Origin of the sequence: Acinetobacter sp. WU_MDCI_Abxb74, assembly GCF_025513915.1 — a bacterium.
GTDB classification, from domain to species: Bacteria; Pseudomonadota; Gammaproteobacteria; order Pseudomonadales; family Moraxellaceae; genus Acinetobacter; species Acinetobacter calcoaceticus_C.
Map to the genome: position 1 here is coordinate 230,687 of NZ_JAHPRP010000002.1, position 115,343 is coordinate 346,029.

Here is a 115,343-nt window from a genome sequence, read left to right on the forward strand (position 1 = left end):
TCCATTTTGCTTATTGTTCCAGTGGGGCGTAGCGATTCAGAACCTTGAAATTGGTCGTGTTCTCTACAAACGTAAGACCAAAGCAAAGTTTTTAGAGGAGTTAAAACCAGTAAATAAAAAGATTGCTACCCAACTCTTCAAAGATTACGTTTTTTTCCCATTAATTGCAGGTCCAGCCGCTTTACCTGTATTTACGGGAAATCTGGTTGCAAATGGTCTTCGTAATATTTGGACATTTACGATTATCTTCTGTGGTCACTTTACTAAAGATGCAGAAGTATTTCCAAAGTCTGTTTTACAAGATGAAAGCCGTGGCCACTGGTATATGCGCCAGATTCGTGGTTCTTCAAACTTAAAAGGTTCAGAAGCATTACATATCTTAAGCGGACATTTGAGTCATCAAATTGAACATCATTTATATCCTGATGTTCCAGCACGCCGTTATCGCCAAATGGCTCCAAAAGTTGAAGCTGTATGTAAAAAATATGGTCTGAACTATAACAACGCAAGTTTGACCAAACAGTTTGGTCAGGTGGTTGGTCGTATCTTGAAATATGCCTTACCATTTAAAAAATAAATAAAAAAAGCCCTGATCAGTTCAGGGCTTTTTTATTACTTCTTTTTAGAAATCCACATGGTAATTGTAGCTTGGAAGACTTTCTCTTTCTGAGAATCATAGACTTCTACATTCACTAAATATTCACCAGCTTTATCCCAGTCATAATTCTTTTCTACAGGCGTTGCAATTGCAATTAGGTCTGTTTCTGCCTTTTTTAAATATTCGACAGTCATACCTTTTGGAATCCAACGATGTGTGGAAGGCACAGTAACTTCTGTCATTGTACCACCTGCAAGCTCAGCCATATTACACATGGCAATTGCATGAACTGTTCCAATATGGTTGAGGACAGAACGCTTTTTCTTAATCGCTATTTCGCAATAATCTGGTTTTAACTCTAGAAATAGTGGTGAAATACTGCCGAAATAAGGTGCTTTTAAACATAGCATGCGTGAGAAAGTCCATTTTCCTTTAGGAAAAGCAGACACTTTGTTCCAAAGTTCTAAAGTTGTTGCCATGATTTAAGGCTCCATGTAAGTAAAAAAAGAATTATATTCTGTTAAGGAATATAATTCTGTTTACAAAAGCGAGTCAAGTCATTCAGAATATCTCCGATAACTGGTTGGAGAGTGAATGATGCAATCTGCACAAGAGCTATTAGAACGGCTATATCCGGGTAGAAGGGCTGCTTTAAAAAGACAGATCTTGTTAGATGCTTTGTCTTGTTTTTTGGAAAATGGAATTGAAACTACCAGTATTGAGATGATTCGTTCGAAATCTGACAGTAGTGTAGGGGCTATTTATCATCACTTTAAAAATAAAGAAGGTATTGTGGCGACTTTATTTTTTGCAGCTTTAGATGACCAAGCGGCACGAAGAGATGACTATCTGGAGGGCACGGAATCCCTTCAAGACGTTTTATATGCTTTTATTCATAGCTACATTGATTGGGTAAGTGAACAGCCAGAGTTTGCTAAATTTTTAATATCTGCTCGCTTTAGTGTGATGCAAAGTGAAGACCAAGAGCGTCTTGTTCAGAAAAATAAATTAAGAAATCAAAAGATATTTAATGAAATTTCAAATTATGCGGAGGCTGAATTCTTAAAAACTATACCTCATGAACTATTACTTTCATTAGTGATTGGTTCTACAGAAAATTACTGCCGTGCATGGTTATCACAACGAGTTTCCTCAAACCCTAAAGTTTATAAAGATATTTTGGCGAAAGCTGCTTGGGATTCTTTACAAAATTTGAATTAAATATCTTAATCCGTACCTACAAAAAAAGCCGCATATTTCATGCGGCTTTTTTTTGCTGGAAATAAATTATTTAAATTGAATTGAACCGTTTGCATTCACAATGATTTTAGACTCACCAGCCGCCATGTCTTGAGCCGGAGCTGCTTCAGCAGCAGCAAATTTCGCCATGCTGGTACGCATTACAGGCTGTGGGAAATAGTTGTTCGTATTTAAATTTAAACTAACTAGCGTGTATTGGCTTTTATTCCATGCTTGAGTCAACATTTGAGCACGTTGTTGAAAGTTTTTAGAAGCTTCTACCATTAAATCATTTTCAACTTTTTTACGTTGTTCATCTGAAACTGTAAAATTAATTGATTGGGTTTGGAAGCTTTGTTGTAACTCACTAATTAACTGACTTGCAGCTTTAAAGTCTTTACTTTCAAGACGAATTTCAGCACGACCACGCCATTCTTTTAACTTATTACTATCGTTATCATAAATTGGGTAAGTGCTTTGAGTGCCAGTTTCCACTTTTACTTGTGGGTATTTACGTGAAATGACAAGCGCCTGATTCATCAGTTGATTAATTTGATTTGAAAGTTCGGCTGGTTGTTTGTTACTTTTTTCAATATATAAAGTTGCATGCATTTCATCATTAGAAACTTGGCGAGAAGCTTCAGCTTGTACATTTACAATATTATAGTTCAAAGCATTATCATCCTGAGCAAAAACAAAAGGGCTAAGGAGAGAACCTAAAAGAAGAGTTGAGATGGCTAAAGTACGCATAAATTTATCCTTTAAAAATTAATTAAATTTAATTTTTTTCATTCAGAAATGTTAAACATAAGTTATGCATAACTTTTGCAGATTTTGTGGCGTATTTGTAATATTTAGACCATTTTTTTAAATTTTGGTAAATATAAATTCTTATAAAAATAAAGACTTAAAATTAAAGTGTGTCAATGTAACTTAAAAAATCAAAGTAATATAAAAAAAGAATATTTTCTTTAGGTTGTCACATAGTATGATGATAATTCATCTTAACTATTGGGATGATACATTTTTTCAATAAGATTAGATGAGTAAAGTACATAAAAGACGTTTTTTTTCTTGTAAAATTAGGTATCATCGCGCTCCTAGTTACAAGATATAAAATAAGTGTCTTTACTAGTTCTATAAAGCACCGAGTCAAAGGACCCATCGTCACCAGACTTATTTCTTTCTACCCCTATCAGAGATGGTAATCCGATATGAGCGTTACTTCCGTTAACCCTGCCACTAATGCTACTAACGAATATTATTTGACTCGCCAAAGTCAAATGGAATCAAATGTTCGTAGCTATCCACGTAAATTACCGTTAGCGATAGCGAAAGCACAGGGATGCTGGGTTACTGATGTTGAAGGTACACAGTACCTTGATTGTTTAGCTGGGGCAGGTACATTGGCTTTAGGTCATAATCATCCTGCGGTGATTCAAAGTATTCAAGATACATTGGCAAGTGGTTTGCCATTGCATACTTTAGACTTAACCACACCTTTAAAAGATGCATTCACTGAAGCATTGTTAGCATATTTACCTGGTGGTAAAGAAGAATATTGCCTGCAGTTCTGTGGTCCTGCTGGTGCAGACGCAACTGAAGCAGCAATTAAACTTGCTAAGACTTACACTGGCCGTAGTTCAGTGATCAGTTTCTCTGGCGGTTATCATGGTATGACCCATGGTGCGCTTGCTATGACTGGTAATTTAAGTGCAAAAAATGCAGTTAACGGTTTAATGCCAGGCGTACAATTCATGCCATATCCGCATGAATACCGCTGCCCACTTGGTTTAGGTGGTGACGCTGGTGTTGACGCTTTAACTTACTTCTTTGAAAACTTTATCGAAGATGTTGAAAGCGGTGTAACAAAACCGGCTGCTGTTATTCTTGAAGCGATTCAAGGTGAAGGCGGCGTAGTTACAGCTCCAGTAAAATGGTTGCAAAAAATCCGTGAAGTGACTGAAAAGCACAACATCGTTTTAATTTTAGATGAAGTTCAAGCTGGCTTTGCACGTTCAGGCAAAATGTTTGCATTTGAACATGCAGGTATTGAACCTGATGTTGTTGTAATGTCTAAAGCAGTAGGTGGTGGTTTACCACTTGCAGTATTAGGTATTAAACGTAAATTTGATGCTTGGCAGCCTGCAGGTCACACCGGTACTTTCCGTGGTAATCAACTTGCTATGGGTACAGGCCTTGTCGTATTAAAAACAATTACTGAACAAAATCTTGCTCAAAATGCGCAAGAACGTGGTGATTATCTACAAGCTGAATTTAAAAAATTGGCTCAAGAATTCCCATGTATCGGTAACGTGCGTGGTCGCGGTTTAATGATCGGTATTGAGATTGTTGACGAGCGTAAACAAGCTGATCGTATTGGTTCACTTCCTGCAGACTCTCAATTAGCTGCTGCAATTCAAACTGCTTGCTTCAACAATAAACTATTGCTTGAAAAAGGTGGTCGTAACGGTACTGTAATTCGTTTACTTTGCCCGCTTATCATCACTCAAGAAGAGTGTGTTGAAGTAGTTGCTCGCTTTAAGAAAGCAATTGCAGAAGCATTGGTTGCAGTTCGAGGCGCATAAGTATGGTGGATTTTGCAGAACATCGTAAAGCGTTACTCTGCAATGATGCACAATCCATTGCTGACTATGAGTCAGCAATGGGCGAAGCGGTAAAAGCCGTTTCAGCATGGTTGCAAAATGAAAAGATGTACACAGGTGGTAGCATTAAAGAATTGCGTTCTGCGATTTCTTTCCAGCCTTCAAAAGAAGGTATGGGTGTACAAGAATCACTTCAACGTATGATTGAGCTTTTCTTAAATAAAAGCTTAAAAGTACATCACCCGCACTCATTGGCACATTTACATTGTCCAACAATGGTAATGAGCCAGATTGCGGAAGTACTGATCAATGCGACTAACCAGTCTATGGACTCATGGGATCAAAGCCCAGCCGGTTCATTAATGGAAGTCCAGCTTATTGATTGGTTACGCCAAAAAGTAGGTTATGGTTCTGGTCAGGCGGGTGTTTTCACTTCTGGCGGTACTCAATCTAACTTAATGGGTGTATTGCTTGCTCGTGACTGGTGCATTTCGAAAAACTGGAAAGACGAAAACGGTAATCCGTGGTCTGTACAGCGCGATGGTATTCCAGCTGATGCAATGAAAAACGTCAAAGTCATTTGTTCTGAAAATGCACATTTCTCTGTGCAAAAGAACATGGCAATGATGGGCATGGGCTTCCAGTCAGTTGTTACTGTTCCTGTGAATGAAAATGCACAGATGGATGTAGATGCTCTCGAAAAAACGATGGCGCATTTGCAGTCAGAAGGTAAAGTAGTGGCTTGTGTCGTTGCGACAGCAGGTACGACTGATGCTGGTGCAATTGATCCATTGAAAAAAATCCGTGAAATTACCAATAAATATGGTTCATGGATGCATATCGATGCGGCATGGGGCGGTGCATTAATTCTGTCAAATGACTATCGTGCAATGCTTGATGGTATTGAATTGTCAGACTCAATTACACTCGATTTCCATAAGCACTATTTCCAAAGCATTAGCTGTGGCGCATTCTTGTTAAAAGACGAAGCGAACTATCGCTTTATGCACTACGAAGCTGAATATTTGAACTCTGCTTATGACGAAGAACATGGTGTACCAAACCTTGTTTCTAAGTCATTACAAACGACTCGTCGTTTTGATGCATTGAAATTGTGGATGACAATTGAATCACTTGGTGAAGACCTATATGGTTCAATGATTGATCATGGTGTAAAACTTACTCGTGAAGTTGCAGATTACATCAAGGCAACTGACGGTTTAGAGCTTTTAGTTGAACCACAATTTGCTTCTGTATTGTTCCGTGTTGTACCACAAGGCTACCCAGTTGAGTTTATCGATAGCTTGAACCAAAACGTAGCGGACGAATTGTTTGCTCGTGGTGAAGCAAATATCGGTGTAACAAGAGTTGGTAATGTACAGTCATTGAAAATGACAACATTAAGCCCTGTTGTGACATTCGAAAATGTTAAAAACCTTTTAGGTCAAGTATTGGCTGAAGCTGACCGCATTAAAGATGCGATTGCTTCTGGTAACTATGTACCACCAATCGACTAATTGAGTTGATACCAAAAAAGCCCGGTTTATTACCGGGCTTTTTTATTACATATTATTTTTATTAAAAGTGTGTATCAGGAGAGAGATGTATGCACAAAACATGCATATTTTTAAAAAACAAAAATAATTATGCATGATTTATGGGGAGTAAATTTCTTATTGTATTGGTATGTTCCCGATATTTTTGGTCGCATTGATATATCAATATCGTACTTATTAAATAATCCTGCTTTAACTGAAAATAAAGTAAGTGGCTGTAATTACAATTAAGACAAGGAAGAAGAAATGCAACAAGCGAATATGCTGAATGAATTTAAACTTATTATTGGCGGTCAACTTTGTTCAGGTGAACAAGGTGAACTAGAAATTATTAACCCTGCTACAGGTTTAACAGCTGCGCGTTGTTCAAAAGCATCGGTTGAGCAAGTGAATCAAGCAGTGAGTGCGGCTAAACAGGCATTTAAAGTATGGCAAATGGTGTCGCACGATGAACGTAAATCAATTTTAAACAAGATTGCGGATGGTATTGAAAAGCACGCCGAAATGCTCGCTGAACTTGTTGTGCTTGAGCAAGGTAAACCACTGGCACTCGCACAAATGGAAGTGCAGGGCGCAATTGGCTGGACTCGTTATGCGGCTGCTATGGATTTACCTGTTGAAATTATCGAAGACAGCGAAGCTAAGCGTATTGAACGTCATCGCCAACCATTAGGGGTAGTCGCTTCAATTACTCCATGGAACTGGCCACTCATGATTGCGGTCTGGCATATCATGCCTGCATTACGCGCTGGTAACGTTGTCATTAGCAAACCTTCTGAATACACACCACTATCAACTTTGCGTTTATGTGAAATTATTCAGCAAGAAGTTCCGGCTGGTGTTATTTCAATTGTGGTGGGTGCTGGTGAGATTGGCGAAGCATTATCTTCTCATCCAGATGTGCAAAAAGTTGTGTTTACGGGTTCAACTCGAACTGGACAGCACATTATGACGGGTGCAGCTCAACAGCTAAAACATTTAACTTTAGAGCTCGGTGGTAATGATGCGGGTATTGTATTACCTGATGCAAATATAGATGAAATTGCAGCTAAGATTTTCAATACTGCGTTCTTAAATGCGGGTCAAACATGCGCCGCGCTAAAACGTTTATATGTGCATGAAAGTCAATATGAGGCTTTATCTCAAAAGTTAGCTGACATTGCCAATGCTCAAATTGTGGGTGATGGAATGGAGTCTTCTACAACATTTGGCCCAGTACAAAACCAAATGCAATATAACAAGGTGAAAGCTCTTATTGCCGAGGCAATTGAGCAAGGAGCAAAAGCACTTTCTGGTCAGCAGCAGTTACCGGAGCAGGGCTACTTTATTGCACCAACTATTTTGACTGAAGTTTCTGAATCTTGCCGTGTAGTGCAAGAAGAGCAATTTGGTCCAGTGTTACCTGTCTTAAAATATACAGATATCAATGATGCAATTGCACGTGCCAATGATAGTGAGTTTGGTTTAGGTGGATCAATTTGGTCTTCTGACATTAAAGCCGCTCAAACTTATGCTACTCAGCTTCAATGCGGTACGGTTTGGGTTAATACACATGCAGAAGTTCTACCTCATGCACCTTTTGGTGGCTGGAAAATGTCGGGCTTAGGTGCTGAGTTTGGCTTAGAAGGATTGCTTGAAAACACGATTGGTCAAACACTGCATATTAGTAAAGTCTAAATATTAATTTTAAGGCGGATGATAGATCCGCCTTTTTATTCTAAATTATTTTATTAAAAGCCTAACTTGCTTAAGTCGTGTGATGGTAGCCGTGACTTTTAGGTTTGATCAAAAAATGATTCTGTTCTTTAATTTTTTTCAGAACAATGTAAGACTTTATGTGGCCAATAAAATTATAAGAAAGCAATCTTTCCGTCACAAATTGAGAAAGCTGTTCTAAGTTTTCTGCAACGACTTTTAAAATAAAATCCGCATCGCCACTAATTGAGAAAGCATCTTGAATATTGTCTTCTGCTTCAATTAACTCTTGGAAAGCCTGCTGCGATTTTGCTTCATGTGTCCTTAAATTAATATGAATCATCGCTGTGACTTCCAGTCCTAGCGCTTGTTGCTGAATGCGAGCAGTGTAGCCTAAAATTATGCCTTTTTGCTCAAGCAGCTGTCTTCTTCGAGAACATTGGGAAGCAGATAAACCGATTAAATCTCCAACTTCCTGATTGGTGAGCCGTCCATTCTTTTGTAATGCCTGAATGATTTGCCAGTCGAACTTATCCATTGCATAAAATCCTTTTATGATACACAAATCATGTATTTTTATTGAAATGCGTTTTCATTATGCACGAAATCTAAAAGGTAGATGAAATATTATTTTTCTATGGAATAAAAATTGGTCTCAAAGGATATAGAGCAATGTTCATAGAAATCGGTGACTTTTTAAATCTTCGTCTAAAACAAATGGGTATCCAACATCTCTTTGGTGTACCTGGTGATTTTAACCTCTCATATCTAGAACAAGTTGAAGCAGATCCAGAACTCGAATTTATTGGAAATTGTAATGAATTAAATGCTGCCTATGCAGCAGATGGTTATGCACGAATTAACGGTTTTTCTGCCTTGGCAACCACTTACGGTGTAGGTGATTTAAGCGCAATTAACGGCATTGCAGGTGCATATGCAGAAAATGTACCTCTTATTCATATTTCAGGTATTCCGCCTTTACATGCAGTTCAAAAGGGCACTTTAATCCACCATACGCTGGTTGATGGCAACTACGACAATATTATGAACTGCATGAAGGAGTTCACTGTTGCTCAAACACGTTTGACTCCTGCAAATGCAGCCTTTGAAATTGACCGGGTATTACGTCAGTGTTTCCTTGAACGTCGTCCTGTACATATTCAATTAGCAGGCGATATTACTCACGTTAAAATTGAAGTAAGTGAGCGTCCGCTCGATTTAAGCTATCCAGCTGTTGAACCAGATTTATTAAACAGCGTCGTCAATAAACTTTGCGACATTTTGAACAATGCAAAAAGCCCAGCACTTCTGATTGATAATGAAGCTTCAGTTTTTGGTGTAACTTCTCTTCTTAATGATTTATCTCAAAAGTGCTCTATTCCATTTGCTGGTATGAATACTGCAAAAAATATTATGGATGAAGGCTCGCCTCGTTACATTGGCACTTATGTGGGTGGGGCAAGTCAGCCGCATGTTAAAAATATAATTGAACAGTCGGACTGCTTAATTGGTATTGGCGCACGTTTTACCGACGTAGGTTCAGCTGTATTTACTCATCAAATTGCGACTAAAAACTATATCGAAATTAAATCTTATGGTCTGAACATTTTTGGTCAGGATTTCCCTGGCATTGAGATTGGGCAATTACTTGTTGAGTTAAATAAGAAAGTTGCGCCACGTAAAGCGACTAAACCTGTTCTTGAAAAACAACCTCAAAAAGTCTTTGAGGCACCAGCACAACAAAAGCTAAGCCAAGATGTACTTTGGAACTACATTGCTGGTTTCTTAAAAGAAGACGATGTAATTATTGGAGAAGTGGGCACTTCAAACTCAGCTTTGTCTGGTTTAAAACTTCCTGCTACAGCTAAATATATTGCTCAGCCACTTTGGGGTTCAATCGGTTATACCTTGCCAGCTTTACTTGGCAGTTTACTGGCAGCTCCTGAGCGCCGCCAAATTCTATTTATTGGTGATGGTTCATTCCAGCTTACGGTACAAGAGCTCTCTACAATTATTCGTCACGGTTTAAAACCCATTATTTTCTTGCTGAACAATGGCGGTTACACCATTGAGCGATTAATCATGGGCGAAAACGCTGCCTATAACGATGTACAAAACTGGAAATATACTGATATTCCAGCTGTCTTTAACGGTAAAAAAGGTCATACCACCTATGTGGTTGAAACTGCCGGACAGCTTAAGAGTGTTTTAGATAATGTTCATCAAAATGATCAATTAACTTTTATTGAATTAAAACTACCAGCAATGGATGCACCGGTGAGTTTGAAAAAATTTGCCTCAGTCATCGCACGTTTTGACTACGGTGATCGCGGTTACGAAATTTTAAAGGAACGTTCCCAGCCTATTAAATGTAAGGATGCAAGCTCGTTTTAAATAGAAGATAGGAAAATTCTTCTTAAAAATTAAATGGACTCATATTAAAGCAAACTTATGTCCGAAGGTCGGTTTCTGGCCTTCGGATATGGTGCTGAATAAAGGTGTACAGGAAGTGACACCAACATTGGAGATAATGTTATGGATGCAAACAATAAGCACGAGTTAAAACAAGGCTTATCCAATCGGCATATTCAACTCATCGCACTCGGAGGTGCGATCGGAACAGGGTTGTTTTTAGGACTTTCTCAAACGATTAAACTGGCAGGTCCTTCAATTTTATTAGGATATGCAATTGCTGGAATTATCGCTTTTTTAATTATGCGTCATTTAGGTGAAATGGTCGTTGAAGAACCAGTAAGTGGTTCATTTAGTTATTTTGCCAATAAGTACTGGGGCAAAATGGCTGGTTTTATGTCTGGCTGGAACTATTGGGTGTTATATGTACTAGTGAGCATGGCTGAACTTAGTGCAATTGGAACCTTCATTCAGTTCTGGTGGCCTGAAATTCCCACTTGGCTGACCGCTTTATTTTTCTTTATTTTAATTAATGGCATTAACTTAGTGAATGTCCGCTTTTTTGGGGAATCCGAATTCTTATTTTCCTGCATTAAGATTGTTGCAATTTTAAGCATGATTGGTTTTGGTACCTATCTCTTATTTACAGGCTCTGCTGGCCCGCAAGCTGGTATTGCAAATTTATGGCAACACGGTGGTTTCTTCCCACACGGGATTCATGGTTTTGTCATGGCTTTAGCCGTCATTATGTTTGCATTTGGTGGTTTAGAGTTAATTGGTATTGCTGCGGCTGAAACTAAAAAACCTGAAACAACCATTCCAAAAGCAGTGAACCAGATTGTTTATCGTATTTTAATTTTCTATATCGGTGCGATTGGAATCTTACTGTGCCTTTACCCTTGGAATATGGTTGCAGAAGGCGGTAGTCCATTTGTAATGATTTTCCAGTCATTAAATAGTAATGGCGTTGCGAACGTTTTAAACTTTGTGGTTTTGATTGCTGCTATTTCGGTTTATAACAGTTGCATTTATTGTAATAGCCGTATGTTGCATGGTTTAGCAGAGCAGGGTAATGCTCCGGCAATTTTGAAAAAAGTAAACAGCCGTGGTATTCCAGTTCCAGCCGCAGTTCTTTCTGCATCAATCACAGCAATATGTGTGGTCGTAAATTACCTCATTCCTGGCCAAGCTTTTCAGCTCTTTATGATGCTCGTTGTGGCTGCACTTGTCATTAACTGGCTTATGATTTCAGTGACTCATTTGAAATTTACTAAAGCAATGAAACTGCAAAAACATCAAACCAAATTTAAAAGTATTCTTAGCCCATGGAGTAATTATTTAACCATTAGCTTTGTATGCTTTATTCTTATCATTATGGCAATGACGCCAGATATGAGATTGGCTGTTATTTTAGGCCCAATTTGGCTCGCTTTTTTAGCACTGATGTATTTCTTAAAATATCGTAAAAAAATGGTAGTGATGCCAGAAGTACAATCGAATTAATTCACTAAATTTACAATGATATTGCGGTTACCTGACTTAAAGTAGGTAACCGTTTATCTTTTGTCATATTATTTTCATGTTACAAAGAAATTATTATTTCTTACCATATTTAATAAAAATTTTAGTCATAAAATTATTATTATTCGTAAAAGTAAAAATAGAGTTAAATAATAGATTTTTAAAATGTTTATAATATATTTTGGTTTTATATTTTATGAATTATTAAATTCTATATTTTTAATCAGTGTCATAATACAGACTAATATATAGGGTAAAATACCCACTCGCGTTGAATTAAATATTTGATAATAGATAAAAAATAGTAATCAGATAATTAACAATATCGAAATCATTAAAGCGTCATCATACTGTAACTTAATTGTCATATTTTCTATTCACAATGCAGCTATCGAAGAGCGTACAAGCACTCAACAAAAAGTGACGTACAACCTATTGCATTAATGAGAGAGAACAGAATGCGCTTAAATCCACGTCAAATCGCAATTGCGTTAGCAGTAACTGGGGCAGCTGTAACAACGACTGCAAATGCAGCTCGTGATACGATTCAAATTGCTGGTTCTTCAACTGTACTACCATTTGCCAGCGTTGTAGCTGAAGAGTTTGGTAATACATTCCCTCAATTTAAAACTCCTGTAGTTGGTTCTGGCGGTTCTTCTGCTGGTTTGAAACAATTCTGTCAAGGTGTGGGCGACAACACTATCGACGTTGCTAACTCTTCTCGTAAAATTAAAAGCACTGAAATTGAAGCTTGTAACAAAGCTGGTGTAAAACAAATTCAAGAAATTAAAATTGGTTATGACGGTATTGTATTTGCGTCTAGCTCAAACAAAGCAGCCTATAAATTAAAACCTTACCATGTATTTGCTGCTTTATCTGCACAACTACCTTCAAAAGGTAAGTTGGTTCCAAACCCATACACAAATTGGAACCAGATTGATAAATCACTTCCAAATGAACCAATTACACTTGTTATTCCTGCTTCTAACCACGGTACACGTGAAGTTTTCCAAGAGAAAATGGTCGAAGCTGGTTGCGAATCGTATGAATACTTCAAGAGCCTAGATAAAGATGCTCAGAAGAAAGCATGTTCTACTTTCCGTAAAGATGGCCGCGTAATTGAAATTGCTGGTGACTACACAGAAACATTGGCCCGCTTAAAGACCTCTCCAAGTGCAGTGGGCGTGTTTGGTCTAAGTTTCTATGATATGAACCGTGACAAGTTACGTGTAGCAACAGTAAACAATGTTGTTCCTTCTGAGAAAACAGTTTTGAACGGTACATATCCTGTGTCTCGTCCATTGTTCTTCTACGTGAAAGGCGAGCATTTAAAATCAGTTAAAGGCTTACCGCAATATGTAGAATATTTCGTAAGCAAAAAAGCAACAGGTAAAGGTTCTAAAGCTGAACGTGATGGCTTAATCGCAATGTCTGATGCTGAACGTGCAAAAGTATTGGCTGACTTTAAAGCAGGTAAAACTGTTAAATAAGTTAGTTTGAATAGGGGCTGGTGATCTTGAGAGTTCATCAGCCTTTTTGTCTAACTTGTTTTTCCAAATTATGACAATTGAGAAAACAGTGGAGAGTACATGAATCTGCTACTTATCGGTGTGTTGTTAGCCCTTGTGGCAATCGCATATCAACTTGGGCTGAGAAAGAGCCGTAGCCTAGCAGGTAAGGGAAGCAACTCGGCGACGTTACATTCTCGTCCTGGTTATTATGGTGCACTGGTTGGGCTTTGGTGCGGTATCCCTGCTTTTTTAATTTTGATCATTTGGAGCTTGGTTGAACCAAGTGTTTTAAACCATATTATTTTTAATAATATTCCCGCGACCGTAAGTGCTTCACTTGATGAAGCTGGCAGAAGTGTATTAGTTGATCGTGTTCAAGCGATTGCTTCTGGTTTTGGGGTGAGTGATAAACCGGCAGCCTATGAGTTAGCTGCTGCTCAACAGTTCGCAAAATTTCAAACCATTGGCTCTTTTGCCAAATTTGCTGTTGTCGTTTGTGCAGCTTTATTGGGTTTGGTTTGGGCGAAGAAAAAAATTAATCAACAATATCGTGCGCGTAACCAAGTTGAACGTGCCATTAATGTTGCTTTGATTTTATGTTCTGGTGTTGCGATTTTGACAACCATTGGTATTGTGATGTCGATGTTTGGCGAAGCAATGCACTTTTTCCGTTTTGTAAGTCCGCTTGATTTCTTCTTCGGGACAGAGTGGAACCCAGGCTTTAGTACTTCAGGTAATGTTGAAGGCAGTTATGGTTTACTGCCATTACTTTGGGGCACGCTCATGGTCAGCGGCATTGCTTTATTAGTTGCCGTACCCATTGGATTAATGATTGCCATTTATTTAGCTGAATATGCTTCTCCTTGGTTACGCTCATGGGCAAAACCAGCAATTGAAGTTTTAGCCGGTATCCCAACAATCGTTTATGGTGTTTTTGCCATGATGGTTATTGGGCCATTTTTCAAGGCAGCTGGTGCCTACGTTGGCCTTGAAATTAACGCGACCAGTGCTTTGACTGCTGGTTTCGTAATGGGGATTATGATTATTCCGTTTGTTTCTTCTTTATCAGACGACATTATTACCCAAGTACCTCGTGCTTTACGTGACGGTTCTTTAGGACTTGGAGCAACTAAGTCAGAAACAATTCGTCAAGTCGTTTTACCTGCTGCATTACCGGGTATTACGGGCGCATTTTTACTAGCTGTCTCTCGCGCCGTAGGGGAAACCATGATCGTGGTTTTGGCCGCAGGGAACAGCCCACTTTTACATGCAAATCCATTTGAAGCTGTTTCGACAGTGACCGTTACGATCGTAAAACAGTTGACTGGCGATACTGACTTTGCCAGCCCACAAGCTTTGGTTGCATTCGCGTTAGGTCTAACACTCTTTGTGATTACCTTATGCTTAAACATTGTTGCACTGTACATTGTGCGTAAATACCGTGAGCAATACGAATGAGTACATCAAATACATCATCTCCTATGGATCAGAACGTATTTGATCCAAAAGCTGCTGCTGAATCACGTGAACGACGTAAACAGGTCATCGAAAAATCTTTGGCTAAGCGTCATCGTAAAGAAAAAGCTTTTCGTTATGCTGGTTTCTCGGCAGTCGTAATTGGACTTGCATTCGTTGCACTATTGTTTAGCAGTATTTTGGCAAAAGGTTTACCTGCTTTTTGGCAAACCAGCATGAATGTTCCAATTTACTTTGATCCGAAAGTGATTGATGCAGGTCCGGTACCTGTTCGTGGGCAGGGGGAAACACCTGCACATTATCAAGAGCGCTATATCGATTGGCAAACCAAAATGGGTATGGTGGATTGGGACGGCATTATTGTAAATGGAATGATTGCTAAAGACCCTGCACTTGCTGACCAACGTGATTACTTAAGCAGTCTTTATGCGAGCTCAGAAGCTTATCGTTTACGTGATATGGTTTTTGCGGACCCATCATTAATTGGTAAGAAAGAAAATCTTAATTTCTTGGGCGATGCCAATGTTGATGTCTGGTTAAAAGGTAATATTGACCGTTCATTGCCAGATGAGCAACAGCAACTTGGACCTGAAGTGCGTAAACTTGCAGACGAGCTAAAAGCAAAAGGTGTTCTTGAAAGTACATTTAATATGAACTTATTTAAGAACCCAGACTCTCGTAGTTCACCAGCAATTAGTGGTCTTGCAGGTGCATTCATGGGTTCATTATTCATGATGCTGATTGTGATCATTATTGCAATTCCGATTGGTGTTGCCAGCGCAATCTATCTTGAAGAATTTGCTCCAAAAAATATTCTTACAGACATTATTGAAGTCAACATTAATAACCTTGCTGCTGTTCCTTCAATTGTGTTTGGTTTACTCGGTGCAGCAATTTTTATTGGTTGGATGCATTTGCCTCTATCTGCTCCACTGGTAGGTGGTTTAGTGTTGAGTTTAATGACGCTACCGACAGTCATTATTACCACTCGTGCTTCATTAAAAGCAGTACCACCTTCTATTCGACAAGCTGCACTTGGTTTGGGCGCTTCTAAATTCCAAACCATTTTCCACCACGTTTTACCATTAGCTTTGCCAGGTATTATGACCGGCGCAATTATTGGTGTTGCTCATGCACTTGGTGAAACAGCACCTTTACTTTTAATTGGAATGAGTGCATTCGTTGCAAGTATTCCTACAACTCCATTTGATCAAGCAACAGCTTTACCTGTCCAAGTTTACTTATGGCAAGGTAATGAGTTGCGTAACTTCTTCGAAGGCCGTACTGCCGCTGCGATTATCGTACTACTTGCATTAATGATTGGTTTAAACAGTCTTGCAATTTGGTTACGTAAAAAGTTCGAAGTGCGTTGGTAATAGAGGATAAATCATGAATACTATTGATATTACGAATTCCTTAGAAAAGGATAAGTTAGTGAACACTGAACAATCTCAATTTACAGATAAATCGCAAAATCATGGCACTTCGTATGTTTCGCATTTTGAACCACAAACTTCAAAAAAGCAGAACTCAACCGAAATCAAAATTAGTGCACAAGATGCCCATGTTTATTATGGTGATGTTGAAGCGATTAAGGGTATTGACCTCGATATTTACCAAAACGAAGTTATTGCCTTTATTGGACCGTCAGGTTGTGGTAAATCTACCTTTCTTCGTACGATAAACCGCATGAATGACACCATTGATGGTTGTCGTGTAACAGGTAAGATTACACTCGATAACCACAATATTTATGATCCAAATCTTGATGTCGTATTATTACGTGCTCAAGTGGGAATGGTATTCCAGAAGCCGAATCCGTTCCCTAAAACTATTTTTGATAACGTGGCATATGGTCCTAAACTTCATGGTCTAGCACGTGATAAATATGATCTAGAAGAAATTGTTGAAAATAGCTTGCGTAAAGCGGGTTTATGGGAAGAAGTGAAAGATCGTTTGAATCAACCGGGTACTGGTTTGTCAGGTGGTCAGCAACAACGTTTATGTATTGCACGTACTATTGCAGTAAGTCCTGAAGTGATTTTGATGGATGAGCCGTGTTCTGCACTCGACCCAATCGCAACAGCAAAAATTGAAGAATTGATTTCTGATTTATCAGAGCAATATACAATTGTAATTGTGACGCACTCAATGCAACAAGCGGCGCGTGTTTCGGATCGTACTGCTTACTTCCATTTAGGTGATTTGATTGAAGTTAACTCAACTGAAAAAGTCTTTACTCAACCTGATCATCAGTTGACAGAAGCTTATATTACTGGACGATTCGGTTAATTCGTAATTAAGACAAAAAAAGAGCCATGTGCTCTTTTTTTTATTTTATAAATGAAAATGACTCTATTTTGCAAAAACGCTATTGAATTTTAATCAAAAGGACCACATCTTAAGGCTATAAAAGATAACTTATGAGCTTAGAATTTTATGTTATTCCATTTGCCTAAACTCCCTGCAGAAATACGTGTTAGTCACTTAAATGCACGTGTAAATGAACAGAGAAAAAAAATTGCACAAACCACTGCAAGCCGTTTAGAACTTTTACAATTGGCTCAACAACTTGCTAAAGAAGCTAAAATTCGCCGTAAAAATAATCAGAAAATCTTTGTCTTAGATTTTAAGGGGGATATTCAAGCTTCAGCGGTTGAAAATATACGAGAAGAAATTACTCTCATTTTAGCAACTGCTAAAGCAGGGCGTGACCGTGTTGTTGTTCGCCTTGAAAGCCCAGGAGGCATGGTACATGGTTATGGTCTAGCAGCAGCTCAATTGGTGCGCTTACGCGATGCAGGCTTCCATCTGACCATCTGTGTAGACAAAGTGGCAGCAAGTGGCGGCTATATGATGGCATGTATCGCAAATGAAATTATTACAGCACCATTTGCTATTGTTGGTTCAATTGGTGTAGTTGCTCAAGTTCCAAATTTTAATCGTCTTTTAAAACAACATAATGTTGATTTTGAGCTTTACACAGCAGGGCAGTATAAGCGTACTGTAACTATGTTTGGCGAAAACACCCCTGAAGGTAAAGCGAAGTTCGAAGAAGAGCTTCAACAAACTCATGTGTTATTTAAGCACTTTGTTGAAAAGTATCGACCACAGCTTAATGTTGATAAAGTCGCTACAGGTGAACATTGGTACGGTGAAGATGCGCTTAATCTCAACCTTGTTGATAAATTACAAACATCTGATGAGTATCTATTAGCGTTATTAGCACAGCATGATGTCTATGTGATTAACACTCGTAAGAAAGCAACCTTAGGTGAAAAGTTGGGTTTGCAAGCGGCACAAATGGCAGATAGCTTGATTCCAGCTGTGATGAGCAAAGTGATGGAAAGCCTTGCAAAAGCAAATACAACTCTTGTGCAGGTGCGTGATCCAAAATTATAAGTTTTTGTGATTCACATTTTGATAAAAAACCAGCTTAATAGGCTGGTTTTTTTATTGAATTAATAAATAAATCCAGTTTTTAAAATATCTCTAACTTTTTAATAAAAATTCAAAAATAATTATTGATAAATATACTTTTTGAATTGTGATAAACCAATGGTTTTGATATTTTAAACACCAATAAAATAGCTTTTAGATGAATCATTTAAAAAGTTAGACATTTAAAAATATAACTGAAATTCAGGATAGGAAATAATGACAAGAATAATTGTGGCATCCAAAGAGGGTTTGGACGTTCTGCAAGATGGTCAGCTCAATAAGGTTGTGTTAAGTAAACCTTCTATTATTCAAATTGGTATTAGTCAAAAAGATATAGCATCAATGGAAAAGCAGGGGGGCAGTCTAGTCATCCATTTAAAAAATGGAGAAACCCTTGTTTTAGAAAATTTCTTTAATGAAGCAACGAATACAACAGACCATTCACTTGTTTTTCCAACTGAACATGGAAAATTTGTTGAAGCACAATTTGATGCACAAGGTAAGGTTATAGATTATACCGGTCTAAACCATGTCACAGATTTAGCCTACACAAGCACTAGCCAGCCAGCCTCAACAATGGCAGTTGATGATTCTCCAACTTTTTCGATGGGCAATGTGCTAAAAGCAGGCTTAGCAGTTTTAGCCGCTGAAGGTTTATACCTTTGGGCTTTTGATAACGATGACAAAGATGATTCACCTGTTGATGTCCCAAACACTGCGAAACCAACAGATTTAAAACTTGCAGATGATGCTGTTACGGTTACTGGTAAGGCAGAAGCTAATGCAAAAATTTATATTAAAGATATTGCTGGAAATACGGTAGCCTCTGGTGTTGCAGATGCAAGTGGTAATTTTACTATCAAGTTAGACAAGCCTTTGACAGATGGAAATAAATTAAATGTTTCTGCTCAAAATGGGGGCGGTAAAGAGTCTAGTGGTGCTGCTATTACAGGTGCAAAAGATACAATTGCTCCAGATGCTCCACAAGCTCAGCTTAGTGAAGATGGTTCATTAGTAACAGGTAAAGCTGAAGCGAATGCAAAAATTACTGTATATGATGCCGCTGATAAAGTATTAGGAACTGTAACTGCGAATAAAGATGGGATCTTTTCTTTAAAACTTACTCCGCCCTTGACGAGTGACACAGGTGGTAAGGTGGTTGCAGAAGATGCGGCTGGCAATAAATCTGAGCCAAGTAAAATAATTGCAGGAAAGGATACCTTTGCTCCAGATGCGCCTTTAGTAGAAGTGAATAAAGAAGGCACAACAGTTGAAGGCAAAACTGAAGCCAATGCAAAGGTTCAAATCAAAGATGCTGATGGTAAAGTGATCGGAACTGGTACGGCAAATGCTCAAGGTGAGTTTCAAATTACACTTTCTCCTGCATTAAAAGATGCACAGAAGGCTACTATTGTTGTTGAAGATGCAGCAGGAAATACTTCTAAACCTTTAGAAATTTCTCCAAATTATGACTCTATTGCACCTGATAAACCAGTAGCTCAAATTAATGCTGATGGTACAACAGTAACAGGCACAGCAGAAGCTAATGCAAAAATTGAAGTTAAAGATTTAAGCGGCAAGGTCATTGGTAGTGGAACCGCTGGTGCAGATGGGAAATTTACAATTTCTATTTCACCAGCCTTAACTGATAATAAGCATGCCTCTGTATCAGCTATTGATAGTGCCGGAAATAAATCTGATGTTCTTGATATTATCGGCACTAAAGATACTACGCCTCCTATCAAACCTGTCTTAAATAGTGTGGATGATGATGTGGGAGCTTTAAAAGGGGCGATTACAGCTGGTTCTGAAACAGATGATGCAAGACCAAAACTTACGGGATCAGGTGAGGCAAATGCCACGCTCACTATTTATGATAATGGCGTTGCTATTGGAATTGTGACCGTAAGTAGTGGTAGATCTTGGACGTTTAGTCTTGATAAAGATTTAGCCCTTGGAAAGCATACGATTACTTTGACTCAGACAGATGCAGCAGGACTTACGAGTGAAGTCAGTTCGCCATTTACCTTTTATGTAGTCGCGCCAAAGACTGCGAGTTTAAGTGATGCAGCAGTTGACACTGCTCATGTAGAAACTGTATCTGTTGCTGATAGCGTTGGCTTAAATACATTAAAGTTAGTACAAAGCACAACGAATGAAACCCATAACCAGCAGCAGAAATCTGTGTCATTAGATGATTTATTAAAAAATTCTGCATCTAATGATTCAGACCCGATCGCAAAACTTTTATCTGCAACAGAGTCTAAACCTGTGGTGAATGAGCAGAGCGATGTAAATAACACAGCTAGTGATATCACAACCAATCTAGATCAACTTCTACCAAATGCGACTTCTTCAGTTTTATCAAATCTTTTAGATCAAACTTATCCAGTAGTTTAAATATCCTTTAAAAAAAGCGCTCATTGAGCGCTTTTTTATTTATGAATGATTTATTTTAGGTGTTTTTATAAGAGCAGCAACTCCATAGATTATTGCTCCAATAGTTGCTAACAGCATATCTTTATGGGCATCCCACATATCGCCTTGTTGCCCATTATAATTTTCGGCTTCTTCTGGAGATAAACCAATAGCAATTGCCCATTCAATGAGTTCATAGAAAACACTTGATGCCATCACAAATTGAATCACAAGTAAAAACAAAGTAAAAGGTCGTGCGGTAGGCAACCAAACCTGAAAAACTCGATAAATAAGAGGGTAAAGCAAAACACCATAGGCAAGATGAACTAAACGATCATACATGTTGCGGGACCACCCCATGTATTGATCTAGATTAAAATGGAATATCTGTTGAATCCAGTCATTGTAAGGAACGTATGAATACAGGTAGTGTGCGCCGATAATGTGAATCAGTAAAAATAGTAAGTAGAGAGTAAAGCTTAAAAAATCGAGGCCAATCTTTTTAAAAATAATAAATAGTAGAACCAACATAAAAACAGTTCCCACCTGATGAAGTAAGTAAGCTTCAAATTCAAGGGGCTGAATGCCTGACAGTATAATGGCAATAAAAATAAGACTAAGAGCAATATAGTGTTTAAGTTTGAATTGTTTTTCGATCATTTTATAAAGGCTTTATTGTGATTTATATTAGTGTAATAAAAAAGCGAAGCCTAAGCTCCGCTTTTTATAAACTTTTTAATTAGATTTTGCTAATTAAATCGTTAATTTGTTTTGCTTGTTCTGCCGCATTACCTGTATAAGTTGCAGGAGTAAGTTCAGCTAAACGCGCACGTTCTTCGCTTGGTACTTGAGAAAGTTCATCACCATTTACGAAGTTAACCATCATGTCGCGAGTCATTGCTTGACCACGAGTTAATGCTTTTAACTTTTCATATGGCTTTTCAACGTTATAGCGACGCATAACAGTTTGAATTGGCTCTGCTAACACTTCTTGAGCTTGGTCAAGATCTTCAAGTAAACGGTTTGCATTGAGCTCAAGTTTACCAACACCTTTTAGACAAGCATCAAAAGCAATTAAACTTTGTGCAAAACCAACACCCATATTACGAAGTACAGTCGAGTCAGTTAAGTCACGCTGCCAGCGAGAAATTGGTAATTTTTCGCCTAAGTGTGCTAATACGGCATTTGCAATACCTAAGTTACCTTCAGAGTTTTCAAAGTCAATTGGGTTAACTTTGTGTGGCATAGTTGAAGAACCAACTTCACCATCTTTTAATCTTTGTTTGAAGTAACCTAAAGAAATGTAACCCCATACGTCACGGTTAAAGTCGATTAAAATCGTATTGAAGCGGCGTAGGGCATCAAACAACTCTGCCATGTAGTCATGTGGCTCGATTTGTGTCGTGTACGGGTTGAATGCTAAACCTAAAGATTCAACAAAAGCTTGAGCATGTGCAGCCCAGTCAACATCTGGGTAAGCAGAAAGGTGAGCATTGTAGTTACCTACAGCGCCGTTGATTTTGCCTAATAGTTCAACATTTTCAAATTGTTTGATTTGGCGAGCTAAACGGTATGCAACGTTCGCCATTTCTTTACCCAAAGTTGTTGGGCTAGCCGTTTGACCGTGCGTACGTGACAACATTGGTTGTTCAGCATGAGTCGTTGCTAAAGCAGAGATTGCATTTAAAATTTGCTTCATGCTTGATACTAAAACTTCACGGCCATTTTTAAGCATCAATGCATGAGACAAGTTGTTGATGTCTTCTGAAGTACATGCAAAGTGAATAAATTCACCCGCGTTTTGTAATTCAGTAATACCTGCAATTTTCTCTTTTAAGAAATACTCAACAGCTTTTACATCATGGTTCGTTGTACGTTCAATTTCTTTAATACGGTTTGCATCTTCTTCAGAAAAATTGCTAACAATTGCATCTAAAGCTGCATTTGTTTCATTTGAAAAAGGAGCAACTTCAACAATTTCTGGACGGTTAGAAAGCGCTTGTAACCAACGCACTTCTACAGTGACACGAGCATGAATTAAACCAAACTCAGAAAGAAAAGGGCGTAGCGCATCACATTTGCTGGCATAACGTCCATCTAATGGTGATAGTGCGGTTAAAGCATTCATAACGATTCCTTAATGTTGGAATAAACATAAAACCAAAAATAATCTCTTTACAGTCTTAGATGACTTGGTACTGTAAACGAGCAAGTGCTTGAATATCTTGTAGCAATTTACGTTTGCTAAAAATCATGTTCCACGAACTACCACCAAGTTGTCGCCATAAATGGGCCATTTGCAAGCCAGTGAATAGACACGCACGGATGCGGTTAGTGTGGTTGGTATCTTTAAATGCTTCTGCATTACCACGAACTAGAATGCGGGGATTTATCTGTCCTGCGGTATCGACATAGGTTTGGGCCAAATTGGCTAAAATGCTTGGATGTAAATAATTATTATCAAAAAAAGAAAGCTGTTTTAAAATCTTTTGCTGAGCTTTTTCAATGATTGCGACATATTCTGGGTTGCTATAGACCTTCTTTTCTAATTGTAAAAGTGACATCGCGTATGACATTGGAAGCTTAGCTGTGCCCATTTTGGGAAGGCGAGATTTAGGCATATTTGTAAAAGGTTGAGTAATACAATTTTCGAGTGTTTTAAGCCCTAAAGAAATATCTGCCAACTGATTAAAAAAATCTAATGTTTGAACACCATTGTTGACTGTAGGGCGAATATTTAAACTCGCTTTGATTAACAGCTCAAAATAGAAGTTACCACTTTCACCAATACTCTGCTGACCCGTTAGGGCTGTCATATGCGTGAGCTGGGTAGCCTGAAATACCCCAGCCAAGGCAAGGGCACGGTTTTGGCGAACATTCAAGGCTTGTGATTGTTGAAATGGTAACTCCACCATGCCATTCATTCCCTTAAATAAAATTTGGTGTAGGGGCATTTGTATGGTGAATGACACCCCCGCCTAAGCAAACTTCATCTGAATAAAATACAACGCTTTGACCCGGTGTAACAGCGCGCTGAGGTTCATCAAACTCAACTCGTACACCGTGTTCACTATTTTCATCATTAAAAACTGTACATGCCTGATCAGGTTGGCGATAGCGTGTTTTAGCTGTACAACGCAAACCTTCAACTGGAATATTCTGTTCACCAGCTACCCAGTCAATTGACTCACTCCAAAGCTGTGTGCTTTGCATGAGTGGGTGTTCATGTCCCTGACCAATAACGAGGCGGTTATTGGCAATATCTTTATGTAGTACGAACCATGCGCCTTCCGCTGCACCTTTCAAACCACCTAGACCAATTCCGCCACGTTGACCGAGCGTATAGTACATCAGACCGTGATGTTCACCAACTTCTTTACCTGTATCAAGTACAATTTTTCCAGGTTGAGCGGGTAAATATTGTTTAAGAAAGTCATTAAATCGGCGTTCGCCAATAAAACAGATTCCTGTAGAGTCTTTTTTCTTGGCTGTAGCAAGATCAAGCTCTTCAGCAATTCTACGGACTTCTGGTTTTTCGATCTCACCTACCGGAAATAGGGTTTTGTTAATTTCTTTACCATGAACAGCATGTAAGAAATAGGTTTGGTCTTTATTACTATCTAAACCACGTAATAACGGTGCGTATGCTTCGCCTTTTGAGTTATATGCAGTTTCGCCTCGACGTGCATAATGACCAGTCGCGATAAAGTCTGCACCTAAAGTTATGGCATGATCTAAAAATGCACGGAACTTAATTTCTTTATTACATAAAATATCTGGGTTTGGCGTGCGTCCAGCTGCATATTCAGCTAAGAAAAGTTCAAACACGCGATCCCAATATTCCATAGCAAAATTTGCTGTGTGGAGCTTAATGCCTATTTTATCAGCTACTGCTTGAGCATCGGCTAAATCTTCCATTGCCGTACAGTATTCCGTGCCGTCGTCTTCCTCCCAGTTCTTCATGAAAAGACCTTCAACTTGATATCCTTGTTGAAGTAAAAGTGCTGCAGAAACAGAAGAGTCTACACCACCAGACATACCGACGATGACACGTTGTTGCATAGGACTAGGCATCCAAATGAGAAGTTAATGAGGGAGAGAAAGGGTGCTCATAAATAAGCGATAGAGGATAATGGTGGCCTTTCATGGCATCTTCAACTGCTTTTAGCACGAGCGGACTGCGGGCACGAGCAGATTCTTTGAGCTCATCTGGTGTCATCCACACAGCAGCTACAATATCTGTATCGAGTTGAGGATTACTTTCAACCTGAGTCACATGCGCTAGAAAACAGAAGCGATAATATGTACGGTCCGGAAACATGGGCGGGGTATAAGTATAAATACCGAGCAAGGCATCAATTTCAACATGATGACCCGTTTCTTCAAGTGTTTCACGAATGGCTGCTTGTGTTAATGATTCACCACATTCCACATGACCGGCAGGTTGGTTAAATACAGTGTGTACAAAACCTTCACTATGTTCTTCTACAAAAAGATAGCGTCCGTCTTTTTCGACGACTGTAGCAACAGTGACATGAGGAGTCCATGCAGCCATAAAAAAGCACCATGATTTAAAAGACGTATAATACGAAATTTAGGGGTTTTTGGCTACGATAAGATTTTTATAAATCTTTTTACTCATCAAGATTTGTTCTTTTCCATGAATTATTAATACAATCTCTTTCAGCAGTTTGGCCGTACTCAAGATCAAAAACTTCATTTAAGCTCGAATCTCTTAATATCATTTGTTCTAAGGCAACGAGACGAATATCCTCCGGTTCCTGATTACCTGTTAGAAATTGCCAATCCCCATCATTATCATGAATAACTCTTAAAATAGGTTGATTTAAATCTAGCCATTGTCGAGTGGTGAAAATACCTAAATTTCTGGCTTCTCTAAATTTAAAATCAGCATTTCGGTCTAGTAAGGGCTGATCATAAATCAACTCTTCCGCATATCCCTCTTCCCAAGGAAATTTGTCATTGCGATCAGTCCAGACTAATTGTAAAGCTAAGAAATTATTGTGTTGGTAATAATTCAGTGCTCCACCAAAATAATCCGCAATATTCCTGAAATCTACAGGTAAAAATTGGGCACGGCTCTCTTTTAAAATTTTGTCATCATAATCTTGATAGGAGGTAATTTTTTCTCCATTTCTAATTAGATTTGTTACATCATTAATAATGAGATGGGCTAGATCCGTAGGTAATCCAAAACAAATAATTTCAGAATGCTGATAACTCTCATATAAACCCACACTGTAACTAAAAGAAGGTAAATAGTCCGTTGCACTAATTCCCATAACTTGTAATCCATATTCTTCAATATTGGTTTTGATTTGGTTTATTAGCTCATATTCAGTAGGGCAATTATGGGTGTTATCTAAGCTCATTATTTATTTCTCAAAGGTTTCTTATTCTTGTAAGTGCAATATGCATGTCCACTAAACTAAAAATAGCAAAGTTAGACTTCACTATTTTTATGATTATTTTGTACTTTTACATAATGTCTTGCCGAATAAGGGAGAAATGCTAATTCTTTTTCGGTCAGTGGTCGCACTTGCTGTACAGGGCTCCCTACATACAGATAACCACTTTTTAAGACTTTACGCGGTGGGACTAAGCTACCTGCGCCAATCATCACATCATCTTCAATAATCACGTCATCTAGAACAACGGTATTGATTCCGATTAAAACTCGGTTGCCGATGGTACAGCCATGCAAAGTCACATGGTGGCCAACCGTTACGTCTTCACCAATAATGAGAGGCGAACCGTTTGGTTTGGCATCATTTTTATGACTAACATGCAACATACAATGGTCTTGAACATTACTGTTTTTACCAATTTGAATGCTATTTACGTCACCGCGAATGACTGCAAAAGGCCAGACAGAAACATTTTCGGCTAAGCTGACTTCACCGACTACAACAGCCATGTCGTCGATATAACATGTTGTATCAACTTGAGGGCGGTGTTCAAGATAAGGACGTATGTTCTTTGCCATGAGAGGGATCAACATAAAATTTAGATGAATTATAAAATAAAAAAGCACTCAGACTAAATAGCATGAGTGCTTAATTCAACTATTCAAAAATTAGAATAAGTTGCTGAAGAATTGTTTAACATGGTCGATTAAGCGTGCAAAGAAACCTGCTTCTTCAACTGGCTTTAATGCAACTAATGGCTTTTCAGCAATGACTTTGCCGTCTAGGCTAGCAACAAGTTTGCCCACGACTTGGCCCTTTTGAAGTGGCGCATTTAAGTTCGGTTGAACCACTAACTGAGTTTTAATACCGTCAGCTTTACCCTTAGGCATAGTCACACTGAAGTTTTCAGCTAAACCCACTTGAACTTCATCTTCTTTACCAAACCAGACTTTCGCTTTTGCAAGAACCTGATTTGCTGGTTGAACATTTGCAGTTTCAAAGTTTGCAAAGCCCCAAGCCAATAAAGTACGTGTTTGATCTGCACGTTCAGCCATGCTTGGAGTACCAAAAATCACTGAAACTAAACGCATTGGACCGCGTTTACTTGAAGTCGTTAAGCAGTAACCAGCTTCATCTGTATGGCCTGTTTTTAAACCATCTACACTTGGGTCTGTGTAAAGCAAGGCATTACGGTTACCTTGTTTAATACCATTAAAAGTAAATTCTTTTTCAGAGTAGATTGGATAATATTTTGAGCTGTCTTTAATAATATGTTGGGCTAAAACTGCCATATCTTTTGCAGTTGAATAGTGGCCTTCAGCTGGCATACCAGTCGAGTTAACAAACTGAGTATTTACCATGCCGATACGTTTTGCTTCCTGATTCATCATGTGAGCAAAAGTGCCTTCATTTCCGGCAATATGTTCAGCCATTGCTTTTGATGCATCATTACCTGACTGGATAATAATACCACGGAGCATTTCTAGAACAGTCGCTGTACCATTTAAAGGGACATACATACATGATTCAGAGCTACTTCCTTTACACCATGCAGACTCGTTCATACGAACCTGTTCATTTTCAGTCAGATCACCTTTTAATAATTTTTGTTCAATGATGTAACTGGTCATCATTTTAGTCATCGAAGCAGGAGCAAGCTTTTCATTTTCATTTTTAGAAGCAAGAATTTGTCCTGTCTCGTAATCCATTAATACATAAGACTTATTATTTAATTCTGGCGGAGCTGATAAGACAGTTGCTGCATAAGAAAAGCTTGGCAAAAGGAGTAGTGCAGCAATAGCGCTTTTTCGAGTCATTCTATGTAATTCCAATATCTTGTATGAAGCAGAAGAGCCTAGCATTTTAGGATAAAGCAAAGCCGACTTCTATGGGGGAAGTCGGCTTTTTCAAACAGTATTGTAACTCAAGAGTTTTTTGCTAATTTAGTTTTGCGATTGATATGCTTTCACGTCTTGGCAGACTAATGTGTTTTGCTCATCACCCGCTGCTTTAGCATCTTTACGCGCTTCTTTTAAGTATTTTTTGAAGCCTTTGTCTTTGCTGCGTTTTTCTAATGCAGAGACAGCGTCAGTTTCATTGGGTAGGTAGTCTTTAACTAAACGTTCGTAACCTTGCGCAAAATCAGCATCTTTTTTGCCAATAAGACCTGGGCAAATTTCAGAAAGTACTTGAATTGCAGCTAATTCTTCAGGGGTTATGCTTTGTTGTGGAGTTACTTCAACAACATTTTCATTTTCGGTTTTATTTTCAGCCGTTTTTTTCTTGTCAGCAGCAAAACCCACTGTTGCCATGCTCATAAGTAAAACCAAAGAGAGCGATTGAACTAAGCTTTTCTTCATAAACATCGATAACCCGAAATAAAAAATTTAAATATGTCGATAGCTTAACCAATTTGTAGGTTAAGAAAATGGAAAAAATGTATTGTTATGTTGGTTTTCTGCTTAATACTAAGCAGAAAACCTCAATAAATAAACCTCTACTCTAAAAGAGCAAAAGATCTATTCTTTATAATTGACGATCTCTTCACAAAGCTCATGTTGCTCATGATGGTCCATTTGTTTTGAAGCTTGACGTGCTTCATTTAACAAGGTTTTAAACTCTGCATCATTTTGTAGAGTGGCGAGGGTAATGGATTTATTTGAATAACCGCTTAAATACATTGCGATAATTTTTTGAGTATTTGTCTCAAGTTTTTTATTTGTCCCTACAAATGCTGGACAAATTTCCTGTAAGACTTGCGTTGCAGCAATGTCATCTTTAATTAAGCTATCAGCCTCTTGTGTTGAGATATCCTCATCTGCAAAAACAGCTTGCGTACACAATGTGATACTGATCCCCAATACCTGAAAAAAAGGAGCGAAAGTTTTCATTTTTTCACAATTTTATAATGCTATGGAGGCATAAATATATATAATTCAAAGAATAATTCAATTGTGAAAACCTTTAGGTTTATTTGTAGAGAAAGATTTTAGTGAATATTTTGATTGCGAATGATGACGGTGTTTTTGCACCCGGTATACAAGCTTTAGCTGAAGCATTAAAACCACTTGGCCGTGTGGTTGTGGTTGCACCAGAAAGTGAAAGAAGTGGTTTTTCAAGCGCGTTAACATTAGATCGACCATTGCGCCCAATTCAAATTGCCGAAGATGTATGGGCCGTGAATGGTACACCAGCAGATTGTGTTTATTTATCCATGAATGGTTTATTTGATTTCGAATTTGATTTGGTCGTAAGTGGGATCAATAGTGGCGCAAACTTAGGTGATGATGTTTTATATTCTGGAACAGTAGGTGCCGCATTTGAAGGTCGTTTAATGAAGCAACCAGCCATTGCGGTGTCTTTAGCTGGACCAGATGTGCGCGCTTATAACAATAAAGAAGATTATGCTCAGGCTGCTCAGTGGGTTCATGATTTTATTGCAAGCGGACTGCCAGCTTTGCCGCCACGACATATCTTTAATATTAATATTCCTGATGTGCCACAGTTAAAAGGGGCACAAATTACGTATCAGGGACGCCGTGCTCAATCTAAGCCTATTACCAGTCATGTCGACCCACGAGGGCGTCAAGTTTACTGGATTGGGTTAGCGGGCGAGGCAGTTACAGATCCGCAGCCTGACTTAAGCCAGATTCAGTCTGACTTTTTTGCAGTGGCAAACGGATATGTAAGTGTTACCCCAATTCAGATGGACGCAACAAATTACGCTGTTTTAGAAGACCTACAGGTCAGTTTGAGTCAATAATTTGCCTCGAATGTTATAACTTTGTGAATAAAGAAAAAGAGGAACGTGTTTCCTCTTACTTTTTTGGTACTCTTAGCCGAAATGATTTGTAGCATTTAGTGAGGGAGATCAATGCATTTAATTGGGCAACAAAGCAAGGTGAATATCCAAAAAGACAAAATAATGAAAATTATGCTGTTGTCTGTAGCTGTAGGTTTTACTGTGGCTATGGCTGGATGTGCTTCTAAACCGCAAATTAATAATAGTTCTCGCTATGCAATGGCCCCTAACTATTACACGGTTCGTTCAGGTGATACTTTAAGTGGTATTGCAATGCGTTATGGTCTGGACTATATCAGTATTGCCGAAATGAATGATATTCCTGCGCCATATCGTATTTATGTCAATCAATCTTTGCGTTTGAAGAAAGGTTCTTCACCAAGAACGGTATCTACGCAAGTCATGGCGCAACCTGAGCAAATTAAGCGTCAAACCATTGCTTTACCAACAACACAGCCTGTTACTCCAGTAACTCAGCCTTCAACTACCGTACCTTCAACGAATACTACGGTGACTTCGGTTGCACCAAATTCGAGCTTACGTTGGATAAAACCGACTAATGGGCCAGTAATTCAAGGGTTTAATTTGGCAAATAATGTCAAGGGAATCCGTTATGGTGGAAATCAAGGTGACCCTATTTATGCCGCAGCCGATGGCCAAGTCGTCTATGCAGCTGATGGCTTAAAAGAATACGGAAATTTGGTTTTAATTAAGCATATTGACGGTTATATCAGTGCGTATGCTCACAATAGCAAGATGTTGGTGAAAAGCGGTGATAATATAACTGCTGGACAAAAAATTGCCGAAATGGGGTCTACTGGAGCATCTCAGGTCATGCTTGAGTTCCAGATTCGTTTGGATGGAAAACCGATTAATCCTATAAATCTTTTACCAAAATAGCTAATGCAAAAAAACTAGGTTTCCTCGTATAATGTAATTGGTTGCTTTCATTACAACAATAAGCATTTTTTATAAATTTAAAATTAGATTTGAGGAAACCTATGTTAGATCAGCTTCGTGCGATGGGTGTTTTTGCTTGTGTGGTTGAAAAAAGTTCATTTAGTGGTGCGGCACGTGAATTAGGAATTACAACAAGTGCGGTGAGCCAGCAAATTCGCTCCCTTGAGCATGAAATGGATGTAACTCTATTACATCGCTCCACTCGTAAACTTAGTTTAACAGAAGCCGGACAGGCTTTTTTTTCAAGCTGTCAAGAAATGTTGGCGGCTGCTGAAAGGGGAAAAATCAGAATTAATGAATTGAGGGATGACTTAATCGGGGATTTGCGTATTGCAACAACTCCGGATTTAGCAGTTCAACACCTCATTCCTGCATTATCTCACTGGATGTCAGCTCATCGCGGTTTATCTGTGCATTTCGAAGTTGGGCATCGCTATATCGATTTAATTGAAGAGCGAATTGATATTGCAGTACGAATGAGTTCTACTCAGGTAGAAGAGAGTAGCTCTGTCATTCCGATGGCTTTTGTCGATCAGATTATGGTGGCCTCTCCCAGCTATCTCAATCAATCAAGCCCGATTTTGCATCCAAATGATTTAAACAATCATGAGTTGCTTTCTATCAATGCAATGAGCGAATCACGTATTTTTAATTTTCAACATGCCAAAACTGGTGAAAAATTAAATATTGAAATGATCAGCCGTTTGCAAAGTAATAATTTGCAAGTTGCGAAAGCGTTATGTCAGCAAGGACATGGTATTGCCCGAATTTTATATTTAGATGCTCAAAAAGAGCTTAAGGCTGGTACTTTAATTGAGATCCTTCCTGATTGGAAACTTCCCGCTTTCACTTTATATGCAGAGACCGCAAAGCACGATCAACAACCGATGAAAATTCAACGTTGTGTTGAGGCACTTAAACAATATTTTAGCCAGTTGGCTGGCGGACGAGCGATGCAGATCGTTCGTTAATTTTGCAAGTCATAAGTAAAAAGGGCCTGTATTTTACAGGCCCTTTTTTATTACTTCTGTTTTAATGTGGCAACTTCTTCTGTATTTTCTTGTGGCAGATCGTCAGCAGTAAGTTCTTCATGCTTCTTAATTTTTTTCTTATTTTTCTTTTTCTTTTTTGGCTCTTCTTCAATTTCAGCACCATCTTCAATGGCTTGCCAATATTCAAGTTGTTCCATCACTGCTGCATAAATTGAATTTTTGCTGTATTTACCCTTTTTATCGAGTGCACCAACTGGACGAGCCATTAAAATTTCAAGTGCCTGATCAATCGTATCAATCGCATGAATATGGAATTGACCGCTGCGAACAGCATCAATAACATCCTGACGTATCATTAAATGCTGCATGTTTTGACGAGGAATAATGACACCTTGCTTACCGGTGAAACCTTGTAATTTACATGCATCATAAAAGCCTTCAATTTTTGCATTTACGCCGCCAATTGGCTGAACCTGTCCTAATTGGTTCATAGAGCCGGTAATCGCCCATGATTGATCAATTGGTATCTGGCTAATCGCAGAAATCAACGCTGAAAGTTCAGCAACAGTGGCACTGTCACCATCGACTTGACCATAGCTCTGTTCAAATGCCAGCGCAGCGGAGAAATGTAAAATCTGTTCACGGCCAAAGTGAGCTTTCAAGAAGCTAGACATGAGCAACACGCCTTTAGCATGAAGTGAACCACCAAGTTCTACACTACGTTCAATATCAAGAATATCACCGCCACCTTGATAAACAGATGCTGTTAAACGTGAAGGCAAACCAAACTCAACATCTGCATAATGAATAACAGAGAGGGCATTGATCTGACCTAAACGGTATCCTGACGTTTCGATTAATTGTGTACCACGTGAAAGATCTTGCCAGTAAAGCTCTCTTAAATAGCCTAAGCGATATTGTCGATGTTGTAGAGCTAGGTTGATATGCTGTTCAGTGACGATTTTATCGTTGGCTTTAAACGCATGGTGGTGCGCTTCCCGAATAAGGTCACCTAGAGTAGATGCATGTAATGATAATGAGCTTTGATCTTCTGCTTGGCGGCTAGAATCAGTGAGTAAAGCTGCTAAAGCGCTACGATCAAATGGTAATAATTTATCGGCTTGTACATAGTCAGCAATCAACTGCATATAAGCTTGTTCATTTGATTCATTACGTTGAAGAGTATCGGTAAAATCTGCACGTATTTTAAAGACACTACCAAGTTCCGGCTCAACCTCTAAAATTTCATAATAAATTTCAGGCTCAGCCATTAAGATCACTTTAATGTCGAGCGGAATTGCAGCAGGTTCAATCGAAATGCTACCAGTTAAAGTCAGCATATGTTCGAGTGACGATAATCTAAGCTGCCCAGATTTAAGAGCGCGTTTTAAACCTTGCCAAGCATATGGTTGTTCTAGTAGCTGCTCAGCTTCAAGCATTAAAAAGCCACCATTGGCTTGATGCAATGAACCAGGACGAATCAAGGTGAAATCTGTGATAATTGTGCCGTTATGGGTGAGCTGTTCAACGTGACCAAGTAAATTATAGTGTGTTGGAAAGTCTTCAAAAATAACAGGAGCGCCGCTATTGGGTTTATTTGCAACAATCACATTGGCTTGATAACGTGCAGGAACACGATTGAACATAGATGGAATAAAATCATCTTCCTCTTGTTCTAAAATCAGTTCAACATTATCAATAATATCTTGAGCATATTGTTTTAAGTAATCTTCGAGTCCTTTAACCTGACCATATTTATTTAAAATAAGATCCATTCTTGGTATAACGACTTGCGTTGCAATATCCCGATTTAACACAGACACTTTGTCACGTGCATCATCTTCTAAATCGCCTAAGTGTAGACCGAGGCGATCTAGCTTTTTATCCATATAACGGATATTGGCAGCAATTTCAGCGCGTTCTTTACTATTTAACGCATCAATATCTGTTTGGGTAAGTTCTTGAACTTGATCATCTTTAATTTGTACGGGTACAAAACCGTGTTTCTCATTACGAGAAATGAGTTTTAAGTCAAGTTCTTCACCTTCTTTGGTCAGTTCAACAAGCGCTTGCTGTTGTACATCACCTGTTTCCTGACGGATACGCTCAATACGGTTATGATAAGTCTCTGCACTAAAACGGCGTTCAAGTTGTTTTAAAATAATTTGCCAAGTTTGATCATGTGCCTGTTGAAATTTAGTCCCTTGACCTGCTGGAAAACGTAGGGCAATAGGTTGACGTGCTTGTTTGAAATTATAGACATACACCCAGTCATCAGGTGTTGGCATTGTTTTAGCGTGCTGCTGTAACAAACGTTTGATCATGGTACGTTTGCCTAAACCAGCAGTTCCTACAGCAAAAATGTTATAGCCTGAGTAGGGCAAAGAAATCCCTGCCTCTACAGATGCTTTTGCACGATCTTGACCTAAAAAATTATTAAGAGGTTTGATGCGTTTTGTCGAAGCTGGGATTTTTTCAAAATCTGGGATATGTGTCAGTTGTTCAGGTTTTAAAACGGTCTTATCTAAGGTCATTTTTATATCAGGTTTCTCAAAAGCTGAAGGAAATGCATTTACGGTGACGTTTGTGGTGTTTGTTTTAGCGAGTGATAAAGTTGAAATAGTCACTTGATCAAGTTTTTGTGTCACTGTTGATATCCAGCAAAAGAAAACGAAGGTTGAGGCCTAAAGGTATACAGGTTTAGTATAAAATATCAAGCAAACTTGCGGTTTTTATCGCCAAACCCAAAATGTTTGCATAAAGAATCTTGAAAGCAATTGTAAGAAGGGTTTGAATAGGCACATTTATAATTTATGGAAAATAAAAAACGAATGACCACACAAGCTTCAGGTTGGGTCTCGGCTTTTAAAGCATTTTTAGATCGCCGTGCATTGATTATGCTGTTTCTTGGTTTTTCTGCCGGAATTCCAATTTTATTAATTTTCTCAAGTCTCTCTTTATGGCTCGGAGAGGCAGGTATTGATAAAAGTGCAGTCACTTTTTTTAGTTGGGCGGCTCTAGGTTACTCTTTTAAGTTTGTTTGGGCTCCTCTCATTGATGAGTTACCTGTACCTGTTTTAACTAAGATACTAGGCCGCAGACGTGCTTGGTTGTTAATTGCGCAATGTTTGATTGTCCTTGCTATTTGTATCATGGCTTTTTCTGATCCAGCTTTAGGTCAGAGCTATCTGGTGCAAATGGCAGTAGGTGCGGTATTGCTTGGTTTTTCAGCAGCAACACAAGATATCGTAATTGATGCCTACCGTATTGAATTAGCAGAAACAGAAATGCAAACAGTGTTGGCATCTACCTATAATGCTGGTTATCGAATCGGAATGATCGTGGCAGGAGCAGGTGCATTATTTTTAGCTGCGCATTTGGGGACTGCTAAAGGTAATTACATTTACGAAGCTTGGAAAATGACTTATTTAACCATGGCAGGGGTTATGTTAGTCGGTATTGTAACGACGTTACTCGTTCGTGAACCTCAGGTAAATCGTGTTTATAAAAACTATAAGAGTAGTGATTATTACCGCTTGGTGTTCGTGTTTTTTGTTGCCGTTATTTCATTTGTAGTCACCTATATTTATTCTGGACAGATAACAGATGCAATCTCGCAAGCTGGAAGTATAAAAGACAACGCGGCATTATTTGGTTTAGAAGCTTTAAGATTTTTAACGGCTACAGCTTGTGCCATTTTTGTGGGCTATTTACTGGTTAAATTTGGTGTAGTTAACCAACAAATGGCTAAAGAGACATGGATTGCACCCATTCTAGATTTCTTTAAACGTTATGGTGTCAAACTCGCATTAGTCTTATTACTTCTCATTGGTTTCTTCCGTATTTCAGACATTATTGCCGGTGTTATTTCCAATGTTTTTTATCAGGATCTTAACTTTAGCAAAGAACAAATTGCCGAAGCCGTCAAAATCTATGGGGTGATATTTAGTTTAATAGGTGGCTTTTTAGGTGGCCTTTTAGCACAGCGTATAAACATTATGAAGCTTATGTTTGTCGGTGCAGTTTTGGCAAGTTCTACCAATTTAATTTTTATTGGACTGGTAAAATCTGGACAGCCATTAGATGTAGTTGATGTAAAAGTTGGTGAGCAAAGCTATAAAGTTCAGCCTGATGAAGTAGGCTTGTGGAAGCTTGCAGTACCAAGTTCTAGCTTTAATGGGGTGAAACAAATTGAGGTGAAAGCTGCTTATGCCACACAAAATGGTGTAGCACCTGTGACTCGTACTCAACCATTACTCACGACTGAATTAGCCAAATCACCTCTACAAATTTTACCGATCATGGGTAATGATCAAATTTATTTGAAAGAAGGAGAAAGGAGTATTGTGATTCGAGGGCAATACTTCGGGCAAGCTTTAACCCCTACACAAAAAATCATAATTAGTCTTGATGGACAAAATTTTGATGCAAAAATGTCAGATGAAAAAGGTATTTTTAGTGCAGCAATTGATGCGAAAAAATTAGTTGCATCGACCAGTAAAAAACTTGATGTAGCTGTAGTAGACGGCGAGCATAAAATATTTTCTGCATCCCATCCTTATGTCGTGAATTCAAATCTAAAAGCGACAAGTGAATTAGATGTGAATATTGAACCCCTAGCTTACGTTGACCCGCTTTCAGGTCAATCAGTTGAAATTAGCGGAAAGGTAATTAAACCATACAGTTCTTTATGGCTTTATTTTGCCATTATTGTCGACAATTTGGCTTCTGGCTTGGCGGGCGCCGCATTTATTGCATTCCTTTCAAGTTTAACGAGCGTGTCGTTCACAGCTGTTCAATATGCGATCTTTAGTTCACTCATGACGCTCACACCAAAACTTTTGGGTGGATATTCAGGTACCATTGTCAGTAATATTGGATATCCAAAATTCTTTTTGATGACTACTCTTATTGGTATTCCAATCTTGATTTTAGTGGTTTGGGTTGGAAAACTTCTAAAAGATCATCAAACACATGAATCAGAAAAGGCAGGTGAATAAACATGCGAATGCTTCATACAATGTTGCGAGTAGGCAATTTAGAACAATCTTTAAAGTTCTATACCGAAGTATTAGGAATGAAGTTACTTCGTAAGCGTGATTATGAAGAAGGGCGCTTTACACTGGCATTTGTTGGTTATGGTGATGAAGAAACCAATACTGTGCTTGAACTCACTCATAACTGGGATACTTCAAGTTATGATTTAGGCAATGCATACGGCCATATTGCCATTGGCGTTGATGATGCCTATAAAGCATGTGAAGAAATTAAAGCACGTGGTGGTAAAGTCGTGCGTGAAGCTGGCCCAATGAAAGGCGGCGTAACGGTTATTGCATTTGTTGAAGATCCAGATGGTTATAAAATCGAGTTGATTCAACAAGATGCTGATGCCAGAAATAACTAAATAAATGACTTAGGCGATTTAAGATTTAGGTCTTAAAAGTCTAGCTTTATTTTTAGAGCCCAGTATGATGAATGTCCGACCGAATGGTCAATTTATCAACTGGGTTTTTTATTTATCTAAAATAATCATAGGATGTGGCTATGTTGAAGTTATTGGCACTTGATCGATTTACAATTTTGTTGGTTGGAATGGTATTACTAGCAACATTTTTTCCAGTCAGTGGTCAAGCAGCGCAATATTTCAATACACTCACCACAGTCGCGATTGCAATATTATTTTTTTTGCATGGTGCGAAGCTGTCTCGTGAGGCTGTAATTGAAGGCATTTTGCATTGGAAAATGCATTTACTTGTATTCGCATTTACTTTTTTTGTTTTTCCAGTGATTGGTTTGTTGGCTAAGCCGATTCTGTTACCTCTATTAGGTCAACAACTGTACTGGGGTTTTTTGTTTATGTGCTTTTTACCTTCTACGGTTCAATCTTCTATTGCATTTACATCAGTTGCAAAAGGAAATGTGGCTGGAGCGGTCTGTAGTGCATCTTTTTCAAATTTAATTGGTATGTTTATTACACCAGTGTTGGTGAGCTTTTTTATTTTAGGCCAAAGCCAACATGGGTTCGATCCGACTGCTTCAATTATACAAATTACCTTGTTGCTGTTAGTGCCATTTATTTTAGGGCAAATATTACGTCCTTATATTTTTCCCTATATGGCAAAAGTTCCAAGTATTGTTAAAGCTTTCGATCAAGGTTCAATTTTGATGGTGGTGTATGGTGCATTCAGTGGGGCGGTAGTCGCGGGACTTTGGCATCAGGTGAGTTGGAAAACCTTACTTATTCTAACGGTTGCCTGTTCAGTTCTTTTAACCATCATCATGCTATTAGCACTTTATCTACCACGTGCTTTGGGATTCAACAGAGCAGATCAAGTCACGGTTTTCTTTTGTAGCTCAAAAAAGACGCTGGCAAGTGGTGTGCCAATGGCGCAAATCTTATTTATTGGCCAGCCTTTAGGCATGATTGTGTTACCCATTATGATCTTTCACCAAATCCAATTAATGGTTTGTGGGGTAATTGCAAATTACTGGGCTAAATCTAAAGATTAATTCGCAAATAAAAATTATTTGACGTATAATCTTGTCCACTTGTTGTGCTTAGCTCTAACCCTAGAGGTTTCGGTGGGCCAAAAGAATGGTCTGTTGTGGTGTTGATCTGCTCATTTGAGCCTGTCCTCAACTTAGTTGAGAGTGATCAATTGCGATGGCAGCTTAAGCCTTTCTAAATTAGGAGTAATCGACGATGCGCGCCGATATTCACCCAAAATATGCAACATTAGTAGCAACTTGTTCTTGCGGTAACGTAATCGAAACTCGTTCTGCTTTAGGTAAAGACACTATCTACCTTGACGTATGTTCAGCTTGCCACCCTTTCTACACTGGTAAGCAAAAGAATGTAGACACTGGTGGTCGTATCGACAAATTCAAACAACGTTTTTCTGGTATGTCTCGCTCTATCAAGCGTTAATACTGCAAAACGAAACAAAAAACGGGCTTTATGCCCGTTTTCTGTTTATAAGCGACAAGACCATTATTGGTCTTGTACGTCTGTTAAGCGATCAAGTTTATTCTGGAAATAGCGACCTTGTAAGAAACGTGCTTCCACATTCCAAGCATTAGCAAATAAGTTCATATCATTAAGATCAGCAAGTAAAATCCCTACTGGTTTTACAGTCAAATAGTTCAAAACCTTTTCTTGTAATTGCTCTAAACCAGCGTCTGAGTTTAATAGCTCTGTCTTCTTCGATTGCAATTTTAAATATTGAACGTCAAGTTGTTGCAATATCGATTCGCTATAAATAGAAGATGTGAAATCCCGAATTGAAATTTCTGCACCGTGTTGACGTAGGCGAGCTATTTGTTGCTGCACAATTGCAAGATGTGGCTGAATAGCTTGCTCTGGAAATTGTAAAACCAATGGGCTTTCTTGCTTACTCCCAATAATGGTGAGTAATTTGGAAATCAGCTCAGGGAATGATTTATCTTTAAGTAAGATATCAATATTTAAGTTAATAATCAGTTTAGCTTTCGGATACTGCGTAATAAAATTATGTAGCTGCTTGCTAGCCTCAACCAAGATCCAACGGTCTAATTGAATAGAAAGTTCACTATCATCTCTTAATGCAGCTAAATCGTTTAAATTGTGCCACTGTTCATCTGCAATAAAACCGCTAGTCACTTCATAGTTATGGGTTTCTTGATCATGCTTATCATAAATCTGCTGATATTTTAAATGGATTTCACCCCGTACTAACTGTTGCTTTAATTGTTGCAATAAAGAGGATTGCACAGGAACATCAACATTCTGAAGGCTTAGATCAAGCGATATAGAAGAGTTGGCAGGCTCAGGAGAGATAATATCGATGGTTGGCGCTAACTCGATTTCTGACTTCGCCTTAGGTAACTCTTGCTGACTTGTTTGATCAAGAAGCTTTGCAAAACTAGCTTCATTTAAAGGTTCAGTAATTTGCGCATAACTCAGCTTAAACTGGATCGAATAGTTAAGCTCATTAATCGGTAATAAATACTCTTTTTGCAAACTTTGCAGACTAGCCAATTGGGAATTAAGGACTGTACTGTTTTCGGCTTGCAAAACGCCAATATATGCCCCAAGTTCAAGATTGAAAATCGGCATTTGTGCCTGTTCTTTCAGGAAACTTTGCAGCTGATTAAAATATTGTCCAGGAGTTTGCCAGTCGAGTTGAAATACCCGTTCTGGGCACTGATTTAATCTAAATAAAACCAATGCATTTGCTTGAGCAGGGTGGGATGATAGCTGTCGATTAATCTGTTGCCAAGGTGTAATTAACCCATAACTCTTTTCAGAAAAAACAGTGTTTGCAGGTGTTTGTAAATCCAGTTGATAGTCAATGGTTAACTGTACGGCGTCTTCTTCCTGACTGGGAATAAATTCAAGTTTTAAAGCATTATTACCTGAAATTGCTGCGTGTTGACTCTGGATTTCAAAACGCGCCTGATCAAATTGACCTAATGAAATCTTCTTAAATCTTTGTTTAAAAATATTTAAATCATTGGGTTGTAAAACATCTAATATCGGCAGGCCAATAATCTCTTCTTCTTGCTTAAAGCCAAAAAGGTTGAGGTATTCTGTATTTGCCTTAACGTGCATGCCTTCTTGAAAGAGGGCGACAGCTTTATGGCTGTTATTGACCAAGGTTTGTGTATGAGAGTGAATAATCTCTAGTTCGCTGGTCAGGCGTTGCTCGGTTTGCAATAAATGGCTATACGACAAGGTTCGAATAAGCGTGATATAAAAATAATCTAATGGTTCTAATGGAACGACATCATAAATACCTTTATGAATATAGGTCTGATATTGCTGAGGTTGATAGTCTTCAGGTTGCAATAACAAAACAGGTAAATGTGGCTGCTCAGACGCTTGAATAAGGGAGAGGGTTTGTTCAATTTTTAGGTCATAAGCACGACCAAAAATAATAGCATCCCAAGGCGTATTTAGCTGTTTTTCAAAACTTTTTAAATCATCAAGTAATAATGCCTGAACTTGATAATCATTCCCCAATAATAAATTTAAAATCTGGTTATAACGTAGCTGGTTGTCATCAATAATGAGTAAACGTGTTTCAGTACGTTTTAACTTTTTAGATAATAAAGAGTTTCTCACTTTAGTGCTTCCCATAAATCTTGACTGCTAGAGTTATTACCCTTTTTCATCATGAACTGATCAAGCAGGCCTTGTTGCTGCTCATTCAGAAGTTCGAAATGAAATTGAATAAAACTTTGAGTAATGAGTTGTGCTTTGAGTAGATACACTTTGATTTCTTCTGTCCCCAATCGTAAATGAATTGTTTGTTGCTCTCTAAAAATTTGTGACCCCGGTAAAATTAGTGTGTTTTGTATTTCTTCTAGGTTTTGTGTTTGTAGTAATAGTGCAGGATGATAATTGCGCGTATGACGCTCAGCTTGAATATGCACTGCGCAAGGAAACATGGCCTGTGACAAAATCTCTAAACCTAACTCTAGGCTTTTTTCTGTCGACTGTTTAATCCAGCGGATGACCCCGCCACGCCATTGTCCATGCAAGGTTTCTTTAACTAAAATATATTCACCGGTTCTTAGATTTTTCGGTGCTTCCCCAGACCATTTAATACGATATCCATTGACACTAATATCGAGAACAGTGGTTTGATAAATGGTTTTAGTTTCACGACTTAAGCGTTGATAGGAAGTTGTTTGTTGTTCTTTTTTCTCTAAATTGGATAAAACTTTAGACTCACTTTGTAAGTTGTAGTTATTGTTCAGTTGTAGCGTTTCTTCGAAGTTTTTTGCTTTCGATAGATAGAAATGAGCCGTACTTAAACCAAAACAAATTTGTAGCTCTGCATTATATTCATACCGCTCATGACGACGTTGAGCCGTAGTACCTAAAATAGTTTGAACATGAAACTTTAAAGCTGGGCTTAAATAAAACTTTTCATTCTTGGAAATATATTGCGCATTTTTATGCATGGTTGCAGTGACATGCTCAAGTAAAGCCTGTGTGCCTATAAAAATGCTTGGGCTAAAGTTAGAGCTGCGTTTGGTGTTATAAACTGGTGGATGATCTTTACTTGGGTCGACCACATATTTCGTTAATGCTGTATCTTTCGGCAAAATATGAATCATTCTTGCCCAGTCAAAGCTACATTGAAATAATGCCTGAATTTCTGACTGACGAATTTGGTTTGTATTTAAAATATCGAGCAGAATCAGCTGAGCATAAGCTTGGGTAATATTTGCTAGAGGATGATGTACACCCTGAATATGGTTAATATTTACCAGATGATATTTATGTTGAACAGCGGTTTCATAGAGCTGATGTGCAATTAACCATTGCCCTTTGACCGGCTCACTATAGAGCATATGCTGCTGATATAAGAGACTGGTTAATTGTTTCAGCGCATGGAAAGTCGATAAAGTACGTGCCGTTTGCAAATTCTTTTTTTGTTTATAGGCAAACAGTGAAAAGTTTTGATGTTGTAATTGCTCATGGCTATTTTTAGCAATATTTAAATAAATACTGGCAAAATAGCAACGGAGCAACATTGCTAATTCAATAATGTGTTCATTACGGTCTGTGCTAATAACACCTTGGTTAAAAAAGTTTTTTTCAAGGCTCGCAAGAACGTTATTAATAGTGGGGTGAAGCGTTTGTATGAGATCGAAACGCAAGGTTTCGCTACATTTTAATTCATTGAGCTCTAAAATGGCTGTGAATAATGCTTTTGACGTATCGCCGAGTTGCATAATAGAAAGGGTAGTGACCCATTCATTAAGATCTTTAATATTGGCTTCACAAAAGCTTAACCGTTCACGAGTGAGTGCGGTTTGATTGTGAAAAATGTCCGATAGTGCATTATTCATCATCACTTATTATATAACTCAAAATGTTGTAGCCCCAAAAAGCGGTGTTTTATTCTTTTCGCCCGCAATTTCCCTGACGAGTTTAGGAACCAAATACCCCGGTAGGTTCGCTAACACATCACGATATATATCATCTATCTCAGATGGTATTAAATCAAAATGTTGTGCACCTTTTACTTTATCTAAAACATGTAAGTAATAAGGCATAACGCGAGCTTCAAATAAACGATAACTTAAATCAATTAATGTTTGCGCAGAATCATTAACACCTTTAAGCAATACTGCCTGATTAAGTACAGTAATGTGCTCATCAGATAACTGCAACAATTTTGAACAGGTAAAGTCATCGAGTTCAGAAGCGTGGTTTGAGTGTACCACCAGAATAATACGCAGCCTACTGTTTTTTAATAAAGAAATAAGCTCTTCGTCGATACGGTTTGGAATAACAATTGGAACCCGTGAATGAATTCTCAGAATCTTAATTTGTTTGAGAGATGATAAACGTTCTAGCCAAAGTGCTAATTTACGGTTAGAAAGTGTAAGAGGGTCTCCACCACTCAAAATGATTTCATTAATATTGGGATTCGCTTCAATATAATTTTTTATATTTAGCCAATCGTCATTTTTCGGTAAATTTTCTTGATAGGGAAAATGACGACGGAAACAATAACGGCAATGTACGGCACAAGCACCCGTCAAAGTCAGTAAAAAACGTGATTTATATTTATGTAATACACCGGGTAATTGATTTGCTGCTTCTTCACCTAAAGGATCAGTTACAAATTCAGGATGTTCTTCAAGCTCTAAATGATGAGGTAAAACCTGTAGCAAAAGCGGGTCAAAAGGGTCTTTAACGTTCATTTTTCCGACGAACGCGCGAGGAACCCGTAATTTAAACTGTTCAGAAGCCAGAATCGCACCTGATAATAGCTGATCGGTGGATAACTCGAGTAGGTTTAGCAACTCCAAAGGATCTGTAATAAGGTCACTCAGTTGCGATTGCCAGTTTTGCTCTTGGTATAAATAGTTTATCATTTGACACGATTAAGATAATGCAACAACGCATTATATCGCATAGTTGACTTGTTAAGTTTGGAGTGTGCCAGTCATGGCCAATTATTCTACAAATGATTTCAAGCCGGGCCTTAAGGTCATGCTTGACAGTAACCCATGTTCAATCATGGAAAATGAATACGTAAAACCAGGTAAAGGTCAAGCGTTCAACCGCGTAAAATTACGTAACCTTAGAACTGGTAAAGTTTTAGAAAAAACTTTTAAGTCTGGCGATACTGTAGAAGCGGCTGACATCGTAGAAGTAGAAATGGACTACTTATACAATGATGGCGAACTTTGGAACTTCATGGATCCTGTAACTTTTGAGCAAATCGCAGCAGATAAAACTGCAATGGGCGATGCTGCTAAATGGTTAAAAGACGATTCAAATGAAAAATGTACGATTATGTTGTTCAACGGCGTACCTTTAACTGTAAGTGCACCGAACTTCGTAGTATTAAAAATTGTTGAAACTGATCCAGGTGTACGTGGTGATACATCTGGCGGTGGCGGTAAACCAGCTAAGCTTGAAACAGGTGCGGTTGTTCGTGTTCCGTTATTTGTTCAGCAAGAAGATAGCGTTCGTGTAGATACTCGTACTGGCGATTATTTAGAGCGTGCATAATAGTTAAAAAATAAACTATTATCGAAGGGATGATGTAAATCATCCCTTTTTTTATGCGAAAGTATAAGAGGAAAAAAATTAAAGGAGGAGTAGAGTCACAAGGAGTGAGCAAAGAACAGTACATAACAATATAAAAATGCTGTAGTTATTTATTGAGAGGTTAAGAATGGACACAATGCAAGCGAAATCTACGCTTCCCTCCAAGCTAGTCTGGAGCCTAGTGGCAATTATAGGTGCAATTTCTTTTGGGATGCTGGCACTCAGTCGTGGTGAACATGTCAATGCGGTTTGGCTTGTACTTGCTGCAGCATGTGTATATAGCATCGCATATCGATTTTATAGTCTATTTATTGCAACTAAAGTATTTGAATTAAACCCAAGACGTTTAACCCCAGCACATCGTTTAGCCGATGGTCTGGATTATGTTCCCACCAATAAATATGTGCTTTTCGGTCACCACTTTGCGGCAATTGCCGGAGCGGGGCCATTGGTCGGGCCAATTTTGGCTGCACAAATGGGTTTTTTACCAGGGACAATCTGGCTACTGGTCGGTGTGGTTGTCGCGGGTGCAGTACAAGACTTTTTAGTTTTATTTATTTCAACGCGTCGAGACGGTCGTTCGCTTGGTGAAATGGCAAAACAAGAACTAGGTTCTTTTGCCGGTATTGTTGTAATGCTCGGTGCGCTTGGGGTAATGATTATTATCCTTGCAGTATTGGCTTTAGTTGTGGTTAAAGCACTTGCCCATAGCCCATGGGGTGTTTTTACTATTGCAGCGACTATTCCAATTGCATTATTTATGGGTGTTTACATGCGATTTATTCGCCCAGGACGTATTGCTGAAGTTTCTATTATTGGCTTCGTCTTAATGATGCTTGCTATTGTCTATGGTGGACATGTTGCAGCAGATCCTTACTGGGGTGAGTTTTTCACCTTAACTGGAACACAGCTCACTTGGTGCTTAATCATTTATGGATTTATTGCTTCAGTATTACCAGTCTGGTTATTGTTAGCGCCACGTGATTATTTATCAACATTCCTTAAAATTGGCGTCATTCTCGGTCTAGCAGTCGGTATTATCATTGCATTACCTGAATTAAAAATGCCAGCAGTGACTCATTTTATTGATGGTACTGGTCCTGTTTTCTCAGGTAGTTTATTTCCATTCCTATTTATTACTATTGCCTGTGGTGCTATTTCTGGTTTCCATGCGCTTGTATCAAGTGGTACTACGCCAAAGCTCATTAATAACGAAGCGGATATTCGCGTGATTGGTTATGGTGGCATGCTCATGGAGTCTTTCGTCGGTATTATGGCGATGATCTGTGCAACCGTATTAGATCCGGGTATCTACTTCGCAATTAATGCGCCTGCGGCTGTACTTGGTACAACTGTAGAAACTGCGGCAGAAGCTGTTCGTAATCTAGGGTTTGTCGTTACTCCTGAAATGTTAACGCTGTTGGCACAGGAAGTTGGAGAAACTTCGATTTTATCGCGTACAGGTGGTGCACCTACGTTTGCGATTGGTATGGCACATATCATTTCGGAAATTTTCAATAGCCGTTCAATGATGGCATTCTGGTATCATTTTGCTATTTTGTTTGAAGCACTTTTCATCTTAACTGCTGTAGATGCCGGAACTCGTGCTTGTCGTTTCATGGTGCAAGACACAGTGGGTATTGTTATTCCTAAGATTAAATCTTCTAGTTCATTCTTGGGTAATTTGGTTGGAACAGCCGTAGCAGTAGGTGGATGGGGATTCTTCGTCTATCAAGGTGTGATTGATCCATTAGGTGGTGTCAATTCACTATGGCCTTTATTTGGTGTTGGTAACCAGATGCTGGCTTCAATGGCACTCATTTTGGGTACAGTCATTTTGTTTAAAATGAAAAAAGAAAAATATGTATGGGTGACCATCATCCCAACAATTTTCTTATTCGTGACCTGTATGACTGCGGGTTGGCAAAAGATTTTCCACGAAAATCCAAAGATTGGTTTCTTAGCGCAAGCAAATAGATTTTCAGATGCAATCGCTCGTGGTGAAATTCTTAAACCAGCCAAAACTATTGCTGAGATGCAAAACATTGTGATGTCTAATCAGATTAATGCTGCGCTTTGTGGCTTCTTTATGATTGTATCGATTGTCATGATTATTGCTTCAATTGGTATTGTCCGCCGTGCTTTAGCAAGCCCAACACCGGCTGTAAATGAATCCCCAGCTGTATATGCTGATCCTGAAGTGGTCACCACGCGAGGAAAGTAATGATGAATTTTAAATTTGCAAAAAATGGAACTGTCATTATTGCGAAAATCATTAAAATGACGGTGCTCTCACAAAAAGAGCTATTGCTCTCTCCAAAGAACTGGTCACGCATTGCAACACTGTGGCAGCGTTTGCAGCAAAGCTTTCGACTTATGGTCGGCGTGCCAGATTATCAAACTTATCTGGAACATATGAAGCTTCATCATTCTGATTTAACACCAATGGATGCTAAAACTTTCTATCGCTATTGTGTCGATGCGCGTTATCCATCGGCTGGCGGTACTTTAAAGAAATGCCCTTGTTAAGTTGAGATTGATATTCAGCTAAACAAAACGGTATGTGGTTAAACCATGTACCGTTTTTCTTTTTTGGAAAATGAAAAAGAGTTTGCTTAAAGTCTGCTCATTTGTATTTTTTTCAATTGAAAATCACTTGTTTTGCTTTTGAAAAATGAATATTATGCTTTCCATCTTAGGTGTATAGCTCAGTTGGTTAGAGCGCTACGTTGACATCGTAGAGGTCTCCAGTTCGAGTCTGGATATACCTACCAAGACATTAAGTCATATAAACTCAAATAGCTTTACATGATTTAAAAAGCCCTAAACTATAATGGTTTAGGGCTTTTTTATTGGTTTGTATAAACTTATATAGCAGATTGATCCTTGTATCATCATTCAATTACTGAACTCATGATACAAGCTTGTTTGTCATAATTTGTATGAAAAGAACTGCAATTAAGAAAAGACCCTTATCAGATACCTAAGACCACTATATAAATGGATTACAATTCTATGAATAGTGATTGTAAGGTTTTTGATAGTAAATATTTTATTCAGCTTATTTGGTCTTGTGATGAAGGCATTTATAAGTTCAATCAGCTATAGGATTCTTTAGATATTAGCAGGGCACAATTCACTAAGAAAATAAGAATTATCGACAACATAAATACTTGATTATTTAAAGCGCTTTCGATATTCGATAGGAGATAAGCCTATATTTTTGCAAAACATTTTACTAAATGAAGAACTGTCCTTATATCCAGCTTGCCAAGATATCGAATCAAAACTCAAATTGGTAGTTATTAAAAGATCTTGTGCTTTTTGAATTCTCAAATTTTGGCAATATTCAACAATAGTTAAATTAGTTGCTTTTTTAAAACGTCTTAATAAGGTGCGCTTTTCTAAATGAGTCAATTCAACCAACATATCGATTGTAATCGTCTCATTATAATGTGTTTGCAACCAATGTTGTGCATTCACAATTACCTCGTCTCCATGATCAAAGCTTGGAACAAAATTTTTATAATATGATTGCTTTCGTATGGGTGGATCAAGCAAGAGATATTGAGCCATCTTGACCATAAAAGAAGTGTCGTAGATACGCTCAGTTAGTGTAAATCCCATATCAATCCATGACATTGGACCTGCCGTGGTAATGATATCGTTTTCATCAACCACCATCTTATTACAATCCACTTTCAGATGAGTTGACCTTGTTTTTAGCGTCGTAATATTTGACCAATGTGTTGTAACAGTACGCCCTTGTAGCACTCCTGTTTCTAAGAGAATAAAGATACCTGAACATATTGAACAGAGTATTACTCCGCGTTGATAAAGCTCTTTGAGCCATAAAACATAGACTTGAGCATCTTGCTGGGAAACTGGCTCTTCAAAACTAGGAGGAATAATAACAAAACTTATTTGGCTTTTATGATTTTCATGAGAATCAAAGACTTTAATGATCTGGTCATTTTCACTTTGCCAGTGAGTTACTTTGACTTGAGGGCTTTGAGAAGAAGGAACTTGATTATTTATAAATTTAAATAAATCTGTAAGCCCGCCAACTGAAGATAAATGTGCAGTTGGATAAAGCAATATAGCAATTTCAACCAAACTCCCCATATGTCACTTTTCACCATAAATCTGTCATTAATGACTATTAATCAAATTAACAAAATTTGTCAAGCTCTGCGCTATATCGAGATCTACATATAAAATAGGAAGAGATTATGTACGACATGAAAAACCTAGAAAAGCTTAAACAATTAGGTAAGCTAACACCTGAAGCATTTACTACCTTTTTAGCATTTAATGAAGCTGTTTTTAAAGACGGCCATATCCCTGCAAAATATAAAGAACTGATGGCAATTGCCCTTGCCTTAACAACTCAATGTCCATATTGCATTGAAGATCATAAAATACGCGCAAAACAAGCGGGCGCAACTGATGAAGAAATTGCAGAAGCAGCAATGTTAGCTGGTGCAATGCGAGCTGGTGGTGCAATTGCTCATGCAAGCCACTTACTTTAAATACCTTTCCTCTCTAATCCTATTTCAAAGTGAGAAATAAAATGAGTCATGCTCTAGTAATTGTTGATTTACAAAATGAATATTTGGCAACGGGTCAACTTCCTTTAGTGAATATTAATCAGGCTGTTGAAAACGCCAAAAAAATTCTTGTTGATGCTCGTGAAAAGAATACTTTTATTATTCATGTTCGCCATGAAGCATTAGAGACTGAATCACCTTTTTTTGCACCGAATACGGATGGCGTTAAAATTATTGAAGAAGTCGCCCCACTTGATAATGAAGTTATCATTACCAAGAATTATCCAAATTCTTTTTTAAAAACTGTGTTACTAGATACCTTGAAGAAAAACGGTATCGAAGAAATAACTATTATTGGAGCAATGAGTCATATCTGCATAGATGCCACTACACGTGCTGCCTCAGATTTTGGCTTTAACTGTACAGTAATCGAAGATGCATGTGGTCGAATGGACTTGGAATTTGGTGAGACTAAAGTCTCTGCACAACAAGTACATTCAGCATTTATGGCAGCATTAGGTTTTGCTTATGCTGAAATAAAGACTACAGCAGAATACTTGAGTTAAGTTATAAAGAGTTACTTCGTATAAAAACAGAGTAACTCTTTAGCTCGAAATAACTTTTCATTTCCTTGATGGCCAACTTATAGAATGATTAATCAATTACTTTCAAAAGCCATGAATAATATATCTCATCTCTTTTTGATAATTGAAATTTCATCAAGGGACATCAAGGAAACTTTTCCTTTTTACTTATACGAAGCGTTTGTAATTCACCTTGACAGACTAGCCTCTAAAAATAGAGAAGATTTCTCTTTAATTCATTATATATCAATAATTAAATGTGGTTTTAGTGGATTTTAAAAGGTTGAGTTTCGTCAAGGTGCGTCAAGGTAAACTCGTATAATTAGGATAACCAAGTTTAAGATTTAATTATTTCAGCAGTAATAGAGCATTTAGCTGTACAGTAATTTTTTATGGATGAGTCTCTATACTAAGCAATGCAATGGTTTTGACTCTTTTATAATTTTGTTTCGTACAGCTACGTACAACAAAAACATGATTTTTATTCAATTCTGTCTAAGTACGTCTAAGTAAATTTGCTTTACGGCGTTTTATGAAAAATACACTGTACACTATGTGCCATAAGGGTTTTAGTATTTTTTAATTATCCATCTCGTAAAGCTACGTAAAGCAAAAACCTGATTTTTATTCAATTCTATCTAAGTACATCTAAGTAATTACTTGGACGGCTTAGCCATGGATCATGATTTAAAATCCTCTACAAACTATGTATATCAATGGATGCAGCAGATTTCTAGCAAGTCTGCTTATCTGAATCTGTCCAAGTACGTCCAACAAAAACTTAGAAGAGAAGGGTGTGATTTTGTTTTACAAGATCAGATAGGGAGTTGGCTCTATGTATTGAGAAATAAGCGTTTGGATATATTTGCTTCTTAATTATTTATCGCGTTTCTCAGTAATTTGCTTTACTACTTTAATTTTGAATTCTTCAGGATATGGTTGACTAAAAATTAGCTTCTTATGGTTCCTAGATCTGACTATTCTGCTTTTATGAAATGACGTTCAATAAAATCTTTTAACTTTTGTTTTCTGCCCATCTGCTGCTAATGATTTTCCGAGTGACAGTACTAATCACAAGCGAATTGGATCTGTGGTCTGTGTGTACCGACCCATTGAAAATGTATTAATCTGTTTTATTTTTGAGCATATACATTTTCGTCTTGTATTAGTATAGATACTAATATAGTATCTATAAATGGCTTCCGTAAAGACTTCTCCTAAATGGCTTCTGTAAATACTCAATTTTCCATCGCTGTTCATGTACTTGCGGCAATTGCACATCACGAAGGCGTTTTCACGTCGGAAGTTCTCGCAGGTACGGTGAATGCGAATCCGGTTTTTGTTAAGAGAATCCTTGTTAAACTTTCGAAGGCTAAGTTGGTTAAGTCGACTGTTGGTAAGTCTGGTGGTTATGGCCTAGCCAGGAGCCCCAATAGTATTTCTCTCTTGGACATCTACTCTGCAGTTGATGCTCCAGATGCTTTTGCTATCCATACCTATCCCAAAAGGAGCGAGTGCATCATAAGCTGTAACATAAAAGAAGTCATGGGCGAAGTTCTGGCGAGCACTCAGGAGGCAGTCCGTAGGGATCTGGTTCAGACGTCATTGTCGGACGTGGTGTCCAAAATCAGGGCTAGGTCTAACTAGCTTTTTTTTACCCTAAATAGATACTTTTATAGGTACTAATACAAACCAAAAGGAAAATGAGATGATGAAATTTAAAGTAAAGAACCCTGTGAGTACCGAAAGCATTGCCGCAAAACAGGGCACGGATGCTCCCACCGCCGTTCTCATCGGAGCCACTGGAGGGCTTGGTAACGCTCTGGCCAAACTCCTCGTGGCTGAGGGTTTTCGGATTGTGCTCGCGGCACGGAGTGAGAACGATGCTACAGCGTTGACTGGCCGGAGTGATGGTTCGGCGATTTATTTGCGTGCAGATGTTACTGATCCGGCTAGTCTTGAGAAGTTGGCTGCTGCTGCTTTCGATCACCTTGGGCGGATCGATGCAATAGTGAACCTCGCAGGAATCTCGCCGCGCAAACCTATTGAAGACTACACTACAGCCGACGTAGATGCGCTGATGGCGATCAATGTGAAGGGGCCGATCTTCGTGACCCAAGCTTTCCTGCCGATATTGCGAAAGCAAGCTGCTGGTGGAGTGATAGTACATCTTGGCGGCGCTATGGATGGGCGTGTAGCGTTACCATTCATGAGCGCCTATGTGGCGACTCGCGGTGCGCTGGCAAGTTACGTTCAGGGCGTCAATCGCGAACTTGCTGGTACCAACGTAGTGCTTTCGTTCTTCGGACCTGTACCGTCTAACACGGAATCAGAGTCACCATATTTCGAAATGTGGCGTAAGATGGGCGTCGACCTCTGTGAACCAGAAGTAGTCGCGCGCGAAATACTTACCACCATCCGTCAACGACGTCAGGTCCATGTCATGGGAGGATGGTTGCTCAAAATGCTCACAGTTTCGAACGCCGTGTCGCCCTCTATTGCAGATGCGATCGGTCTGCGAAAGTTCGCGAAGCTCATTCAACAACATAGTCCACGCTGATCTTCGCTCGGGATGTCTTATTATCGTGAATCAGTCCTGTAGAGCTCTAGATTACAGTGTAAAAATGTACTACTTACTACTGAAGTGCACTGGAGAAGCTGAATAAAAGTGTACCAGTGCACAGCTAAGCCTTCATTTCTGTTGATACCGATGTTGTAAATAGTATTAGGATGAGCAGAAAAGAATAAATAAAAGTTCTCAAGTTATACAAATTTAAGTAGAGAAGCTTACTTCTCTACTTATACGAGAATTAGAATCTGTTGATAGTCTCAATAAGCTATTAAGTAGCATGTTAGAATTTTAAATAAGGACTTCAGTTCCATTAATTTCTGCTGATTTAAATAATGCAGCTAATAAGATTGAAATATTATGAGCTTGTTCGGCTGGCACTTGCGATGGCTTTTCATTCTTAAATGAATCTAAGAAGGCATCTAGTTCTCTATCAAAATAAATTGGATTACCAATTTCTGCTATATCTGGAGAATATTCTGTTTTCTTAGTAGCCCAGATTTCTGGAAAACTGGTCTCATGCCATTCTGTCCAACCCTGCATTGTCCCGTCAATTTTTCCTGTTTGATACAGTTTATAAGAGGAAGGCAGGGAGCGTGATGACATAATGCCCTCAGTACCATAGGCAGTCATGTCCCAACTTTCGGTCCAGGGTAAAACATCCCAAGACATAAAATCTACCACTACGATTTTATCGTCATAGTTGAGAATTGCCCCGGCAGCATCTTCACGTGATTCATCTCCCTTGAATCCATTAAACTTTGTAATACGAGCATTTACTGATTTGGGCATTCCAAAATGATAAAGCACTCGATCAAATAGATGGCATCCAATAACGAAGAATGCGCCACCGAGATCTCCAGATTGTCTCATATGCGCCGTTTCTGCTTCATTATGGGAACAGCCGGCATGAGCTCGAACTTGCAAGACTTTCCCGATTTTTTCTTGTTTTAAACAATCTTGCATAGCGTTGATTGAAGGTGCAAATCTCCAGCAATATCCTACTTGAACAAGACCATTATTTTCTTGAACTGCTTCAACAATCCGTTGAGTGTCTTCAACACCACGACCTGCTGGCTTTTCTACTAATACAGCTTTACCTTTTTTTAAAGCTTCGATCGTTAAATCAGCCATTTCATAGCTTTTAGAATGGACAAATATTATGTCGATTTCAGGATCATTTAATATTTCTTCCTTTGTACGAGTATTAAGATTCATTGCAGTACAGAAAGGTTGTAGTAATTCACTATGATCCGCTGCCCCAATAATTTCAATGTCTGCTCGACGTTGGAGGGCTTTAACACGGCCTGAGGCATGGGGATGTGTAATCCCTAGTAATCCTACTTTTAATTTGTTCTGTACATCATTCATTGCATCATTCCTTGTTATCAATATCCCTATTAAAAATATATTTTAATTATTTGATATTAAAGTTCATTTAAGGAAAGGATTATTTCTAAAATGAAATAATAGATTGTCTCAATTATGTCTAAAAATGAAAAAGTGTTTTAATCTTTTATAGTTTTACATCAATAAATGGAATGGTAAGTTGTGCTTAATGCAACTGATACTGTAATAAAGGAAATATGATGAGTAATCAGAATATAGATCTAATAGCGGCTTATTTTACGATTTCTGGCGATGTGTACCCATTTGGTCCAACAGAAATTAGTCCTTTTTCATTTAAGGATCGAGTTGAAGCTGCTGCAGAGGCTGGTTATAAGGGTTTAGGCTTAGTCCATCCTGATTTGATGGCTACCGTGGACCGATATGGATATAAAGAAATTAGACGTATTTTAGATGCAAATGGTATTAAACATTTTGAAGTTGAATTCTTAACAGACTGGTATAAAACTGGTGAAAAATTAAGACTATCTCATAAAATGCGTGATGAGATGTTTGAGGTCGCTTCTGAAGTTGGATTGCATGCCATTAAAGTTGCACCAGGCGTTGGGGAAGATACCGCAGATATTCCATTAATGGCTGAAAAGTTTGCAGAACTTGCAGATGGAGCTAAGGCTAATAATACTTCTCTTATGCTAGAAATCATGCCATTTAGTAATGTTAGAACAATTGATACAGCTCTAGGCATTGTTCAAGGAGCAGACCGTGATAATGCCGGCTTAATGTTAGATATTTGGCATTTGGCTCGCGGTAATGTTGATTTCAGTGAAATTTCAAAAGTTCCAGTGAAATTTATTAAAGGTATTGAGTTAGATGATGCCGATAAATATGCAGTAGAACCTTTATGGATGGATACGATTAGCCGAAGAAGATTACCTGGTGAAGGGGTATTAGATATTAATCGCTTTATCACTGAAGTAAAAAAGACTGGTTATGAAGGTCCATGGGGCGTTGAAATTTTATCTGAAGCATTCCGTAAGTTGCCATTAGAACAAATGGCCAAAGAGTCTTTTGATAAAACGATTCGTTTCTTTTAATTCTTAATATTAAAAAAGGGAGCACATGCTCCCTTTTATTTTGAATATATATTCCAATAACGTTCGTATTCTTTTTCTTTGAAATCTTTCACAAGGAAGTCGATAAATAAACGATTTTTAAGAGGCATAAATTGACGGCTTTGAAAGGCGATATTCACAGTAAGTTCTGGAAGCTGCCAATCATTTAAAATTGGAATTAGACGTCCCTCAACAATATCTTGATAAATAATATATAACGGTTGTATTAATATTCCTACGCCGTTCAATGCAGCAGCTCTTACAATTTGCCCATCATTGGTTTCTAGTATTGGGTCAGTAACAAACTCGCAGTTTTGCCCATCTTTTGAAAAATTAAGAACACGTGGATTATTTGCATGACTGTACAGCAAAATATCGTGATCTTTTAATTCTTCAATAGTTTTAGGCTTTCCTTTCTTCTTAATGTAATCATATGAGGCAGCTAAAATTCTATGGGTTGTAGCTAATTTCTTAATAGTTAAGTTGGAGTCTGGTTCAAACTCTCGAGTACGTATAGCTAAATCAATATTACTATCGATAATGTCATGATAGCGATTTGCCCCAATAATATTAATTTTAATTTTGGGATATAGCTTATTGAACTCCGGTAATAACGGCGTTATGTGCATCATTGCAAAAGAAATAGATGAGGTAATCGTTACGGTACCTTCTGGTTCTAGTGCGGCAGATGTAATTTCTGATTCACTTTGATCGAGTTGGGCCAGAAAACACTTACATTTTTTATAATATTCTATTCCGATTGGGGTTAAAGCTAGTCGTCTAGTACTGCGCTCAATTAATCTTACATTCAGGCGATTTTCCAGTGCAGTTAAATGGCGACTTGCAGCAGCATTTGAAATTTCTAATTTTTCAGCTGCTTTATTCATCGTGCCAAGCTCAGCTACAGCGACAAATAATTCCATGCTAGTCAGTCTATCCATACTTCCTCATCCTTCATTATTCCTGAAATGAAATAAAGATTTTCTATTGTGAAGTTTTATTTCATTTTCGATCAGATTAGCATGAATTCAATGGGAATATTTTTATTAAAAGGAAAATTTATGAAGAATCTGGATGAGAGAACTATTACTCAAGCGGTAATAGAAAGGAACTCTACATCATCTAATGAACGCCTTGTAGATATTATGCATTCCTTAGTGAAACATTTACATTCCTTTGCCAGAGAAGTTCATTTAACTGAAGAAGAGTGGGAAATGGGAATTAAATTTTTAACAGAGGTGGGGCAAATTTGTAGTCCTACTCGTCAAGAATTCATTCTTCTTTCAGACACATTGGGACTGTCAACTTTAGTAATAGCTCAAAATCATAAAAAGCCTTTAGGGTGTACTGAAGCTACTGTTTTTGGTCCATTCCATGTCCAGAATGCTCCCCAATTAGAACTTGGTACGAATATTAGCGAAGGAGTTAAGGGTACTCCTTGGTTTGTAAGTGGGAACATCCGTGGAATAGACGGCGAACCCATACCAAATGCAGAAATAGAAGTTTGGCAGGCAGACGATGATGGCTACTATGATGTTCAAAAAGAAAATTTACAGGCATATCAAGGACGAGCTGTTTTAAAAGCTGATAACCAAGGCCATTATTATTTCCAAACTATTGTTCCCGAAGCTTATCCAATTCCACATGATGGGCCTGTTGGAAAAATGCTTGAAGCACTCAATCGCCATCCATGGAGACCTGCTCATCTTCATTTCATGATTAGCGCACCTAATTATGAACGTTTGGTAACTCATGTTTTTAAAGAAGATGGTGAATATTTAGATTCAGATGCCGTCTTCGGTGTTCGTTCCTCATTAATTGCAAAATGGGTTCGCCATGAAGAAGGCTTAGATCCAAATGGCAATTTCCAATACTCGCCTTTTTATACATTGAACTTTGACTTTGTTCTGAATAAACAAAAGGTTAACTAAGTATATGATTAATAAGATTAGTACATCTATAGAAAGTGCATTAACCCAGATTAAAGATGGTGCCACCATCCTGATTGGTGGTTTTGGTACCGCAGGACAACCCGCTGAACTCATTGACGGTCTTATTGAACTGGGTGTTAAAGATTTAACTATTGTCAGCAACAATGCCGGTAATGGCGATTATGGCTTGGCGAAATTGCTTAAAGCCGGTTCAGTTAAAAAAGTCATCTGTTCTTTCCCACGGCAGTCAGACTCTTATGTGTTTGATGAGCTGTACCGTGCTGGAAAGGTTGAGCTTGAAGTGGTGCCACAAGGTAATCTAGCGTGTCGTATTCAGGCAGCGGGTATGGGATTAGGTGCCGTGTTTACCCCAACAGGCTTTGGAACACTTTTGGCTGAAGGCAAAGAAACCCGCCAGATTGACGGGAAAGATTACGTACTTGAATATCCGATCAAGGCTGACTTTGCCTTGATTAAAGCTTACAAGGGCGACCGCTGGGGCAATCTGGTTTACCGTAAATCTGCACGTAACTTTGGTCCGATCATGGCCATGGCTGCGGATGTCACTATTGTTCAGGTCTCTGAAGTAGTGGAACTCGGTGGATTAGATCCGGAGCACATCATCACCCCAGGCATTTTTGTACAGCATGTTGTACAAGTCGCACCTGCACAGTAAGCAATAAGGAGAAATAACATGAGCTACCAGAAACTCAGCCGTGACCAGATTGCAAAACGTGTGGCACAAGACATTCCAGATGGCGCCTATGTAAACTTGGGTATTGGTTTACCAACTAAGATTGCGAGCTACCTACCTAACGATAAAGATATTTTCCTTCATTCTGAGAATGGCCTATTGGCTTTTGGCCCACCGCCAGCGGCAGGTGAAGAAGACCCTGAACTGATTAATGCAGGTAAAGAGTTTGTGACTATGCTCGAAGGCGGCAGCTTTTTCCACCATGGTGATTCGTTTGCCATGATGCGTGGTGGTCACCTTGATATTGCAGTGCTTGGTGCGTTTCAGGTTGCAGCGAATGGTGACTTGGCCAACTGGCACACCGGTGTTCCGGATGCGATTCCTGCTGTTGGTGGTGCGATGGATTTGGCTGTGGGTGCCAAGAAAGTATTTATCACCACAGACCATGTAACTAAGCAAGGTGAACCGAAGATTGTGGCTGAGCTGAGCTATCCAGTAACTGGTAAACGTTGTGTTGACCGTATTTACACCGACCTTTGTGTGATTGATGTCACGAAGGATGGTTTAAAGGTGATTGAGAAAGTGGAAGGTCTTAGCTTTGAAGAGTTACAGGCTTTAACTGGTGCAACTTTGATTGATGCGACAAAAGGATAAGGACGTAGGGAAATGACTTTAAAAAACGCTTATATCATCGATGCCATTCGTACTCCATTCGGCCGTTATGCCGGTGGCCTTGCGCCTGTCCGTGCTGATGACCTTGGTGCTGTGCCGATTAAAGCTTTAATCCAGCGTAACCCGAATGTAGATTGGGAACAGGTCGATGATGTGATCTATGGCTGTGCTAACCAAGCCGGTGAAGACAACCGTAATGTCGGCCGTATGTCAGCTTTACTTGCATGTTTACCGTATCAGGTGCCAGCAACCACCATTAACCGTCTCTGTGGTTCATCACTCGATGCGATTGCCATTGCTGCCCGTGCCATTAAAGCGGGTGAAGCGAACTTGGTGATTGCAGGTGGTGTAGAGAGTATGAGCCGTGCACCTTATGTGATGGGCAAGTCAGACAGTGCCTTTGGCCGTAGCCAGAAGATTGAAGACACCACCATGGGCTGGCGTTTCATTAACCCAAAACTTAAAGAATTGTATGGTGTAGACACCATGCCCCAGACTGCCGAAAACGTAGCTGAACAGTTTAATGTTAATCGTGCAGATCAGGACCAGTTTGCCTTGGCGAGCCAACAACGCACCGCAAGCGCGCAAGCCAAAGGCTTTTTTTCTAAAGAAATCGTGGCAGTTGAAATCCCTCAGCGTAAGGGGGATGCTGTTGTGATTGATACCGATGAACACCCACGTGCATCAACGACCCTTGAAGCTTTAAGCAAACTTAAACCTGTTGTTAAAGCAGATGGCACAGTCACTGCGGGTAATGCTTCGGGTATTAACGATGGTGCAGCAGCTTTACTGATTGCTTCTGATGATGCAGTTCAAACTTATAACCTAAAACCACGTGGCAAGATCATTGCTTCAACAGCTGTGGGTGTAGAACCTCGCATTATGGGATTTGCTCCAGCACCTGCAATCAAGAAGCTTCTTAAACAAGCCAACCTGACATTAGAACAAATGGATGTGATTGAGCTGAATGAAGCTTTTGCGGCACAGGCTTTGGCAGTGACTCGTGATTTAGGTTTACCTGATGATTCTGCCAAGGTAAATCCAAATGGCGGTGCAATTGCTTTGGGTCATCCACTTGGCGCTTCAGGTGCACGCCTAGTCACCACAGCCTTAAATCAGCTTGAGCAAACAGGTGGTCGTTATGCCTTGTGTTCAATGTGTATTGGTGTGGGGCTAGGTATTGCTTTGATTATCGAGAAAGTTTGAAGAAATTCATATAAGGAGGGGGAAGTTTATGGATGAGGATTTAATTAGAGATTTAGAGAATCAACGTTTCCAAGCGATCTTAAACAAAGACTACTTAACTTTTCGGAATTTATGCCATTCAAGTCTTCATTACATGCATAGTAATGGTGCTTCAGACAACTTGGATAGTTATATTCAGAAGTGTGAGACAAATTTTTATCAATATCAATGGATAAAGCATCCAATTGATAAGATTGAGTTTTTTAATGATTGTGCATTTGTATTTGGTGAGATGCAAGCTGAGTTATTAATCAACAGTATTCCTAAGCAGCTCGATAATAAAACTCTAAGTATATGGATTAAAGATCAAACCTCTTGGAAATTTTATGCCTTTCAACCTACATCAAAAGCATAAAATTTATATATTGTTAAGGAAACTAGAAAATGGATATTTGTTTCAAAGACCAGAATGTTGTTATTACTGGTGCTGCACAGGGCATTGGTAAAGCAACAGCTCACCTATTTATCAAATTGAAAGCGAATGTTTTTCTCATAGATTTTGATTTGGATGGGCTACAGCAAATTAAAAATGAGGTTCAGGATTTTGAAGGAAAAATAGAAATTTTCCAATGTGATTTAACCAGCTCTGAACAAACTAATCGTATTTTAGATGATGTCATTATGTTAGCTAACAACAGAGTTGATGTCTTAGTTAACAATGTTGGATCTGGAGCTGTTCGGTTATTTGATGATTTAACTGATCAAGATTGGGAAAATACCATGAACTTAAACTTCATGAGTTATGTTCGCACGTGTCGTAAAATTTTGCCGGTAATGAGAGCACAAGAAAAAGGTGTAATTATTAACAATGCTTCTGATCTTGCACGTCAACCTGAAGCATGTCCTATAGACTATTCTGCTTCTAAAGCAGCTGTATTGGCTTTAACAAAAGGTCTAGCAAGAAGTGAAGGGCCTAAAATTAGAATTAATGCTGTAGCTCCTGGCCCTATATGGACTCCGTTTTGGACAAAGCCGGGGGGATTCGCTGATACATTAAGCACTATTCATAAACTCCCCCCACAGGAAGCTGTTGAGTTCGAAATGAGAAATCGTCACCTTCCTCTTGAGAGATTAGGCACTCCTGAGGAAGTCGCTAACGTGATTATATTCTTATCTTCAGAATATGCCTCTTTTGTGACCTCAAGTGTGTGGGGTGTTGATGGAGGTAGTATTAGATCTATTATTTAATACTCAATAAAATAAAGGCCAACTTAAAGTTGGCCTTTATTTTGAATTAATTAATAAACAAATGGGTTACCACCAATATTCTAACTGAACCCCAAAATTAGAACCGTTTGATTGATGCACAAATTCTCCATATGGATTTAAAACATCACGAGTTTTTTGTTCAGCATCATTCCACAAAGCATACGTATAATAGACTCTTAATTCTGGACGATCATAATATTTAGTGCCATTAAAAGACCAAGTTGGTGCAAAGGTAATTTTGGTAAGATTACGTGTTTCATTACCTTCTTTGATTTCATCATAACCAACCTCTGCCGAAATTTTGAAATGATCATGAAATATATAAGAAGCTCTAGATCCCACTGATAACCAATCCACATCATCTTGGTGATCAAATTTATTCTTTTGGTAGACCAATTGCGCCTGACCGTTAAATAGCTGGTTATCTGACTCCCAATCCAAAATATCCATTACTCGAAAGGCATTATTGCTTTTATCTAAATCAGTCTTACCGGTATAGCTCAGTCCAGTTCCTGGTCCTTCCCCATATTGTAATACAAAAGTATTTTTGCCATTTAATATATGAGTAGTTGTATCTTGTAGTGTTAGCGCCCATCCATTTTGTTCAGCATCTATGACAGAAAGCCCTACATTTAATGTATTAGAAGGGGTAATCTTGATATCACCAATTGTTAGATCATGTCGATTAGCATATTCTTTTTGGAAGACATTATCTTTTCGAGAGAAGACATAACTTAAAGAAAAGTCTTTAAGTTTATATTTGTCAATTCCGAAACCAGTACCACTTTGATTCCAATAATAAAAATCAGTCATATGGCTATCATTACGATTATAGTAGCGACGACCAGCCCAAATATTACCGCCATTCAAAAAAGAAATATTTTCCCATTCTAAATAAGCCTGATTAAGCCGTGTAAAGCCATTATCATTATTAAAGGTGAGGGATTGCCCATATGGATTGTATGCTTGCAGCATTCCATTGATACTTATTCTTGATTGATCACTTAATGTAATCAGTTTTTGTTTTGCAAAAATTTCGCCATATTGTTCACATTCATTTCCCAAGCGGTATTTAGAAGGGGCTCCTGTTAATTGAAAGCATTCTTGTGTATTACCATTATCAGAGGAACCAATTCCTGTTCTGAGATATCCATGGGTTTCAAGGGCCATACTTGCTTGGCTAGAAATAAGTGTAAATGTTCCTAATATCCATTTGATATTTTTCATAAAAAGTCCTTTTTATGGGTGAGTTTGGCTACCTCCATTTAAGATATAAAAATGGAGGTAGGTTTTTGGTTCTAAACTTAGTTAAACGTTAGTTGGGAGGATTTCCTTCATAGGCATTTTGCAGCAATGTACGAATTGCATTCTTTTCAATAGGCTTAGGATTCCAATAAGGATTTGCTAAAGCGATTTCTGTGGCTTTATCTAGATCTGGTTCGGTGAGACCTAAATCTTTTAGTGAAAGTGGGCCTTCTAAAGTTTTAATTAATTCGAATAATGCGTTAGCGGCAGTACTATCATTCGCTCCCAAAGCTCTTTTAATTCGATTCATTGCCTCTGGAGCAGATTCTTCGTTATAAGCGATTGCATGAGGAAGAACTACAGTATGAGTAGGGGCATGAGGCAAATTGAAACTTCCACCTAATGTATGGCAAAGCTTATGATGTATTGCCATTCCTACATTACCAAGGACATATCCGCACAGCCAAGCGCCATAAAGACATAGGCTACGTGCTTCAATATCTAGTGAATCATTTTTTAATTTCTTTAATCCTTCAGCTAAAGCACGAATTCCTTCTTCTGCTAACAATGACATAATAGGATTGCCATTTTGGGCATACAGTCCTTCAGCCGCATGTGCAATAGCGTTGATACCACTAGTAATAGACATTTCTAATGGTAAGCTTAAGGTTAATTCAGGATCATAGATTACAGTTTTCGGTAGTACTCTTGGATCTTTGCCCGTTTTTTTAATCCCATTTTCAGTTATGCCATATACAGGAGTCATTTCTGAACCGGCATAAGTTGTTGGAATTGCTAAAATAGGGAGGTCATATTCTAGTGCAATGGCTTTACCTAAGCCTGTAGTAGAGCCACCACCTACAGCTATTGCGCAATCCGCTCCTAGTTTCTGAGCTACATCCCGTGCTTCTTTTGCAGATTCCACAGGTACATGCATCACTGCTTTTGCAAAAACTCCAACAGAGTTCTCACCTAAGATAGAAGAAATCTTTTCAGCTAATTCAACTTGTTCTGGAGTACAAAGTACCAAAGCCTTTTTTGCGCCTAAAAGATCAATTTCTCGTTGAAGATATTGAATTGAACCTGCTCCAAAAATTACACGACTTTGTGGAACATCATAGATAAATTTATTTTTCATATGGGTAATCCTTACGGTAATGGAGTAGGTTGATATGCATAAAATAGCCAACTATCATTTTCTTTAATCCAGACAGCTAACGATTTATTTTTAAGATTCTTTTCTGAGTTTCCTGCTCTAAGTTCTGAGTGCATTTCTCCAAATACAAGAGCTAAGTTACCAATAATCTTAATTTTATTAATTGGATGCTTAATCCACTTGTAGTCGTAATAACCGCCGAATAACTTTTCTAAATAAGTTTCTTTAGTGTCGGTAATCCCACTTGTATGGGTATACGTCATTTCAGGGTGAGCGAGTTTAGCGAAATCTTCATAACGCTTTTCAACGATTGATTGAAAGCGTTCATTCTCTAAGTTTTGGATTAAAATATTGTCCATAGCATCTATATTTTTCTAGAAAGATAGTTCAATCCTAAAGATATTTATAATTTAAAAAATAACGATAAGGAAAAATATATTTTCATAGATGAAAGAATAAATGGTATTTCGAAAGATTATTTCAAAATAGAAATACTGTTTTTTGATTGTTTCTATTTAACTTAATCATGCAGGTTCCTATGATGAATGTAAGCAGTGATGTTTCAATAATCAAAGGATGATGAAAATGATTAACTTCGCAGTATTAGGTGTTGGCCGTATTGGCAAAATACATGCTCAAAATGTCCATCAGAATCCAAACTGTACTTTAAAGGTAGTTGCGGATCCATGGATAGAAGGGACTGATCAGTTAGCGAAAGAATTAAACTGCAGTACTGAATATGATTATTTCAAAGCTATTGAAAGAGATGATGTTGATGCAATCTTAATTGGTACACCAACAGAGTTCCATGTTTCTTTAATGTTGCATGCAGTTCGTCTTGGAAAACCAGTATTGTGTGAAAAACCGATTGATAAAGAATTTCAACTCGCACTAGATGCAGTAAAAGAAGTTGAAAAATATAAAGGCCAAGTGATGTTGGCATTTAACCGTCGATTTGATCCAGACACAATAGCGGTAAAAAATGCCATTAATGCGAATGAAATTGGTGATATTCGCCAAATTATTATTACCAGTCGAGATCCAGGACTTCCTTCTAGAGAGTATTTGAAGAGTTCAGGTGGCATTCTAAAAGATATGACTATTCACGACTTTGATATGGCTAGATTTCTATTAGGAGAAGAGCCAGTTCAAGTTCAAGCAATCGCAAGCCGTTTAGTTGATCCGACTATTGAAGAGTTTGGTGATTATGATTCAGTTATGGTTCTTCTGAAAACTAAATCTGGAAAACAATGTGTGATTAATGGTTCACGCGAGGCCGTATATGGTTTTGATCAACGTCTAGAGGTGTTAGGTTCTAAAGGAATGCTTAGAACTGAAAATCACAAAGAAAATAGCCTACAACGATATTCTTCAACTTATACACAAGCGCAAGAACCCTTACTTAACTTCTTTCTTGAACGGCATGCTCTTTCATACAAAATCGAATTAGATAAGTTTATTGATGCGGTAACTAACAATCATTCATTCTGTACAACACCTTTTGACGGTCTCATGGCTTTACATATAGCTCTCTGTGCAGAAGAAGCAGTACGGACGGGACAAGTAGTTAAAATCAACGATTTAAGGGAAGAAATTAATAACAGTAATGTTGGACTAACTGTTGCCTAATCGGCATTAAAAAAGGATTTTAATCATGGATACAGATATCAGAACTTTTTCACAAATCGTGAAAGAGGAGAAGAAAGTCGTTTCAACAAAAATTGCTTTCTATCTTGTAACAAGCTTATTTTTTATGTGGGGGTTCTCACATAGTCTTTTAGATGTTCTAAATAAACATTTTCAAGATCTATTGCATATTTCACATGGTGAATCAGCATTTATTCAAACTGCTTATTTTAGCGCATACTTTTTGATTGCTCTGCCAATCGGTATGTTTATGCAGCGTTTCGGATATAAAGCTGGCGTAATCGTAGGTTTGGCTTTATTTGCACTTGGCGCTCTATTATTTCTACCTGCTGGATATATTGGAACTTTTAGTGCATTTCTATCAGCTATTTTTGTTTTAGCTTGTGGTCTGGCATGTTTGGAGGTTGGGGCAAATTTATATGCAGCAGAACTTGGTGATCCTTCTACTGCTGCTCAACGTCTGACTTTAGCCCAAGGGTTTAATGGTTTGGGGGGCTTTTTTGGACCAATCGTTGGTGGGGCAGTATTCTTTGCTCCTGCTGGTCATTTCTTGGGAATTGAACTGGAGCCAACTTCATTAACATATGTAGTTTTAGCAATTGTTGTTTTCATCTTATTACTAGTTTTTGTAAAAGCAAAACTTCCTGTAATTGAATACCAAAAAGATGAAACGCAAAGTAGTCCTACTTCTAACCTTCAATTATTTAAAGTTGGTAGTTTCCGAGGGGCATTACTTGCACAATTCTGTTATGTAGGTGCTTATTTTGCGATTGGTGCATTCTTTATTAATTTCGCACTTGATCATTGGCAAGGTTTAACTACTCAAAAAGCTGCCTATATTTTATCTATTGGAATGCTAGCTTATATGATTGGGCGTTTCGGTGGTTCATTAATAATGAGATTTATTGATGCACGCAAATTGATGGTCTTTAATTGCCTAATGAGCATTATCTTGTGTGGTATTGCAATGACTGGTACAGAAATGATTTCTATATTCGCCGTTGTTTCAATCTACTTATTTATGTCGACCATGTATCCAACTATCTTTGCTATGGGAGTAAGAAACTTAGGAACTAAGACAAAATTAGCAGGTTCAATTTTAGTAATGATGTTAATTGGTGGTGCTGTAATACCCGTTGTTATGGGATATATGTCAGATATGTTTGGTACAGCCATCGCATTTATTGTGCCTCTTATTTGTTTCTCAGTCATAGGGATGTATGGCATAAGTCAAAAAAAGCAAATAATTACCTTAGGTAAATAAATAAAATAGATAGTAAGGGCACTTAAATAAGTGCTCTTTTTATTTGAAAAAATTATAAAATTTTAAAGTAGGTCAATTTTATAAGACTCCGTGGGTTAATTGAAAAACATATATTGCGGGAATAATTTATTTATTGGCGAATTTTATTCTACAGATAGTCTACTTTAGGTTTGTTTATCAACTTTTATCTTAATAGTAGAGTTGTTTTTTTATTTTGTAGAACCTTCTTATGACTGCAATTTCGGTACTTGATCTGGTTATGATGGGGGAGGGAAAGAATTTTTCCGACTCATTAAATGATATTACTATGCTTGCTAAACATGTCGAGCAGTGTGGCTATAATCGATTCTGGATTGCTGAACATCATAATATGCCTGGGATAGCTTCTTCTGCTACAACAATTATTATGAGTCATTTAGCTTCACATACTTCTTCATTAAGAATTGGTTCGGGTGGCATTATGATGCCCAACCATTCACCGCTAATAATTGCTGAGCAATTCGCTACATTAAATACATTATTCCCCAATAGGATTGATCTGGGCTTAGGAAGAGCACCTGGTACAAATAGCCTCACAGTTCAGGCGATTCGTGGAACAAATATAACTTCTCGTGAATTGCAAGATGACGTGGTTACTCTACAAGATTATTTATTAGACAATGGAATGCAACCAGTACGTTCAATTCCAGAAAAACAAAATATACCTATGTGGATATTAGGCTCTGGTTTATATGGTGCTGATCTGGCGGCCAAAATGGGATTGCCTTTTGCATTTGCTTCACATTTTGCGCCTTTTTATCTTGAGCAGGCAATATCACATTATAAAGAAAACTTTAAACCAAGTACTTACTTGGAAAAGCCTTACGTAATGGTTGGTGTTAATGTATTTGCAGCAGATACATATGAGGAAGCACAGTATTTAGCTAGCTCGCATCGTCAGTGGGTAGTCAATCGTAATTCTGGGCAATCAGGTTTATTACCTAAGCCAGTGGAAAACTATATAAGTAAAATATCAAAAGAACAGCTCCATGCGATGGAAGCTGAACTCACCTATACAGCTATTGGTAATAAAGAAGAAGTAGGTGTCTGGTTACAGCATTTCATTAATTTTACGGGTGCTGATGAATTGATGATCGATGCAAGAATTTATGATCCGGTTGCACGTTGTCGTTCGTACCAATTAGCTGCAGAGTCCATCAACTTAACGTAGAGTTCCGAAATATCCTTCGGTAGCTTTTATGATCAGTTCATCAACAATCAGACGAACTTTAGGTATGAGATGTTTAGTCCTCGGCCAGAGAATATGAAGTTCCGAAGGCAGTGGACTATAGTCTTCTAATAATAGTTTTAAAGTGCCATTAGCAAGATATGAATTGACCATAGTTTCTGGAAGTTGAACTATTCCCATGCCTCCAACACAAGATTGTAATAAGGCATCGCCATCACTCACCTGATGGGAGTTCTGCGAAATATATTTGATCTCATCACCAGTTGGAGAGCGTAACTTCCAAGCTAAAGGGGAGCCTCTCCGATACCCCATAATACAATGATGATTTTTTAGATCATCAGGAGAAATAGGTTCTCCATATTTTTCTATGTATTCTGGGGTCGCACATAAATAAAGACGTTGGCTACTAAGATATCGAGAAATTAACTCATCTGTATCTTGTAGTTCACCTAAACGCAGGACAAGATCAAGCCCTTCTTCAAGTGGATCAATAAAACGGTCATTGAAAGTAAGCGTAAAACGAAGATCTGGATATTTTTTTGCAACTTCAATTAATAGAGGCATCATAAGACCTCTACCAAATGATATCGGCATATCAATTCTTACTTCACCAGAAGGCTTATCTTGACGTCTACTCAGGCTGTTTTCAGCTGCATCAAGAATTTCTAGAGCAGAAAGACAACTGGCTAAGTAGGCTTCTCCATCACTGGTTAAGCTAAGTTTTCTTGTTGAGCGATGGAATAAACGAGTACCAAGCCTCTCTTCAAGGCGTGCGATACTTTTGCCTACAGCTGATTTGGTAATTCCAAGTTTATCTGCAGCCTCAGTGAAGCTTTTGGATTTAGCTGTAATAACAAAATTGGTAATCCCTTTTAAAGATTCAACTGAGACAAAATTAGACATAGTGTTGACTCTTAATGGTTAAAAAGAAGTTTTCCCCATAGAGTTTTATAGTACCAGTTCATATGTATTAAGGTTAATAACTAGCTTGTATATTCAGTCAAATATAGGCTGATAAGATTAACATTGATATATAACATCAAGTCTTTGTGACGTTTGCAATTTTAAAAAGGGTTTCAAACTCAAAGTTTTACTTTATAAAAAAATATGCTTTTCTTTATCGGATAAGAATTTTTATAACTTGTAGTCATTAATAACAGTCTATTTAGTAATTAAAGTGGAATGAGAAAAACTCATGGATTGAATACTTTTACTCACTTTTTATTAAAATATATTTATGCGATTTTATGGGCTTTACAGGCATTTATGCCAATACTGTAGAGGTAGATCTTCTACATGAGGAAAAGTCATGGTTTATTTAATATTGCCATGTTCAAAAATTGAATTTCGTAGTAAATAGCTTGGTAAAAGAACTCGAAATGGAAAAGAGTTTCTACGGAAATGGGACAAATTAGGAGTGTCCATGAAGATTAAGCCATTACCACCAATGAATAGCTTGATTGTGTTTGAGGCAGCCGCACGCCACCTTAGCTTTACACAAGCAGCAAATGAGTTAAATGTTACTCAAGGAGCGATAAGCCGCCAAATCCGCCAGTTAGAAGAGTATCTGGGCAAAGAACTTTTTACTCGTGCAAATCGAAATATTTCTTTAACACCTATGGGATTGCAATATTACCAAACGATTTATAGTGCTTTATTGGATGTTGCTCAAGCAACGGCTGAAATTAAGAAATGGCAGGGTGAACATCAAATAACCGTTGCAACTACAAATGCAATGGCTGCTCTTTGGTTATTACCTAAAGTGGCTACTTTTCAGCAAAATAACGAAGGGGTGGATCTAAGAATATTAACGACAGAAAATATTTTAGACTTACAGAAAATGGACTTTGATTTAGCTCTGTTTTATTGCCGAACTCCTCCCGTAGGAATGAAAGTCACCACGTTATTCCCAGAGGAAGTATTTCCTGTTTGTAGTCCAAATTATCTTGCTCAATTTAAGGATGGTACTCCTCCAGAGGAAATATTTGGCAAAGCATTACTTTATCTAGATGACTCTCAAAAGGATTGGATTACATGGGCTGAATGGTTTGAAGCCGTCAATTATCCTATGGTGAAACCTAAAAATAGAGTCAATATTAATAACTATCCAATGTTGCTCCAAGCTGCAATTAATGGTCAGGGAGTAGCATTGGCATGGGGCTCTTTAATTGATGATTATTTAGAAAATGGTTCTCTTGTTCGCCCGGTTGAAACTGTATTACGTACAGAAGCGAATTTTAGTATGTTAGAACCTTCGGATCGAGGACTGGTTCCCTCTAGTGTAAAACATTTTCGCAGCTGGTTATTAGAACAGTTGCCTGGACAAGTCGGGCAGAAAGGCTTAAATTAGCTTTTTATAAATTCATTAAAATTAAAAAGGGATCAATTAGATCCCTTTATTTACAGTAATCGCGATTCAAATGGATACAAAGTTAAAACTTCAGGTTCATTTTCAGTAATAAGAATTTGATTTTCAAGCTTAACACCTGAACCACCGTGTTTATGTCCCACGTAACTCTCTACACATATAACCATACCAGGTTCTAAAACACCATCGTATCCGTAATTATCCCATGCTTCTTTAAAATAGATACCGGGTGCTTCATCACATAAGCCCACTCCATGATAGAGGAAGGAATAGTGATTATATTCAGTTGGATCGTATTGTAGAGCTTGATGAGTCAGTTCTTTATAAGTTACCCCAGCTTTTAATAATTCAGTATTAAATTGAATCTGCTCATATGCCATTTGGTAAATCTTTTTTTGCTCGGCTGTTGGGGCTTTATCGCCACATAGCCATGTCCGCGAAGTATCAACACAAATGCCATAGGCGCCAATCATATCTGTATCAAAACCGACTAAATCACCATTTTGGATAACCCTTCCACTACATTCTTGATACCACGGATTACAGCGAGGACCAGAAGATAATAGGCGAGTTTCAATCCACTCACCTCCACGAGCAATATTTTCAGCATGTAAATATGACCATAAGCGTTGTTCAGAAATACCTGGTTCAAGATGGCTATGCATGACTGCTATGGCTGAATCTGTGGCATGGACTGCACAACGCATGGCATTAATTTCGTCTTCACCTTTAATGGCGCGTGCAAGTTCCATGATTACTTCACCATTTTCAATACTGAGGCCAAGGTGTTGTAATTCTCTAATCCCTTCATCATTACATTTATCGACAGCAATTTTTTTATTGCCTTGACCTAGTTCCAAAATGACCTCATAAATTTCATGTGCCCATTTTTTTACTTGTTCCTCAATACGGGATCCTGCGCAGAAATAAAACCATGAGATACATGGGCGAATTTGACTAACCACTTTAGAATGATCTGCTAAGAAATCACAGTGATCAAATTCCCACAACACGACTTTTCCTTCTGCGGAAACATAGGTATAGCGTCCAGCATTATGTAATAGCCACACCTGCATATTCGTCGTACCTGTTGCATAACGAATATTAATAGGGTCATAAAGCAAAATACCGGCTAATCCTTGTTGTTTTAATAATGCACAAATTCGATCTAAACGGTATTGGTGCATACGATCTAAATTAGGAAGTGTAAGACCAGCTTGTTTCCATTCCGATGTTGCTAAGTCGCCTGGTCCAATTTGATGCATATTTAAATGTTCAGGATGACGATTACCTATACGATTTTGAAAGAGTTGCTTACTATTCATGTTATATCCTTACATAATCTTTGTTATTGTCCATCAGTCATTACTATTAATACATAACTTCCGAATTGAATAGCGATTTTTTGGGTGGGTGATCATGAGTTAAAATCATGTTTTTAATTATTTTTTTGAATATAAGAAAAGGAGAGCAATTTAAAATTGCTCTCCTTATATTACCCATTGACCAAAGTCGAGATTAAACCTCAGCCTTTGTTTGGATTTCGGTTGAAGTTAGTGTAGTGGTAGAAAAATCTTCTTTTGCTTCTTCTGTTGGTGAGCTTGTAAGACCTGTTGAAACTTCTTTATGTAATGCTTTAAGTAATGCCCCACACATAATAGTTAACAGAATCAAGATTGGGAAACCAAACAGAATAACGGCAGTTTGAATCGCTTTTAACCCACCAACATAAAGTAGTCCCAAACTAATTGAGGTTACAAAAAGGCACCAAATGAGTCGAGTGCGAATAGGGCTATCTTTTTCTGAGCGAGTGTCAAGGAAACATAACACATGTGTGCCACCATCCTGTGACGTGACTAAATATGTAATAAGTAGCAAGCATGTTGTAATACTAAGGATCATCCCAAACAAACCATCATCAATTGCATCGTATAAAGCAAAGATGGCGAGGGTATTGTCTTTTTGGGTAGCTTTAACAATGGGTCCACCTGTAAATTCAGATGATGCTTGTGCTGTATCCGTCGTTTTAGAAGATGCGTCTGTTTGTATGTTTAAGTCTGCAGTTGCTGGAGCCTGCATTACCTGTGTCGTTTGTTGTTGCTCGAATGTATGACGAGCATTTTGCTCAACTTTAAGTGCGGAACCACCAAAGACACTCATCCAGATAAATGTCACTAAAGTTGGAACAATTAAAACGCCTGCAATAAGTTGACGAATGGTTCGGCCTTTAGAAATCTTGGCAATGAACATCCCTACAAAAGGCGCCCAAGTTGACCACCATAACCAATAGAATGCTGTCCACCAGTTTTGCCATTCAGAATCTTTTTGTGTATCACTCCATAAGCTCATGCTGATAAAGTTGGAAGAGTAGTTACTTAAACCTTCAATATAAGAATTGGTAATATAACGAGCAGGGCCGACACACATTAAGATCACGATTAAAATAATTGATAAAATAATGTTTAATTCTGAGATACGACGCATGCCTGTGCCAATACCACGGACGACAGAAATGGTTGCAAGGCTAGACAACAATACTAAAATAATAAATTGAGACGTGACATTAATACCTAAACCAAAAACCTTATTGAGGCCAGCATTAATCTGTAGGACGCCAAGTGCAAGAGTTTGAGAAATACCAAAAGTAGTAACAACAATAACAATAATATCGACTAAATTTCCAATGGGTCCATAGATGCGATTTCCAATAAGTGGATGTAAGATGGAGCGTAAAGAAAAAGGTAGTCCCTTACGATATGAGAAATAGCCAATTGCTAAAGCTGTAATACAGTAAACTGACCAAGCATGTAAGCCCCAATGGAAGAAGGTGATTTGCATTGCCATACTTGCAGCTTGATCAGTTAAACCCTTCGTGAATGGATTGCTGGCATAGTGATTCATGGGTTCTGCAACGCCCCAGAAAACTAATCCTACACCCATTGCACATGAGAATAGCATTGAGATCCATGCAAAGTAGCTATATTCAGGTTTGTCTGTGTCTTTACCTAGTTTAATTAGGCCATAACGACTGAACATGACATAGATAAGAAAGAAGCAGATACCAGTCACTGACAATAGGATAAACCACTTCATGTTGTGCAATAAAATATTTGATAAATAAGAAAAAATTTCAGCTGCTTTATCTGCGTATACAGCACAGAATAAAACAAATATGACTACTAATATTTTCGAAATCACAGATACGGCTGTGTTGGATTCGGAGATCCCTGTTGTACGCATAACTCCTCCTTGGATGCGTTACGTACAGCTAAACCTTTAGCTGTTGAATTTGTATATACAGAGTAATGAGGAGGACAAAGTTAGCTCAACCGATTTATTCTCACTAATGACTGAGTTTTTGTCATAGGTTGATTTATTTTTAATGAGATGGGATTAATTATTGAATAGCTCAAATAATTAATAAAAATTTAGAGAAATATAATAATGAAAATAGGGATGTAATCATCCCTATTTTTTAAATTAGTTCTTAAGTTTCAGTAACAAATTGATTATCTGCTTCCGTTAAACTTTTCTCTTTAGGTTTTTCAACAAGTTTTTGCTCCGTTTTACAAGAATCGGGACGAACATGTTCTGGCATCATGACCCAAGCTAATGGATCTTCCCTTAAGCTTTTTATCAGTGAAATACAAGTGATTCCCAAAAGAATTGATATCGGGAAACCAGCAATGACACAAGCCGTTTGAATAGCTGATAGTCCGCCAGTTAATAGTAGCCCTCCACCTATCAATGGAATGATTATGCTCCAGACTAGCCTGATAGCTACAGATGGATTGGTAGCACCATTGGAATCTAAAAAGCAGAGAACAAGTGTGCCTGAGTTAACTAGAGTAATTATATGGATAGCTAGTAATAGACAGAGCAAAGCACTTAAAAATACTTTTGTATTATGATCTGAAGCAAGATGATCAAAAAATACAAACACAGCTCGTGCCGGTTCCTTTTTAGTCGCTTCCGCAATAGTCATTTCATGAACGGGAGCTACTGGAGGAAGGGTTACCTGTGAAGTGGTCACAACAACTTCTTGAGCAACAGGTTGATGATTGGCTTTTTCAATTTTGAGTGCGGCGCCACCAAATGCAGCAATCCAGAGGAAAGTCAGAAGTGTGGGTGCGGCAAGTGAGCCTAGAATGACTTCACGAATCGTGCGGCCTCTAGAAATACGAGCAATGAAAAGACCAACAAAAGGTGCCCAAGTCATCCACCAAGGCCAGTAGTACGCAGTCCACCAGTTTTGCCAACCTGAATTTTTTTGCGCATCACTCCATAAACTCATACCTACAATGTTTTGTAAATAATCGCCTATTCCTTCAAAAAAGGTATTCAAAATATATTGAGTTGAGCCAATAAAAATAATAATAAAGACTAATAAATAAGAAATGATCATGTTGCCTTCAGCAATGATCTTGAAGCCTTTACTGATTGCAGATAACAAAGAAATGGTAGCTAAAGCACAAAGAATCACTACCATTAAGAGCTGAATTTTGACATCTACACTAATGCCAAAGGTGTGGTTGAGCCCGGTATTTAGTTCAAGTATTCCCATACTTAATGACTGTGAAATACCGAAAGCAGTAATTACGATGGTGATGATGTCAACGATATTACCTATTGGCCCATAAATTTTATTACCTATTAATGGGTATAAAACTGAGCGCATGGCAAAAGGTAAGTTTTTACGGTAAGCAAAATACCCTAAAGCAACCGCTACTAAACAGAATAATCCCCATGGATGTAATCCCCAATGAAAGAATGTCAATTGCATTGCCATCCGGGCAGATTCATCTGAAAGACCTTTGGTAAATGGATTACTTGCATAGTGGCTGATTGGTTCTGCTACCGACCAAAACATCAAGCCAATACCCATCCCACATGAAAAAAGCATGCAGATCCAGGCAATATTACTATACTCGGGTTTTTCGTCATCCTTTCCTAAACGAATATGGCCATAACGGCTCATACATAAATAGATGATAAATCCTAATAAGAAAGTTGCTAAAAGTAGAAGGTACCATTTTGCATTTTGTAATAAGGCACTTGATATCAGTTGAAAATATTCACCTGCCTGTTTTTCCTTAAAAATGCAGAAAGCAATAAAAATGAAGAGTAATAACTTTGAGACAATAGTAACAGTCGGATTAAGCCCTTTCATGACTCCTGTTGTTGTACGCATAACTACTCCTTGGATGCGTTTCCAACAGCTAAAAAACTATTAGCTGCTTAATACTAATAATACAGGGTAGTGAGGTGGGAGAAGATTGCTCAACTGATTTATTCTCACCGACTAGTGAGTTTTAGTCATGGGTAGCAATTATTTTTATAAAAATCGTAGTGTTTAAATCCATTTTTTACGTATGAGAAAAACTCATATATGCCTAGCTAAAAAGTCGTTTGTCGGAAGAATCGATATTTAACACAATCTCTAAAGAAATAGCAGAGTGTGCAAATCATCTCAACGCAGGGAGTTCTGCGTTAGTTTTAAATATATGGAGATCATCAGATGAATAGTCGAGTTAGCCAGCAATTAATTACGGTTCAGCAAGTCGATAATGTTTTGAATCCTATTACTGAATCAAATGGTATGCCAAATTTAGCATATACCAGTAGCGAATATTTTAATTTTGAACGTGACAATATTTTAAGTAAAACTTGGGTGTGTGTTGGGTTTGCTTCTGATTTACCTAAAAAGAGCTATGTGAAGCCTGTTAATTTTATGGGCATGCCTTTGGTAATGATGCGCAACCGTGAAGGGGAAATCCAAGTTTTCCATAACGTTTGTAGCCATCGCGGTATGATTTTGGTGCAGCAAGAAGGCACTATTGAAGGTGTAATTCGTTGCCAATACCACTCTTGGAGTTATGACCTAAACGGTAACTTAAAAGGTACTCCACATGTTGGCGGAATTAACCAACATAAAGATGAACGTTTTAAATGTGAAAAACATGGCTTAAAAGCTCTCCGTTCAGCAATTTGGATGGATATGGTATTCGTAAATATCTCTGGTGATGCACCAACTTTTGAAGAACATATTGCACCATTGGTTGAACGTTGGAAGCCTTTCTTGGGTGAAAACGACTTAGAACTTATTCGCACTAGCAAAGTAGGTTCAACTTTCGAGTTACCTGTAAAAAGTAACTGGAAACTTACAGTTGAAAACTATTGCGAAGCTTATCACTTACCTTGGGTACACCCAGCACTAAATACATATTCAAAACTTGAAGATCACTACAACATTATGTTTGAAGATCGCTTCGCTGGTCAGGGTAGTTATAAATATAACTTGTCAGCTACAGCGGGTACGCATTTACCCAAATTCCCAAGCTGGCCAGAAGATCAACTTCGTCATGCTGAATATGTAGCTGTGTTCCCGAACGTATTATTAGGTATTCAAGCTGATCATGCATTTGCAATGATGATTGATCCAATTGCTCCAGAGCAAACAATTGAAAAATTACGCTTGTATTACGTTGGTGATGAATCACTAGACGCTAAATATGATGCATGCCGTGAAGCAACTTTAGAATCATGGAAAGTTGTATTTGCTGAAGATGTATTTGCGGTTGAAACCATGCAAAAAGGTCGTCATTCACCTGGCTTTGGTGGAGGGGTTTTCTCTCCTGAGATGGATTTGCCAACACACTTCTTCCAGAAATGGTTAGCAACCCAAGCTAAAACAGCATTGGAGGCATAATATGCAACATTACCTCAACTATGTTGATGGCCAATGGCGAGATGCTTCTCGCCAATTGGAAGTTATCAACCCGGCAACCGATAAAGCTTTTGCAACAGTTGCTCGTGCAAGCATTGAAGATGCAGATGCTGCGATGGCAGCAGCTCGACGTTGTGCGAATAGCGGTGCTTTAACTGATGTACGTCCTGCAAAACGTACGGCGTGGATGTTAAAAGCAGCAGAAGCAATTCGTGAAATTGCTGAAGAGGGTGCATTAATCCTGTGCCGTGAAAATGGCAAAAATGTTGATACAGCACGTGAAGAATTTGATGAAGCAGCTCGCTATTTTGAATACTACGCGGGTATGGCAGATAAAATTGAAGGGATATCAGTACCTTTAGGTAAAGATTACGTTGATTTTACTTCATATATTCCGATGGGTGTGTCAGTTCAAATCGTACCTTGGAACTTTCCCGTCTCGATCTGCGCACGCTCATTAGCACCTGCTTTAGCGGCTGGTAATGCGGTTGTAATTAAGTCACCTGAAGTTTCACCTTTAGGAATGGTTTTACTCATCAAAGCTATTGAGAAAGCTGGCTTTCCACAAGGTGCAGTGAACTTATTGTGTGGTAAAGGATCAGAAGTTGGTACTCATCTGGTTAAACATCAAGATACGAACCAGATTGTTTTCACAGGCTCAGTACCAACCGGCCAACGCATTTTGAAAGATGCGGCTGAACGTGCAACACCTTCTGTAATGGAGTTGGGTGGTAAGTCAGCTGCAATTGCTTTTGCGGATGTTGATCTTGAGCAATTACTACGTAGCGTTAAAGTCGGCATTTTTTATAACTCTGGGCAAGTTTGCTCAGCGATGTCTCGCTTATTGGTGCACCGCAGTCGCTATGAAGAAGTTAAAGCAGCTGTAGTGAATCTTGCAGAGAGCCTAACTGTAGGTATTGGCGAAAGTAATGCCGATCTTACTCCAGTTGTATCTAAAGATCAGCAACAGCAAATTCTTGCCATGATTGATAAGGCACGTGAAGAAGGTGCCAATGTTTTAACAGGCGGAAAAGCCGCCGATCTAGAAGGTTACTTCGTCCTACCAACCATTATTGAAGCAAAAGATGACATGTCGATTGCTCAAGAAGAAGTTTTTGGTCCTGTAATGGTGATCATGCCTTTCGATGACGAAGACCAAGCTGTTGCTATCGCAAATGGTACGGACTTTGGACTTGTTGCAGGTGTATTTGGTGAAAATCTGAATCAAACACTTCGCGTAGCAAACCGACTTATTGCTGGTCAAGTCTTTATTAACGAATGGTTTGCTGGCGGTATCGAAACACCATTTGGTGGTGTGGGCTTATCTGGTTTTGGTCGCGAAAAAGGGCAGGAAGCCATCTACAGTTATGTTCAAACTCGCAATATTGGTATCCGTTTGAAACATAACGTGTAATTTGTAAGAAATAAGGGAAATAGACAAGATGAGAAAGTGGTTATGTATTGTCTGTGGCTGGATCTATGATGAAGCTAAAGGCTGGCCTGATGACGGGATAGCACCAGGGACAAAATGGGAAGATATTCCAGATGACTGGATGTGCCCAGAGTGTCAGGTTGGTAAAGCCGACTTCGAAATGCTCGATATTACTGATGTTGAAATCGAGGAAGTTCCGGTAGTAGCTGCAGCTCCAGTGATTGAACCTGTCGTTATTATTGGCAGTGGCCATGCTGGCTATCAAGTGGCTTCAACTTTACGTGCACAATCTCCAGACTTGTCTATTACCGTATTTACTGCTGATGACGGTGCCTTATATAGTAAACCAGCTTTATCTAATGCTTTAGCATTAGGGAAAGACGGCGATAGTTTGGTTCGTGAGTCTGCTCTTAGTTGGGAACAACGTTTAAATATCCGCGTTTATCCACATACGAAAGTAACTCATATTGACCGTGCCAATAAAAAGCTTCAAACCACTATTGGTGATTATCCTTACGGCAGACTAGTACTGGCTACTGGAGCAACACCAGTTGTAATTCCTATTGATGGTGATTCGACGGCGACATTAAGTGTAAATGATCTAGCGGATTATCGCCGTTTCCGTCAGCAATTATCAGATAAACAGCATGTCACAATTCTTGGGGATGGTCTTATTGGTTGTGAGTTTGCCAATGACTTAGCTGCACATGGCATCAAAGTTACAGTTGTTGGGCTTGGCAAATGGGCAATGGCACGTCTTATTCCAGAACCTTTAGGTCATGCTCTACAAAATGCTCTAAGCCAGTTAGGGGTGGAGTGGAGACTACAAAATAGTATCCGTTCTATTCAATCTGCAAATGGTCGTTACCAGTTAATACTCCAAGATGGTCAATCATTTGAAACTGACTTGGTATTAAGTGCAGTTGGTCTGAGACCAAATATTGCACTTGCTCAAGCAGCCGGTCTAGAAACAGCTCGCGGTATTTGTACTGGACTTGATCACCGTAGTAGCGATCCTGCGATTTTTGCTTTAGGTGATTGTGCCGAAGTGAATGGTCAATGGGCACCTTATATCAACCCAATCACTCAAGCATTACCAGCGTTAGTTAATAATCTTTTAGGTCAGTCAACTGCTGCGGATTTGAAATCGACACCAGTTTTAGTAAAAACACCAATTTTGCCACTATCTGTCTTGCCAGCAATGGGAACGGGTGAGTGGAAAGTGGAACAACATGACGGCGAGTTAGCTGCCGGTTTCTACAATGCACAAGGCAAGCTAGCAGGCTTTGCTTTACTTGGTCGCCAATTACAGCACCATCGTAGTGAGTGGCTTGAGAAACTAAATTCGTGCCCATCCACAGTTTAAGTTAAGGGAATAACAAAATGATTGCTTTACCAAATGATGATAGTACGTGTGGTTGGTATGCGGCATTGCCTCCAGCGGGGCCTATTAAAAAGTTAATCGGTCCACAAAAAGCTGACTATGCCATTATCGGAGCAGGCTTTGCAGGGTTAGCAGCAGCTCGAAGATTAGCTGAACTCAAACCGAATGCCCGTATTATTTTAGTGGATGCACAGCGTGTAGCTGAAGGCGCTTCAGGACGTAACTCAGGCTTTGTAATTGATTTACCACATAAATTTGCATTATCACATCCAGACCCTTCACATAAGCAAAAGTTATTGAGTCTGAACCGATCGGCAATTGCCCAATTACAAGGTTTGGTAGAGCGCCATAACATTGATTGCCAATGGTCTGCAGCTGGTAAATATCAAGGTGCTGTAGGTGAGCGTGGTGAAGCGCATCTCAATCATTTTGAGCACCTAATGAAAGATTTAGGTGAACCATATCGTTGGGTCGAAAAAGCAGAGCTTCAAAAAGTATTGGGTACAGATTTTTATAGCCGTGCGATTTTTACTCCTGGTTCATATTTGATGCAACCAGCAGCTTTAGTACGCGGTATGGGTGACAATTTACCAGATAGCGTTGAGTTATTAGAGCAATCTCCAATTCGTAGTTTGCAAAAAAGTAATAACCAGTGGCTTTTACAAGGTGATGACGGGTCAATCACAGCACCTAAAGTACTACTTGCGACAAGTATTTTTACGCGTGAATTTGGTTACTTGAAGAACCGTTTATTACCTGTCATGACTTTTGCGAGCTGGACACGTCCATTAACTGATCAGGAAATGAAAGTTTATCGTGGTGATTTAGATTGGGGACTTACTCCAGCCGACCATGCAGGAACAACCTTAAGGATGACTGCAGATCGCCGTATCCTAATCCGTAATACTTATAAGCATGTGCCTAAATATGGTGCAAACATAAATGATGATAATCGTCGCTGGATACAAGAAGATCACCGGAAGGCATTTTTAGGTCGTTACCCAGATTTAGCAAATGTTCCATTTACCCATACATGGGGCGGTGCTTACGCTATTTCCCGAAATTTCACTAACTTTTTTGGTGAGTTAGAAGACGGCGTTTTCGCGAGTGCTTGTGACAATGGCGTGGGGGCTGCATGGGGAACAATTTCAGGAACTCTATTAGCGGATTTAGTCGTTGGATCAGATTCTCAAGCTTTAAGAGATATCCAGTATGTAACTGGTATGCCTAGTTTAAATCCACCAGAACCATTCTTAGGTTTAGGTGTCAGAACACGTATTAGATTTGAAAAATGGCGCAGTCGTAGTGAATTGTAAGCTGGAGAAATAGATGAAAGAAGTAAAGTTAGTTGATAGTGCTCAACTTGATTTTAATTTACGTGGTGAAACACCAAACGGCACAGCTTATGTTGCTAGAGCATTAGGTGCTGATGTTTCTCCAAACATGGGTATCGGTTTTGCACGTTGGGAAGGTGCAGAAGTGAGTTGGAAATTACTTTATGACGAAGTCATTTTTGTAATTGAAGGCTGTTTCGAACTCACTGCCAATGGCCAAAAATATGAAGTTCGACCAGGTCAAATGTTATGGATTCCTGAAGGTACCGAACTGATTTATGGTGGGCATGCAGTATTTGGTTATGTAGTACATCCGGGTAACTGGAAAGAATTGCACGGGATTGCATAAAAGAAGCGATCCATATTGTTCAGGAAAAGAATGATGTGGGTCGCTTTATTCTTATGAGCACCTAGCCCTGAATTAGGGTTAACACGAATTAACGAAAATTTTAAATTTCAGGAGCTTCTCCTGAACAGGGAAGTATTGTCTGAAAAAAATAAGCAGAGAACAGGAAAGGTTCTCTGCAAATCTTCATTTAAACAAGGATTTGTAAATGAGCAAAGTCTATTTAACACTTGGATTTGGGTTGATTTCAGTTGGAATGGCATTACCTGCTTTTGCAGGAGTCACTTTCGGTGACCCTAAAAGTGATACGGGTGCTTTAACAATATCAGGTGCTTTACGAGGGAATTATCAAGATAAGGATTATGGTGAATCTGCATCAGACCAGAAAATAAAATTTGATGCAGCTATTTTAAGACTAGGTTATGAGTCACCTGACTGGTTTGGAAAAGTCGAATATCGTTGTTATCAATACGATACGTTCTGTGATTTCTCTACTTTGGTTTATGGCTATGCTGGCTACCATTTAAACTCAACAGATCATATTACTATAGGTGTACAACCAATTCCTTTTGGTCCAGGCCGTTTCTGGGATAGTAGCTTTTATGCTGGTATCAACAACACTATGGGTTTACAGGATGCTTCCAATTTAGGGGCAAACTATCACTTTGAATTACCGTCTGCAACTAAAGTGGATTTGGCTTATTTCGCAACCGATGGTGGTAATTATCACGGGACCAGCAAAGATTCAGCACGTTATACGGCTAATGTTGTCACCTCATCTGATCCACTCAAGACTGACCTAAATGAAAAAAATATGTGGATGGCCCGTGTAGATCAAGATCTTAAGTTTTTAAGTACAGATGATCTCAAGGTATCAGTAGGTGGAAGTTATTGGTATTCAGATATTGAAAATAAAAAAACCTCTGCTGATGGAAACCGAAACACATGGGCCCTATTTAACCGCATTAACTATAAAAATCTAAATGTCGTGCTTACTGGTGGGCGGCAGTCGATTAGTAATAAAGATGTATTGAGTCCAGCGAGCTCAACTTTTGGTTCTTTTGACGGCGAATATGATATTGCGAACAAGGGCTATTTCTATACGGTTGATACGAGCTATGTATTTAAGAATGTGAGAGATTCGCTCAATGTTACGCCGTATGTGGTTTTTAGTGGTTTTAACAAGAAAGAAAAGGGATTTGATGATTCACAGCGCAACATTGTTGGTGTGGCTTGGGACTATAAAAATGTTTCTTTATATACCGAATATGTGATGAGTAAAAACGACCCGTTTGTTGGTGGAAATGGTAGTTCGCTTGCAGCTGGTGATGATGGGGAGTGGAACAAACTTTTAAATCTAATGTTGATTTATAGCTTCTAAGAGTATGCACAGCCTTTTTCATTTATCGATATTTTCAGGAAGTTTAAAAGCTTCCTGAAGTCGTTTAGGGATAATAAATATGTCATCACCATTTATTAGTACATTCATTTTGTTTTTCTCACTGCTTAATCCATTTCTCATGAGTATCTATATGATCGGCCTAATTCGTCATACAGAGACTAAAGTATTTAATAAAGCTTTGATTCAAGGGGGGCTCATTGCATATGTGGTATTCCTCTTATTCGCATGGGGTGGAGAAGCAATTTTTAATCGGTATTTAAATGTTAGGTTTGAATCATTTTTGATTTTCGGTGGTCTGATTTTTCTAGTGATTGGTTATCGATATGTTTTTCAAGGAGCTGATACGATTGGTGAAATGCGAGGAGCGCCAGAGCATTTAGCGGGTACTGTAGCTATGCCATTTATGATTGGACCAGGAACAATTAGTGCAGCTGTAGTTACAGGAATGAGTATGTCTATTGTAGAGGCGGCTATAGTTATTGCTCTGGTGCTATTTCTGACTTGTAGTGTTTTGATAGCAATGAAGTTTTCTCATGATCACTTACGCTATAAACATGCCAAATATATTGATCGTTATTTCGATATTGTAGGGCGGTTAGCTGCACTATTAATTGGAACAATTGCAGTTGATATGATCGTAAATGGCGTTACACGGTTGATTGATAAAGTTTAAAAAAATAACAAGTCACAGCCAAAGTATTTTTGGCTGTGACTAATAAATCTAAGAAGCTAATTTTGCCTGATTTTGTGGGATATGATTTTTTCGAATTGAGAACCAGCAGATCAATGAGCCGAAGGTAACAGTTAATGCACCATACCAAAAATTGATTGTTAAATCGGAATTCAATACAAAAGCGGAAAATGCCGATGAGAAAATGGGTGAAAAATAAGAAAGCATAATCAATATAGGCATATTACCTTTGATAATACCAATATTCCACGCTAGATAACCCATAGAGAAAAAAACGGCATTGATAAAGACAAATAGATAGCCGTTAATTCCTTGAACCTGTGGTAGGTGAAAGCCTTGAGTAGAGATAGTAAGTATCCATAAGGCTATAGCTGTTAAGATAAAATAAAGCGAAACAGCATTAGTTCCATTACTTTGCTTTTTAGTATAGATACAATAAATAGCCCAAAGAATAGATGCTAGGAAAATTAAAAAGTAACTAATCGGATTTTTTGAAAAATTATCAATAAAGTTTAGATTAGGATGATAGTTAATTATAACTATGCCCGAAAAGCTTATAACCACTCCTAATATTGTCATTAAGTTTACTTTTTCTTCTTTTAATACTGCCAACATAATAATAATTAGAGTTGGCCACATATTAAAAATAATATTCATCTCAATCGATTTTTCTGATGAATTTGCTAGAGTAATTGAAAAGGCAAAACATAATTCAAAAACAACGAAAAGCAAGCTAGATAGAATAAGAAACTTCTTTGAAACCTTTTTTAAATCGGGTAGGCCATATGTTAAGAACAAAATAATAGCACTGAAGGTGTATACGTAAGTCACTGTATAGATAGGACCAAAACTTTCTGTAGAAAGCCTGAGTAAGCCAACTAAAGTGGACCAAAGTAACAAAGCTGAAACACCGATTAAGGTTGATATTTGGCGGCTCATACGATAGACCCGATTAAAAAATTAATCATAATTTTTAAATGGGCACTTTAATAGTTAGTCGAGCACGATAAATAATCATGAGTTAATGACTTTTTATCATTATTAAAAATAGATAATGAAAATACTTAAAATATATTTTTTATAATTTAATTATTGGTTTTATTTTTTTTAAGTGTAATAAGCATCACACCAAAAATATTAAGAAAACAACCTAGCCACTGAATTGTATTTAAATGCTCACCTAAAAGAAATACTGATAAAAGAATAGCAACAATCGGACTAATGGATGAAATAATAGCGGATTGTGTTGCTCCTACGTACTCTATACTCAATATTAATAAGAGCGTAGGTAGAACCGTAACGAATAAACCTAAACAGATTCCGTACCAAATAACTTGTAGAGGCAAGGTTGTAAGCAGTTGTATAGGATGAGTAGTTGTAGCTATAAAATGAATAAGGGTTCCTATACAAGCCGCTGATAGAGATAGGCCAGTCAAGTTCCACGAACCAAATTTTTTAATTAACGGCGGGGTAAGTAACAGGTAGCAAGCAAAAGCAACAGCACTAGCAAACACTAAGCTTGCTCCAAACCAGAAGTTATGTTGGTCTGGAAGCATTTTTTGCTCTTGAAGCATAACAATGACTGTTCCACCATAACTTAAGATAAGTGCAAATATTGTTTTTGAACTTAGTTTTTGCTTGAGGATAAAACTCGACGCCAATACGGTCATGGTCGGATATAAGAATAAAATAATTCTCTCTAGTGACGCCGTAATAAACATGAGCCCATAGAAATCAAGCCAGCTAGAAATGTAATAACCTAATAAACCAACTGAAAGTAAATATAGAATATCTCTTAGCTTGATATTGCGATTTTGACGGCGACAAAACCAACAGATAAGTAAAAAGAAGGGTAGAGCAATACCCATGCGGATAGCCATTAGAGTAATGGCATCTAATGAGGGGCTAAGAGCATAAGCTTGTTTAATAAAAATGGCTTTACTGCTAAATAGAAATGCAGAGATAAATGCAAACAAGGAACCAAGTTGAATTAAAGAAAAATTGAGCTTCATGGAACCTTGCTGCATTAATAAAGATAGTTTTTGGAGAGGGTTTAGGCTTCTGAATTTTCTTTTGATGCTAAAATTTTATAGTAAGCAACATCATAGACGGCTTTCTGGTAAGCCTCATAAGAAGCTTTGCTGATCACAACAGCAGATTGCCGACCTCTGCGAGTAATTTCTACGGGATGTCCAGCGACAGCTTGATCCATAATCATGGTAAGTTGTGCTCTGGCATTTGAATAATTCCACTGATTCATTTGTAGTTCTCCCTGATTAATACAGCATCAAGATAGGTGAAATGTACGATTCGCTTCAACGGATTTATTCTCAAGGATAAGTGAATTTTTATCATGGGTGGATGTGGCTTTGTGAAGTGTTTCTTGATATAGATTTTTTTTATGAAATTGATATGTAACCTCAAAAATCTGTAACCTTTTCAATTTTTTCAAAAGGTTACGCCTTGAAAGCCTTGCACTGTAAGCTTGTAACCCCAGTAACCTTTGTAACCTCTAAAATTTAGCTGTTTCTTAAATTAAAGTGAGAAAATAGGTATTGATACAAACCTACAGCCAAGACAGTAGCAATATTTTTGTATCATGGCTTGTATCATTGAAAGTTTTTAATTTTTTAAATATTTAATTATCAATTAATTAGTAAGTTGTTTGGTATTGGATATACCTACCAAGACATTAAAGTCATATAAGCTCGAATAGCTTTAAATGACTTAAAAAGCCCTGAACTATAATGGTTTAGGTTTTTTTTATTGGTTTATATAAAGTTATGTTTTAAAAAGTTAGACAATCCTCTTAAATCATCTAATTTTAAATAAGAATTTAATTATATACATTTTTAGTATAGTGCTATGAAATGAAGGTTAGTAAATGACTTATTAGGATAATTTGTAGAAAAATCAATAATAAAGTTCTAAACTAGTTTTTTATATTAAATTAGAAATTTATGAAAATTTTAAAATATGTATTATGTAGTTTTATTTTTTTATCGGGATGTAGCAGTTCAGACTCTACTGACAGCGAGGTAAAAAAAGAAGAACAAAGTAGAGTGAGTGTTGAACAAGGGACTCAGAATTCATCAACTAATAATGAAATAGCAATACCGATGCTTAAGAGTGGTTATGATGGTAAGTATTTTTTAGTAAGTGATGAAAAAAAGAAACATAGGCATATAATTATTTATCGCAGTGTTTGGAAGGACGAAACTGTTTTTTCTAAAGATGAGATTGATTGTAAAACAAGAAAATATAGAAGCTTAGGTGAGGGGACGAATAGTTTAGATGACTTAACGATTTATCCAGAAAAGAGTAAATGGGTAGACATCACCGAGGGTGGAAGTAGTGAAGATGTAGTGGATTTTATTTGCTCTAGAAAATAATAATTTTTAGAGAAATTACTTGCGTTAATAGTTTAATAGATGAGATTAATAAATAAAATGACAACTAATATTTAGCTGTCATTTTTTCAGGGTTTACAGTTATAAAATTTACTTAAATCTATTAAATAAAAAATTATCCTGCGATTTCTTTCAATCTTCTCCATGAGGAATTATTTTTAATGGTTGGTTTGACTGTGATTAATTTATCTAATATTTTTTTTAGGTAATGATCATAATGTTCGATTCGTGAGCCTATTACTTTATCTAATAGTAAAAGAATTTCTTCAGGATATTTTTCTAAAAGAAAAACTTTATCATCTTTTATTAATCGATATAGAAATAAAGAGCCTGTATCTATTTTTCCTAAATAAGGTATTATATGCCTATTGATATCTATAAATTCATCAGATGTTTCTAATATTAAATTTAGCATTCTTTCGGAAATTCTTGAACTTTGAAAAATTAATTCTTTAGGCCAAATATTTTTAATAAAATATCGACCAAAGCTCAACCAGTTTTTTTCTTTAGTGATTATTTGATTTAACGTCCATAATGAATGAGAAAGCATATCATTATCAAAACTACGAATTAGATTTCTTAATTCAAGATCTGAGTAGTATTTAGACGAAGAGTGTGACCAATAGCTTAAAAGAACAATATATGTAGCTAAGTTATATTTTAGCTTTTCATTACCCAACCATTCAGGTTTTTCTTTTACTAGTTGAATAACATAAGGCTTTATTTTTAAAGATGTATTTTTAAAAGGTGTAGTATATATTAATCCATGCCAAACAGGTTCACTTAATGGATTTTCAATATTTAAAAGTGGGATTAAATTATATTCAGCCCATTTTTTATAATTAGTAAAAATAAAATTAAAACGATATGCAATCATCACTGCGGCATGATCAGCTCCTTCTCCCACACTTTTTAATGCTAATTCAAATCTAGAAAGATAGTTACTTTTACAAATTTTTGGATCTAATTCCCAAATATTAAAGGTTAAAAATATTGCATTAACCAATTTACCTATAGGAGAATCCCTAGCATATTCTAAAGTTTTTCGGGATTTTTTGATAATTTTTCCACCTCGTATAATATCCCCAAATGAACTTTTCGTTGCTTCTATTCCCATAGTGTTTAAGGTATTAAATACATAATCCCAAATTTGCCAAAACAATGCTTGATCTGAAATACATGTATATACTAGTTTTTCATTAATCCATCTAGATAAACAAAATCGACAAGTAAAAATTATTTCAGGAGGTAAAAGTAATATTGTCTTAGCGGTATTTATTTTTTCTTCTAGAGTGGCATTTTCAGGGAAGTTATAAAATAATTGTTGCCAGAAATTTTCTCTTAAATTATTTAACTCAAGTTCTTTTAGAAGTAAGTTAAGAGTATAAGATATATCTCTTTGAATTAAGCCAATGAATGGTTTATTCTGCTCCAGAAAAACACTTCTATCATTCTCTATTTTTTCTATTTTATCAAATAACTCTGTTGAATTGCTTATTAGTCTTAAATCTAACATTTCTGCAGATATGTTAGTTTTTATAAGGCCTGCAATAGCATTAGGAGAATAAGGTTCTTCATCTAAAAAACTTTCTTGCCATTCATCTGATGTTTTGATTTTTAATAAATAATTTTTAGAAGATTCAGATAGTCCTGTTTTTGTATTTTCAATTTGACTTAATAATCTACCAATATGATAAATTTTACTTTGTTCAAATCTATCTTTTTCAAAATATTTATTATATGGATAATATTTTATGATCTTATCTTCAATTTTTAAACGATCTTCGTTTGATATATTATCCCATTTTTTAGAAATAAATTTAAATAAATCTGCTTCTAAAATAGAACTCCAAAAAAGATCATCAGAAAAGTTTTGTATATTTTTACCAATATTATAAGATTGAAGACTTTGAGAGTATGTCCAGATAAATAATCTTAAACGATTAAAAATATATGAATCATCTCTTGGCCATTCTTTAGATAGTCTATGAATTTCTTTTTCATTTATCTGGATCTGCTTATGAATTAAATAGCTTAACCAAACAATAATTTTTCCTGTATTTTCATAGGTGTTTTGCATTTCATTATCAAAATCCTCAAGAGTTATTACAGGATATTCGAAATTCAAAAATGAACTAATTCTTAATGAGGAAAATTTAATTAAATTTATATATTTTATTAATGATTTTGTAAGGATATTTATAACACTTATTAGTGAACTATTATTAACTTTTATGGAATCATGATCAAAACCGATAAATTGAACACTAAAATCTATATTTAGATTTTGTTCCTCTAAATTATTTGAATAGTAGCTATTTGGGAAGTTGTTGTTTATTTTAAGTGTTGGTTCAAGCAGTGATTCAAGATCCCTTAAATTTGATTCATTAAAAATATTATTATTTCTTTCTACTAGAAATTTTAATTGATACCAAGTTATTGTAGGCTGTCGCTCTAATAATTTTTGGCTTAATATTAAATTTTTAAAAAATATTATTTTGTACTCAGGAAGTTTATTAATATTATCACTAAATTTTTCTTCAATTTCACGGATTATTAATGGGTGTAGATTGTATTGTTTAGCTACCCAAGATATAGCCATAGGTTGTTCAATAACTTTTACAAACCATCTAATCAGGCTAGTAATTCTTGAATTAACATAGAACACTTTTTTATATTCTAAATTTGACATTCTTTCTCTTAAATTACATGAGGGGTCAATATTTAGGCTATCAATGAAGTCTTCTCCAATATCATTTTTCAAGTGATCAGGAACTAGTTCTATTTCTGGGCGATTTAGATCAGAATCAATACCGTATAAATCAATTGGATCAAATAAATATTCATGACCTGTCTCATCTTTTACTTTTTTATTTTTTCCTAATCTTATGTATTTATCAAAAACATATATCCATTCTGCACTTGGGGCCGGTTCAAAAAGCTGAAATTTATTTGCACCTTTTTGTGTTGAAATAAAATTAGTAACTTGCCCTCTTTCAAAAGCTTCTAAATCTTTTGGGCTTTTCTGGCTAAGTTCAAAAATATACTCATTCCATTTATCTTCATCACCAGCATATTTTGCCCACTCTGTAATGGTATTCCATAGATCATTATGATCAGGATATGAGATACCCACAGCACCAAGTTGTGACCATTTTTTATCGATCTTACTTTGCTCACCTCTTTCAAATGCATAAATTCTATTTTTACTACTCACATTTTCAGAGTTTAGGCCCTCTAGTAAATAGCGAACCAAAGTATCATCGCCTGAATAACCAATTAATACGACTGTACGGCGTGTCAGTAGGTTTGATAAAAAACGCGTTGCCCAACCATGCGATAAATATGCGCTCCCAAAATCCTGAGATGAAATAATAAGATTATTAGGTTCATTTTTCTTTGGGTCTATCCACTTACCATGTAGGTAAACAATACCTGATAAAGCTTCTCTAGATTGTAGATCGGGTAAATAGGGGGGAACAAATGTTTTTATTTTCTTATCCACTTTTTCAAAAAGTAGATCAAAGTTTGTTGTTATAAGAAATGGTTTCTTCTCTTCGTTGATTGAAAGCTTTAAGAGATTTTCATGATTGGTTAGTAATGGAGTCTTTGTAAGTTTTAGCTCATTTAATAAAATAGAATCAACATTTTCATTACCATAAGTTCTTTTTAGAGCTGCAAATGTTCGATCAAATTGATAATTAGATAGCAATTGTGAAATTTCATTATACTCATCATCTAGTGCATTTAATTTTTCAGCAACTTTTTTAGTTAAACTATAAAAAGTAGGTAATCCAGCTGGAACTGATACTCCAGCACCACAAAAGAATAGAAGTTCACCTTTTTTCTGTGCTTCAATTAATTCATTCGGGATATTTGGACCAGTTTTAGTAAAGCGCATATTATTTCCCCGTTATGATTGATATTTTTATTAATAAAGTTATGTTTTATAACATAAAAAAATACTTCTATGAAGTTTCAAATTTTCCAGAAAAGAACCAATTAGATTTAAGAGAATATGATTAGTAAAAATGCTAAATAGCTCATGAAATGACGAGATGAAAAATTACAGAAAAAAAGATGTGGGATTTGTTATATTTCCTCTTTATAAACCCCAATTAAACAATAACTTATTCATTATTTATCCTTACTTTTTAATGATCTAATTTAAAACAAATGTCATTTGCTTGACTGAAAAAGGGTAGAGCACTGTCCTTTGCCTGCCTACATTGAGCACAACTTGCTTATCAACACTCAGAATCCAGAAGATCACCCTATTTTATAAATAAAATAAATATATATATTAGAAAACTTGATTAATTTTATTTTTCGTATATAATGAACATAACTAGAAAAAGTCATGTTTGGTAAATCTTCTCTAAGTACCGCAGTATTAGTCATAATCCTTCGTTTTTTTTAGATTTTAAGCTCCATTCTTTATTATTTCGATGTTACTCATAACCAATAAACTGGTTTAAATTTAAAAAAATAGGATTTATTATGTCTAATTCAAATATCATGAAAGGTACTGTTAAGTGGTTTAACGAAGCTAAAGGTTTCGGTTTTATCCAACCAGAATCAGGACCAGACGTTTTTGCTCATTTTAGCGAAATCGCTAACTCAGGTTTCAGAACGCTTGCTGAAGGTCAACGTGTTGAATTCAGTGTTGCACAAGGCCAAAAAGGCCCAAATGCTGTAAATATTGTTGCTCTATAAATAATTATAAGCACTAATAAATAAAAGCACTAATGAGTGCTTTTATTTTGGTTTTAAAATAATTTTAAAGTTTTTTTAAGATTATAAGTAAATTTTAATTTAGGATATAAATTGTTAAAAATAAATGATTTAATTGCAAAATCTAAAAATGGTACAGAAATTTTAGTGTCTTTAATTCCTCTAAATAGAATACAAAATACACGTGAAGGTTTTAAAACTGTTGAAGTTGGTAAAAGAGTTCTTCTTTCCTCTGGAATTGAAGTCGATTTAAATTTAGATGGGCGTACCTTTTACGCGTCTATAAATCAACTATTTAAATTAAATGAAAGAGTTTGTTAAAAAACTCAACTTGTTATTGGATATTTAGGTAGATCCATTATTTCTGCCATAATTTTATAAGGATATCGTAATGCTTAAACAAAATATCAGTGTTAAAGACCAGTTTGGGATTAAATACGTCATTCAGGCAACAGTAGATAATTATTTCGCTAATACTCAATGTTTTTCTAATTTAAAATACATTACAGTTGAAGGTGAAGATATACGACCGGGTTTTGAAATGTTTTTTCAAAGTACTTTAAGTGGTAAAATTTTTAAAATTGATAAATTAAATTAATCTATCAACGCAGTATATTTAACGCGACTGGATAGGGTTCTTTTAAAAAATAGAAAACCTTCATGGCTCTACGGCACGTTGTAAATACTCAATTAAATAATAACTTTAATTATAAAGCGCAGGTGGTGAACGCCATACTAGCGCATTTCTAGTTTCCTAAACCCACATATCCCTCGACTTTATAAACTTCAATTTAACAATAACTTATTCATTATTTAACCTTACTTTTTAATGAACTATTTTAAAACAAATGTCATTTTGTGTGCTTGACTGCAACAAATGTGAAGCTTATCCTTTGCCTGCTGGCCACATTGCCAGCCGGCTTTGACAGGCTGAATAATAACTCCCGCATCAGAGCTTTTCCTTCTGAGGAACAGCCTTGTGTGGTGGACCACTCGTCTCTTTCCCGTAGCGGTAGGACGGGAGAGGGACACTTTCGGGTGTGCTAGTTTGAGTTATTACTAGTCTGTCAACCTTCTTCCGTTCTGCCACCATAATTCTTATTAATGCTCTGGCAGAACTCCCAATAAAAAGGAGTTGGCTTTGCACATTCATAATTTCTTGGCAGCCTTTGCCAAAAGCTATAACGACACAACTTAATTCATCTTTAAACAGTTTGAAGGCTCATCGGCTTTTCAGATTTTAAGTCATTACGGCTAAAAACTTATTTCAACAATAAAACTTGAGATGTGCCAAGTACAGTCTTTACGGCTTTGCTATGCCTTTTTTTCTCCCAGAAAGGGCACAGGCTTTTTTATCTTATTTAGAAACAACAAGAATTTATAACGGTAAAACGATGCCAAATTTAGTTCTCCCAACGCGTGCTATCCAAGTCATTAATACGTCGATTCATTTGTTTCACCATCACGGATTTCATACGGTTGGAGTCGACAGAATTGTGAAAGAGTCCGAAATTCCGAAAGCGACTTTTTATCATTATTTTCACTCTAAAGAGCGGTTTATTGAAATCTGCTTGACCGTGCAGAAAGAACGATTAAAAGAAAAAGTGATTTCAATTGCTGAGTACAGCAACCACACGAGCGTGATTGATAAACTCAAGACACTTTATTTCTTACATACCGATTTAGAGGGGCACTACTATTTATTATTTAAAGCAATTTTTGAAACGAAACTAACCTATCCAAAAGCCTACCAAACCGCAGTGAGGTATAGAACTTGGCTAATCAATGAAATCTATAGCCAGCTTAGATTGCTAAAAACTGATGTTTCATTTCAAGATGCCAAACTATTTTTATACATGATTGAAGGCGCAATTATTCAGCTTTTAAGCTCAGATGTGGTAATTGAGCGAGAGAAGGTGCTGGATTGTTTTTTGATGGGGGTGAAAAACGCATAGCAGTATATGTTTGAAAAACTAAATTATAAAACTTCAGTGATAATTAGAAAAATATTGCTTTAATAAATCTAAGAAAAGCTCAACCTTTTTTGGAATTTTTGATCCATAAGGGGTGGTTGCATAAAAATGAAGTTTTGGTGAAAAGATGTCTTGTGAACAATTAATAATAACTCCGTCATCTTCATATTTCTTTGCTAAAAAATCAGATATAAATAAAATACTTTGATTTTTCTTGCAGAAATCTAACAGAATTTCTATATTGTTGCAGATCAGTTGAGGGCTTGAATTAATAATTTTGTTTTTTAAATCTGATTTCGAATATAATAAAATATTATATTTTCTTAACTCCTCTATGCTTTTAGGTTTTCCATGCTTATTTAAAAAAGCAGATGTAGCATAGAAATTTCTTTTATAGGTGTCTAGGATAAAAATATTTTCTTCTTTAATGTCTTCTTCAATTTTTAAAACAATATCAAATTTACTTTCATTGTTATCTATTGTTTTTTCTGAAAATAAAAGGTCAATTTCTATATTGGGATATTGAATTAGAAAATTAGAAATAATATCTGAAAAGCAAGTTTGAATAAAAGCATGAGGAGCATTGATTTTTAATATACCCTCAGGGTACTTTTGATCATATATAAAGTCATTAGCGGCTAAATCTAGCTCTTTAACAATAATTTTACAACGCTGATAAAACTTTTCTCCTGAATGAGTCAGGTCCATTTTTCTGGTATTTCGTATAAATAATGATGTACTAAATAGACTTTCTAAATAAAAGATTCTTTTAGAAACTTGATCTCTAGTAATTCCTAAATTTCTAGAGGCATTACTAAAATTTCCATTTTCTACGACGCTGATAAAAGTATGAATACAGTCTAGTTTATCCATTAATTTTTGAAAGGCTAAATTGGTGTGCCGCTAAACTATATGATTATCTTGTCGTTATCAATCATTGTATCTTTTAAGGATACAGTTTGTATTTAAATGAATATCTAGTAGTTTACGTTTATTTTTGATTTTATATAGCTAGTGATTTGTTTTGTTTTTTGTGGTGAATGATATAAATAATTATTTTATATATTTAAATTAGAGTTGATTGTTCTTGAGGATATTACTATGCATTTTAAAAAGTTAATTTTTATATTTTTTAATTGATGTTTTAAGTGTTTTATAAATTCGTTGGGGTATTAGAAGATTGAAATATCAATGAGGTAAATAGATGAGTGACTTGATTAATAATAATCCTATATGGGTAAAAAAGATCTTAACAATTCATGGGTTGCTCCCAATTCTAAGAGTTGCATTAGTTTCGGCTTATTTAGTCGGCGGAATTAATAAATTAATAGGATTTCATCTGGCGATTGAGGAGCAAGCGAATTTCGGTTTACAACCTGCTTGGCTCTGGGCAGCTACAGCAATTTTTATTGAAATTGTTGGTTCGCTCTTAGTTATTTTTAATCGTTTTGTCTGGTTCGGGGCTGGGGCTTTAGGTTTTCTAACCGCAATAGCGATGCTGGTTGCAAACGATTTTTGGAATCATACAGGCCCAGCATTTTTTAGCATGTTTAATAGTTTCTTTGAACACCTTGGTCTCATCGCTGCATTGGTTATGGTCACCATTCTTTCTAATCAAAAATCAAACTGACAATAAGTTATAGCACCCAATATAAACAGGAGTCTTTTATGCGTAAATCATTATCAGCCTTGCTTTTAAGCACAATGCTAGTGGGCACAAATGTTGCCTTTGTTCCTCAAATTCTAGCCAAAACAACAACGAGTGTAAAAAGTGAAGCGCCCGGTGTAGCCCCTCAATACGATACAACGCATGTTTATGTGAACCCCGAAGACTTTGATAAATTTACCGATAGCTTAGTGGCGACATTTGGGGGAACCAAATCTAAACAGGGTGTTTTTCAGGTGACGCCAACACCAAGCCAGACCATGTCTCAGCTTGTCTTGACTCCAGTTGGAACACTGTCTGTATTTGGTTTTAAAACTCCGGTTCCATATCCTTTTGGTTTGGAGCGAACAGGCTATTTAGTCAAAGATATGGATGCGGCCGTACAAGCAGCTAAAGCAAACGGTGCAGATGTGATTGTGGATGCATTTCCAGACCCGATCGGGCGTGATGCGGTCATTCAATGGCCGGGTGGCGTGAATATGCAGCTTTATTGGCACACGACTAAACCTAGCTATAACAAGTTAGAAACCGTTCCAGAAAATCGTATTTATATTTCAAAACAAAGTGCTGACTCTTTTATTAAAAAGTTCGTCAATTTCTCGCACGGTAAAGTGGTTTCAGATAATCCAAAGGCTGCTGGTGTAGAAATTGGACGACCAAATGAAACCTATAGACGTATTCGTGTTGAATCTGATTTTGGCAAAATGACAGTGTTGGTCACCGATGGTCATCTTCCTTATCCATATGGGCATGATATGACGGGTTATGAAGTTAAGAACTTATCTGAGACTTTAGATAAAGCGACAAAAGCTGGTGTGACAGTTCTGGTCAATGCCTATAAATCAGAGGGTCGTGAGGCAGCGATGGTGCAGTTCCCAGGTGGTTATATTGCCGAAATTCATGCTTCCATAAAGTAATTTATTGCCTTAAATGTTGATAGAAAACAACGTTCATATTGTCCAAGGGCAATGTGAGCGTAAAAGACGAAGTCTCTGCAATGACCTATTTATTACCATGGATAACAAGATGGCCCCGCATATTTCTAATGATAGAAACTGTCGAATTAAGTGCTCAGAAACTTACCTTAAAATAATTAAAATGAGTTTATTGCTAACGGGTAGTTTATTTCTTTATGAATTTGCTCATGCAGAACAAGAAGTTTCAAATACAAATGTATGTCCAACTCGTCCAAAAATCTCAACCAATCGTTGGCAAGAAAATTGGGATGTTTTAAAAAATCCATGTGTACCAAAAAAAATAGGAGACGACTTCAAATATATACCTTTTGGCAATAATAATTATTTGTCATTGGGTGCAAATATTCGTGAGCGTTTTGAAGTCAATAATAATGCGAGATTTGGCAGCGGAAATAATCAAGCTGATCGCTATTTAATTCAAAGATTACAAGTTCATGCAGATGCACGTATTGGCGATCATTTACAATTATTTACTCAGCTAAGTGATGCGCGCGCGTTTGATAAAAAGAATATTGCAAGTACCGACCAGAATAGACTTGATGTAGAACAAGCCTTTATTGCGTGGGTGAGTCCTTTAAATAATGGAACTTTTAAATTTAGAGTAGGGCGTCAAGAGATGGCTTTTGACTTACAACGCTTTATTTCGAACAGAGAAGGTCCAAACGTTCGACAAGCCTTTGATGGAATTTGGTCAGGTTATGAATATGGCGATTGGAGAATTTTAGGTTATCTCACCAGACCCGTTCAGATTGAAAAAGATTCAACTTTTAATGATCACTCGAAACGAAATTTAAGTTTTAGCGGTTTTCGCGTTGATAAACAAAATCTGTGGGGCGGTGAGTTATCTGGTTATTACTCACGTTATGAACGCGATAATGCATCTTTTCTAAGCGTTACAGGTAATGAGATTCGAGACTTATATGATTTTCGTCATATGGGTAAACAGAACAATATCGATTGGGATGTGGAAGGAATGCTTCAACATGGAAGGATTGGAGCGCAATCTATTCAGGCATGGGGACTTAGTAGCATTACAGGATACACGTTTGCTGAGCAAGCTTGGTCGCCGCGTTTAGGCGTCCAGTTTGATATTGCCACAGGCGATAAAAGTACCAACGATAATGAGCTCAATACCTTTAACCAGCTTTTTGCAAATGGCTCATATTTTACTTTGGCGGGTTATAGTGGCTACAGTAATATTATTCATATCAAACCGTCTCTGACACTTAAGCCTTCCGATAAACTCACTCTATTAAGTGCATTAGGTTTTCAATGGCGTGAAACAACTAACGATGCAGTTTATTTCCAAGGTAATAACAGCATGGCGAACACCGCAGGACAAGGTTCAAGCTGGACGGGGGCATATATTCAACTGAGAGCAGATCAAAAAATAAATTCTAATCTGTCTGTGGCTGCCGAAGGGGTTCACTTTGAAGTTGGAGATACGATTAAGAGAGCAGGAGGCAAAGACTCAAATTATTTAGGACTTGAACTTAAATATGGCTGGTAAAACTAGACGAGAAGAAATATGAGCACAGATTTAAAGCAAACTAAAATTGGACATTATCAAAATCTAGACATTGAACTCGTGACTTGGGATTGCACCACGGCAGAGGTTGATCTTTCCTGTGCTTGTATCTTTGAACATGAAATGAATAACCGTCCTTTTTCGGGCGGTTTGGCACATTTAGATGACGCTCTAAATGGAAGACTAAATGAAATACGGAAAAATAACTGGTTCAGCGCAAAACTGAATGATGTTCTTTTAATAAATCAAACTCCTTCAACCATACAAGCTTCTAAAGTTTTATTGATAGGAATGGGTGCGCCAGAAGCTTTTAACGTAGAGAAAATAGGGACTGCGATAAAAACTGCTGTGAAAACAGCGCATCAATTGGAACTAAAAAGTGTGGCATTTGCGCCTAGTATTTTAGATACAGGTCTTAATCCTCCCGCTGGTTTAAATGAACTCATGCTAAGAAGCTTAAAAGAAGAATTAGACCGACATAATCAGCTTTATTTGCAAAATTTAGTCAAAAAGTCTGAAATTGAAAGGTGGGTATTTGATGCGGGTTTTCAAAATTATGACGTTAAGGTTGAACAATATAGAAGGTCTTTTGCCAAAATTTTTACTAAAAATTAATTCATTTTTTTTTAAATGAATTTGGTAAAGTGGTACAAAAGAAACACGTTTTAACTTAACTGCATTAACCTGAGTGATGCAGTTAAATGATAAATATTAAGAGATTTCTAAAATTTTCTGAGCGATATATAAATCTTGTATAGATAACCCTGAACTGTCATAAATTGTAATTTGTTCTTGATATTGCCTTCCTTGAGCATTTGCTAAAAGCACATCACCTATATTCATTAAAATTGTAGATTCAGGGGCATGTTGGAATTCACCGATGATTTTAGACTGGGTATTAAGGTCGCAAAATAAACGACTATGTAGAAATAACTCTGGTGGAAGTTCTTGTTTGCCTTGCTTATCAGACCCCATAGATGAAATATGAGTACCGGCTTTTACCCATTCTGCTTTAAAAAGAGGAGCGTGTGAGGAAGTTGCTGTCACAATAATATCTGCTTGTTCACAGGCTTCTTTTGCACCAGCAATTTTAAGCTTAATCCCTAATGGTTTTAGGTCTTCTACCATTGTTTCAGCTTTATTTTCGTCGCGTCCTACAACCAAAACCTGATCGAAGTTTCTAATTCTCGCTAATGCCTCACATTCATATTTGGCCTGATTTCCCGTACCAAATATGGCTAATACTTTTGAATCTTTTCTTGCTAGTAGATTGGTTGCAACAGCATTAGATGCTGCTGTACGGAATGCATTCACTTTGCCAGCTTCGATGGCTGCTGCCATTTTTCCATTGGCTTGATTAAATAATAAAATGAGCGCGTTATGGCGTGGTAAACCATTTTTAGGGTTATCTTCCCAAAAAGAACCAACTTTAAGACCAGCTAATTGCTGGGTAGCAGATGATTTAATACTAAACGTATTTTTTGTATCAGACGCTTGACCATGAACCACAGGAAAACTTTGAGTGTCCAATTGAGTTGCAGCAATTAAAGCTTGATAAATCGCATCATAAGCGAGTTCATGATTGATGAGAGCAGAAGATTCAGACTCAGAAATAAATCTCATAACCATCTCCAAAAGTTGATGTTTAAATTAAGACGTGAACAGTTCGAGAGGTCAGTGCACATTCATGCCTATCCATGACGCTTTAAAAGAAATCATAGATAGACTTAAGACTTTTATTAAGCTGATAAAAATTCTACATATTTAGAAATATCGACGTTCCCACCACTAATAATGATGCCTATACGTTTGCCTTTTAATTCATGTTTCAAATTGCGTGCAGCCGCAAATCCAAGGCATCCTGTCGGTTCAACCACCATCTTCATTCTTTCAGCAAAAAACTTCATAGAAGTCACGAGTTCTTCGTCTGTTACAGTCAAAATGTCATCTACATTCTTTTGAATAATAGGGAAAGTGAGTTTGCCTAAGTATTGAGTTTGAGCACCGTCGGCAATCGTTTGGGGCGTATCAATATGAACAATTTCTCCTTTTCTAAAGGACATTTGCCCATCATTTCCTAGGGCAGGTTCAACACCATATATTTTACAATTAGGAGAGAGTTGACGGGCAGATAAGGAAGACCCAGCTAATAAGCCTCCACCACCTAAACATACAAAGAGGTAATCCAACTCACCAACCTCTTCAAATAGCTCTTTTGCAGCCGTTCCTTGACCTGCAATTACATGCGGATGATCATAAGATGGAATTAATGTCAGACCATTTTTTTCGGCAATCTCTTTTCCAATTTGTTCCCGATCTTCCGTATAGCGGTCAAATTCAACAATAGTGCCGCCGTATTCTCGCGTCGCTGCCATTTTTGCAGCAGGAGCATCTTTGGGCATGATGATTGTGGCAGGAATACCAAGAATTTTCGCTGACAGTGCAATCGCTTGTGCATGATTTCCCGAAGAAAAAGCAACAACACCAGCTTTTTTTTGAACTTCATCGAACTGTGCAAGCGCATTCATTGCACCACGAAATTTGAAAGCGCCAACACGCTGAAAATTCTCACATTTAAAGAATACTTCTGCTTCAAATTCATTGTTAACAGTACGTGAAGTTAAAACAGGGGTGTTATTTGCAAAACCTTTTATACGTTCAGCAGCGGCTGCGACATCTTCATAAGTTGGAAGGGTTAAATTTTTCATAATTAAACCTAATTCTATTCAATATTTTCGGATGCAAGATTTCGTATTGCTCAAACAACGCACAATATATTGACCTTGTTTAGATAAAATATATATTTTTAGATAAAATGTCTAATATTATTTTCTGATGTGATAACAATGAGATATAAGATTTTGATTTACATTAAGTTTAAAATTAGATAAAAAGTCTAAATTACTATTGCATACTTCACGCTAGGGTTTGAAATAGTAAGCAAGTCATTTGGAGGAAATACATTGGGAAATCGTGATAAACATTTACTCACTCAACTAGATACAATCGCGAAAGGGTTAAGTGAAACTCTATTTCCATTTTGCGAAGTTGTTGTCCATGACTTAACAAATCCTGAACATGCCATACTCTCAATACACAACAATTTATCTGGTCGAAAAATTGGAGATCCAGCAACAGAGTTAGGGCTGGCAAGAATTATGTCTCCAGAATTTCCAAATCTTATTTCAAACTATGCAAACCAGTTTGCAGATGGCCGCCCCGCAAAAAGTACTTCTATTGGTATTAAAGATGAAGAGGGCGAATATGTGGCCGCTTTATGTATGAATATTGATTTAACCCTATTTAGGGGCATGCAAAGCGCTTTAGACCAGTTTACTAAAATTGAAACTGACAACATTATTGAAAAGTTGGAACCGAATGGGACTGAAGCAATTCGAAGATATATCGATCAATTTGCCTCAAAACATGCCACTACACCCCGTATGTTAAAACTTATTGAGAGAAAACAATTAATACACGAGTTAAAGAATAATGGTTTATTAGACATTAAAAAGGCTGTGGAGACGGTTGCACAACATTTAGGTATATCAAGAGCGAGTGCTTATTTGTATGTGAAGGAAACTTAAAACGATTTTTCATAATTTATAAGATTCGAATAGTTTATTTTAATGTGTGTTTAGCTTGATCTAGGAGGTCGTTATTTGAAGTTATTTATTATTGTATTTATTGCAATTTTTTCCAGTATTGGTCTGATTTGTTTAATTGCACTGCTTAGAAATTTAAAAAATTCTTCGTCATCTGGAGAGCATGATTACTCATCTTCTTCAACACATCATAATAGTTATCATCATAGCTCTAGCCATTCAAATGATTGTTCATCATCTTCAGATTCGGGAGGATGTGATGGGGGCGGTGGAGGAGATTAAAAAAGCCCTTTTGTTCAAAGGGCTTTTGATTAATTTAAGGTAAGTCGAACCAAATAAATTGACTCTCTTCAGTTGCTTGGATCGTCGCTTTATCTTCAAATACAAAGGCATCACCCGCTTTGACTTCTTGATCACCGATATGAATTACACCTGAAATAACATGAACATAGTTCACTTTTTTAACTGGCTCAACACTTAACTCGTGTCCTTTTTCCAATACAGCCGACTTTATCTCTGCATTTTGACGAATATGCATTGGTGCATTTGCGTCGGGACCTGCAATTAAGTGCCATTTGTTCGGGGCTTTACGTGGGTCGAGACTAATTTGCTGGTAATTGGGCTCTGCATCTCTTACATCTGGATGAATCCAGATTTGTAATAAATGTACAGGTGTATCAGTGTTATTAATTTCACTGTGGGCAACCCCTGTGCCAGCACTCATGAGTTGCCATTCACCTGCTTTAATCTGGCCTTCATTTCCCATCGTATCACGGTGTGAAATTGCACCATCTAACACACAGGTTAAGATTTCCATATTGTCATGTGAATGCGTACCGAAACCATTATGGGCATCAATCTTATCGTCATTAATAACTCGTAAAGTACTCACACCCATATATTTAGGGTTGTACCAGCTACCAAATGAAAAGCTATGATAAGACTCTAACCATCCCGCTTTAACGTGTCCACGATCTTCACTACGATGTACGTAAGTATTCATGATCTAATCTCCCAAATTTTTTATTTATCTCTTGAGAAATATCTTAACGTTCTATAAAGGTCAGAAAAATAGGCTACCTGCAACATGTCGTTGCATAATTGATATGATTGTAGTGTTTTTTATTTATCTATGCATTTTTGATGATTAAAAAAAACCTGCCGTGAAGGCAGGTTTTTTAAAGAATATTTTGATTACTCAAGGAACTTAACAGTTACGCCAGAGCGTACTTTACTTCCTAAATCATTTGCATCCCAGTTAGTCAAACGGATACAACCGTGTGATGCTGTTTTAGAAATTAAAGATGGATTTGGTGTTCCGTGAATACCAAAAGATTTTTTACTTAAACCAATCCAGATATTACCAACAGGGGCATTTGGGCCAGGTGGTAAAGAAAGAGGTTTTAAGTTTTTACCTTGTACAAAGTTTGAAGGTGAATAGCTATACCATGGGTTACGAGCCACACCAACTACCTTGTAAGTACCGGCCGGAGAAGGCGTATCAGTACTGCCAATTGTTGCAGGAAATGAGGCAATCATTTGGTTCCGGCTATTGAAGAGATACAATTGTTTTGCGCCTTTATGGGCAATAATCAAATGAATATCTTCTGGTAAATCATTGCGCACGTTTGGAACAATGATTTTTTCACCCGCTTTTTTGAATGTCGCAGTTGGGTTTAATTTCTTTAAGAAACCTTCATCAATATGAAACTTCTCGCCCAACATTTCGCTAACACGGGTGTAGTACAAACCTTTCATTTTTGCTTGTAAAGCATAATCAGAAGGGATTGATTGGGCATACGGACCTTTTAAGTCAGCATCAGAGATCGTGTATTCAATAAATGCTGGCTTAGTTTGTTTAGCAACTAACGCATCCCAAGTTTCTTTAGTCAGTTCACCAGTAGCTGATAAACCATTCATTTGCTGGAATGAAGAAATTGCTTTTAATGTGTTTTTACCACTCATGCCATCAATAGCGCCTGGCGATGCATGCGCATTATTTAGCATTACGTGTGCACGTGCATAGACTGGAAGTTGGCCTTTGCCAATATTCTCAGACCATTCTGCCGAGTTTAAGCTATCTAAAGTCCATGATGCAGCGGTAGTCGCTGGAGTCGTAGACGCAGGAGCACTTTTAGCAACAGCTGGTGTAGACGCAGCAATACCTGACTCTGCATTTGGGTCTTCAGTTTTCTGTAAGTTTTGTAATGTTGTTGACGCTCGATTTAGGTCATTTTGTTCTTGAGCAGTAATTTGTGTTGGAGCTTGAGCTTGTACAGTTGAAGCTGCATCTACCGCAAGAGGATCAATCGGATCTTCTACAGGAGCTGATACCTTTTTAGGGGCCATTGGTTGCTCAGTTGTTGAAGCGGCAAAAGCAACATTAGCAATAATACAACTTAAACTCATAGCGAGTAATGAGCGAACAAACATGTAATTCAACCTTAAGAATTTTCATATAAGCAATAGGGGATTGATCTAATCTTAAAGTGCATAAAATTACCCATAACTCATTTCTATGAGCCCAAGATTGGCAATTTAGTGATTAAAAGAATAGTAATAAACCCCATGTAACATGTTGCAAGTATTGCAGAAAACCTCGCAGCTTGCAGTAGACTTTTGTGTAAATATGCATTTTTTAGTAGATTGACAAGTTTTTTGTGTGAAATTGAAATTATAAAAATGCCTTTGTTTTTGATATGATGCTGCCACATAAAGAAGATAGAGATTGGTAATGACGACTTTGAAAAATGATCGTTTCCTCCGTGCTTTGTTACGCGAACCTGTAGATACCACGCCGGTATGGATGATGCGTCAAGCAGGGCGTTATTTGCCTGAATATCGTGAAACACGTTCAAAAGCAGGCGACTTTCTATCCTTATGTAAAAATACAGATTTTGCCTGTGAAGTCACTTTACAACCTTTGCGTCGCTATGATTTAGATGCAGCAATTTTATTTTCAGATATTTTGACAATTCCAGATGCATTGGGCTTAGGGCTTTACTTTGAAACAGGTGAAGGACCAAAGTTCCATAAAACAGTGCGTACCGAACAAGATGTGGCGAATTTACCAAAGCTAAATGCAAAATCAGACCTTGATTATGTCATGAACGCGGTGAGCACCATTCGCTCTGCTTTAGGTGGTCAAGTTCCACTGATTGGTTTTTCGGGTAGCCCTTGGACTTTAGCAACTTATATGGTTGAGGGTGGTTCAAGTAAGGACTTCCGTTTTACTAAGCAAATGATGTATGCACAACCAGAGGTTTTGCATGCTTTGCTTGATCATTTAGCAGATTCAGTCATTGATTATTTAAATGCTCAGATTGATGCTGGTGCTCAGGCGATCCAGATCTTTGATAGCTGGGGCGGGGCATTGGCACATCGTGAATATGTCGAATTCTCTTTAAACTACATGAATAAAATCATTGCAGGTTTACAACGTGAGAAAGACGGTCGACGTATTCCGATCATTGTGTTCACTAAAGGCGGTGGGCAATGGTTAGAGCCAATGATTAGCACAGGCGCAGATGCATTAGGTTTAGATTGGACTACGCGGTTAGATACAGCCCGAACTACGGTGGCTGGACGCGTAGCTTTACAAGGAAATCTTGATCCGGCTGTTTTATATGGTTCGGCAGCTTCAATTGAAAAAGCAGTGAAAGCTATGTTGGATGATGCATACGCAAATGGTGAAAAGACGGGTTACATTGCTAACTTAGGTCATGGGATTACTCAGTGGGTAGACCCTGCACAACCAAAAATCTTTGTAGATACAGTGCATGAGTATAGCGCTAAATATCTAGGATAGTTTTTGTGCAATATCTAACTTTACCGTTTCAATTTATCGGCAAGGCTGTTTCGGCAGCCTTGTTTGGTATTTTGCTATTAATTGCTTTTGCTTTAACAGCACCGATGGGAAGCCATGAATATATGGGTTTTTATCGTTATGATTATTTACTCATATATGCAGTGTTAATCCAGATATGCTTACTCTATTTAAAACTGGAGTCATGGGCAGAAGCCAAAGTCATTGCTTTATTTCACGTCATGGCGATGGTCATGGAAATATTTTTGACTCATCCTGCAATTGCTTCATGGCAATATCCACAGCCCGCCGTATTTAAAATTTTAACTGTGCCTCTATTTGCAGGCTTCATGTATTCGGCCGTAGGTAGTTTCTTCGCCCGTTCAATACGACTGTTTCAAGTTTCTTTTGAAAAGCTTCCAAGTTTTGGAACTATGCTATTACTGGCATTTTTCTCATATATAAATTTTATGAGTAAATTTTTTGTTCCCGATATTCGCTATATTTTATTTGCGATTAGTATTTTTATTTTCTGGAAAACGAAACTTTATTTTCAAATAAATGAACATAAATTTAAAATCCCGATGCTACCGATATTATTGACGCTCGCGTTTATCATCTGGATTGCTGAAAATATAAGTACATTTTATAAAATTTGGCTCTATCCAAGTCAGGTTGATGCTTGGCATATGGTGGGGTGGGGCAAGCTTGGATCGTGGTATTTATTATTACTTTTAAGCTTAGTATTGGTTCTTAAAATATTAGGTAATCGAGATAATCAAGGTAATTGGAATTTAAGGTAATTTTTTCTTTAGCACTTTTCATCATATTGTTTATTTTTTAATTGCTAAATCGTAGCCTTCTCGTTATCTTTAATAACGTGTAATAAGAATTACACATAACAATACAACACATAAGAAACAATCAATAATGATTTTTGGAGATTTACATCTATGTTAAAAAAATTAGCTTTAGCTGCTTTATTAGCAGCTGGTTCAAGTGTTGCAATGGCTGACAACGATGTTGGTTGTGGTGTGGGTACACAAGTATGGGCTGGCAAAAAAGGAGTAGCGCCTAAAATTCTTGCAGCAACAACAAACGGTATTTTTACTAACCAATTATTAGGGATCACTTTCGGTACTTTAGGCTGTCGTCAAGGCGGAACAGTAACAGCGCAAGTTGTAACATTCACAAACGAAAATGCTGAAGCTTTAGCACGTGATATGGCAGTAGGCCAAGGTGAAAGCCTGAACGTCCTTGCTGAGTTAATGCAAATTAAACCTCAAGATAAAGACCGTTTCTTTAAAATTTCAAAAGCAAACTTTGGTGAAATCTATTCAGCAAATAATCAAAATACCCTTCAAGTATTAGCATCATTACAAACCGTAATGGCTAAAGACGACGTTTTAAAAGCTTACGTATAAGTTTGAAATTGAAAACCCTGTCGTATGGCAGGGTTTTTCTTATATTTAATGATAAAAATTGATGAGCTTAATGAAGTCAGTTGTTTTAGTTTTTGCCTCTTTGGCAGTGAATATTGCGTATTCAGCAGATATAAATCCATCTATTCAAAAATATTGGTCCATTGCAGAACAACAAAATCTAGATCAAGACATTACATGGCAACGGCTCATGTATGCTAATAAAAACCATAAAAGTGACGTCACTTATTCTGGTTATTTCATTTCAGAAAATGGGAAAAATAATTTAAAAGAAGAATTGAAAGCTGACATCTCGGCATTATTTATGCCTGCTCAAGATAATCAGTCGATTCGCTGTAAGTTTCCGGCACGCAGTCAGTGGCTCATACAAAAAGTAGGTATTCAAGAAAATGAATTGCCTCAAGTAAAATGTTCAGAGTTTGAGAACTGGATTGGACAGATTAAGCCTCATAAAGCGACATTAATTTACGCTACAGATTTTATGGGCAATCCTAGCTCAATGTTTGGCCATACGTTATTACGTTTAGACCCAAAAGATCAGCAACAATTAAATCTAGTTTCTTATGCTGTAAATTATGCAGCAACTGTGGCAGGGAATGATAACTGGTCATATGCATGGAAAGGCCTAACGGGGCAATATCCGGGTGAATATTCACTTATGCCTTATTATCGTAAGGTAAAAGAGTACGGTGATTTTGAAAGCCGTGACCTATGGGAATATGAGCTAAATTTAAGCCCTGAGGAAACGCGGTTTTTAGTCGCTCATATTTGGGAAATGCAGCATGTGAGCTTTCCTTATTATTTTGTCAGTGATAACTGTGCCTATCGATTATTAGGCTTGGTCGATTTAGTAAAACCTAAGTCTAATCTACAAGAGAAATTCACTCATGCTTCCATCCCGATGGAAAGCATTAGATCGATGCAGCAGCAAGGGCTCACCAAAGCGCCTGTATATCGACCTGCTTTAGAAACCCAGCTATTGGCTCAAGCTCATCAGCATGGTGCTTCTTTAGCGAAGGTTGCACATGAAATTACGACAATGCCCGTTCAGCAGTCTTCTGAGGTTTTGAAATCATTTAGTGAGCAAGATCAGGCTAAAATTCTAGAGATGGCTTACGATGATTTATATCTTCAATTTACGAGTCGGCAAATAGAGGAAAGTGTTGCTCAGCCGCAGTTGCGTCAACTTTTAGCGCTAAGAAGCAAGATTGATTTGGACAAACAGCGTCAAGAACCTAAACGACCAGAAAAAGAGCCAACTCAAGGCCATAATGCACGTAATATTTCAGTGAAAGTAGGTGAAGTACAAGGTGATAAGTTTATCGAACTTGGTCATCGACAAGCCTATCACGACTTAATAGATCCTCAAGGGGGATACCGTGCAGGGACTCAATTACTGTTTTTAAATGGTAATGCGCAGTGGCGAGATGATCGTTTAAAGCTAGAACGTCTTGATCTGTTAGAAGTAAATTCCTATAACCCGATTCAACCTTTTAAAACACCTCTGAGTTGGGGATTTAATTTGGGTTGGCGTCAGGAAGCGATTCATGATGGAAATTTTAGTGAAGAAAAACAACACGGCGTAGCGAATTTTAATGCTCAGGTGGGCTACAGTTTTGCTGATTATGAACGAAAGCATATTTGCTATGGGCAATTACAAAGCTACGTGCAAACAGGTTCAAATCTGGATAAAGGTTGGCGTGTGGGAATGGGCCCGACCTTAGGTTGTATGAATCAGTGGTTCGACCGTTTTAACTCTGTCGTGCAGATTGAGTTGCCCTATTGGGAAGACCAAAATCAATGGAATTTGAGAGTAAACACCCAGTGGCAATATGTGATTAATCGCAATAATGCCGTTCGATTAAACTGGGATTATGAACAACAAAATCATCAAGACTGGATGAAATCAAGTCTAGGATATATTTGGTTTTTTTAAATAGTATTAAGTATAAGAAAAAAGAGAAATGATGTTATTCAATTCTCTTTTTTGTTTTTAGCAAAGACGATTATTTCTTTATCGCATTCAATACTGCATAAGCCGCTTTAATGCGTTCTTCATTTGGAATGCGTTTATTGGTTAACATGACTAAACCAATATTTTCTTTAGGAATAAACACAACATAAGTTCCAAATCCGTTAGTTGAACCCGTTTTATGGTAGATCTTAACTGAAGGTTCTTTGGAAATGGCAGTAACTTTATTAGGTTTCATCACGATTTGTTCAGAATTACTGTCTAATAAAGTTTGTAAAGGGGCTGGATAGGAGAATTCTTCCCAACCTAATGCTTGATACATGGTGCCGACTTGATAAAAACCTTTATGTGTCTCACTAATAGCCTGTCGAATATCTGCTGGATATTTTTGTGGATTTAGATTGGCATCAATAAAGCTAAGCATGTCTGGTAATGTAGATTTAACCCCGTAGGCAGGGGCATCGAGTGGGCCTGGGGTAACTCGAATCGGCTGATTTTCTTTGTTATAGCCAAATGCATAGTTTTGCATCTGAATTTTAGGCACATTTACATAGCTATTTTTTAAGTGAAGAGACGGAAAAATTGTCTTTTCTAAAACCTGACTAAAAGGCTGATTCATCGATAAGCCTACAATTTTTCCAAATAAGCCAATACTTGGGTTTGAATATTGCCGATATTCACCGATTTGATTTTTAGGTTTCCATTCTTTGAAAAAAGTTAAAACTTGCTGGTCTGTTTGTACTTCATCTGGGAATTGTAAGCCAAGGTTGCCACTCGTATATGTAGCAAGTTGAAGTAAATTGACCTGATCAATAGGTGTATTTTTTAGTTCTTTCCAGTATTTTCCTGGGGTGTCTTCAAAAGAGATTTTTCCTTTTGTTTTTGCATAGCCACCTGCCGTCGCAGTAAATAATTTACTGACTGAACCTAGCTCAAAAATAGTACTACCATTTACAACTTTTTTATCTTGAACGGATCTTAAACCATAATAGATTTCATACTTTTTATTATTTTGAATAACGCCCACAGCCATACCGGGCACATCATATTTTTCTAATAAAGGTTTAAAGTTTTGATCAACCAGTTTTTTAATTTCTTGCTCTTTTGGTGTATTGCCCGCATAAATTGAGGTATTAAAAATAAAAAGAGACGGTAAAAGTAAGCAGGAAATTTTTATAAATCGCATTATTCACTCATACATCATTTAAAATTAAAGATGCGTACTTTTATAACAAAAATCACATAATTTAACTGTTATGTTTTATAGAGTAAACGCTGTATTTAGATATAAAAAAACCCAACTCAGTTGGGCTTTTAAATTTGTCACTAAAGAGAATTTAGTAACTTTCTGGTACTGCACTCAAGAACTCACGTCGTGATTCTTTATCGGTTTTAAAGTCTCCGATAAATGAAACTGTACGAGTGGTTGACTCTTGTTTACCTACACCACGCATCATCATGCACATATGTGCTGAATCGATGACTACAGCGACACCGCGAGCGCCCGTGACTTCAGCCACAGCTTCTGCAATTTGCTGAGTCAGGTTTTCCTGAATTTGCAAACGACGTGCAAACATTTCAGTAATACGTGCAAATTTCGATAAGCCAAGCACTTTACCTTCTGGTAGATAGGCAATATGAACTCGGCCATAGAATGGGAGGAGATGATGTTCGCAAAGCGAATAGAATTCAATATTCTTCACCAATACCATTTCATGGTTATCTGATGGGAAAACAGCATTATTGGTGACTTCTTCTAAAGTTTTACTATAGCCAGAAGTTAAATATGAAAAAGCTTTAGCCGCACGCACAGGCGTATCTTTAAGGCCGGGACGATCAAGATCTTCACCGACGGCAGTCAGAATATTTGCGTACGATTGCTGCATTGACATAAGACGTATAAATTTACTCTATTAGACAAGCTCGGCATTGTATCAGAAACATAACCAGATGTTCATAACTCGACGCACTATATTTATTTTGGTTTTGCGCGCGTTTAATAAAAGATGAATAAATTTCATGTTTTTTATCGTTAATAGTCAAGAGTTTGAACATGAAATATGCATTTAATGTTGGTAAGTTCTAAATGATCGCCTAGTGGCATCATATTTGCACAGATGCAGTGTTATAGAGCATAAGGATAAAACATGTCAGAACGTCCAATCACCTTTTTTTTCCGTGGTGGTCAGCAGCAAGTGGAAAATGTATTACCTACCATGACGGTTTTACAATTTCTGCGAGAATATACCAAAACTGGTAAGACTAGGCAGACCGGTACAAAAGAGGGCTGTGCTGAGGGCGATTGTGGTGCATGTACAGTCGTGATTGGTGAGTTGGTCAATGACAGCTTGCAATTGCGAAGTGTGAATGCGTGTATTCAGTTTTTACCGACTTTAGATGGTAAAGCCCTATTTACAGTAGAAGATCTGCATACATTATTGCCTACACAGGATGGAACGCTTCATCCGGTACAACAGGCGATGGTCGATTTGCATGGTTCACAATGCGGTTTTTGTACACCCGGTTTTATCATGTCGTTATGGTCAATGTATGAAAATGAACAAAATTCTCCGAGCAAAGATCAAATCAGCGATTATCTTTCTGGAAATTTATGTCGCTGTACAGGCTATCGACCTATTTTAGATGCAGCACAAAAAGCTTATGACTATCCACGTGTTGTATTAGAACGTCAAAAGGTACTTGATGTATTAAAAGAGATCAAAGCATTACCTGCATTGCATTTGAATGATCATGGTCAGCAATTTTTTGCACCAAAGACTTTGCAGGATTTTGCCGCATTACGTTTGCAGTTACCGCAAGCACGTATTGTCGCTGGTAGCACAGATGTCGGTTTGTGGGTAACCAAGCAGGGCCGTGATTTAGGCGATATGCTTTATATCGGTCAGGTTGAACAACTGAAAAAGATTGTAGTTACCAACCACGCTTTAACGATTGGGGCAAATGTCAGTTTAAGTGATGCACTCATAAAAATTTCAGATTTTTATCCTGACTTTCAAGAATTACAGCGCCGTTTTGCTTCCATGCCTATTAAAAACGCGGGAACTCTAGGTGGAAATATTGCAAATGGCTCGCCTATTGGTGACTCAATGCCGGCATTAATTACGCTAGGTACACGATTGATTTTGCGTGTAGGTGAACAGACTCGTGAAATCGCCTTGGAAGATTTTTATCTAGATTATCAAAAAACAGCATTACACCTTGGTGAGTTTGTTGAGGCGCTTGTTATTCCACTTCGTGAAGGGCAGACGCGCTTTAAATTTGCCAGCTATAAAATTGCCAAACGTTTCGAGCAAGATATTTCTGCGGTATGTGCGGCTATTTCATGCGAGTTAGATACTCATTATGTTGCTCACAATGTGCGAATTGCTTTTGGTGGCATGGCTGCTATTCCCAAACGTGCAAAATATGCAGAAGCCATATTGGAAGGTCAGCAACTCACAGCTGAATTGATGGTTCAGGCACAGCACGTGTTGTCGCAAGACTATCAGCCTCTAGATGATGGACGAGCTAGTTCGGCATATCGTTTACAAGTCGCGAAAAACTGTTTACAGCGTTTTTATGTAGAAAAAATTCTTTCTCAAACGATCACTCGTGTAAATGACTTGATTGCTATGGTGGAGATCTAACATGAATCAAACCATTGACTTACGTGTTTCTAAAAAATCCGCTAAAGCAGGTGACTCTATTCCACACGAAAGTGCACATTTACATGTGACTGGGCAGGCAACCTATATCGATGATTTACCCGAACTTGAAAATACCATGCACCTAGCGGTCGGATTTTCGAGTTGTGCCAAAGGTAAAATCAGTAAATTTGATTTGGATGCAGTACGTCAGGCTTATGGTGTCCATGCAGTTTTTTCAGCAAAAGATATTGAGGTTGAAAATAACTGGGGACCCATTGTTAAAGATGACCCGATTTTTGCTGAGGAGCAGGTCGAATTTTACGGACAAGCCTTGTTTGTGGTTGTTGCCGAGAGTTACCAGCAAGCCCGTCAGGCAGTTCGCTTGGCAAAAATTGAGTATGTGCCCGAGACTCCGATTTTAACGATTCAAGATGCGATTGAAAAAGAATCGTGGGTGTTACCGCCTGTTGAATTTAGCCATGGTGAAGTTGAACAGGCATTTCAAAATGCTGCACATCAACTTTCTGGTGCTATTGAGCTAGGTGGGCAAGAGCATTTTTACCTAGAGGGACAGATTTCCTATGCTATTCCACAAGAAAATCAGGGCCTAAAAGTCTATTGCTCGACACAACATCCCACAGAAATGCAGCTGCTGATTTGTCATGCATTAGGCATGAATATGCATCAGGTAAGTGTGGAAAGCCGCCGTATGGGTGGTGGTTTTGGCGGTAAAGAATCTCAGTCGGCACAATGGGCATGCATTGCATCTTTGGCAGCACAAAAAACAGGCCGTCCATGTAAATTACGCTTAGACCGTGATGATGACATGAGCGCTACAGGCAAACGTCACGGTTTTGGTTATGAGTGGTCTGTGGCTTTTGATGACACTGGTATTTTGCAAGGCTTAAAGGTGCAATTGGCTTCAAACTGCGGTTTTTCGGCTGATCTTTCTGGGCCTGTGAATGAACGCGCTATTTGTCATATTGGCAATGCCTATTACTTAAATGCGGTTCAGTTGCGTAACTTACGCTGTAAAACCAATACAGTTTCCAATACTGCATATCGTGGCTTTGGTGGACCGCAAGGTGTGTTTGTCATTGAAAATATTATTGATGACATTGCTCGTTATTTAGGTTGTGATCCGGTTGAAATTCGGCAGCGTAATTTCTTTGCCGAGCAGCCCGGTGCCGGACGTGATCGTATGCATTATGGGGCAGAAGTCCGTGATAATGTTGCCCCTCGACTGGTGGCCGAATTGTTGCAAAGTAGTGATTACGCGAAACGTAAACAGATCATTCATACCTTTAATCAGAATAATGACATCATTAAGCGTGGTATTGCTTTAACACCATTAATGTTCGGTATTTCGTTTAACGCCGTGCATTACAATCAAGCTGGTGCATTGGTCTATGTGTATATGGATGGTACTGTCTCTATTACGCATGGCGGTACAGAAATGGGACAGGGGCTATATACCAAAGTACGGCAGGTTGCTGCGCATGAGTTGGGTTTACCAATCGATAGTGTTCGCTTAATTGCAACCGATACTTCTCGTGTGCCAAATACTTCGGCAACCGCAGCATCGAGTGGAGCGGATCTGAACGGTAAAGCTGTGCAAAATGCCTGTATTAAAATTCGTGAGCGTCTGGCAAAACTTGCAGCAGAAATAAGTCAAAGTGATGCTGAGCAAGTCCAGTTTGAAGATAGTATGGTTTCAACAGTGAATGGTCACTCATGGACATTTCCTGACTTGGTTCAACGGGCATATATGGCGCGGGTGCAACTATGGGACAGTGGTTTTTATAAAACACCAGAAATTCATTACGATCAGGTCAACCATTTAGGGCGTCCATTTTTCTATTATGCCTATGGTGCAGCAGTCAGTGAAGTCGCAATAGATACCTTAACTGGGGAAATGAAAGTATTACGTGCTGACATTTTGCATGACGTTGGTCGGTCGATTAACCCTGCAATTGATATTGGGCAAATTGAAGGTGGCTTTGTTCAAGGAATGGGGTGGCTCACCACAGAAGAGTTGTATTGGCAGCCACAAGGCCCACATGTAGGACGCTTGTTTACGCATGCACCTTCAACTTACAAAATCCCGACCAGTTTTGATATTCCTCATATTTTTAACGTTAAACTGTTTAATAACCAAAATCATGCAGATACTATTTATCGCTCCAAAGCGGTAGGTGAACCTCCATTTATGTTGGCATTGTCAGTTTTTTCTGCAATCCGGCAGGCGGTACAGGGGGCTATTCCAGAAAATGCACCGCTCGTACTTAATGCTCCGGCAACTGCCGAAGAAATTTTACGTGCAATTGCTATTGGACGGGGACAAGCTTTGGCTGACCGCCCACAAGCTAAAATGTAGAAGATTATGCAACATTTACAATGGTGGACTGATTTTGTGGCGTGGCAAGTTGATGCTGTGCCTATGGTATTGGTCACAGTGGTACGCGCTGATGGGTCAACACCACGAGAAGTTGGTGCAACAATGTTATTGCGGCTTAATTTGCAACGACAATGGCAGCAGTCGGATACGATCGGGGGCGGGCATCTGGAGTTTCAGGCTATTGATATTGCGAAAGCAATGTTAAGAGAAACGGAAGCTTGTGTGAGGCGTATTGAACGCTTTAACCTCAGTGCTCGGTTGGGACAGTGTTGTGGCGGAGTAATGTGGTTATTGTTTGAAAAAATATCACCCGCTGCGATCACATCGGATTTATCTGCGAATTTGCAAGCATGGCGAGCTGGAAAGCATATATGGCGTACAGTCTCACATCAACATGCATCCATTTGGCAGACTATGGATAGGGAACAACAACCAAATTTCGAGTTTCAGCCTATCAGTAGTGAAGAATGGCAATTTGGCCAGCAGATTCAACCCTATGCCATGCAAGTGCTGATTTGTGGCGCGGGGCATGTGGGTGAAGCAATTGTCCGTTGTTTATTGCCTATTGGTGTTCGGGTGAAATGGATTGATCCACGTGATGATATTTTTCCATCCGATTTACTGCAACAGGTGCAATGTTTAACGACAGATACACCAGAAGCTGAGATTGAACACTTTGATCATTCAGGTGCAATTTTAATTTTAACCCATGATCATCAACTAGATCTGCAACTGTGTTTTACAGCTTTGAAACCTACGCCAAAACCATTTGCTTATGTTGGGATGATTGGTTCAAAAAGTAAAAGGGCTATTTTTGAAAAGCGTATGCTGACGCGTGGTTATACACCCGAAGCATTACAACGTTTGGTTTGCCCTATAGGCATAGAAGGGATTTCATCGAAACAACCTGCAACGATCGCTGTTGCAGTGGTTGCTCAATTATTGCAGGTGTTTGATGTGAAGAAATGATCTTTGGGGATCATTTCTTTTGTTCGAACTTTGGATTTTTTTCTGCGCGTTTAAGCAGTACGAGAACGGCACCTGTACCGCCTTGATTTTCAGGTGCACTCACAAAAGCTAAAACATCACGATGTTGGCGCAGCCACCCGTTGACATAGGTTTTCAAGACCGCTTCAGGACCTTTGCCGTGTACGATCTTGATGACATTTTGATTTTCATCTTTTGCCATCTGGATAACTTGTAAAACCGCGTCACGTGCTTGTTCAATCGTACAGCCGTGTAAATCTACTGCTTCAAACCAGCGCATTTTTCCAGCTTTTAAGTCTTCGAAAACTTTATGCTGAAGTGTGGCAATGCGATAGCTTAGCGTTGCTTGACTCGCGACAGGGTTTAGAGCGGCTTGAGTGTCTGATAACTCGGCATGCTCAGTGTCACGGGCACCTTCGGCAGCTGCACGTTTAGCTAATGTTTGAGCATCAACTTTTTTGACACGAGGTGGTCTGACATCAGCAACATTACTATTGTTGATGGGCTTAACACCTGCAACAGCTTGTTGAAACAGATTTGTATCTTCCAATTCTTCAGAAACAGCCTGAGATTTTTTAGTCTCAGGCTGATTTGCGATTTTGCTTGAATGAGGATTGGAGATTTGCTTTTTAAATTGCTTCAATAACTTTTGTTGCTCTTTAGAAAGCGTTGAATCTTTATTACTCATATATCTTCATTAAACCGTTTGAGGTTGTCCAAAAAGGGCGGTAAAGGCTTGATCTGGTCTTGGCTGTTTCATAAAACTTTCGCCAACCAAGAACGTGTGAATATCGTGTTCTTGCATCATACGAACATCATCTGGAGTGGCAATACCACTTTCAGTCAC

General features: G+C 37.7%; 103 protein-coding genes, 1 tRNA gene and 1 pseudogene (2 of these 105 running past the window's edge). 65 read left to right on the forward strand and 40 right to left on the reverse strand.

The features are described 5' to 3' along the window. Positions 1-577, forward strand: the 3' portion of a protein-coding gene (locus KTH84_RS07155; RefSeq protein ID WP_042898060.1) for a fatty acid desaturase family protein. It extends 518 nt beyond the left edge of the window; 577 of the gene's 1,095 nt are visible here — the last part of the coding sequence; the start codon falls outside the window, past its left edge; it ends in the stop codon at positions 575-577. A gap of 35 nt (positions 578-612) precedes the next feature. On the opposite strand, the gene KTH84_RS07160 is transcribed toward KTH84_RS07155, so the two are convergent. After that, a complete protein-coding gene (locus KTH84_RS07160; protein WP_262472659.1) occupies positions 613-1,077 on the reverse strand; it encodes a hotdog fold domain-containing protein in 465 nt (154 codons plus the stop codon). Positions 1,078-1,195: 118 nt separating this feature from the next. On the opposite strand from KTH84_RS07160, the gene KTH84_RS07165 reads away from it, so the two are divergent. After that, positions 1,196-1,819: a TetR/AcrR family transcriptional regulator gene (locus KTH84_RS07165; RefSeq protein WP_262472785.1), complete on the forward strand. Its 624-nt coding sequence runs from the start codon at positions 1,196-1,198 to the stop codon at positions 1,817-1,819. Positions 1,820-1,885: 66 nt separating this feature from the next. Here the strand turns inward: KTH84_RS07165 and KTH84_RS07170 are convergent, their stop codons facing one another. After that, positions 1,886-2,587, reverse strand: coding sequence for an SIMPL domain-containing protein (locus KTH84_RS07170; RefSeq protein WP_262472661.1), 702 nt, complete (start codon positions 2,585-2,587; stop codon positions 1,886-1,888). 464 nt (positions 2,588-3,051) lie between these two features. Between KTH84_RS07170 and KTH84_RS07175 the strand changes: the two genes are divergently transcribed. The 3 genes from KTH84_RS07175 to KTH84_RS07185 all read left to right on the forward strand — a co-directional run bounded on the left by KTH84_RS07175 (position 3,052) and on the right by KTH84_RS07185 (position 7,676). Beyond that, positions 3,052-4,425 carry a diaminobutyrate--2-oxoglutarate transaminase gene (locus KTH84_RS07175; protein WP_262472663.1) on the forward strand — a complete coding sequence of 458 codons (1,374 nt, stop codon included), beginning with the start codon at positions 3,052-3,054 and terminating at the stop codon, positions 4,423-4,425. A gap of 2 nt (positions 4,426-4,427) precedes the next feature. Continuing rightward, entirely contained in the window at positions 4,428-5,960 is a 1,533-nt protein-coding gene (locus KTH84_RS07180; protein WP_262472665.1) for a pyridoxal phosphate-dependent decarboxylase family protein, read from the forward strand. 285 nt (positions 5,961-6,245) lie between these two features. Next, positions 6,246-7,676 (forward strand): aldehyde dehydrogenase family protein, encoded by a 1,431-nt coding sequence (locus tag KTH84_RS07185; protein ID WP_262472666.1) that lies wholly within the window; start codon positions 6,246-6,248, stop codon positions 7,674-7,676. Between the two features lie 70 nt (positions 7,677-7,746). Here the strand turns inward: KTH84_RS07185 and KTH84_RS07190 are convergent, their stop codons facing one another. Continuing rightward, a complete protein-coding gene (locus tag KTH84_RS07190; RefSeq protein WP_017387914.1) occupies positions 7,747-8,232 on the reverse strand; it encodes an Lrp/AsnC family transcriptional regulator in 486 nt (161 codons plus the stop codon). Positions 8,233-8,366: 134 nt separating this feature from the next. Here KTH84_RS07190 and KTH84_RS07195 point away from each other — a divergent pair, with 134 nt between their 5' ends. From KTH84_RS07195 to blp2, 8 genes are all read left to right on the forward strand, one after another. After that, positions 8,367-10,088, forward strand: coding sequence for an alpha-keto acid decarboxylase family protein (locus tag KTH84_RS07195; protein ID WP_075431489.1), 1,722 nt, complete (start codon positions 8,367-8,369; stop codon positions 10,086-10,088). Between the two features lie 141 nt (positions 10,089-10,229). Then, positions 10,230-11,609 carry an amino acid permease gene (locus KTH84_RS07200; RefSeq protein WP_262472667.1) on the forward strand — a complete coding sequence of 460 codons (1,380 nt, stop codon included), beginning with the start codon at positions 10,230-10,232 and terminating at the stop codon, positions 11,607-11,609. 476 nt (positions 11,610-12,085) lie between these two features. Next, complete coding sequence (locus KTH84_RS07205; protein WP_133972358.1) at positions 12,086-13,117, forward strand: substrate-binding domain-containing protein; 1,032 nt, start codon at positions 12,086-12,088, stop codon at positions 13,115-13,117. Between the two features lie 99 nt (positions 13,118-13,216). Then, complete coding sequence (pstC, locus tag KTH84_RS07210) at positions 13,217-14,596, forward strand: phosphate ABC transporter permease subunit PstC (RefSeq protein WP_133972360.1); 1,380 nt, start codon at positions 13,217-13,219, stop codon at positions 14,594-14,596. Beyond that, entirely contained in the window at positions 14,593-15,990 is a 1,398-nt protein-coding gene (gene pstA, locus KTH84_RS07215) for a phosphate ABC transporter permease PstA (RefSeq protein ID WP_262472668.1), read from the forward strand. The genes pstC and pstA overlap by 4 nt, the downstream gene beginning before the upstream one ends. Before the next feature lie 13 nt (positions 15,991-16,003). After that, the gene (gene pstB / locus KTH84_RS07220; RefSeq protein ID WP_042898050.1) at positions 16,004-16,906 is read left to right on the forward strand and encodes a phosphate ABC transporter ATP-binding protein PstB; all 903 of its coding nucleotides are present in this window, start codon (positions 16,004-16,006) and stop codon (positions 16,904-16,906) included. Positions 16,907-17,053: 147 nt separating this feature from the next. Then, on the forward strand, positions 17,054-18,016 hold the full coding sequence (gene sohB, locus KTH84_RS07225; RefSeq protein WP_075431488.1) for a protease SohB: 963 nt from the start codon (positions 17,054-17,056) through the stop codon (positions 18,014-18,016). A 255-nt stretch (positions 18,017-18,271) separates the two neighbouring features. Further along, positions 18,272-20,455 (forward strand): Ig-like repeat protein Blp2, encoded by a 2,184-nt coding sequence (gene blp2 / locus KTH84_RS07230; protein ID WP_262472672.1) that lies wholly within the window; start codon positions 18,272-18,274, stop codon positions 20,453-20,455. Positions 20,456-20,494: 39 nt separating this feature from the next. Here the strand turns inward: blp2 and KTH84_RS07235 are convergent, their stop codons facing one another. From KTH84_RS07235 to KTH84_RS07280, 10 genes are all read right to left on the reverse strand, one after another. Further along, positions 20,495-21,133: a DUF2238 domain-containing protein gene (locus KTH84_RS07235; RefSeq protein WP_133972366.1), complete on the reverse strand. Its 639-nt coding sequence runs from the start codon at positions 21,131-21,133 to the stop codon at positions 20,495-20,497. A gap of 79 nt (positions 21,134-21,212) precedes the next feature. Beyond that, positions 21,213-22,601, reverse strand: coding sequence for an adenylosuccinate lyase (gene purB / locus KTH84_RS07240; protein ID WP_042898047.1), 1,389 nt, complete (start codon positions 22,599-22,601; stop codon positions 21,213-21,215). Positions 22,602-22,656: 55 nt separating this feature from the next. Continuing rightward, positions 22,657-23,388 (reverse strand): high frequency lysogenization protein HflD, encoded by a 732-nt coding sequence (hflD, locus tag KTH84_RS07245; protein WP_004643577.1) that lies wholly within the window; start codon positions 23,386-23,388, stop codon positions 22,657-22,659. A 13-nt stretch (positions 23,389-23,401) separates the two neighbouring features. Next, the gene (gene mnmA, locus KTH84_RS07250; RefSeq protein WP_202742970.1) at positions 23,402-24,535 is read right to left on the reverse strand and encodes a tRNA 2-thiouridine(34) synthase MnmA; all 1,134 of its coding nucleotides are present in this window, start codon (positions 24,533-24,535) and stop codon (positions 23,402-23,404) included. A gap of 4 nt (positions 24,536-24,539) precedes the next feature. Further along, on the reverse strand, positions 24,540-25,028 hold the full coding sequence (locus KTH84_RS07255) for an NUDIX hydrolase (protein WP_003650461.1): 489 nt from the start codon (positions 25,026-25,028) through the stop codon (positions 24,540-24,542). 79 nt (positions 25,029-25,107) lie between these two features. Further along, positions 25,108-25,866 (reverse strand): DUF4262 domain-containing protein, encoded by a 759-nt coding sequence (locus KTH84_RS07260; protein ID WP_262472674.1) that lies wholly within the window; start codon positions 25,864-25,866, stop codon positions 25,108-25,110. Positions 25,867-25,937: 71 nt separating this feature from the next. Then, positions 25,938-26,480, reverse strand: coding sequence for a gamma carbonic anhydrase family protein (locus KTH84_RS07265; protein WP_133972372.1), 543 nt, complete (start codon positions 26,478-26,480; stop codon positions 25,938-25,940). A 90-nt stretch (positions 26,481-26,570) separates the two neighbouring features. Beyond that, positions 26,571-27,719 (reverse strand): D-alanyl-D-alanine carboxypeptidase PBP5/6, encoded by a 1,149-nt coding sequence (gene dacC / locus KTH84_RS07270; protein ID WP_042898045.1) that lies wholly within the window; start codon positions 27,717-27,719, stop codon positions 26,571-26,573. A 126-nt stretch (positions 27,720-27,845) separates the two neighbouring features. Then, on the reverse strand, positions 27,846-28,268 hold the full coding sequence (locus KTH84_RS07275; protein WP_262472675.1) for an MCR_0457 family protein: 423 nt from the start codon (positions 28,266-28,268) through the stop codon (positions 27,846-27,848). A 153-nt stretch (positions 28,269-28,421) separates the two neighbouring features. Next, a complete protein-coding gene (locus KTH84_RS07280; protein WP_262472676.1) occupies positions 28,422-28,793 on the reverse strand; it encodes an MCR_0457 family protein in 372 nt (123 codons plus the stop codon). Between the two features lie 101 nt (positions 28,794-28,894). Between KTH84_RS07280 and surE the strand changes: the two genes are divergently transcribed. The 3 genes from surE (at position 28,895) to KTH84_RS07295 (ending at position 31,635) form a co-directional block, all read left to right on the forward strand. Further along, positions 28,895-29,665, forward strand: a complete 771-nt coding sequence (gene surE, locus KTH84_RS07285) for a 5'/3'-nucleotidase SurE (RefSeq protein ID WP_042898044.1) — start codon at positions 28,895-28,897, stop codon at positions 29,663-29,665. A 111-nt stretch (positions 29,666-29,776) separates the two neighbouring features. Beyond that, complete coding sequence (locus tag KTH84_RS07290) at positions 29,777-30,604, forward strand: peptidoglycan DD-metalloendopeptidase family protein (RefSeq protein ID WP_202742965.1); 828 nt, start codon at positions 29,777-29,779, stop codon at positions 30,602-30,604. Positions 30,605-30,705: 101 nt separating this feature from the next. Beyond that, complete coding sequence (locus tag KTH84_RS07295; protein ID WP_262472678.1) at positions 30,706-31,635, forward strand: LysR family transcriptional regulator; 930 nt, start codon at positions 30,706-30,708, stop codon at positions 31,633-31,635. Between the two features lie 50 nt (positions 31,636-31,685). Here the strand turns inward: KTH84_RS07295 and KTH84_RS07300 are convergent, their stop codons facing one another. Beyond that, a complete protein-coding gene (locus KTH84_RS07300) occupies positions 31,686-34,304 on the reverse strand; it encodes a Lon protease family protein (RefSeq protein WP_262472680.1) in 2,619 nt (872 codons plus the stop codon). Between the two features lie 165 nt (positions 34,305-34,469). Between KTH84_RS07300 and KTH84_RS07305 the strand changes: the two genes are divergently transcribed. The 4 genes from KTH84_RS07305 to rpmE all read left to right on the forward strand — a co-directional run bounded on the left by KTH84_RS07305 (position 34,470) and on the right by rpmE (position 38,584). Further along, entirely contained in the window at positions 34,470-36,656 is a 2,187-nt protein-coding gene (locus KTH84_RS07305; RefSeq protein WP_262472681.1) for an AmpG family muropeptide MFS transporter, read from the forward strand. Between the two features lie 2 nt (positions 36,657-36,658). Continuing rightward, a complete protein-coding gene (gene gloA / locus KTH84_RS07310; RefSeq protein WP_003650472.1) occupies positions 36,659-37,060 on the forward strand; it encodes a lactoylglutathione lyase in 402 nt (133 codons plus the stop codon). Between the two features lie 134 nt (positions 37,061-37,194). Further along, on the forward strand, positions 37,195-38,166 hold the full coding sequence (locus KTH84_RS07315) for a bile acid:sodium symporter family protein (protein WP_171058576.1): 972 nt from the start codon (positions 37,195-37,197) through the stop codon (positions 38,164-38,166). Between the two features lie 193 nt (positions 38,167-38,359). After that, complete coding sequence (rpmE, locus tag KTH84_RS07320; RefSeq protein ID WP_003650476.1) at positions 38,360-38,584, forward strand: 50S ribosomal protein L31; 225 nt, start codon at positions 38,360-38,362, stop codon at positions 38,582-38,584. Positions 38,585-38,647: 63 nt separating this feature from the next. Here the strand turns inward: rpmE and KTH84_RS07325 are convergent, their stop codons facing one another. From KTH84_RS07325 to epmB, 3 genes are read right to left on the reverse strand one after another with little or no spacing between them, the layout of a single operon-like run. Continuing rightward, positions 38,648-40,759: an EAL domain-containing protein gene (locus KTH84_RS07325; RefSeq protein WP_262472682.1), complete on the reverse strand. Its 2,112-nt coding sequence runs from the start codon at positions 40,757-40,759 to the stop codon at positions 38,648-38,650. Further along, positions 40,756-42,501 carry a GTPase gene (locus KTH84_RS07330; RefSeq protein ID WP_262472684.1) on the reverse strand — a complete coding sequence of 582 codons (1,746 nt, stop codon included), beginning with the start codon at positions 42,499-42,501 and terminating at the stop codon, positions 40,756-40,758. Before KTH84_RS07330 ends, KTH84_RS07325 begins: the two co-directional genes overlap by 4 nt. A gap of 15 nt (positions 42,502-42,516) precedes the next feature. Next, positions 42,517-43,533: an EF-P beta-lysylation protein EpmB gene (gene epmB / locus KTH84_RS07335; protein ID WP_262472685.1), complete on the reverse strand. Its 1,017-nt coding sequence runs from the start codon at positions 43,531-43,533 to the stop codon at positions 42,517-42,519. Positions 43,534-43,606: 73 nt separating this feature from the next. Here epmB and efp point away from each other — a divergent pair, with 73 nt between their 5' ends. From efp to KTH84_RS07355, 4 genes are all read left to right on the forward strand, one after another. Next, the gene (efp, locus tag KTH84_RS07340) at positions 43,607-44,176 is read left to right on the forward strand and encodes an elongation factor P (protein WP_004643557.1); all 570 of its coding nucleotides are present in this window, start codon (positions 43,607-43,609) and stop codon (positions 44,174-44,176) included. Positions 44,177-44,342: 166 nt separating this feature from the next. Next, positions 44,343-46,439 (forward strand): carbon starvation CstA family protein, encoded by a 2,097-nt coding sequence (locus KTH84_RS07345; RefSeq protein ID WP_262472686.1) that lies wholly within the window; start codon positions 44,343-44,345, stop codon positions 46,437-46,439. Next, the gene (locus KTH84_RS07350; protein ID WP_004643555.1) at positions 46,439-46,744 is read left to right on the forward strand and encodes a YbdD/YjiX family protein; all 306 of its coding nucleotides are present in this window, start codon (positions 46,439-46,441) and stop codon (positions 46,742-46,744) included. Before KTH84_RS07345 ends, KTH84_RS07350 begins: the two co-directional genes overlap by 1 nt. Before the next feature lie 168 nt (positions 46,745-46,912). Then, a tRNA-Val gene (locus tag KTH84_RS07355) sits at positions 46,913-46,989 on the forward strand. Positions 46,990-47,392: 403 nt separating this feature from the next. Here the strand turns inward: KTH84_RS07355 and KTH84_RS07360 are convergent. Further along, positions 47,393-48,340, reverse strand: a complete 948-nt coding sequence (locus KTH84_RS07360; RefSeq protein WP_262472687.1) for a GlxA family transcriptional regulator — start codon at positions 48,338-48,340, stop codon at positions 47,393-47,395. A 107-nt stretch (positions 48,341-48,447) separates the two neighbouring features. Here KTH84_RS07360 and KTH84_RS07365 point away from each other — a divergent pair, with 107 nt between their 5' ends. The 4 genes from KTH84_RS07365 (at position 48,448) to KTH84_RS07375 (ending at position 51,909) form a co-directional block, all read left to right on the forward strand. Continuing rightward, positions 48,448-48,747, forward strand: a complete 300-nt coding sequence (locus tag KTH84_RS07365) for a carboxymuconolactone decarboxylase family protein (RefSeq protein WP_032063006.1) — start codon at positions 48,448-48,450, stop codon at positions 48,745-48,747. A 41-nt stretch (positions 48,748-48,788) separates the two neighbouring features. Further along, complete coding sequence (locus tag KTH84_RS07370) at positions 48,789-49,331, forward strand: cysteine hydrolase family protein (protein WP_202742955.1); 543 nt, start codon at positions 48,789-48,791, stop codon at positions 49,329-49,331. A 1,239-nt stretch (positions 49,332-50,570) separates the two neighbouring features. After that, complete coding sequence (locus KTH84_RS19055; protein ID WP_410374399.1) at positions 50,571-50,996, forward strand: RrF2 family transcriptional regulator; 426 nt, start codon at positions 50,571-50,573, stop codon at positions 50,994-50,996. A 61-nt stretch (positions 50,997-51,057) separates the two neighbouring features. Beyond that, positions 51,058-51,909: an SDR family NAD(P)-dependent oxidoreductase gene (locus KTH84_RS07375; RefSeq protein WP_262472690.1), complete on the forward strand. Its 852-nt coding sequence runs from the start codon at positions 51,058-51,060 to the stop codon at positions 51,907-51,909. 300 nt (positions 51,910-52,209) lie between these two features. On the opposite strand, the gene KTH84_RS07380 is transcribed toward KTH84_RS07375, so the two are convergent. Further along, a complete protein-coding gene (locus KTH84_RS07380) occupies positions 52,210-53,289 on the reverse strand; it encodes a Gfo/Idh/MocA family protein (protein ID WP_262472692.1) in 1,080 nt (359 codons plus the stop codon). 218 nt (positions 53,290-53,507) lie between these two features. Between KTH84_RS07380 and KTH84_RS07385 the strand changes: the two genes are divergently transcribed. Next, positions 53,508-54,359, forward strand: coding sequence for a sugar phosphate isomerase/epimerase family protein (locus tag KTH84_RS07385; protein WP_205468721.1), 852 nt, complete (start codon positions 53,508-53,510; stop codon positions 54,357-54,359). A 35-nt stretch (positions 54,360-54,394) separates the two neighbouring features. Here the strand turns inward: KTH84_RS07385 and KTH84_RS07390 are convergent, their stop codons facing one another. Beyond that, positions 54,395-55,318, reverse strand: a complete 924-nt coding sequence (locus tag KTH84_RS07390; protein WP_262472697.1) for a LysR family transcriptional regulator — start codon at positions 55,316-55,318, stop codon at positions 54,395-54,397. A gap of 120 nt (positions 55,319-55,438) precedes the next feature. Here KTH84_RS07390 and KTH84_RS07395 point away from each other — a divergent pair, with 120 nt between their 5' ends. Genes KTH84_RS07395 through KTH84_RS07420 form a run of 6 tightly spaced genes read left to right on the forward strand, consistent with a single transcriptional unit; the run spans position 55,439 to position 60,107 of the window. After that, a complete protein-coding gene (locus KTH84_RS07395; RefSeq protein WP_262472698.1) occupies positions 55,439-56,308 on the forward strand; it encodes an intradiol ring-cleavage dioxygenase in 870 nt (289 codons plus the stop codon). Positions 56,309-56,312: 4 nt separating this feature from the next. Continuing rightward, positions 56,313-56,984 carry a 3-oxoacid CoA-transferase subunit A gene (locus tag KTH84_RS07400; protein WP_262472699.1) on the forward strand — a complete coding sequence of 224 codons (672 nt, stop codon included), beginning with the start codon at positions 56,313-56,315 and terminating at the stop codon, positions 56,982-56,984. A gap of 18 nt (positions 56,985-57,002) precedes the next feature. Further along, on the forward strand, positions 57,003-57,656 hold the full coding sequence (locus KTH84_RS07405) for a 3-oxoacid CoA-transferase subunit B (RefSeq protein ID WP_262472702.1): 654 nt from the start codon (positions 57,003-57,005) through the stop codon (positions 57,654-57,656). 12 nt (positions 57,657-57,668) lie between these two features. Continuing rightward, entirely contained in the window at positions 57,669-58,880 is a 1,212-nt protein-coding gene (pcaF, locus tag KTH84_RS07410; RefSeq protein WP_262472704.1) for a 3-oxoadipyl-CoA thiolase, read from the forward strand. 28 nt (positions 58,881-58,908) lie between these two features. Beyond that, positions 58,909-59,274: a nuclear transport factor 2 family protein gene (locus tag KTH84_RS07415; RefSeq protein ID WP_262472705.1), complete on the forward strand. Its 366-nt coding sequence runs from the start codon at positions 58,909-58,911 to the stop codon at positions 59,272-59,274. Positions 59,275-59,303: 29 nt separating this feature from the next. Next, positions 59,304-60,107: an SDR family NAD(P)-dependent oxidoreductase gene (locus tag KTH84_RS07420; protein ID WP_262472706.1), complete on the forward strand. Its 804-nt coding sequence runs from the start codon at positions 59,304-59,306 to the stop codon at positions 60,105-60,107. Between the two features lie 66 nt (positions 60,108-60,173). On the opposite strand, the gene KTH84_RS07425 is transcribed toward KTH84_RS07420, so the two are convergent. The 3 genes from KTH84_RS07425 to KTH84_RS07435 form a co-directional block, all read right to left on the reverse strand. Continuing rightward, positions 60,174-61,355, reverse strand: coding sequence for a maltoporin (locus tag KTH84_RS07425; protein ID WP_262472708.1), 1,182 nt, complete (start codon positions 61,353-61,355; stop codon positions 60,174-60,176). An 88-nt stretch (positions 61,356-61,443) separates the two neighbouring features. Next, complete coding sequence (locus KTH84_RS07430; RefSeq protein WP_262472711.1) at positions 61,444-62,511, reverse strand: maleylacetate reductase; 1,068 nt, start codon at positions 62,509-62,511, stop codon at positions 61,444-61,446. A gap of 11 nt (positions 62,512-62,522) precedes the next feature. Beyond that, on the reverse strand, positions 62,523-62,888 hold the full coding sequence (locus tag KTH84_RS07435) for a nuclear transport factor 2 family protein (RefSeq protein ID WP_042898026.1): 366 nt from the start codon (positions 62,886-62,888) through the stop codon (positions 62,523-62,525). A 226-nt stretch (positions 62,889-63,114) separates the two neighbouring features. On the opposite strand from KTH84_RS07435, the gene iolG reads away from it, so the two are divergent. From iolG to KTH84_RS07450, 3 genes are all read left to right on the forward strand, one after another. Next, on the forward strand, positions 63,115-64,158 hold the full coding sequence (iolG, locus tag KTH84_RS07440; protein WP_262472712.1) for an inositol 2-dehydrogenase: 1,044 nt from the start codon (positions 63,115-63,117) through the stop codon (positions 64,156-64,158). A 25-nt stretch (positions 64,159-64,183) separates the two neighbouring features. After that, a complete protein-coding gene (locus KTH84_RS07445; protein ID WP_262472715.1) occupies positions 64,184-65,440 on the forward strand; it encodes an MFS transporter in 1,257 nt (418 codons plus the stop codon). Positions 65,441-65,669: 229 nt separating this feature from the next. Continuing rightward, positions 65,670-66,650: an LLM class flavin-dependent oxidoreductase gene (locus KTH84_RS07450; RefSeq protein WP_262472717.1), complete on the forward strand. Its 981-nt coding sequence runs from the start codon at positions 65,670-65,672 to the stop codon at positions 66,648-66,650. Here KTH84_RS07450 and KTH84_RS07455 read toward each other — a convergent pair. Continuing rightward, a complete protein-coding gene (locus KTH84_RS07455; RefSeq protein WP_042898024.1) occupies positions 66,642-67,571 on the reverse strand; it encodes a LysR family transcriptional regulator in 930 nt (309 codons plus the stop codon). The two genes, KTH84_RS07450 and KTH84_RS07455, sit on opposite strands and share 9 nt — an antisense overlap. A 520-nt stretch (positions 67,572-68,091) precedes the next feature. Here KTH84_RS07455 and KTH84_RS07460 point away from each other — a divergent pair. Then, entirely contained in the window at positions 68,092-69,018 is a 927-nt protein-coding gene (locus tag KTH84_RS07460; protein WP_202742954.1) for a LysR substrate-binding domain-containing protein, read from the forward strand. A gap of 50 nt (positions 69,019-69,068) precedes the next feature. Here the strand turns inward: KTH84_RS07460 and KTH84_RS07465 are convergent, their stop codons facing one another. From KTH84_RS07465 to KTH84_RS07475, 3 genes are all read right to left on the reverse strand, one after another. Next, complete coding sequence (locus tag KTH84_RS07465; protein WP_262472720.1) at positions 69,069-70,361, reverse strand: M24 family metallopeptidase; 1,293 nt, start codon at positions 70,359-70,361, stop codon at positions 69,069-69,071. 193 nt (positions 70,362-70,554) lie between these two features. Further along, positions 70,555-72,276 carry a BCCT family transporter gene (locus tag KTH84_RS07470; protein WP_262472722.1) on the reverse strand — a complete coding sequence of 574 codons (1,722 nt, stop codon included), beginning with the start codon at positions 72,274-72,276 and terminating at the stop codon, positions 70,555-70,557. A gap of 247 nt (positions 72,277-72,523) precedes the next feature. After that, the gene (locus KTH84_RS07475) at positions 72,524-74,227 is read right to left on the reverse strand and encodes a BCCT family transporter (RefSeq protein ID WP_202742951.1); all 1,704 of its coding nucleotides are present in this window, start codon (positions 74,225-74,227) and stop codon (positions 72,524-72,526) included. Between the two features lie 327 nt (positions 74,228-74,554). Here KTH84_RS07475 and KTH84_RS07480 point away from each other — a divergent pair, with 327 nt between their 5' ends. The 8 genes and pseudogenes from KTH84_RS07480 (at position 74,555) to KTH84_RS07515 (ending at position 82,334) form a co-directional block, all read left to right on the forward strand. After that, positions 74,555-75,745, forward strand: a complete 1,191-nt coding sequence (locus tag KTH84_RS07480; protein WP_202742950.1) for an aromatic ring-hydroxylating oxygenase subunit alpha — start codon at positions 74,555-74,557, stop codon at positions 75,743-75,745. Between the two features lies 1 nt (position 75,746). Then, a complete protein-coding gene (locus KTH84_RS07485; RefSeq protein WP_202742949.1) occupies positions 75,747-77,177 on the forward strand; it encodes an aldehyde dehydrogenase family protein in 1,431 nt (476 codons plus the stop codon). 28 nt (positions 77,178-77,205) lie between these two features. Continuing rightward, positions 77,206-77,367: pseudogene (locus KTH84_RS07490) on the forward strand (rubredoxin); the annotation flags it as partial. Continuing rightward, entirely contained in the window at positions 77,356-78,561 is a 1,206-nt protein-coding gene (locus KTH84_RS07495; protein WP_262472786.1) for an NAD(P)/FAD-dependent oxidoreductase, read from the forward strand. The pseudogene KTH84_RS07490 and the gene KTH84_RS07495, both read left to right, overlap by 12 nt. A gap of 17 nt (positions 78,562-78,578) precedes the next feature. Next, entirely contained in the window at positions 78,579-79,895 is a 1,317-nt protein-coding gene (locus tag KTH84_RS07500) for an NAD(P)/FAD-dependent oxidoreductase (RefSeq protein ID WP_262472726.1), read from the forward strand. A 13-nt stretch (positions 79,896-79,908) separates the two neighbouring features. Beyond that, positions 79,909-80,262, forward strand: coding sequence for an ethanolamine utilization protein EutQ (locus tag KTH84_RS07505; RefSeq protein WP_202742946.1), 354 nt, complete (start codon positions 79,909-79,911; stop codon positions 80,260-80,262). Positions 80,263-80,467: 205 nt separating this feature from the next. Continuing rightward, a complete protein-coding gene (locus KTH84_RS07510; protein ID WP_262472731.1) occupies positions 80,468-81,640 on the forward strand; it encodes a hypothetical protein in 1,173 nt (390 codons plus the stop codon). Positions 81,641-81,719: 79 nt separating this feature from the next. After that, positions 81,720-82,334 carry a MarC family protein gene (locus KTH84_RS07515; protein ID WP_003650503.1) on the forward strand — a complete coding sequence of 205 codons (615 nt, stop codon included), beginning with the start codon at positions 81,720-81,722 and terminating at the stop codon, positions 82,332-82,334. Between the two features lie 48 nt (positions 82,335-82,382). Here KTH84_RS07515 and yddG read toward each other — a convergent pair whose 3' ends face one another. The 3 genes from yddG to KTH84_RS07530 all read right to left on the reverse strand — a co-directional run bounded on the left by yddG (position 82,383) and on the right by KTH84_RS07530 (position 84,612). Further along, on the reverse strand, positions 82,383-83,291 hold the full coding sequence (yddG, locus tag KTH84_RS07520; RefSeq protein ID WP_262472735.1) for an aromatic amino acid DMT transporter YddG: 909 nt from the start codon (positions 83,289-83,291) through the stop codon (positions 82,383-82,385). A 146-nt stretch (positions 83,292-83,437) separates the two neighbouring features. Next, a complete protein-coding gene (locus KTH84_RS07525; RefSeq protein WP_262472737.1) occupies positions 83,438-84,364 on the reverse strand; it encodes a DMT family transporter in 927 nt (308 codons plus the stop codon). Positions 84,365-84,405: 41 nt separating this feature from the next. Continuing rightward, complete coding sequence (locus KTH84_RS07530) at positions 84,406-84,612, reverse strand: type II toxin-antitoxin system Phd/YefM family antitoxin (RefSeq protein WP_262472738.1); 207 nt, start codon at positions 84,610-84,612, stop codon at positions 84,406-84,408. Between the two features lie 700 nt (positions 84,613-85,312). On the opposite strand from KTH84_RS07530, the gene KTH84_RS07535 reads away from it, so the two are divergent. Beyond that, on the forward strand, positions 85,313-85,744 hold the full coding sequence (locus KTH84_RS07535; RefSeq protein ID WP_262472739.1) for a hypothetical protein: 432 nt from the start codon (positions 85,313-85,315) through the stop codon (positions 85,742-85,744). Positions 85,745-85,877: 133 nt separating this feature from the next. On the opposite strand, the gene KTH84_RS07540 is transcribed toward KTH84_RS07535, so the two are convergent. After that, a complete protein-coding gene (locus KTH84_RS07540; protein WP_262472741.1) occupies positions 85,878-89,663 on the reverse strand; it encodes an SIR2 family protein in 3,786 nt (1,261 codons plus the stop codon). Between the two features lie 599 nt (positions 89,664-90,262). On the opposite strand from KTH84_RS07540, the gene KTH84_RS07545 reads away from it, so the two are divergent. The 4 genes from KTH84_RS07545 (at position 90,263) to KTH84_RS07560 (ending at position 92,451) form a co-directional block, all read left to right on the forward strand. After that, a complete protein-coding gene (locus KTH84_RS07545; protein ID WP_003650532.1) occupies positions 90,263-90,478 on the forward strand; it encodes a cold-shock protein in 216 nt (71 codons plus the stop codon). A gap of 111 nt (positions 90,479-90,589) precedes the next feature. Further along, positions 90,590-90,817, forward strand: a complete 228-nt coding sequence (locus KTH84_RS07550; protein WP_042898020.1) for a hypothetical protein — start codon at positions 90,590-90,592, stop codon at positions 90,815-90,817. A gap of 70 nt (positions 90,818-90,887) precedes the next feature. After that, the gene (locus KTH84_RS07555; RefSeq protein WP_003650534.1) at positions 90,888-91,094 is read left to right on the forward strand and encodes a hypothetical protein; all 207 of its coding nucleotides are present in this window, start codon (positions 90,888-90,890) and stop codon (positions 91,092-91,094) included. Positions 91,095-91,890: 796 nt separating this feature from the next. Further along, on the forward strand, positions 91,891-92,451 hold the full coding sequence (locus KTH84_RS07560; RefSeq protein ID WP_262472787.1) for a TetR/AcrR family transcriptional regulator: 561 nt from the start codon (positions 91,891-91,893) through the stop codon (positions 92,449-92,451). Positions 92,452-92,484: 33 nt separating this feature from the next. Here KTH84_RS07560 and KTH84_RS07565 read toward each other — a convergent pair whose 3' ends face one another. After that, complete coding sequence (locus KTH84_RS07565; protein WP_262472743.1) at positions 92,485-93,342, reverse strand: LysR family transcriptional regulator; 858 nt, start codon at positions 93,340-93,342, stop codon at positions 92,485-92,487. A gap of 331 nt (positions 93,343-93,673) precedes the next feature. Here KTH84_RS07565 and KTH84_RS07570 point away from each other — a divergent pair, with 331 nt between their 5' ends. The 4 genes from KTH84_RS07570 (at position 93,674) to KTH84_RS07585 (ending at position 97,255) form a co-directional block, all read left to right on the forward strand. Beyond that, positions 93,674-94,099, forward strand: a complete 426-nt coding sequence (locus KTH84_RS07570) for a DoxX family protein (protein WP_262472745.1) — start codon at positions 93,674-93,676, stop codon at positions 94,097-94,099. 38 nt (positions 94,100-94,137) lie between these two features. Beyond that, entirely contained in the window at positions 94,138-95,052 is a 915-nt protein-coding gene (locus KTH84_RS07575; RefSeq protein WP_262472747.1) for a glyoxalase, read from the forward strand. A gap of 109 nt (positions 95,053-95,161) precedes the next feature. After that, positions 95,162-96,622, forward strand: a complete 1,461-nt coding sequence (locus tag KTH84_RS07580; RefSeq protein WP_316249450.1) for an alginate export family protein — start codon at positions 95,162-95,164, stop codon at positions 96,620-96,622. Positions 96,623-96,640: 18 nt separating this feature from the next. After that, positions 96,641-97,255: a M17 family peptidase N-terminal domain-containing protein gene (locus KTH84_RS07585; protein ID WP_262472750.1), complete on the forward strand. Its 615-nt coding sequence runs from the start codon at positions 96,641-96,643 to the stop codon at positions 97,253-97,255. A gap of 96 nt (positions 97,256-97,351) precedes the next feature. On the opposite strand, the gene KTH84_RS07590 is transcribed toward KTH84_RS07585, so the two are convergent. Both KTH84_RS07590 and KTH84_RS07595 read right to left on the reverse strand, forming a co-directional pair. Continuing rightward, positions 97,352-98,263: an ornithine cyclodeaminase family protein gene (locus tag KTH84_RS07590; protein WP_262472752.1), complete on the reverse strand. Its 912-nt coding sequence runs from the start codon at positions 98,261-98,263 to the stop codon at positions 97,352-97,354. Between the two features lie 116 nt (positions 98,264-98,379). Next, a complete protein-coding gene (locus KTH84_RS07595; protein ID WP_133972408.1) occupies positions 98,380-99,348 on the reverse strand; it encodes a threo-3-hydroxy-L-aspartate ammonia-lyase in 969 nt (322 codons plus the stop codon). A 255-nt stretch (positions 99,349-99,603) separates the two neighbouring features. On the opposite strand from KTH84_RS07595, the gene KTH84_RS07600 reads away from it, so the two are divergent. Together KTH84_RS07600 and KTH84_RS07605 are read left to right on the forward strand one after the other, a co-directional pair. Beyond that, positions 99,604-100,227: a transcriptional regulator gene (locus KTH84_RS07600; RefSeq protein WP_262472754.1), complete on the forward strand. Its 624-nt coding sequence runs from the start codon at positions 99,604-99,606 to the stop codon at positions 100,225-100,227. A gap of 75 nt (positions 100,228-100,302) precedes the next feature. After that, positions 100,303-100,527: a hypothetical protein gene (locus KTH84_RS07605; RefSeq protein WP_262472788.1), complete on the forward strand. Its 225-nt coding sequence runs from the start codon at positions 100,303-100,305 to the stop codon at positions 100,525-100,527. A 34-nt stretch (positions 100,528-100,561) separates the two neighbouring features. Here the strand turns inward: KTH84_RS07605 and KTH84_RS07610 are convergent, their stop codons facing one another. After that, complete coding sequence (locus tag KTH84_RS07610; protein ID WP_262472756.1) at positions 100,562-101,248, reverse strand: pirin family protein; 687 nt, start codon at positions 101,246-101,248, stop codon at positions 100,562-100,564. A gap of 191 nt (positions 101,249-101,439) precedes the next feature. Then, positions 101,440-102,678, reverse strand: a complete 1,239-nt coding sequence (locus KTH84_RS07615) for a L,D-transpeptidase (protein ID WP_262472757.1) — start codon at positions 102,676-102,678, stop codon at positions 101,440-101,442. Positions 102,679-102,979: 301 nt separating this feature from the next. Here KTH84_RS07615 and hemE point away from each other — a divergent pair, with 301 nt between their 5' ends. From hemE to KTH84_RS07635, 4 genes are all read left to right on the forward strand, one after another. After that, entirely contained in the window at positions 102,980-104,053 is a 1,074-nt protein-coding gene (gene hemE / locus KTH84_RS07620) for a uroporphyrinogen decarboxylase (RefSeq protein WP_262472759.1), read from the forward strand. A gap of 5 nt (positions 104,054-104,058) precedes the next feature. Next, complete coding sequence (locus KTH84_RS07625) at positions 104,059-104,853, forward strand: DUF817 domain-containing protein (RefSeq protein WP_262472761.1); 795 nt, start codon at positions 104,059-104,061, stop codon at positions 104,851-104,853. A gap of 150 nt (positions 104,854-105,003) precedes the next feature. Continuing rightward, positions 105,004-105,474 (forward strand): DUF3015 family protein, encoded by a 471-nt coding sequence (locus KTH84_RS07630; protein ID WP_042898012.1) that lies wholly within the window; start codon positions 105,004-105,006, stop codon positions 105,472-105,474. A gap of 61 nt (positions 105,475-105,535) precedes the next feature. Further along, the gene (locus tag KTH84_RS07635; RefSeq protein WP_262472763.1) at positions 105,536-107,428 is read left to right on the forward strand and encodes a DUF4105 domain-containing protein; all 1,893 of its coding nucleotides are present in this window, start codon (positions 105,536-105,538) and stop codon (positions 107,426-107,428) included. 70 nt (positions 107,429-107,498) lie between these two features. On the opposite strand, the gene blaADC is transcribed toward KTH84_RS07635, so the two are convergent. Together blaADC and folE are read right to left on the reverse strand one after the other, a co-directional pair. After that, positions 107,499-108,650: an ADC family extended-spectrum class C beta-lactamase gene (gene blaADC / locus KTH84_RS07640; protein WP_262472764.1), complete on the reverse strand. Its 1,152-nt coding sequence runs from the start codon at positions 108,648-108,650 to the stop codon at positions 107,499-107,501. A 151-nt stretch (positions 108,651-108,801) separates the two neighbouring features. Beyond that, positions 108,802-109,350, reverse strand: coding sequence for a GTP cyclohydrolase I FolE (gene folE / locus KTH84_RS07645; protein ID WP_262472765.1), 549 nt, complete (start codon positions 109,348-109,350; stop codon positions 108,802-108,804). Between the two features lie 261 nt (positions 109,351-109,611). Here folE and xdhA point away from each other — a divergent pair, with 261 nt between their 5' ends. From xdhA to xdhC, 3 genes are read left to right on the forward strand one after another with little or no spacing between them, the layout of a single operon-like run. After that, positions 109,612-111,111, forward strand: a complete 1,500-nt coding sequence (gene xdhA / locus KTH84_RS07650; RefSeq protein ID WP_262472766.1) for a xanthine dehydrogenase small subunit — start codon at positions 109,612-109,614, stop codon at positions 111,109-111,111. Between the two features lies 1 nt (position 111,112). Then, positions 111,113-113,488 carry a xanthine dehydrogenase molybdopterin binding subunit gene (xdhB, locus tag KTH84_RS07655; protein WP_262472767.1) on the forward strand — a complete coding sequence of 792 codons (2,376 nt, stop codon included), beginning with the start codon at positions 111,113-111,115 and terminating at the stop codon, positions 113,486-113,488. A 6-nt stretch (positions 113,489-113,494) separates the two neighbouring features. Further along, complete coding sequence (xdhC, locus tag KTH84_RS07660; protein WP_262472768.1) at positions 113,495-114,478, forward strand: xanthine dehydrogenase accessory protein XdhC; 984 nt, start codon at positions 113,495-113,497, stop codon at positions 114,476-114,478. 10 nt (positions 114,479-114,488) lie between these two features. Here the strand turns inward: xdhC and KTH84_RS07665 are convergent, their stop codons facing one another. Further along, a complete protein-coding gene (locus KTH84_RS07665; RefSeq protein WP_262472769.1) occupies positions 114,489-115,184 on the reverse strand; it encodes a Smr/MutS family protein in 696 nt (231 codons plus the stop codon). Between the two features lie 9 nt (positions 115,185-115,193). Beyond that, a protein-coding gene (gene trpC, locus KTH84_RS07670) for an indole-3-glycerol phosphate synthase TrpC (protein WP_262472770.1) crosses the window boundary here: on the reverse strand, positions 115,194-115,343 show its 3' end. 657 nt of this gene lie beyond the right edge of the window; 150 of the gene's 807 nt are visible here — the last part of the coding sequence; its start codon lies off the right edge, out of view — the gene reads right to left on this strand; it ends in the stop codon at positions 115,194-115,196.

Excerpts from the sequence above, each read along its gene's own strand:
- KTH84_RS07205 (WP_133972358.1), top strand. The coding sequence starts at position 12,086 with ATGCGCTTAAATCCACGTCAAATCGCAATTGCGTTAGCAGTAACTGGG.
- KTH84_RS07170 (WP_262472661.1), bottom strand. The coding sequence starts at position 2,587 with ATGCGTACTTTAGCCATCTCAACTCTTCTTTTAGGTTCTCTCCTTAGC.
- KTH84_RS07630 (WP_042898012.1), top strand. The coding sequence starts at position 105,004 with ATGTTAAAAAAATTAGCTTTAGCTGCTTTATTAGCAGCTGGTTCAAGT.
- KTH84_RS07615 (WP_262472757.1), bottom strand. The coding sequence starts at position 102,678 with ATGTTTGTTCGCTCATTACTCGCTATGAGTTTAAGTTGTATTATTGCT.
- KTH84_RS07665 (WP_262472769.1), bottom strand. The coding sequence starts at position 115,184 with ATGAGTAATAAAGATTCAACGCTTTCTAAAGAGCAACAAAAGTTATTG.
- KTH84_RS07470 (WP_262472722.1), bottom strand. The coding sequence starts at position 72,276 with ATGCGTACAACAGGGATCTCCGAATCCAACACAGCCGTATCTGTGATT.
- KTH84_RS07505 (WP_202742946.1), top strand. The coding sequence starts at position 79,909 with ATGAAAGAAGTAAAGTTAGTTGATAGTGCTCAACTTGATTTTAATTTA.
- KTH84_RS07495 (WP_262472786.1), top strand. The coding sequence starts at position 77,356 with ATGCTCGATATTACTGATGTTGAAATCGAGGAAGTTCCGGTAGTAGCT.
- KTH84_RS07330 (WP_262472684.1), bottom strand. The coding sequence starts at position 42,501 with ATGATGAATAATGCACTATCGGACATTTTTCACAATCAAACCGCACTC.
- KTH84_RS07530 (WP_262472738.1), bottom strand. The coding sequence starts at position 84,612 with ATGAATCAGTGGAATTATTCAAATGCCAGAGCACAACTTACCATGATT.
- sohB (WP_075431488.1), top strand. The coding sequence starts at position 17,054 with ATGTTATTCCATTTGCCTAAACTCCCTGCAGAAATACGTGTTAGTCAC.
- KTH84_RS07610 (WP_262472756.1), bottom strand. The coding sequence starts at position 101,248 with ATGAATACTTACGTACATCGTAGTGAAGATCGTGGACACGTTAAAGCG.
- KTH84_RS07525 (WP_262472737.1), bottom strand. The coding sequence starts at position 84,364 with ATGAAGCTCAATTTTTCTTTAATTCAACTTGGTTCCTTGTTTGCATTT.
- KTH84_RS07445 (WP_262472715.1), top strand. The coding sequence starts at position 64,184 with ATGGATACAGATATCAGAACTTTTTCACAAATCGTGAAAGAGGAGAAG.
- KTH84_RS07565 (WP_262472743.1), bottom strand. The coding sequence starts at position 93,342 with ATGGATAAACTAGACTGTATTCATACTTTTATCAGCGTCGTAGAAAAT.
- KTH84_RS07485 (WP_202742949.1), top strand. The coding sequence starts at position 75,747 with ATGCAACATTACCTCAACTATGTTGATGGCCAATGGCGAGATGCTTCT.
- KTH84_RS07560 (WP_262472787.1), top strand. The coding sequence starts at position 91,891 with ATGCCAAATTTAGTTCTCCCAACGCGTGCTATCCAAGTCATTAATACG.
- KTH84_RS07195 (WP_075431489.1), top strand. The coding sequence starts at position 8,367 with ATGTTCATAGAAATCGGTGACTTTTTAAATCTTCGTCTAAAACAAATG.
- xdhB (WP_262472767.1), top strand. The coding sequence starts at position 111,113 with ATGAATCAAACCATTGACTTACGTGTTTCTAAAAAATCCGCTAAAGCA.
- KTH84_RS07305 (WP_262472681.1), top strand. The coding sequence starts at position 34,470 with ATGGAAAATAAAAAACGAATGACCACACAAGCTTCAGGTTGGGTCTCG.
- KTH84_RS07450 (WP_262472717.1), top strand. The coding sequence starts at position 65,670 with ATGACTGCAATTTCGGTACTTGATCTGGTTATGATGGGGGAGGGAAAG.
- pstB (WP_042898050.1), top strand. The coding sequence starts at position 16,004 with ATGAATACTATTGATATTACGAATTCCTTAGAAAAGGATAAGTTAGTG.
- KTH84_RS07260 (WP_262472674.1), bottom strand. The coding sequence starts at position 25,866 with ATGAGCTTAGATAACACCCATAATTGCCCTACTGAATATGAGCTAATA.
- blp2 (WP_262472672.1), top strand. The coding sequence starts at position 18,272 with ATGACAAGAATAATTGTGGCATCCAAAGAGGGTTTGGACGTTCTGCAA.
- KTH84_RS07545 (WP_003650532.1), top strand. The coding sequence starts at position 90,263 with ATGTCTAATTCAAATATCATGAAAGGTACTGTTAAGTGGTTTAACGAA.
- rpmE (WP_003650476.1), top strand. The coding sequence starts at position 38,360 with ATGCGCGCCGATATTCACCCAAAATATGCAACATTAGTAGCAACTTGT.
- KTH84_RS07555 (WP_003650534.1), top strand. The coding sequence starts at position 90,888 with ATGCTTAAACAAAATATCAGTGTTAAAGACCAGTTTGGGATTAAATAC.
- KTH84_RS07295 (WP_262472678.1), top strand. The coding sequence starts at position 30,706 with ATGTTAGATCAGCTTCGTGCGATGGGTGTTTTTGCTTGTGTGGTTGAA.
- KTH84_RS07500 (WP_262472726.1), top strand. The coding sequence starts at position 78,579 with ATGATTGCTTTACCAAATGATGATAGTACGTGTGGTTGGTATGCGGCA.
- KTH84_RS07430 (WP_262472711.1), bottom strand. The coding sequence starts at position 62,511 with ATGAAAAATAAATTTATCTATGATGTTCCACAAAGTCGTGTAATTTTT.
- KTH84_RS07235 (WP_133972366.1), bottom strand. The coding sequence starts at position 21,133 with ATGATCGAAAAACAATTCAAACTTAAACACTATATTGCTCTTAGTCTT.
- KTH84_RS07275 (WP_262472675.1), bottom strand. The coding sequence starts at position 28,268 with ATGTTTATGAAGAAAAGCTTAGTTCAATCGCTCTCTTTGGTTTTACTT.
- KTH84_RS07420 (WP_262472706.1), top strand. The coding sequence starts at position 59,304 with ATGGATATTTGTTTCAAAGACCAGAATGTTGTTATTACTGGTGCTGCA.
- KTH84_RS07415 (WP_262472705.1), top strand. The coding sequence starts at position 58,909 with ATGGATGAGGATTTAATTAGAGATTTAGAGAATCAACGTTTCCAAGCG.
- KTH84_RS07370 (WP_202742955.1), top strand. The coding sequence starts at position 48,789 with ATGAGTCATGCTCTAGTAATTGTTGATTTACAAAATGAATATTTGGCA.
- KTH84_RS07585 (WP_262472750.1), top strand. The coding sequence starts at position 96,641 with ATGAGCACAGATTTAAAGCAAACTAAAATTGGACATTATCAAAATCTA.
- KTH84_RS07185 (WP_262472666.1), top strand. The coding sequence starts at position 6,246 with ATGCAACAAGCGAATATGCTGAATGAATTTAAACTTATTATTGGCGGT.
- pstC (WP_133972360.1), top strand. The coding sequence starts at position 13,217 with ATGAATCTGCTACTTATCGGTGTGTTGTTAGCCCTTGTGGCAATCGCA.
- KTH84_RS07570 (WP_262472745.1), top strand. The coding sequence starts at position 93,674 with ATGAGTGACTTGATTAATAATAATCCTATATGGGTAAAAAAGATCTTA.
- KTH84_RS07400 (WP_262472699.1), top strand. The coding sequence starts at position 56,313 with ATGATTAATAAGATTAGTACATCTATAGAAAGTGCATTAACCCAGATT.
- KTH84_RS07635 (WP_262472763.1), top strand. The coding sequence starts at position 105,536 with ATGAGCTTAATGAAGTCAGTTGTTTTAGTTTTTGCCTCTTTGGCAGTG.
- mnmA (WP_202742970.1), bottom strand. The coding sequence starts at position 24,535 with ATGCAACAACGTGTCATCGTCGGTATGTCTGGTGGTGTAGACTCTTCT.
- KTH84_RS07575 (WP_262472747.1), top strand. The coding sequence starts at position 94,138 with ATGCGTAAATCATTATCAGCCTTGCTTTTAAGCACAATGCTAGTGGGC.
- KTH84_RS07455 (WP_042898024.1), bottom strand. The coding sequence starts at position 67,571 with ATGTCTAATTTTGTCTCAGTTGAATCTTTAAAAGGGATTACCAATTTT.
- efp (WP_004643557.1), top strand. The coding sequence starts at position 43,607 with ATGGCCAATTATTCTACAAATGATTTCAAGCCGGGCCTTAAGGTCATG.
- KTH84_RS07465 (WP_262472720.1), bottom strand. The coding sequence starts at position 70,361 with ATGAATAGTAAGCAACTCTTTCAAAATCGTATAGGTAATCGTCATCCT.
- KTH84_RS07175 (WP_262472663.1), top strand. The coding sequence starts at position 3,052 with ATGAGCGTTACTTCCGTTAACCCTGCCACTAATGCTACTAACGAATAT.
- KTH84_RS07290 (WP_202742965.1), top strand. The coding sequence starts at position 29,777 with ATGCATTTAATTGGGCAACAAAGCAAGGTGAATATCCAAAAAGACAAA.
- dacC (WP_042898045.1), bottom strand. The coding sequence starts at position 27,719 with ATGACTCGAAAAAGCGCTATTGCTGCACTACTCCTTTTGCCAAGCTTT.
- KTH84_RS07165 (WP_262472785.1), top strand. The coding sequence starts at position 1,196 with ATGCAATCTGCACAAGAGCTATTAGAACGGCTATATCCGGGTAGAAGG.
- xdhA (WP_262472766.1), top strand. The coding sequence starts at position 109,612 with ATGTCAGAACGTCCAATCACCTTTTTTTTCCGTGGTGGTCAGCAGCAA.
- KTH84_RS07345 (WP_262472686.1), top strand. The coding sequence starts at position 44,343 with ATGGACACAATGCAAGCGAAATCTACGCTTCCCTCCAAGCTAGTCTGG.
- KTH84_RS07200 (WP_262472667.1), top strand. The coding sequence starts at position 10,230 with ATGGATGCAAACAATAAGCACGAGTTAAAACAAGGCTTATCCAATCGG.
- KTH84_RS07390 (WP_262472697.1), bottom strand. The coding sequence starts at position 55,318 with ATGGATAGACTGACTAGCATGGAATTATTTGTCGCTGTAGCTGAGCTT.
- KTH84_RS07540 (WP_262472741.1), bottom strand. The coding sequence starts at position 89,663 with ATGCGCTTTACTAAAACTGGTCCAAATATCCCGAATGAATTAATTGAA.
- KTH84_RS19055 (WP_410374399.1), top strand. The coding sequence starts at position 50,571 with ATGGCTTCTGTAAATACTCAATTTTCCATCGCTGTTCATGTACTTGCG.
- pstA (WP_262472668.1), top strand. The coding sequence starts at position 14,593 with ATGAGTACATCAAATACATCATCTCCTATGGATCAGAACGTATTTGAT.
- KTH84_RS07350 (WP_004643555.1), top strand. The coding sequence starts at position 46,439 with ATGATGAATTTTAAATTTGCAAAAAATGGAACTGTCATTATTGCGAAA.
- KTH84_RS07380 (WP_262472692.1), bottom strand. The coding sequence starts at position 53,289 with ATGAATGATGTACAGAACAAATTAAAAGTAGGATTACTAGGGATTACA.
- KTH84_RS07385 (WP_205468721.1), top strand. The coding sequence starts at position 53,508 with ATGAGTAATCAGAATATAGATCTAATAGCGGCTTATTTTACGATTTCT.
- gloA (WP_003650472.1), top strand. The coding sequence starts at position 36,659 with ATGCGAATGCTTCATACAATGTTGCGAGTAGGCAATTTAGAACAATCT.
- KTH84_RS07255 (WP_003650461.1), bottom strand. The coding sequence starts at position 25,028 with ATGGCTGCATGGACTCCTCATGTCACTGTTGCTACAGTCGTCGAAAAA.
- KTH84_RS07280 (WP_262472676.1), bottom strand. The coding sequence starts at position 28,793 with ATGAAAACTTTCGCTCCTTTTTTTCAGGTATTGGGGATCAGTATCACA.
- KTH84_RS07375 (WP_262472690.1), top strand. The coding sequence starts at position 51,058 with ATGATGAAATTTAAAGTAAAGAACCCTGTGAGTACCGAAAGCATTGCC.
- blaADC (WP_262472764.1), bottom strand. The coding sequence starts at position 108,650 with ATGCGATTTATAAAAATTTCCTGCTTACTTTTACCGTCTCTTTTTATT.
- purB (WP_042898047.1), bottom strand. The coding sequence starts at position 22,601 with ATGAATGCTTTAACCGCACTATCACCATTAGATGGACGTTATGCCAGC.
- KTH84_RS07180 (WP_262472665.1), top strand. The coding sequence starts at position 4,428 with ATGGTGGATTTTGCAGAACATCGTAAAGCGTTACTCTGCAATGATGCA.
- iolG (WP_262472712.1), top strand. The coding sequence starts at position 63,115 with ATGATTAACTTCGCAGTATTAGGTGTTGGCCGTATTGGCAAAATACAT.
- KTH84_RS07535 (WP_262472739.1), top strand. The coding sequence starts at position 85,313 with ATGAAAATTTTAAAATATGTATTATGTAGTTTTATTTTTTTATCGGGA.
- KTH84_RS07480 (WP_202742950.1), top strand. The coding sequence starts at position 74,555 with ATGAATAGTCGAGTTAGCCAGCAATTAATTACGGTTCAGCAAGTCGAT.
- KTH84_RS07395 (WP_262472698.1), top strand. The coding sequence starts at position 55,439 with ATGAAGAATCTGGATGAGAGAACTATTACTCAAGCGGTAATAGAAAGG.
- KTH84_RS07425 (WP_262472708.1), bottom strand. The coding sequence starts at position 61,355 with ATGAAAAATATCAAATGGATATTAGGAACATTTACACTTATTTCTAGC.
- KTH84_RS07510 (WP_262472731.1), top strand. The coding sequence starts at position 80,468 with ATGAGCAAAGTCTATTTAACACTTGGATTTGGGTTGATTTCAGTTGGA.
- KTH84_RS07160 (WP_262472659.1), bottom strand. The coding sequence starts at position 1,077 with ATGGCAACAACTTTAGAACTTTGGAACAAAGTGTCTGCTTTTCCTAAA.
- KTH84_RS07590 (WP_262472752.1), bottom strand. The coding sequence starts at position 98,263 with ATGAGATTTATTTCTGAGTCTGAATCTTCTGCTCTCATCAATCATGAA.
- folE (WP_262472765.1), bottom strand. The coding sequence starts at position 109,350 with ATGCAGCAATCGTACGCAAATATTCTGACTGCCGTCGGTGAAGATCTT.
- KTH84_RS07365 (WP_032063006.1), top strand. The coding sequence starts at position 48,448 with ATGTACGACATGAAAAACCTAGAAAAGCTTAAACAATTAGGTAAGCTA.
- hemE (WP_262472759.1), top strand. The coding sequence starts at position 102,980 with ATGACGACTTTGAAAAATGATCGTTTCCTCCGTGCTTTGTTACGCGAA.
- KTH84_RS07405 (WP_262472702.1), top strand. The coding sequence starts at position 57,003 with ATGAGCTACCAGAAACTCAGCCGTGACCAGATTGCAAAACGTGTGGCA.
- yddG (WP_262472735.1), bottom strand. The coding sequence starts at position 83,291 with ATGAGCCGCCAAATATCAACCTTAATCGGTGTTTCAGCTTTGTTACTT.
- KTH84_RS07360 (WP_262472687.1), bottom strand. The coding sequence starts at position 48,340 with ATGGGGAGTTTGGTTGAAATTGCTATATTGCTTTATCCAACTGCACAT.
- KTH84_RS07515 (WP_003650503.1), top strand. The coding sequence starts at position 81,720 with ATGTCATCACCATTTATTAGTACATTCATTTTGTTTTTCTCACTGCTT.
- KTH84_RS07580 (WP_316249450.1), top strand. The coding sequence starts at position 95,162 with ATGGCCCCGCATATTTCTAATGATAGAAACTGTCGAATTAAGTGCTCA.
- KTH84_RS07265 (WP_133972372.1), bottom strand. The coding sequence starts at position 26,480 with ATGGCAAAGAACATACGTCCTTATCTTGAACACCGCCCTCAAGTTGAT.
- KTH84_RS07595 (WP_133972408.1), bottom strand. The coding sequence starts at position 99,348 with ATGAAAAATTTAACCCTTCCAACTTATGAAGATGTCGCAGCCGCTGCT.
- xdhC (WP_262472768.1), top strand. The coding sequence starts at position 113,495 with ATGCAACATTTACAATGGTGGACTGATTTTGTGGCGTGGCAAGTTGAT.
- KTH84_RS07460 (WP_202742954.1), top strand. The coding sequence starts at position 68,092 with ATGAAGATTAAGCCATTACCACCAATGAATAGCTTGATTGTGTTTGAG.
- epmB (WP_262472685.1), bottom strand. The coding sequence starts at position 43,533 with ATGATAAACTATTTATACCAAGAGCAAAACTGGCAATCGCAACTGAGT.
- KTH84_RS07190 (WP_017387914.1), bottom strand. The coding sequence starts at position 8,232 with ATGGATAAGTTCGACTGGCAAATCATTCAGGCATTACAAAAGAATGGA.
- KTH84_RS07435 (WP_042898026.1), bottom strand. The coding sequence starts at position 62,888 with ATGGACAATATTTTAATCCAAAACTTAGAGAATGAACGCTTTCAATCA.
- pcaF (WP_262472704.1), top strand. The coding sequence starts at position 57,669 with ATGACTTTAAAAAACGCTTATATCATCGATGCCATTCGTACTCCATTC.
- hflD (WP_004643577.1), bottom strand. The coding sequence starts at position 23,388 with ATGGTGGAGTTACCATTTCAACAATCACAAGCCTTGAATGTTCGCCAA.
- KTH84_RS07475 (WP_202742951.1), bottom strand. The coding sequence starts at position 74,227 with ATGCGTACAACAACAGGAGTCATGAAAGGGCTTAATCCGACTGTTACT.